Consider the following 115,343-nt stretch of genomic DNA (forward strand, 5'->3'; position numbering starts at 1 on the left):
ATTTCTACAATAATTTTGTAGAACTTCTTCATCTTTTAATAATTCACCTTTATTTGCTACAGTAGAGATATCGTTATTCTTATCAAGTTTTATCTTGCGATTAGTTACATATTCTTCTATATCACCTGAATATTTTATATTGGATATGTTATAAATCAAATTAGAATCCTTTGCATTCTGTTTGCGTAATAGCTCTTCAATGTATAAATCTTGCTCAGACAGAATCTCTAATAGAATACTTGCTCCATTTATTTCTTTTCTTCCCAGACGATGAGCTCGTATCATGGCTTTATGTATTATGCGTTGAAATAGCACATCAGGCTCAACTTTATTGACAGTTAATTCGGAGTTGTCTTGTAAAAAACCTTTTGTATTATTACCACGATCATTCCTTAATATAATATTATCTATATTTATGATTTCACCAGCTCTGATGTTACATCTTGATAAAACATAATTTACATCCACATCTTTGGTTAATGCTAGCAACAAATGTTCCACTTTTGCATATTTAAGCTTACAATTAGAAGCAATCTGTAACGCTCTATTTAAACTTGCCTCTAAATTTTTAGAAATCATCTATTCTCTTTAAAAGTGTAAATTTATATATAATTAGTAGCACACAATTATTAAAAAAACTGAAATCTAGCAGCTCGTTGTAGCCAAATTGAATTAAGCTACAGATTATAGTCCACACAGCCTAACATTATACCGTTGTGATAATCTCAAAACGTTATAAGCAGCAGAATTAAGATTATCAAATTGTAGGTAAATCTAATTTGGGCTAGCTATATATTCTTTCTACCATCCTCCAATCACTTCACTTTGCAGCAAGTTTACTGGAGCTTTTAAAGAATAGAAGAATAGTTAAGTACATTAATACGCTTTTTCTAGTACTCTGCTTTTCTTCTTAAATACATTGATCTTTTTTCTACCGTATTTAGCCTTTAACGTACTTGGCCTTTTAAAGATCTTTTTGCTGTTACGTTTTTGAGATTGCATACTACAATCAAAATTTGGCTCTCCTTCTTTATCTGCTAGTGCAGGCAGTCTTCTCTTATCTTGAGGTGTAACAAAAGATAATGCAAATCCTTCAGCTCCCGCACGTGCAGTTCTACCTATACGATGAACATAATCAGCTTGCGATTGTGGTACATCATAATTGATAACATGTTGAATGTGCGGAATATCAAGGCCGCGAGAAGCAACATCTGTTGCAACCATGATTTGATTGCGGCCACGACGAAAAGAATCAATGACTCTTTCACGCTTGTGCTGCCTTAAATCACCATGAATTGCCAAAGCGCTATAGTCATCTTTGTGCAATTTGTCAGCTAGCTGATCCGCTCCTCGCTTTGTTTTGACAAAAATAATGATCGATCCTTTGCGCTGACATAATTGTGTAACAAGCTTGCCATATTTTTCTGATTCTGATGCATAAACAACTTCTTGTTTAATTTTTACAGAAGTTGTAGCCTGGCAATCAACAGAAACACGCTCTGGTTGATTAAGATATTTTTCAGTAAGTTTTACTATTTCTCCAGGAAGAGTTGCAGAAAACATAAGATTTTGCCTTATTTTAGGCAAATGCTTCATAATTTCTTCAATCTGAATTCCAAAGCCCATATCAAACATACGATCCGTCTCATCAAGCACAAGAATACCAACATTCCGAGTAACTAAAGTTTTACGCTCAATATGGTCTATAATACGACCAGGAGTACCTATTATAATTTGTGGTTTTTTCTGAAGCTGATTTAGCTGCCTAAAAATAGGCTCGCCTCCGATCAACAAAGCAACTCTTAGTAAAGAACTTTGAGATAAGAGTTTTCTTATCTCACTTGTTACCTGATGAGCAAGCTCTCTGGTTGGCACGATGACTAAAGCTGAACCAATGCTTGGCTCATTCATCAATTTAGCAACCAGTGGAATAGCAAACGCTAAGGTTTTTCCAGTTCCCGTTTGAGCAGACCCAAGAATATCTTTGCCCTGAAGAGCTAGAGGAATCGCTTGCACCTGAATCGGGGTTGGAACACAAAGATTATTTTTACTTAGAGCTTGCCTAAGCAAAGTTGGAAGCCCCATTTCATGAAAATTACTCACAATACATTACCCTATTAAAAAGCTTCACGATAGACTAATCTTCCAATCTTAAATTTATTGCAGACTTTTTATCTTCTCCATTCCTACCACGCTCTTCTTTAAGCTCATAACTTACTCTTTCCCCTTTCATTCTTCTCTTTTTATCCTCTCCTCGAAGTGCATCAGGTCTTATTCCTGAACGTTCTAATGTACTAACATGTAAAAAAACGTCCTCACCTTGACCTTCTGGCTTGATGAAACCATAGCCTTTTTCAACATTAAACCATTTTATATTACCAAATTCCATATGGATAACTCCTAAACTACTAACTAATATTATTAATGTGATGAAAAACTTTGAAATTACGATTTAGAATGCTTTAAGCTTAGTTACTGCAACTAAACTTCTATACTCCATAGTCTATTCTTAACATTACATAGTAATAGTACACAATTATTGTACTTAATGCAACTAAAATTTTTAATCACTAAGTGAACCTGCTACTGTCATTTCGCTAACTTTAATCGTTGGTGAATTAAACTGCCCACAGAAAGTTAGGTCATTTGCAACAACTAAATTGCTAAACATATTTTTCAAATTGTCGGCAACAGTAATCTCGTGTATTGGATACGTTATTTTACCATTTTCTATAAAAAATCCGCATGCACCTTGACTATAATCGCCATTGATTAAATTAACACCAAAACCAAATAAATCAGTTACATATATTCCTTCTTTTACTTCGTCAATTAATTCCTTAAACGATCTATTACCATTTTTGAAATAGAAATTACTAGCTGAAGGAATAATTGCAGCATTACTTGCACGAGTTGCATTTGCGGTCGTTTCCAAGTTTAATTTCCTAGCCGAATATAGATCTAAAATCCAGTTTTGCAGTACTCCATTTTTTACAAATTCATTTCTTCTGCTCATTATTCCTTCCCCGTCAAACGGTCTTGATGTTATACCCCTTGGTAACAATGGGTCATCAATAATGCTAATCTCAGTATTAAAAATTTGATTATTTAAACTATTTCTCAAAAAAGAGCTATTATTTACAATATTGCTACCATTTATGGCAGAAGCAAAGCTCTTTAATAGCTCTTTTGCTGCTCTTTTTTCAAAAACAACCGGAAATTTGCCTGTCCTGATTGTACATGAACCCAATTGATCTATTGCTCTTTTTGCTGCTTCTTTCCCTATTGACTCCGGTGTTTTTAAATCACTGAAGTTGCATGCTACATCGTAATCGTAGCCTATTTTCATTTCACTCTTTTCTCCAGCAACAACAGAAACCTGATTAACAAAAGTTGACTTACTAAATGAACCAACAAAACCAGAAACGGTTGATAATACTGTATTTACTGAAGTATGTGAAGATGAAGCTCCTTCGGAATTAATAATATTTTTATGTGCAAGAGCTGAATTTTCTGTAGCTTCAGTAATTTCTTTTAATTTATCAATTGTTACAACATTATTATCTGAGATATTTAAATCTGCAGAAGAGATATAATTACTGCCATCTACAGCAAAACTAATATAAGGATCTTCCTGGGCATTCTTTGCCATTTCCACCACTTGGCTCACTGCACTACTAAGATTATTCAAATCGTTTGTGGAAATATACGCAGCTTTGTTCTTACCTGCTATAGCTCTAATTCCGACAGTACAGTTTCTAGATTGTGATATTTGTTCAATTTTTGATAGACGCTGAGAAACCGAGGTCTTATTAGTTTCATATATTGTAACTTCTGCGTCCTGATTCTGCTTTTTTATTAGTTTAGTGATATCTGCTGCAATATTTAATATATTCATTTTTCATTCCTTGAGTTTCTATAAAGATTCTGCACCACCTATAACTTCAATCAAATCAGTTGTAATTGCTGCTTGACGAGAACGATTATAAAGTAATGCTAGTTTATTTAGCATTTCTTTTGTATTTCTGTTTGCTGATTCCATAGCAACCATCCTAGCACTATTTTCACTTGCTGCACTTTCAAGTAAAGCAGAATAAAGAGCAGCTGTAACATAATCTTGAGTCAAAGATTTTAAAATAAACTCAATATTTTGTGGTTCATACTCATAGCTGTAATCTGTTAGAGGACTAACTACAGAATTATCAATTAATAATGAGTCTTTACTCCATGGTTTTATTGTTTCTAATATTGGCTTTTGCATGAAGGTATTATAGAATTTACTGTAAAAAACCTTAACTTTATTGTATTTACTTAGATCTATATCACTAACCAAGGCTTCCACACGCTTTAGTGTGATTCCCTTACTATTTTCAACCTTCAAGATATTTTTAGAATTAAATCTATTTTTGCCTGTCTCAAAAGCTTTCTTACCAAAAAAAACAATGTCTACTTTCTTATCATTTGCAATTAATTTGTTTATATGCTCCTGACTGAATTTAACAACAGAGGAGTTAAAGCTGCCACATAAACCACGATCAGATGCAATAATAAATACTAGGAAAGAATCTTCATTATTGATATTTAGAATTCTTGCTAGTAACTCTTGATCCGCTGATAGCGCTAGTGAAGAAATAATGCTATGCAGCTTAGATATATGCAATTTTGAATTTGATAATTTCTTTTGGCTTTGTAATAATTTTGCTGCAGAAACCATTTGCATTATTTTCGTGGTTTTCTGCACAGACTTAATATTTTTAATTCTTAAGGATAATTCCTTTAAGCTCTTCATTTTGTATATAATTCTAATTTATTAAAATATATAACTGGTAATGTCTAAAAACAAGTTTTTTTGACATTGGAGTCAAACCTAACTAAGAAACTCACAGATTTACTGTTTTGAGATAAAGATTATATTAAAGCAATCTCGATGTAAAAGTATCACACCTTATGGAGTCTTATAATATAAGGTAAATACAATTAAGACTATTGCAACTTGAGCACTTATAATCCCATTGCTTTAGCTCTTTATTACAATCAGCACATTTCCAACCTGGATCAGGCACAGCTTCTGAGTCCATCCTGTTTAACCAATAAATTGCTTGATCATACTCTTGCAACATAATCTTGAGCTGTACCATAACAAGGTAGATTGATATGTAATTAGCTTTTTTCATAGCAATATCTAAATGCTGACTTGCAAGATCATATTTCCCTAAGCTAATTGAAGACAAAGCAAGCAAGCAATAACTAAAATAATAATCAGGGCGTAAGTTATATAGTCTTTCAGCGCCTTTATTATTTAACTTGATATACATTCTAGCTGATTGAGGAGTAGGATTTACTCTATACTCTTCCTCTAATACTGTGGAAGCTTTTCTGATTTTTTCAAGCTTGATATATAATTCTGCCTTTAAATAATTGATGGGCTGAAAAGTTGCATAATGACTTTGTGCTTTAGCTAAATAATCTATAGCTTTGTAAAAACTTCCTTTACTTTCGTATTGCTTTGCTAAAGCGCAATAAAAAACCGCTAACATCTTTTTAGGATCAAAGGGAAGAAAAATATTGAATTTGATAGCTTCCTTTAACTTTGAAATTGCATTTATCCAATCTTCTTGCAATATACAATGCTCTATTTGAAAGGGAATAGACAAAATTTTATCATTAATTGAACTAGAGCAATATTCTATAAATTTTTGAAAGACTAACCTTTCTTGCTTTAGGTGAATAATCAGTTTATTGATCAGAAGTAGAGCTAAGTTGCGATTTTTACTTGCAATACTCGTTAAATTATGGCTGAAAAAGCTGTAATTTCCCGTTTTACCTGAATTAAAGAGCTTTACTAAAGATAATTTATCACTTTCTTCATTTAGATTTTTAATTAGCTTATTGGTGTTCTCTATATTACCTAAGTCTAAGCTAAAGAAAGCTTCAAAAAGAAGCAATTCTTCCCTACTTCTTCTTCTATTTTTTATGTTAGCAAATGTTGATGAAATAGAAGAACAAAAACGTGCAACTGCAATCAATAAAAATAATAAGACTACGCAAGCAAGAATAACGAAATATAGATCAATACTTATAGTGTAATTGCCTAATTCCAATTTTATTACTTCACCACTTACCTTGATCCATATGCCAAATAAAAACGAAAAAGCAAAAATTATAAAATAAATCATGAGATGTATTGTAATAAGTGACGATATATTATTGAAGTATTCTTGAAAGCTACAATAAAATCATTCAATTTATTAAGCCATGGTTTGAATTCTGGGTATGTTAAGTCACTTATTGCGGTGGCTATGCTCTGCCAATCATTATCGCTTATTAATTCTTCAATTTCCGCAAGCTTTAACCTGAGTGGATCACTACGATCATCTATCTTTATCCAATTTGAAATGATTTTTTTAAACAAGTTACTTTTATTGTAGTTAATAACAGTCATGTTCTTCTCAAAAGACAATTTCAACCCGCGTAAAGTATCTACCTCTTTCAAATTTTCCAATTCATTTACTGCATTTTCTATCTCTGGATCGTCAAGCTCTGATATCAAAGGCTTTATTGAATTTATATGATTATCAAACTTGGCTTCTCGCAATAACGAATTCTTCATCTTAATCACAAGTAGCAGCAACTTTGCGAGGTTCTTATTCCTTAAACTACCATCACCTTGCTCACATTGAGTGTGCAGATTTCTCTTTAAGTCAAATATCCTTTTCTCTACCCTAGATTGATTCACTTCAAGCAATACTCTAAGTTCATCCATCCTTTCCGTTAAACCATTTATACTATTTTCACTTTCTTGCTGATTTATTTTGAAAAATATTATGTTATTTATTGCAATATGGCTAACAAATAACAATATAATTAAGAACCAACCTATGCATTTTTTTCGAGTATCATTCATAACGTAATATCTCCGCTGGGTCTTGTGCAGCTGCCTGCAATGCAGGAGGAATTGTTGCTAAAAATGACAAGAACAATGCAAGTGCAGAAATGTTCACTACATCTTGAGAAACTAATATCACTGGCAAACTTGAAAAAAAGTATATCATAGGATCAAATAGCTTGATGTTGGTAATGTTTTCTAAAAACACTCTAATATTTTCAATGTTGAGAGAAAAAATAACTCCTATAACAGAGCCAAGACAAGTTCCTGTAAAACCAATTAACAGCCCACAAGCACAAAATATGCGCATAATGCTTCCACTTGTTGCACCAAACGTACGCATAATTGCAATTGCGGATTTCTTTTCTTGCACTATCATCATCAAACTTGAAACAATATTGAATGCTGCCACAACTATAATCAAAGTAAGAATTAAAAACATCACATTTCTTTCAGTTTTTAAAGCATTAACATAATGGCTTTGCTGAGATTGCCAACTTTCAGCTTTCATTCCTGTTTCTTCTACTATAGCATTTGCTAGCTTATTAGCCGCAGCAATATCGTCTATGAACACTTCTATATTTCTCACACTATCTTTATAATTAAAAAAAGCCTGAGCTGATTTCATGGGCATATACATCAAGGTATTGTCGTACTCAAACATACCCATATCAAATATTGCTACAACTTTATATTCTTTCATTTTTGGTATTTCACCAGACAGTGCGTCAAATCCTTCAGTTGATATAAGCATAATGTTATCACCATAATCAATATTCAAAGCTTCTGCTAATCTTGCCCCTATTATGATACCTTCATCGAATTTTTCCACGTTACCCATAATTACATTATTCTTAACGGTAGTGTTATTAAATAAGTCTTTAGCTGATACACCACGAACTACGCTACCCACAATTCCACCATTTGATGCAACGATCACTTGATCATTGGTCATAGAAGTAGCTTTTAATACACCTGGGATTTTCTCAATAGATTTTAACACTGCGTGGTAATCTGAATTTATGCTTCTATCAAAGTAAACATTAATATGGCCATTAATGCCAAGTACAGAGTCGAGCAGCTTTGCTCTGAACCCATTCATTACAGACATTACTACTATTAGCGTTGCAACTCCAAGAGCAATACCAATAATAGAAAACAAGGCCATTATAGAGCAAAATCTAGAATTCTTTGCTCGCAAATAGCGAATAGCCATAGTAAATTCAAAGGCAATAGACATTATACTAAGATTTAAATATCATACTTTTTATGCTTCATATAACTGTAATTTTTCCTTTACCTCAAATTAGGTTGTCTAAATTTAGCAAGCTTATAGAATATATTCAATATTCTATATTAAGACCTTCCATATATATCGTCCGATCTTACTATATCATTATCAGATAAAAACTTTCCTACCTGAAACTCAACTATCTCAAGAGGAAATCTTGTACTTTTATTCTCAATTTTATGAAACACCTTCCTTGGAATCTCTACTACATGATTTTTTGTTATAGCATATGTTTTGTCATCTAAACTCACGCATCCAACCCCTGATAGTATTATATGGTACTCATCTCTATAGTGGTGAAATTGCTTAGAAGTGCAGCTCAGTGGATTTATAAAAAGGTATTTTATAAGAAAATCCTTACCCATTAAAATCACACTATAAAATCCCCATGGCTTAATCTCTTTCCTTGTTGGCTTTGCTTCTTTAACTTTATTAATGAACAACATTAGGCTCTTATTTTGCCGTTTATAAACTCTACCTAATAAAATCTTTTCATCATTTTCTGTCATCAAAACTGGCTCTCTTCCTTTTGTTACATGCTGAAATGAAACTAAATTCTCACTAAATCTCTTACTCAGTTCTAAAACTGAACTCCAAGTACCAATATCCATCCAATCAAAATTAGCTTCTACCATTGCAATATTTTCTGCTTTTTCTATCACTAGGTGATCAATAGATGTATCACCCATTCCTGCACAATTTTGCTGTTCTAAATACAGAAATCTCTCTCGTGGTACAAAATGCTTCATACTTTCACAACATAAATTATAGAGAGTCGGAGCAATTTTTTTTATCTCATCTATATAGCGTTTTGCTCTAAACACAAATATTCCAGAGTTCCAATAATGATTATTGTCCAGCTCATATTCAGGCTTTTCTATAAAGCTCTTTACTATGTGATATTTCCCTTTCTGACCATATACTGCATTTATATAGCCGTATTCCGAATTGAATTCATGAGGCTTTATCCCAAAAGTGACTATAGAGTCAGTTTCAGAGGCTAGCTTAGACGCTTTCTCAATAGAAACATAAAAACTATTCAAATCACCTATAAAATGGTCTGAAGGCAGAACTAAGATTGTCTCGTTCCTATCGCAGAGAAGCACAGCAATTAGTATTGCTGCCGCTGTCCCAATTTTAACTGGTTCAAAAACTACTTTACATTCCTGTAATGCATGTAATTCCTGCATCAATAATGACTCATATTACCTCAGTTGCGGATTAGCCAACGAAGTAAAGCTTAGAAATGCAGGGCTTTTTCGGCTGCATGGAATATGAAACAAGCGTAGAAAAAATGTGTACCAAAAAATTTATCGGTGATCTATGTCTTGTATGCTCAATCTCAAAGTTGTTTTTCAGAGAGCCAAAAACTGTCTCAATAATCGATCTTTTTCTTAACAAAATCTTCTCATTTAGCGCCATTAATGAGTTTTTCATACCCTTTTTTATACTGGTTACAAGCTTTAACCCTCTATCGAATAATTCGTGAAAAAGATCTTTTTTGATATATCCTTTATCTCCAAACAATAATCCAGTCAATTTCTGAGTTAAATTTGGCACAGGTTTTCTATCATCAATGTTGCCTTTTGTCACCGTAACCCCTTGAATTTCGCCAGCTTCGTTGATTACTAGATGTAGTTTAAAACCGAAAAACCACCCATAGGTAGTCTTTCCAATCTTTGCCAACCCTTTGAAAACTTTATTTCTCGAGGTCCTTTTTGGATGGCAAACAGCGATAGATGTTGCATCTATGTACGAAATCCCTGTCACTTTTGACTGTTCGCAAAACCATTGCATTAAGAGCACTAAATACCATAAAACCCTAGATTTTAGCCTAATAAACCTACTATAGGATGGCAATTTTGGAAACGCTGATTCGTATAATAATTTCAAATAATGCACATAGAAAATTTTAAAATTGTCGCACTTGGATTGGTGATATAGCAATATTATGGTAAGAATCTCTGAATGCGTAATCTCTGGCGTCCTGGTTGGTTTTTTGCTACTTGGTAGAAGTTTTTCTGCAAAATTCTTGTCAACTGAATTGCAAAAATCGTCGATCAGGCAAAATAATTCTGTTATATTTTCATTCATTGGTAACCTCTCTATTTTGTAAATAATTTTCCGAGGTTACCCTATTTTCCTGGCTTTTTCACTGATTTCTAATCCGCAACTGGGGTATATTGTATATTTGTGGTAATGATGGGTGGCATATAATCGCCTTTTAGCCTCAACAAAGTGTTGTGAAACATAGTATTTTGACTAAATATTTTCTGAAATTGCTTTGGCTTAGATAGAGGCCAAAGTCTGCTGCCACTACCACCACACAGTATTACAGGGCGCATTTAATTAAGATATTAATTATTTGATTAATATCTTATACTAACGGCAAAATGCATGCAAGTTTTTATTGTGAGATGATTAAAGTAAAAAGTAATTTAAAGTAATGGTTGACTACGAGCGTGATGGAGTCCCTACATTTCGTGATGAGTCTTGTCTTCTTTCTATCTCTCTATCAATATGAGGAGTGTTGCTTTTTTGATTAACGGCTGCAGCTACTTTTTCATCAGTTTTGTTTTGCAACTTTTCCTTTAAGCTTTCTCCAACACCTAGTTCTCTAGATTTATCTATACTTTCACTATTTTTGCTCAACCCCTTCTCTAAGTTTTTTTCAATATCTGATTTTCTAGCGTTAAGCTCTTTCCATGTACCCGCTATGCTAAGTGGCTTATGATCCTTCTGCTTCGGCTTTGGCCTTTCCCCATTTGTAACAACATTAAAGTCGCTTTTTACTTCTTTCCAACATTCTTTCAATTGGTGTTTCCACATAGTAAGATAAGCATCACCATACTTTTTCTCATTTGCTACAAACAATAAAATTGGAGCCTTAAGTATGGTAGCTCCCATATTCACTAAATTTTTTACTGCCATTGCAGGGGTGAACAAAAGATAGCCAAAAGACTTTGCAATTGGGTTTTGTTCGCTTATTAAATACTCCCCTAACTTTATAGGAAGAGAGGTCAACAATTTAGTACAAACTTTAGCCAAGCTTGTAGCAAAAACGATAGAAACAGATATAAGACTTTTATCTAGCTCTAGATTACCATCCTGATCTCTAATTTCTGAAAAATGGGTGCTTAGCTTCTTGTAATCACTAGCGTATAGTAATTTTCCATTTCTTCCTTTTTCATCTCTATCTTTCTCATCAACTTCTCCCGTGTCATCATTGATGAAGCAACCTTTTTTAGCAAGAAAAGAAGAATTAGTTAATCTAAGTAACTTAGTATCAACCTCAAAGACCGGCAAGTGTTTTTCAAGATCTATTTTTGAAAACTTAAATGGCTTATAAAATTTACTATAATCATTAACCTCACGCCTACCTTTACTAACTAAAAAGTCAATAGTAAAGTAAGATTTTTTATCAATTTCCTTAACCAAGGCTAGATCAAATTTGTATTCATTATATATAAGCTGGTACTCTGGATTTCCGTCTTTATCTTTTACAAGCTTGTCATTTTTTTTTACAACTCTCCCAGAATCTACAATCTGATCATAATTTTTTGGATATTGACACTTTCGTCCATCCTCATATATCATTACCTTTCTAAGGTCTTTGACATAAACTTGAGACTCAGATGAACTAAATAGATCCTTCACCTTTAGCGTAAGGTCTATTCCCCACTTTTTCAATGTCTCTAACATATTGCTAAACCAAAATCGCTATAGTTCAATAATAAAACTAGTACACTAATAATATATTAACATAGAACTGGCAACTTTACAAGAAAATATGCCTATAAAAGAAAAAAGTCGTAAAAGCAAGGACTATATAAGTAATGCTTGATAAGTATTTCATGCATGTAATTGTAAAAATCCTTAGAGGTACTCTGTCTATATAATCTTCACACACTACCTGCATTCCAAGAACTGCATGCCAAAAAATGCAAAACACCAGTATAACAAAAAACAAAAGCTCTAGTGGATGATTAATAGCCTGAAATAATTTTTCATTAAAAGATAAAGGGCTATCAACATAAAATGTGCAAGAAAATGAGTAAATAAACCAAGGAAATAAAAATAACAAAATCACCGCAGAAACACGCTGGATCCACCAATGATGTACTGAATTTACAGATTGACTCATATAAATATAAATAAAAAAGCCATAGTAGAAAGAAATAGCATTATTGTTAGTAATATAGCACTTTTTAAAACACTAGCAATTTCTAAATTAAGCCCAGCATCCCACAATAAATGACGAATACCATTAAGAAAATGATATATAAAGCTTACAAAGCATAAGATATAAGCTAATTTAGCAACAGGAGTGAACAATAATGCATTTAAGCACCTTACTATAATTAACTTAGGGGAGTAAACATATAATATAAAATACCAAGAAAGTATGATTAATAAAAGAAATAGCAAGATACCAGTCAATCTATGCATAATAGAAAAAAAACTAGTAACTTGTACTTTATATATTTGTAAATGTGGGGAAAGAGGCCTGTTACTCATAAAATTTCGTTATCGAGAAATTAAAAAATAAAGTAGAAGTAAAGACAGCAGTATAGTACATAATGACACTATTATTTGAAATGGTGAATTACGTACAAAGCCTAAGGAGGTAATCCAGCTGCAGATTCCCCTACTGCTACCTTGTTACGACTTCACCCCAGTCACTGATCCCACTTTAAATAACTCCTTCCTTGCGGTTAGGCCATTAGCTTCGAGTGAAACCAATTCCCATGGCGTGACGGGCAGTGTGTACAAGACCCGAGAACGTATTCACCGTGGCATGCTGATCCACGATTACTAGCGATTCCAACTTCATGTACTCGAGTTGCAGAGTACAATCCGAACTGAGATGTCTTTTAGGGATTAGCTTAGGCTTGCGCACCTTGCAGCCCATTGTAGACACCATTGTAGCACGTGTGTAGCCCACTTCATAAAGGCCATGATGACTTGACATCATCCCCACCTTCCTCCAGCTTATCACTGGCAGTTTCCTTAAAGTACTCAGCATTACCTGATAGCAACTAAGGATGAGGGTTGCGCTCGTTGCGGGACTTAACCCAACATCTCACGACACGAGCTGACGACAGCCATGCAACACTTGTGTAAAATCCGGCCGAACCGACCCTATCCCTTCGAATAGGTATGATTTCCATGTCAAGAAGTGGTAAGGTTTTTCGCGTTGCATCGAATTAAACCACATGCTCCACCGCTTGTGCGGGTCCCCGTCAATTCCTTTGAGTTTTAATCTTGCGACCGTAGTCCCCAGGCGGAATGTTTAACGCGTTAGCTGTAATACAGAAAGTAAACTTCCCATATTTAACATTCATCGTTTACAGCGTGGACTACCAGGGTATCTAATCCTGTTTGCTCCCCACGCCTTCGCGCTTCAGCGTCAGATTTGAACCAGATAGACGCCTTCGCCACTGGTGTTCCTCCTAATATTTACGAATTTTACCTCTACATCAGGAATTCCTCTATCCTCTTTCAATCTCTAGATTAATAGTTTTAAAAGCAATTCCAAGGTTAAGCCTCGGGATTTCACTTTTAACTTATTAACCAGCCTACGCGCCCTTTACGCCCAATAATTCCGAATAACGCTAGCCCTCTCCGTATTACCGCGGCTGCTGGCACGGAGTTAGCCAGGACTTCTTCTGTGAGTACCGTCATTATCTTCCTCACTAAAAGAGCTTTACAACCCAAAGGCCTTCTTCACTCATGCGGCATGGCTGGATCAGGCTTTCGCCCATTGTCCAATATTCCCCACTGCTGCCTCCCGTAGGAGTCTGGACCGTATCTCAGTTCCAGTGTGGCTGATCATCCTCTCAGATCAGCTATAGATCATTGCCTTGGTAGGCTATTACTCCACCAACTAGCTAATCTAATATAGGCTCATCTAATAGCAATAAATTTTTCCCCCGTAGGGCGTATACGGTATTAGTTGCCGTTTCCAACAATTATTCCGTACTACTAGGTAGATTCCTATACATTACTCACCCGTCTGCCACTAAGTTATACCATAGCAAGCTACAATATAACTCCGTTCGACTTGCATGTGTTAGGCCTGCCGCCAGCGTTCATTCTGAGCCAGGATCAAACTCTCAAATTTAGACTTCAACCTATAAAAGGTTGAGGGTACATCGGATAAATCCGACAAAAAATAATTTAGCTTAATACTGCTGTCTTTATTTCTACTTTAGAAATATTTTAATCTCCAACTATTCAAACAACTCTAAGAATATTATTATGTGATATAATCACTATGTCAATATGTTTTTGCAAATCAAAAGCATTAATGTATAAATATATAACTATTTGGAATATTACCATGAAAAAATACATCTTTCTGCTTGCACTCGCGCCAATGTTAGTTGGCATCACATTATACTTATTGCGCAACATTGATAACACAAAACAATCTATAACTGCAGGTGACAAGTTTTACGAAGTATTATTCTTAAAAAAAGATAATAAGTCACTGCTAGAAGAAATAGATTCAAATTGGGAGTATTTAGCAAATTTTGAACGCGCATTCAATCATATCTCAGATTCAATGCCAACAGACACAGCATCTATTATTTATAATGATTTGGCAGACGATAAAGATGCTCCTGATGTTTTGCGTGAGTTAGCACAATACTTAGAAGTAATAAGCTTACTTCACTCCAGCGGTGAAAAAACAAATAGAGATAAAATTAGTAATTTAGAATCAAATGCAGTGTACCCTTATTCAAGCCAAGAAGCTATCGCTATAGTAAAGATACACAGTAACGACATTAAAGGTGCAATTGAAATATTGCATTCATTATTAAATGATAGAGAATGTCCGACTCTAATCAAGGCCAATGCACAAGAATTACTTCGGATATACGAAAACTAAAAAACTTGCTTGCATAACAATTTGGCAGCGCATCTGATGAAATAAAGAACTTTACTTGACAAACCTCCCTATTTTATTATGGCACTAAAAGTATTTATGACTCAAAATTTGTTTTTGACTGTAGGATCAATCACAAAATCCAGTAAAAACTTAGGTGTTTATTGGTAGATTACGTAAAATTATAGCGGTTTTTTAAATTTTTTCTATACTCAGCCAAGTCGCGCTTGTTAGAACATTATTACAGCACCACTTACAGTAATATAGAGTCAAAATTTCACTACTCAGAGGTTCCTTTTACCTTTTTATTTAGTAAGACTTCTCTATATTTATAGTTAATATATCAAAGAATAAACTTCACTCGCAGAATGTCATTCTAGCACTAAAATGACAAAAAGAGGATAAAATCGCAATAGCTATGTATCAAGCACCGTTGTATTTTCTCTATATTTTAGATTACTTTGTTTACCCCCCTCCCTTTACCATTCAGCTACGCAGATAGTTACTACAAACCGTAAAGATGTTTAAAACCCCAGTTGCGGATTAGAAATCAGTGAAAAAGCCAGGAAAATAGGGTAACCTCGGAAAATTATTTACAAAATAGAGAGGTTACCAATGAATGAAAATATAACAGAATTATTTTGCCTGATCGACGATTTTTGCAATTCAGTTGACAAGAATTTTGCAGAAAAACTTCTACCAAGTAGCAAAAAACCAACCAGGACGCCAGAGATTACGCATTCAGAGATTCTTACCATAATATTGCTATATCACCAATCCAAGTGCGACAATTTTAAAATTTTCTATGTGCATTATTTGAAATTATTATACGAATCAGCGTTTCCAAAATTGCCATCCTATAGTAGGTTTATTAGGCTAAAATCTAGGGTTTTATGGTATTTAGTGCTCTTAATGCAATGGTTTTGCGAACAGTCAAAAGTGACAGGGATTTCGTACATAGATGCAACATCTATCGCTGTTTGCCATCCAAAAAGGACCTCGAGAAATAAAGTTTTCAAAGGGTTGGCAAAGATTGGAAAGACTACCTATGGGTGGTTTTTCGGTTTTAAACTACATCTAGTAATCAACGAAGCTGGCGAAATTCAAGGGGTTACGGTGACAAAAGGCAACATTGATGATAGAAAACCTGTGCCAAATTTAACTCAGAAATTGACTGGATTATTGTTTGGAGATAAAGGATATATCAAAAAAGATCTTTTTCACGAATTATTCGATAGAGGGTTAAAGCTTGTAACCAGTATAAAAAAGGGTATGAAAAACTCATTAATGGCGCTAAATGAGAAGATTTTGTTAAGAAAAAGATCGATTATTGAGACAGTTTTTGGCTCTCTGAAAAACAACTTTGAGATTGAGCATACAAGACATAGATCACCGATAAATTTTTTGGTACACATTTTTTCTACGCTTGTTTCATATTCCATGCAGCCGAAAAAGCCCTGCATTTCTAAGCTTTACTTCGTTGGCTAATCCGCAACTGAGGTTTAAAAGAAATCTAATTTTTTATCAACTCATACATTTCATTACCAACTTCACAATAAGGTTCTGCAGTTGGATAAAAATAATCAAAAAAGAAATAATCCTTTAGTATTTCTGTGCTGCATCCAGAATTATAGTAAGTATCAAGCCTTCCTTTAAATATCAACAAGAGTATCTTTATACTTTTTCCAAATCACCCTCCCCCAAACTGGTCTACGATGTTTGATAGGTATGCATCTCGATCATTTAACCCTTTGCTCTTATATTTACCAAGCATACTTTTCATTTTAGAATTAAGATCGAATGCTTTTATTTCAAGATCTGCACCTTTCTTCATATAATCTAAATCATTAGCTAATTTTGTATTGAAACTCTGTGTAAGCTTTGCAGCCAGCTCTCTTGCTTTTCGTCTTTATTAAAGCTAGTATCAAACCAACCTCAGTCACATTTGCAACAATCACATGCTTTACACCATATTCATTTAGAACCAAATGCATTACATATTTCACTAACCGCTTTATTTCAATACTTTTTCTGCTTTAACATTGTTATAAGCAGTGGCACCCATAATATTATTTCCTCGATTATAATGAAAAATAAAATTTCCTTTACCTACGTCTGGATGATGTTTAATTACTGCGTTTAGCTGATTAACTAAACGAAATTTATTGAGGAAATAAGAAAAAATAGGGTTAAGAATTTCAGATGCTGTTGCATATAAAATCGCATAGTTATGACCTTACTGTTCATAGTATCGATCAAAAAATGAGCATCTCCATGATGACTTAAATTCTTCTAAACCTAAATACCTTGCTACATATTCAACAACAGTAAGGCCATTGCTAAAAATCCTCCTTAATAAAAAGGGGCATTAAGTTTCACGTTTCTTACAAAGGATAAGTTATTAAAATTTCAATAATTACACCATTATCAGATAAACTATCACCCAGAACACAAAAATTTTTACACTTTGAATTAGAGTTATTCTTTTCATTTGCCATAACATTCAATATCTAATCATACTGCTCTATGAAGCCTATAAAAAAAGAAAAATAGGGTAAAATTATAGAACTTTGGCTGAATTTTACCTATTTTTTGAGCAGCCCTTCTGCCTTAAAAGAAACCTCTAAGTTTTTTAGCACGGCTTGGATGTTTCAACTTACGTAGTGCTTTTGCCTCTATTTGCCTAATTCTTTCACGTGTAACATTAAAAATTTTTCCTACTTCTTCTAAGGTATGCTCCTTTCCATCTTTACCAAGGCCAAAGCGCATCCTTAGAATTCTTTCTTCTTTTGGTGTTAAAGTTGCAAGAACATTGGTCGTAATACCGCGCAAGTCGGCAAGTATTGCAGCATCCTCTGGTTTAGAAACTCGCTTATCTTCTATACAATCACCGAAGGTACTACTATCATCCTTTCCTGTTGGAGCTTCAAGACTTACTGGATCTCTTGCTATTTTCATAACTTTACGTATTCTTTCTATCGGCATTGCCAATTCTATACTTAATTCCTCTAATGTTGGCTCTCTACCCATTCCATGAGTCATCTTTCTTAATGCTTTATTGATTTTACTGATAATTTCCACCATATGAACTGGTATTCTAACTACTTTAGACTGTTCAGGTATTGCCCTAGTTATTGATTGTTTTACCCACCAAGTACCATAAGTCGAAAATTTATATCCACGTTTGTAATCAAACTTATCTACAGCCTTCATAAGACCAATATTGCCTTCTTGTATCAAGTCAAGTAGATCAAGTCCTCTTTTTGAATACTTTTTAGCAATTGAAACCACTAGCCTTAAATTAGCCTTTATCATCTCTTGCTTTGCTTCAGAGACTTCTCGTTCGTGTTTTTGTATTCTCTTGATTAGCTCCTTAAACTCTTGTACTTTATCTCCTTGTAGATAACTCTTAATATTTCTTAAGGCACTAGCTATATATTCATAGTTATCGTTTATAAACCTTAAGAATTTATTTTTTAATTCACCTGTAAAAAGGGACTGATTTTCATTCTTCTTTAAAAGACTGATTTCGCTCAATTCGTGCTCTAAAAGCACAGCACAATAAATATTATAGAAACTTTCTCTATCAATATCGTACTTTCTAGCCTCAGTAATAAGATTAGCTTCTTCAAACGTGATTAGTCTATTTATTTCGTAAAGTTTTTGTGTAATTCTGGCAATAGCAGCATCACTAAACTGAATTTGTAATGCTACAGACCATATTTGATTATATAAATTTTCTAGCTCATTAGAGAAATCTTTAGAATTTTTTTTCAATACCAATGCTTCATTTGTTAAAGTAATGATCTCATCCAATGCTGTGATAACCTTTGGCAATAAATCACTTTCCATTTCAAGAACAGAAATGTTTAAATTCGCTGAACTTATATCTTCACTCTCATTTCCCTTTTCATCGTTGCCTTTTTCCTCATCATCAACATAATCTTTAACATCTTCAGCTTCACTTTCTTCTTTGGCTACCATATTGAAATCAGAGTTATAAATTGCATCTAGATTTATCATTTCTCTCAGCAAAAAAGTTCCCCCACTTAAATCATCACGCCATGTTTTGATCATGTTGAATGCCACTGATGTTTCAATTATTGCACGTAACATGTTATACTTTTCAGATTCAATTTTTTTTGCTATCTTAATTTCATCTGCTCGTGACAAAAGCTTTACAGAGCTCATATCTTGTAAATAAATCCTTACTGGATCATCATTTTGCACTAAAGTTGTAGTAGTATTCAACGATGTCTCATCATCATCAAGCTTATTACCATCATCATTAGAAGGAGCTTCTTCCTCATCTTCACTACTTTCGAGTATGTTAATTCCAGAGTCTTGCAATAAAGCTATAGTATCATCTATAAAATCAGGTGGAAAACTTTCATCTGACAACTTATCATTTATATCATCAAAAGTGATAAAACCGCCCTTTCTTATACTTTTGGTTACAAGATCTTTGATGATCTTTTTCCTATCTTCCGTACCATTAATAGTTGACATCATTACCTTTACAGTTTATAATTTTATTTCTTATTTATCAAATAAACTTACAATTAGCAAGCTTATAGTTTTATTCTTAATTTATAGTTACTTGCTACTTCATATAGTTTAAGATACTGTCAATTTATTCACACTCTTCTTAATCAACTAATCTCTCCATTCTTACTACTATGGACAATCCAACTGAAAATGTTGCAATTCCAACCACTATAGCAGTAAGCATTAAGACGTGAGGTATAGGATTGGTATATAAGTGAAAATTTGAAGTCAATATAGGAGGTAAAGAACTTTTTACATACCCTAAAGATATGTAAAACAACAAAACAGATGCTTGTAAGACACTTAATCCCATCATTTTTTTGATTAAGTTTTTATCATTTACAATGATATAGAAACCTAGCACCATTAATATAGTAATGCCTACATAATTATATAGAGTCATTGTTTTTTCTTGCGAGCAAAATTTATATATATGATTAACATGGAAGAAGAGACGGTAAGCAATACACCCAGCTCCACTAAGAAAATACCCAATTTTTGACCTGTTCTACTATCAGCTGACAATATACTATAGGATAAAAAATTTTGGCCAAACAAAACTGTTATAATACCAGCTCCTCCATAGGTTAAAATACCTAGTACGTTAGTAAATTTGATAATAGAGTAAGGTATTGCTTTTAAAGTTGTAGGTATATCAAATAACATAGAATATAATATTATCCCAGAAGCAATAATTATTCCCGCCTGAAAACCTCCACCTGGAGTATAGTCACCATGAAACTGTATGTATAAACCAAACAAAATGATAAAAGGTATCATCAAAAATGTTACTGCACTTAATACCGGATCTTTAATCACTTTCTTTCTCTTCTAATATTAACATTATACAAAGTGCAGCAGTAAAAACTACTATAGTTTCTCCAAATGTGTCATAGCCACGAAAGCTTGCTAAAACAGCTGTCACTATATTAGGAATACCAATAGCTTTTTCAGTATTTTCTACATAATAAGGAGCAACGTGCAAGTGAACTGGAGCATTATGACTGCCAAAATCTGGTAATTGAATCATAAAGTATGATAAACATGCAGTCAAAAATAACATAAAAAAAAGTGTTGTGGGGCTATGAGATAAATTTGCTTTGTAATTCTTTACCAAAGAGAGTGCTGCAAACGTAAAGACTGTGCTCAATCCTGCACCAACAGAAGCTTCAGTAATTGCAACATCTGGCGCATTCATAATCAAGTACATAAGTGCAATAAGTGAACTAAATACACACATTAGAACAGCACTTACAACCAAATGTTTCGAAAGAACTATAAAAACTGTAACCGTGAGTAACAGCAAAAGTAATATTAGATTCAGTATTTCTAGCATCTTAACCTTCTTTAATAGTCTTTACTTTTATAATAAGTACGCGCTAAAATATAACTGTTAGTTGAATTGGCTATCCATATTATAAAAATCAATAATATAACTTTAATAGTATTGATTGAAAATTCATTTTGCCAAGCAAAACCAATCAACAACAACATTGCGCCACTAGAATCTGCAATACCTGCAGCATGTAGTCTAGTATAGAAATCAGGAAATACTACTACTCCTACGCTTGAAATGACTATTAAACAAACACCTAAAAATATGAGAATGGATGCTACCATAAATTATCAAAACAACATTAATCTCATTAGCGCTATAGTTGATATAAAGCTGATGCTAGCATATAGTAATGCTATATCAATTAAAAAAAAATCATTCAGAGTAATCGATATTGCTGTTATGAGTAAAACTACTTGTGTTGATAAACTATTGAATGCTAAAATCTTATTGTACACATCACTTGACCTAAATACTATACAACATAACATTACACTCATACAGAACAAAAGCGCATAGATAGCAATACTAATCATTTATAAGCTATTATAACCTCTGCAGATTTCTAAATCGGTACTTCTTCACCACTATCTTGATCATCTATTTCATCATCGTGGCTTTCTTGACTTATATCCAGACTTGTGTTAAGTTGATGATCAGAAAAATTTAACAAATTTGCTAGCTTACTTGGACTATTAATATAAGTATTATCTGTGTTTCCTTTCATGTGCTCCTTGCACCTTTTCACCAAAAGGTTAAACAACTCATGAGTATTCACCTTCTTTTCTGCTATTTCATATAAAGAAACTATCGTATCCTTATGATCTTTAAACTTAACCATTTCAACGGGATCGCTTGCCCCTGTACTCAAATCATGCGTTCTTTGACTTGCTAGCAGAACCAATTTAAAACGGTTGTGTACCTGTTCTACACACTTTTCTACAATAGACTCAATCATAAAATACTACCTTGATAAACTTTATACTATATCACAAAAAATAAGATGTCAACTTCGGATCTATTGAGATCCAATTCTACATTCTACTTTTTCTTCTTTAGCTTTTACTGATTGATTTTCTGTTATTGTAATTGTTATTTCATGATCAAGCTTTTTCAAAAAACCTAACAGTCTCTCTAAAGAAAAACCACTTGTCTTACCACTTTTAATTTGTGACACCTTTGGTTGATCAATACCAAGTTTCTCAGCCGCACAAGCTTGAGTCCAAGTATTTTTTCCTATAATTTTACTTATTATGCTCAGCAATTTTTTTTTTATTGCTTCACTATCCAGATTGTTTAATGATATTGTTTCCATAATTTTTACTCTCACATACCAACTAGCTTTATTAAATATTATATCATAATATTTAATATACCAATATATTAATATTATATAATTTGTCAATAACTATAATGATATACTGATACTCAAAATTTTAAATTGACTATAATTTTTACAAAATACTAGTAATTTCAAACTATTATTTTGTAAAAAACTTACTATTAAAGAGAATAAGTTGAAATTGCAAAGTTTAAAATACAGAAATAATCATTTTACAAACTCGTTTTAGAGACTGTACATGATCTCAAGAAAGGAATAAAGCAGGAGATAGAGTATGTAAATTATGAAAACAGAGCAAGATGAGTAGGAGAAAAACTGAGTAGAGTTCTGTAGAAAGAAACAAAATCAAGAAGATTTAGGATATATTTTACATAGTGTTACAGGTCCTAAAAAGTGGCTTCAGTGAATCAACAATGTTTTCAAAATGGCAAGATTATTTTAATAAATGAAGTAAAAAACATAGCGGAAGTAAAGAAAGTGTTTTGAAATATATATAAAAAAGTAATTGCAAAGAAACAAATAAAAGGATGTAACTGTAGAAATCTTTGCCGTATTGTCAAAAGGTAAGTCTCTAATACTCTTATAGAAAAGTGTAGACAATTGTGATAAGCAAAATTCAATACTAGCTTACAAATCGTCTTCTTGCTTCCACCGCTTTGCTTCTAAAAAGATTATGAATAGACCCTTATATCCGAAATTTATACCTCTATATTTTAATATAGGGATTCATTTCAATTTTTAAAGTTTCTATTTAATAAGAATGCTATATCATATTCGTAATTTAATTTAAATATCTGTTGCTTCTGAAATACTATTTGGTTAGTAAATAAAATCATGTCTAATACAGAAAAAATGAAAAAGGATGTTGCTGTAATTATGGGAAGCGAGTCGGATTATGGCACTATGGTGCATGCTATTAACCTATTAAAAGAATTGGGAATTTCACATGATGTATTTATAATATCCGCACACAGAACACCAGAGAGACTCTTTAATTTTACTAAGTCTGCTCAAGAAAAAGGCTTTAAGGTTATTATAGCTGGTGCAGGAGGAGCGGCTCATTTACCTGGTATGACTGCATCGCTTACTTATTTACCTGTTATCGGTATTCCTGTGCATAGCAAGCAATTAAACGGGCTAGATAGTCTATTATCTATAGTGCAAATGCCAAAAGGTGTTCCAGTTGCAACAATGTCTATAGGAGAGAGTGGAGCATGCAATGCCGCTATTACTGCTGCATCTATATTGTCGATTTCTAATAGTGAAATTGCAGATAGATTAAAAAAATGGAGAGAGGGGCAAACTAAAGCAGTAAAAGAAAAACCAACATTATAATGGCAATAGTTCTTTTAGATACAAAAACCATAAATCGTATAGCAGCAGGAGAGGTAATAGAAAGGCCTGCAAGTGTGGTAAAGGAATTAGTGGAAAATGCAATAGATGCCAGAAGCTCAGAGATAGAAATTAAGATAGAAAGTGGTGGGCGTAACCTCATTACTGTAATCGATGATGGTAGCGGAGTAAAAAAGGATGATTTAGAACTTGCGTTTATGCGCCATGCTACTTCAAAATTGAGTGACAGTGAATTGATAGAGATCAAGCATCTTGGCTTTAGAGGAGAAGCTTTGCCTTCAATTGCAGCAGTAAGCAGAATAAAATTATCATCTAAGGCAAGCAAAGCAGATCAAGCATGGTCTATAAGGTATGAGGCTCACTTTTACCCACAAGTATAAAAAGCAAGTAAGATAGAGAAAAATATACTGAGTAAGATGAGGTAAAAATGTGTGAAGTAAATAGAAATGTACAATGTGCTGATGGCTTAGGAGATAAATGGCTAGAAAAAGAGTTGAGACATGTTAATCTGGGAGATGTAAGGCTTAATAAAAGACTTATTAAAACAAGCTATTTAATAGAGAATAAGGCGTCTGGGTCAATTAATCAAAGCTGTGTAGGATGGAAAGAAGCTAAAGGTGCATACAGATTATTTAGCAATGAAAAGCTTGAAGCTAAGGAAATTTATTCTTCCCATTATAAAGAAACTATAGAAAGGATAAAAGGAGATGAGATTGTATTTTCAGTTCAAGATACAAGTTATTTGGATTTTGACTCTCATATAAAGACTAAGGGTCTAGGTAGTATTTCTAAAGCCTATACAAAACATAAAAAGGGTTTGTTATTGCACAGTGCCTTAATAGTTAACAAAGACGGATTACCTTTAGGGCTATCTTCTCAACAGTGTTGGGCACGTTCTATCAGGGAAGAAACAGCGCAAGAAAAAGCAAACAGGAAATACCGTACTGCTATAAAGGAGAAAGAAAGCTATAAATGGATAGCGGCACTAAAAGAAACCCTAAATAACCTCGCAGAAGGTGCACAGCTTGTTACTATTGGTGATAGGGAAGCAGATATTTTTAAGTTTTTATGGACTATTGAATCATTGGATAGTTTTTATGTAATCCGCAACCGAACTAATAGGAAATTCATCTGTATTGAAGGGGGAAAAACGGATTTGCAAACACGTATAACTCAACTGCCTGTAAAAAGGGAAATTGTTTTGAATGTTGCTGAAAATAAATACCAAATCTCAAGAAAAGCTAACATTGAAGTCAGGTATATGAAAGGCTATATACCTATCAGATCTTCTTACATTTATGGATCGAAAGATACAGAGCATAAAATAAGTGATAAAATCGCTATATATGTAGTAAGTGCCAAAGAAACAAATCCTCCTGAAAGAGTAGAAGCTATTGATTGGACTTTGCTGACTAATGTACCAGTTAATAGCACTTTAGATGCTATAGAAAGGATCAATTGGTATAAGCTAAGATGGAAAATCGAGGAGTATTTTAGGATTTTAAAATCAGGATGTAAGGTAGAAAGCTCTCGTTTAGCTACAAAAGAAAGATTAGAGAAATTAATCGCTATAAAGAGCATTATTGCATTTAAAATTTTATATTTAACAAAAGTCGCTTTATCGAATCCCATGGAGGTTTGTACCAAGGTTTTAAGTAATGAAGAGTGGAAAACCCTTTACATACGTGAGCATAAAGTAGCCAAATTGCCAGAAGAACCTCCAAACATAAAACAAGCTATTATTTGGTTAGGAAAATTAGGTGGATTTATGAATAGAAAAAGTGATAATTTACCAGGAACTATGACTCTATGGCGTGGTTATGAAAACCTCAGGGAAAGCATGGTTATGCTTCGCATAATGACCTCTCAAAGTTGTGGGTAAAAGTGAGGGTATTAGGGGGGAGAAAAAATAGGAGAGCTTGTTCCTTATCCTTTATCGATAGGAACATATATTGAAGTACGAGATTTATTTTTTGCCACACCAAATAGACTAAAATTTCTCAAAACCGAAAGGGCAGAAACACAAAGCATTGTTGATATTGTAAACAACTTAGCAATGATCAATTATGGAATTGAGTTTACTCTTATCTCCGATAATAAGAAGCTTCTTAAACCTCAGTTGCGGATTAGCCAACGAAGTAAAGCTTAGAAATGCAGGGCTTTTTCGGCTGCATGGAATATGAAACAAGCGTAGAAAAAATGTGTACCAAAAAATTTATCGGTGATCTATGTCTTGTATGCTCAATCTCAAAGTTGTTTTTCAGAGAGCCAAAAACTGTCTCAATAATCGATCTTTTTCTTAACAAAATCTTCTCATTTAGCGCCATTAATGAGTTTTTCATACCCTTTTTTATACTGGTTACAAGCTTTAACCCTCTATCGAATAATTCGTGAAAAAGATCTTTTTTGATATATCCTTTATCTCCAAACAATAATCCAGTCAATTTCTGAGTTAAATTTGGCACAGGTTTTCTATCATCAATGTTGCCTTTTGTCACCGTAACCCCTTGAATTTCGCCAGCTTCGTTGATTACTAGATGTAGTTTAAAACCGAAAAACCACCCATAGGTAGTCTTTCCAATCTTTGCCAACCCTTTGAAAACTTTATTTCTCGAGGTCCTTTTTGGATGGCAAACAGCGATAGATGTTGCATCTATGTACGAAATCCCTGTCACTTTTGACTGTTCGCAAAACCATTGCATTAAGAGCACTAAATACCATAAAACCCTAGATTTTAGCCTAATAAACCTACTATAGGATGGCAATTTTGGAAACGCTGATTCGTATAATAATTTCAAATAATGCACATAGAAAATTTTAAAATTGTCGCACTTGGATTGGTGATATAGCAATATTATGGTAAGAATCTCTGAATGCGTAATCTCTGGCGTCCTGGTTGGTTTTTTGCTACTTGGTAGAAGTTTTTCTGCAAAATTCTTGTCAACTGAATTGCAAAAATCGTCGATCAGGCAAAATAATTCTGTTATATTTTCATTCATTGGTAACCTCTCTATTTTGTAAATAATTTTCCGAGGTTACCCTATTTTCCTGGCTTTTTCACTGATTTCTAATCCGCAACTGGGGTAATTAGAGCAGGTAGAAAGATGAAATTAGAGGAGATGAATGAGTTGTTGAGGCAAATAGAAAAAACACCATATTCTGGACAATGCAATCACGGAAGACCAACCTATATAGAAATGAAATTAAGCGATATTGAAAAGTTATTTGAGCGAAGGTAAGAAATTGTCACAAATGTGTATAGATTATACAACCCTAGTTTCGTCATCTCAAAACTCAGATACACAATTGTTCGAACATTGCAATTTGCAGGTAATTTGTATAGTAGATAATGTCATTCTATTACTTGACGATGATTTATTATGCAGCTACTTGATTAAAATTAAGTTTCCTAAATCCCAGGCATTGTCTTTTATGTTAATAATTAATATACAACTAAAGATACTTATCAAAAACGACAATAAAGAATTCAAAAAAAGCCAGAAATTCTGTAGAATTGACCATATCATATAGAGAAAAAGGAAGTGTATGATCACATCCTTCACTCCGATCATTAATCTGCAAACAAAATAGTTTTGCATTTTTTGATAAGATTAAGTAATATCAGCGTATTAGTTATACAATTAATAATTTTTATGGATGAGCGTAATCCTTGGAATCTTGGAAAGAAACCGTCAGGTTCAAGTAATGAAGATATTTTAAGTAAAGCTGTGTCTGATATAAGATGCTTTTTTAATGGCTTAACCAGAAATAGAGGGAAAAAACCTTATTTCATCATTTTTATTGTTTTGTTGTTTTATCTTTGTACTGGTTTCTATATTGTCCATCCGAGTGAGGAAGGTATAGAACTTACTTTTGGCAAATATTCCAATACAGAAACATCTGGTTTGCGTTATCACTTTCCCTACCCTATTGGTAAGGTTTTTAAAGTAAATGTTAAAGAAGTAAATCGTGAAGAAATTGGGATAAGCAGCTCTTATGGGCGAGATACAGATCGTGGTGAAGGAGTGATGCTTACCGGAGATGAGAACATAGTCAACGTTAACTTTGAGGTCCAATGGAGAGTCAGGGATGCTAAAGATTATTTATTCAAAGTGCGGGATTATAAACCTGGTTTTAGCGTTAAAAATGCTGCTGAAAGTGCTATGAGAGAAATAATAGGTAAGAATACGATCTCTTTTGCACTCGAAGGTCAAGGCAGGGCTGAAATTTCCAGAGATACTATAATTTTATTGCAACAGATTCTTGATGGATATCAAATGGGTATAGAGATTTTATCCGTTCAAATGAAAAAAATTGATCCACCAGAAAAGGTGATTAGCTCATTTAGGGATGTACAAAGTGCTCGCGCAGATAAGGAGCGTACCATAAACGAAGCATACGCTTACAGTAATGATATTATACCTCGTGCAAAAGGTGAAGCAATAAAGATAAAATTAGATGCAGAAGCATACGAGAATGAAATAATAAATGAAGCAAAAGGTAATGCAAATCGCTTTTTATCTCTTTACGAAGAATATAGACAAAATCCTTCTCTTGTTAAGAATCGTATTTATCTTGAAACTATGGAAAATATTTTCAGCAAGGTAGATAAGTTTGTTATAACAGACGATCTGAAAGGTATGTTCTCTTATTTACCTCTTACAAATTTAGGAAAATAGCCATGAGTAGTAATATAAAAATTGTTTTTGCTTTTATATTTGTTGTATTATTGATTGCCTTATCTAATTCAATCTTCGTTGTTCAAGAAACAAAACAAGCAATAGTTATACAACTCGGTAAAGTCGTAAAAGATGTTAGGGACAGTGGTTTATATTTTAAATTGCCATTTATAAATAACGTAGAATTTCTTGATAAGAGAATTTTAGATTTAAGTCCTGATAAAACTCCAAGGGAAGTGATAACTGCAGATCAAAAGCGTATTATAGTAGATGCTTATGCAAAATATAAAATAACAGATCCTATCACTTTTTATCAAACTGTGAAAAATGAATCAGGGCTAGTTAGAAGATTATATCCTGTCATAGAAGCTCACATAAGGGAGAATATAGGAAGATTTTCATTAATTAGTTTGTTGAATGAAAAGAGATCAGAAGTTATGCAATTAATTCAACGTGGAGTTTATTCTGAAGCTGGAAAATTTGGCATAGAAATAATAGATGTAAGAATTAAGAGAGCAGATCTACCAGAAGAAAATAGTTCTGCAATATTCCGCCGCATGCAAACTGAAAGAGAAAAGGAAGCAAAAGAAATTAGAGCAGAAGGAGAACAAGCTGGACAAGAAATTAGATCAAAAGCTGATAAATTAAAAAGGGGAATTGTCTCTAGTGCAGTAAAAGAATCACATGAAATAAGAGGCCGTGGTTATGCTGAAGCAACTAGAATCTATAATGAGGCATTCAAGGTTGATGAAGAGTTTTTTAACTTTTATCGCTCTATGAAAGCTTATAGTAAATCATTTGCTAAGGATAATACTAAATTTGTGCTTTCACCAAATAATAATTTCTTAGATATTTTGAACAAGGGATGGAAATAGTTTATGAAAAGTAAAGCATTTATTTTATCTATATTTGCATATTTTTTAATTTCATTTTCTTCATATGCTAATCTGTTTGCAAAAACAGTTGCAGATCCTGTATGTAGTTGTAATAAAGGGCTTGCTGATATAGTGGAAGAACTTATTCCCGCAGTTGTAAATATTTCAAGTGAGCAAATAGTTAAGCAAGAAAATAACAGTAGAACTAAAATTCCCTTTACGCCAAGAAATAATTTCTTTGATGACTTTAGAGAATTTTTCGAGCATTTTGATCAATTTTTCGATAGAGCTCCTAGCATTAATAGAGAAGTGACGTTACTTGGGTCTGGATTTATTATAGATAAAAGTGGAACCATAGTAACCAACTATCACGTTATTAAAAATGCCCAAGATATTACAGTTACTATGAACGATAATACTTATTTCAAAGCAGAAGTTTTAGGCTATGATGCAAAAACTGATCTTGCTGTGCTTAAGATTAATTCTGATAAAGATCTTCCTTTTGTTGAATTTGGTAATTCTGATAAAGCAAGAGTTGGTGATACAGTTATTGCAATAGGCAACCCTTTTGGTTTGGGTGGCTCTGTAAGTACAGGAATTGTGTCTGCAAGATCTAGAGACATTAGTATTGGTACTATGAATGAATTTATTCAAACTGATGCTGCAATTAATAGAGGTAACTCAGGGGGACCACTATTTCATCTAAATGGAAAAGTTATAGGTATTAATACTGCTATTTATTCCCCATCTGAGTCTGGCGGTAACGTGGGTATAGGCTTTGCTATACCATCTAATCTAGCTATTTCAATTATTGACACATTAAAAAGTGGTAAAAAAATAAAACATGGTTGGCTTGGCGTGCAAGTTCAGCCTATAACAAAAGAATTTGCTGAATCCTTGAGTTTAAAAGATACCAAAGGTGCATTAGTTGCAAGCGTAGTAAAGGGCAGTCCTGCAGAGAAAGGAGGAATCAAAGTAGGTGATATACTATTAGAGTTTGACGGCAAAAAAATTGATAGAATGACGCAATTACCTCATATGGTTTCACGAACTGAGCCCGGAAAGAAAGTACAGGTTAAGTTACTTAGAAAAGGTAAAGAAGTCAATATCAAGGTTGCAATCGAGGAATCTACAAATGATGATTCAGGTAATAATCAAGAAGAAAATAAATCAACATCTAGTTATATAAGTGGTTTAACCGTTTCAAATTTGCCAAAAGAACTAAAAAAAAATGCACCCACAAAGGGTGTAGTAGTTACTAGTGTAGATAGTAGTAGTAATTCTACACTACGTGTTATTAAGAAAGGTGATATAATTATCCAACTAGATGGAATCGATATTGAAAATACTAATGATTTTCAAAAACAAATTGATTCAGCAGTAAAAAAAGACGGCAAAGATTCAGTAATGTTGCTTATTTACCGCAATGGAAAACAGTTTTTTACTTCAATCAAATTGAAGAAGTAGCTATTTATCTAGCTGGTCATGAAAAAATTGCTTGACAAATTTAACTAGCTTCTTTACCCTAAGGGTGAGGGCTTTTCTGTAGATTAATAAAATTTATCCCTATACTGAAAACGTTTCCAACGAGATTATGGAAGAACTAGATTTCAGTATCAAGCACTGGAACATCATCATCTATAAGATGAAAGAGCTGGAGTGGTAAGAAATTCGATAATATAAAGCATTTTTATGCTCAGTTGTAAAAAAATAACTTTCTTTCACAAGTTAATTTATAACTAAATTAGTGTAAAATATAATTATATTTACTGATCATCATTATTAATCAATAATTAATACCCATAAATTAATTATATCTAATCGCAAAGGGAGTTGGAGATGCGTTTTAAACTAGAAAAGGAAGGTATCCTACAAAAAGATTGTAATAATAGAACTGGTCGTAGGATACCTGCACAAATAAGATTAAATAACAAAACAACATTTAGCCTGCCTAGTGTATCTTACATTATTCAGGATGACGCTACTGGTCAGCGTTTTGAAATTTGGGATTTCAAGCATGACGTGGCAAGTATACTAAACGACTTATCTCAAGAGCTACAACTAAAGCTAGAAAGCGTAAGAAATGATTACAAATTCGCTTTAGTTACTACCTCTGATCAACCTTATTATTATTACTATGATGGCAACGATACTATGATAGATACTATTGATCGTATACCTCATGGTTACACAAATGGTTTCTATGTTAACGCATATAATCGTGAAAACTGTAGTATTTATTATGAACTGCTAGAAAACAGGAAGGTTTTAATAGATCCAAAAGACATAATTAGTAGCGAAAATGTCAGTCTTATTTTGGAAGATCTTAAAAGTTCACCTGATAAAAGACTCAAAATAAAAATAGGAGACTATTTGTTTAAAGAATCAAGAAATATGTACAAAGGATATAGGAGCGCTCAGGTATATAATTTAACTGGTGGAAAAGTTGGCATATTGAATAATATCCTTTCAGTATTTACTCGTATAAGCAATACATTCCAGTTATTCCCTTTTCATGAAATGGAGAGCTTGAAAGCACAAGATACCTATTTCGCAGTAAAAAAGTTAGGCAATAGTTATGTTGGTTGCATATCGTATGAAAATAGCACATGCAAAAATTTTTATAATTTTAACCCTAATTCTTTTGGGTATGAGCACGACAATAGACCAGGTCCATATCCTTATTATTATAACTTAGAAAATTTTGATAACTTTTTGGAGGTTGATGTGAATATTCAAGAACATATAAATTTAGAAACAGAAATTGAACTTTTAAAACGCAGAATAGACAGATTAGAACGTACTGGTGTACAAGGTCCTAAAGGTGAGCCAGGTGAAAGGGGACAAAAAGGTGATAGAGGCTTCGATGGAGAGCCTGCTCCTCAAGGTATACAAGGTCCTCCAGGACAAAAGGGCGAACTAGGTTATACCGGTGCACCCGGTGAACCGGGGTTCCACGGTAAACAAGGTTCCAGAGGTGATAAGGGTGACCGAGGTTTTCCTGGTCCAGAAGGTTCTGTAGGTAGCACTGGAGCACGTGGTCCTAAAGGTGAACCAGGCCATTTGGGTCCAAAAGGCAACAAGGGAGAATCTGGTTCTCAGGGTAAGCCAGGTATAGATGGAACAAAAGGTATAAAGGGTGATAGAGGTGTGCGAGGTGAAAGTGGAACGAGTGGGCCAAGGGGTTGGAAAGGTGAGCCTGGTTCTCAAGGTCTAAAAGGTGAGAGAGGAGATACTGGTTCTAAAGGTGATAAAGGAGATACCGGAACAGATGGATTGCCAGGTGCACAAGGTCCTAAGGGAGAGCCAGGCATAAAAGGTGAGCCAGGTATAAATGGAACAAAGGGAGATATTGGTCCTAAAGGATTAGACGGAGCCATGGGAATAAAAGGTGATATGGGTGAGAAAGGAAAGATAGGTTCTAAAGGTGACAAAGGAGATACTGGGTCTAAAGGTGATAAAGGTAGAGATGCAAGTCCTGAAGAAGTTGCACAAAAATTAATTAATAATGGCACTATTGCTAATCAGGTGCTTGAATATCGTGACCAAGGCGGAGATTTAGTATTAGAGAAGCAAGTTGCAGGAAGAATTATTAGTAATCAAGATATTCAAACAGGAATAGCCATTGCATTAGCTGATAACAGAATGGAAGAGCTAGCAGATGTGTTACTAAGTGATGCTAATCATACATTAGTAGAAAACCTTGCAAATAATACCGAGCTAACACAAAGCATTGCAGAAGAACTAAGGAAAAATCCAGGAGAAGTCCAAGGTCCAAAGGGAGAAAAAGGAGATATTGGTCCTAAAGGATTAGATGGAGCCATGGGAATAAAAGGTGATATGGGTGAGAAAGGAAAGATAGGTTCTAAAGGTGACAAAGGAGAACCAGGTGCAAATGGATTGCAAGGTCCAGAAGGTCCTAAGGGAGAGCCAGGTCTGAGGGGCTTCAATGGTACACAAGGTCTTACAGGCAACAAGGGTGAGCCCGGTATAGACGGATAAAAGGAGATATTGGTCCTCAAGGCATAAAAGGTGAGCCAGGTATAGATGGAACAAAGGGAGATATTGGTCCTAAAGGATTAGATGGAGCCATGGGAATAAAAGGTGATATGGGTGAGAAAGGAGAGATCGGAGCTCCAGGTGCAAATGGGTTGCAAGGTCCAGAAGGTCCTAAAGGATCAGATGGATTGCCAGGTGCACAAGGTCCTAAGGGAGAGCCAGGCATAAAAGGAGAGCCCGGTATAGACGGATTAAAAGGAGATATTGGTCCTCAAGGCATAAAAGGTGAGCCAGGTATAGATGGAATAGGTGCTACATTAGCTGATCAGTTTTTACGTGAGATAAGAAAAGCAAAAAATGAAACTCTGGATGCTAAAAAAGCAGCAGAGGCAGCTAAAAATGCTTCAGAAGGTTTTGCAAACAAAGTCGAAGAACTGCACAATAAAACAGCTATTTTTACAAAAAATGCTAAAAGTTTTAACACTCAAGCTTTGCGATCGCAAAGAGACACAGAGGCGCTCTATAGTAAAACAAAAGATATATTTTGTAGAACAAGTCCAGCAGATCAAATTTGTGGTGCACGTAGAAGAAGGAGGGAAATTAAAAAATCATCAGTGACAAGCGGAGCAAGCAGACCAACTTCATTTATATCTCAAGTAATAAATTTCTTTTACCCTGCGGTAGGACAGGATGAATATAAAGTAAAAAATGAAATACAGGAAGTAGCAAAAATAATAAATGCAGCAGATATTGTAATACAATTTGAAGAAGTATTAGGAGCAACAGCTGTGAAATGTGGCATTTCAAAGAGAAGTCTAAATTTTGATCCAATGGAACTGCAGTCAACCATTATCAATAAGTCATTACTTAATGATGAAAATCATAACGAGTTGTTGAAGTTCTTGTGTGTAACTGCGAAAAAATCATTCCCTAATTACAAACAAACCGGTAAATGTTTGGCTATTTTTAAAGATCATATGGAAAAAAGATTAAATGAGCAGCAAAGAGCTTTCGTTAATACTGAAAAAATAGTGGCAGATAATGAGCAGCCAAGGAGTTTTATGAGTTATGTTACTCCTCCTAGTAGCCTCAGTGCCATTAATCAGCAAGTTGTTGGTTATTTAAGGTAATATCATGGAAAAACATATATTTAAAATAGACGATAAAAATCCGCTTTATAAAAAATTGATTAAACTTCCCACTTCATATTACATAGTAAAGGAAAATGGTAATGTTAATACTGTTTCTTCACATATTGGTACAGTTGAAGTAGGGAATATTAATGATTTAAAGTTAAAGGAGCAGGGTGATGAGATAGTTTTATTTACAAACAACTCACCTCTGAAATTAAATGGCACGGACTTTATTATAGAACAAAAAGCTATCATAGGCGAGAATCAAGAGAATATTATAAAACAGCTTAAATTAGGAGAAGAAGCGTTAATTTCACGTAAGTACATAAAAGACAGTAATAATTTTGTTATTGAACTCATAATGAGTGATGATGATGGAAATAATTTTATTGGAATGCTCAATTTTATCAATTTTAACGATGAAAATGACCCAGTACTACAAAAAATTCAAGAAGAAAAAGGTGGACTTTATTTTACAATAAAAGGTGATTATATCTATATATCAGATGAAGAAGGAAAATGTCTTCCAGTATGTAAAGATGGTAGTTGCTACGAATATCAATACACAAAAAATGAACATGATATATTAGAAATCAGTGAGATATCAAAAGTAATAGAAAGCTTAACTAAGTCTGAGAAGTGCAGTGTATTAGAAGCAACAGAAAGCTCAATTAAGGCAGGGCAGAATTCTATTTTGCAGCAAGAAAAAAAATTGTCGGATGATATCAATGAAGAAGAAAATGGTAAGTGTGTAGCTACTTTACGGGAATGTTCAAAAAAGTGTGTCAAAGCGAATTTTTAGTTCAACTCAATTTTTAACCTATCAGGAAAAAAGATATCAAGTTGAGATATAGTTAGAGCCCAATTAGGCAAAGCCATAGCCCATTTTTGCTCTATCTTTTTTATAGCACAATATACCAATTTGTACAAGGCATTTGTACTGGTAAATGAACCTTTGGTTTTAGTAAATTTTCTGATTTGTCTGTGCAACCCCTCAATTGGATTGGTGGTATAAATTAGCCTTCTAACAGGGCCAGAATACTTAAAATAACTAGACAAATTTTCCCAATTGTTTTGCCACGATTTTATGACTAAAGGATATTTTTCACCCCATTTTTCCTCCAGTTCAAGTAAATAATTTTCGGCGATTTCTCTACTTGTAGCACGGTATATTTTTTTCAAATCATTCATAAAAACTTTTATATCTTTGCTGGATACGTATTTTAGTGAATTTCTTATTTGGTGCACAATGCATAACTGTACCTCAGCATTGGGAAATACGCTATTTATAGCTGTAGGGAAGCTTTTCAGACCGTCAACACAAGCTATCAAAATGTCTTCTACTCCTCTCTCTTTTAAGTCATTTAATACGCCTAGCCAGAAGTTAGCTCCCTCACTTTCTGCTAAGTAAAAACCCAGTACTTCTTTTCTGCCATTTTGGTCTATTCCTAATATATTGTACATGCATTTACTTATGCAATGTCCATTCTCTTTGACCTTAAAAAACATCCCATCCATAAATACTATCGGGTATACTGATTGTAGGGGACGACTCCTCCATTCATTGATTATAGGCAGTAATTTATCTGTAATTCCAGATATCTCTGCTGCAGATATTTTATGGTCATAGATTTCTTCCACATAGGATGCTATATCCCTGTATCCCACACCGCTTGCAAACATGTTCAAGACCTTTGTTTCAAGTTCTGGATGTAAGCTTGTTTGCCTTTTTTTCACTATCTGTGGTTCGAAACTTCCCTCTCTATCTCTTGGTGTCAATAGTTCAAATACTCGTCTTCAAAGTTTTGCCATTCTTTCCGTTTCTTCGATTCTTTTCTTCTCTTTCATTGGATAAATGATGCTCTATTTCACCTTCTAGACTTGCTTCCAGCAGCCTTTTTACAAATGGTGTTAATGCTCCATCTCTCCCCATCAATGGTTTACCTTCCCTTATTGATGACAGTATATTTGCTTCCAGCTCTTTGTAATCTACCAGGCCAGTCGTTCCATTTTCTATTTTGTAACTCATATATCAAACCTCTATTTTTTGTTTCTATTTTATTTTTATTTCTCGGTTTGACACACTTTTTTGAACATTCCCTACTTTACCGAAAATTGGCTATCATATGCTAAATGGTGAGCTTGTCATATATAACCATACTACAAAAGAAGAAGAGATGAAAATTCCTAGAGATTTTCATTACCTCAAAGTTGTTCAGTCCAGTAATAATGATGATTATCAATTAACGTTTTGTAACTTCTTAGGTAATGAGTTTTTTGAACATAAAAAATATGATCCACAATACTCAAAGATCCCAGATGAATATCAGTATATAAGTTTAAACTGTATGAAAAAGGAATATAAGCCAAACTTTTGCAAGTTACTTAACGATAAACCATCATTTTTTATCACAGAAGGAACCACTAATCCAAACTCTCCAAGTTACTGCCCAGCTAATATATTTGAATTAACAAACAGTGGAAAAGGTAGAAAAATGACTACATTAACTGAGCAATTTTCCTCTGTAACGGACATAAATGATGAGTCTTACTCAACTGATGACTCAATTCTTTAATCATTCCAGAGCTATCTTAACCACGCACAAAGTATATTATAATTGTTTCAATAATTGTTTTTAAAATTGAATCGAGTAGACTTTCAAGCAGTGTAAAAATGTATTCTTTTTAGTTTAGATTCGCTACCATTTTGCCGCTCGTTAGTACCGCAGTGGTTTTGTAATAGAACACAAGCTGCAAAAACTTAAGGAAAAAATGGTCAGTGCTTGACACTGGCATCTAGTTCTTTCTATCAAAAATGCTGTAAAGTGTTCACCAATTTAGTTGGATCCCAGTACTGGGATGATATTATGAAGACCTAGCAGTTTATGACGGTGTCATTCCAGCGCGTGGCGCTGGAATCTAGTTCTTATTACCTGAGTCTTCTGGGTCCCAGTACTCGTATGACAAAAAAAGGGAGTATTGGTTTCAGCATTAGCCATGCATCTGGATCCCAGTATCAAGTACTGGGATGACAAGAGAAAGAGGACACTGGGATGAAATTATGAAGGCCGGGATAAACACTATGAGGACTGGAATGACATTATGAAGACCTCTAGCAGTTTATGACGGTGTCATTCCAGTGTGGAATACAGCTTTTTTGTAACTTCATTGAAAATATCGTATAGCTATTTGTTCACAATTAATTCTTCTGGATCCCAGTACTCGGATGATAAGAAAAGAAACACTGGTTTCAATATTTGCATGCATCTGAACAGATACAGATGGCTAAAATATTGAAGAAAGCATACGCGTCAAGTTAAGAGCAACTAGCCTTCTTTGACTTGTTAAGAAAGGTCTTTTTTTCCCCAGATTCTATTATCACATGCTGAAATGACATCGAAGGACGCTCTTGCTTCTTCATGTAATTATGCAAAAAGTCCTTTGAATTTTTGCAGCTTGAAAAATCTTTATAAAATTTACTTTCTTTAAATGCTTTAATCTTCTCTTCATTATTTAATGAGCCATATTTAGAAAAATATTCATCTGTAATATAAATATATAAACTAATCAACTCAGGAAAAGTGTAATCAGTTTTGTTGGAAGACTTTAAACACGTAATTGGCAATTTATGTATATCTTTATCAGCTTTTTTCGAATCAATACACTCATCATTTTTTCTTAATATTATATGCTGCTTGAAAAATTCTTCATATTCCTCAAATCCTTCAAATACTTCTTTTTTTTGGTAATCTTTTCTTCTACCGCTTTGATCTATTTTTTCTATTTCTGTTGCAAGTTGCGCTGGCTGTTTTATCGTTTTATCTCCCTCTCGATTAAAGTACATTGTATAAGGAGTAATTGAATTTACGATTTTATATGTCTTCCAGTGGCAGCCAAAAATCTTTAGTACCAATTTGATTATCGGAGCAAGAAAAATTTTTAATTTTGCCATAAAACCAAAGTAATAAAGAGACGCTTGTTTAAGTGAACTAGCGGCATTGCTAACGATACATCTTAAATGTATATCCTTACCCTTAAAATTTTTATGAACCTCCGCAGCTACATGTCCACCAAGGCAGTCTCCAAACAATATGATATCATCTGGCTTTATACCTTTTTCCAATAAGTTAGTTACAACTGCTACACCAGATTTAACTCTATTGCTACGTATCAATGAGTTATTTTTACTTAAACCAAGTCCAGGATAATTAAAAAGATGTACAGTTATCCCTTGCTCTGTGGCCCAATTCCAATTTTGGGAATAATCTTTACCCGGGCTTAACGCTCTATTTCCACCAATAAAGTATATCAGATGTTTTTCACCTTGATTATTGTTTTGATTTTTACCAAGAAGCGTAATTGTCTCTATTTTCATCCCGTTTTGAGTTTTTATAAATTCTCTCTCAGTTTGCTCTCTTGTTTCTTTCATATTTTAACTCTCACTATGCTGGTTTAATTACACAACAAAATCTTAAAAAAATCAACAAACCTTAATTTATGAACAATATAAACCTTCTCAAATTCATTGAATTATGCTTTCAAACGGTAGTGCCGGGGTGTGAGTATAATGATTATCAATATATAAAAGTCATAGCAGACAGGCTTGAAGCAGCAAGCGCTGGTGAAGCAAGAAGAATAATATTCAATATGCCGCCACGTTCAATGAAGTCCATTTGTGTAAGTGTTGCATGGCCCGCATGGATACTTGGAAATCAGCCAACTGCAAGAATAATAGTTGCAAGTTATTCTCGTTTGCTTAGCGAAAAGCACTCACTCGATACCAGGTGCATAATGCAATCTGATTGGTATAGAGAGCTATTTCCGAAAGTAGAATTATGCAAAGATCAAAACACTAAATATAAATTTCAAACAGTGCAAAGAGGATGTCGAATTGCAACATCAGTTGGGGGAACATTAACCGGTGAAGGTGGAGATTTCATTATCGTGGATGATCCACTAAGTCCCTCACAAGCTTTGAGCGAAACATTTAGAAAGCGTGCTGCAAACTGGTTTGATCAGGCTTTAGTAACCAGGCTCAACGACAGAAAAAAAGGAGTTATCGTTCTTGTGATGCACAGACTCCATTTAGAAGATTTAACTGGTCACCTCCTCTGTAAACCAAGAAACATATGGCATCATGTCTGTTTACCAATAATAGCTGAAGATAAGGAGATTATTTATTCAGTTAATAATCATATTCCAGAGCATGAACAGGAAATATACTCAAGAAAAGAAGGTCAATTGTTGTATTCCCTAACTGAAGGAAAAGAAGAAATTGAGATGATAAAAGCTGAACTTGGGAGTTATGGTTTTGCTGCTCAATACCAATAAAACCCTCTACCACTTTCAAGTGCTATAATTAAACGAGAGTGGTTGAAGCGCTATAAAAATTTTCCTGATAGCCTCTTGCATGTAACACAAAGTTGGGATACTGCAATTTCAACAAACAATACAAGTGACTTTAGTGTCTGCACTACCTGGACAAAAGTAGATAATACATTCTATTTACTCGATGTATATCGCGCAAAACTTGAATATCCAAAACTTAAAGAGAAAGTTCTATCGCTGGCTGCAAGGTGGAAGCCACACGCAATTTTAATCGAAGCAAAAGCAAGCGGTCAGCAATTGGTTCAGGAGCTCAGGAAAAACAGTGATTTACCTATTATTCAAATAGTACCACATGATGACAAATTAACTCGATTTCACCGAATTGTCCCAATTATAGAATCTGAGCGGGTTTTTCTCCCTAACCAAGCAGTATGGCTTAGCGACTTTGAGTATGAGATTTTAATGTTTCCAGAAATCCGTCACGACGATCAAGTAGACAGTACCGTGCAATATCTTCAGTGGGTGAGAAATAATATTGCTAGAGTGGTAGCGATACGTTCATTGTAGCTTGAAAAGGTTCCTCGGAATTGTGTATAATTTTTTTAACTGAGCTTATTTAACTTATCCATTTTCTGAATGATATTTTAGGGTTTATTGAAATAAATACTACGCAAAAATTCTATCTCTGGGTGCTTAGATGAATATCTTTATATTAGACGAAAATCCTGTAACTGCAGCACAAATGTTATGCGATAAGCACATAGTAAAAATGCCGCTAGAAACTGCTCAATTGCTTAGCAGTGTTTTTTCAATAGCATTGAAAGAGCCAAATCCTTTAGTCAGCATTACAAACCAGAATATAGAAGTTCCATATAAACTTACTCACAAAAACCATCCTTGTTCTTTATGGGCTAGACAATCAAAAGGAAACTTTGATTGGTTAATAAAACATGGAAAAGAATTGTGTATAGAATATAGCTTGCGATACAAAAGAACGCATAAATCCGAAGAAGTTATAGATTGGTGCGATAATAACAAGGATTTGCTAATATTTCGATCAGCTGATATACAAGCTTTTACACAAGCGTTACCTGATCGATATAAATGTAGTAACCCAATAGAAGCATATAGAGAATATTACCTAAAAGAAAAGATGAGATTTGCTAAGTGGGAAAAAGGTAGAGAAGCACCAGATTGGTTGCTAGACAAAATGCTATAGGTTATAAAATTATCCAAACCGATCATAAAAAAGGTAGAATTGAAGTTGCAAAAGCAATGCTGGCTGATAATGTTGATGTTTATCAAGTTTATTGATCTTTCTATTTGTGAGATTAAAGAATTCAGTAAACTGTTATTCCCAGTATATGGTAGGCTACTTGCACTATAGAGTGTCATGTACACATCTGTACTAAAAAGCAGAGGTAAATCTAAGTCAGTTTAGATATAACATTTACTTTAAAAAACTTTATTTTACGCTGATATTCTAGCGCTTTTCTGTGGTATTTTGTTGGGGTATAATTTGCAAAACTATCTTCCTTATAGGTTAAAAAATTACACTGCTTTATATGTAACTCTATCCACTCTGCATAATCCTGATGATCAGTTGCAATAAATATTTCACCTGTGACAAGTATTTTTTTTGCTAATAAATTTAAAAATTCCGTATTAATTAACCGTCTTTTGTTGTGACTTCTTTTTGGCCATGGATCTGGAAAGAGAATAAAGAATTTTTCAACACTGTGGTCAGGAAAATTGACAATTAATTCTCTTGCATCTTCTGTCCATATTAAAATATTTTTTATGCTGTGTGCTTCTATGCTTTTTAGCAAGGAAGAGACCCCCTTTAAATAAGGCTCACATCCTATAAATAATAGATCAGATTCATTGAATGCCTGATGGAGCATATTTTCACCATTACCGAAACCTATTTCTACTCGTATTCTTTTTTGTAAGTCTACGATCTTTTTTATAGATTCCTTGCTGTTTTTAATAGAATACTTCTTCAAAACATTCAACTTCAACCTAGATCTTCTGGAAAATGACCTAATCCAATTATTATTCCTAGATAACATATCTTACATAACTTAATCTTTTATAGCTTAAACAATTCTCGAAATGAATTAATGAGAATTTACTTGTCACTAATTATTAATATTATATAATATATGAGTTCTAATGAAGTTAAAATTAAAAGGTATGGAAAGTACAGTTGCTATCAAGAGGCTATCATCAAATAGGTTCATAGAAGAGATATTTCAAGATCAATTTGATAATCAAGACAATGACTTTTGTGAAGATTCTTTTGCTAACAAAATCAAAGAAGGAGATGTGGTAGAAGGTATAATCACAAGAAGAAATTCTAATGATATTGTGGTTGATGTTGGTTTAAAGTCAGACGGAAGAATTCTGATTAAGGAGCTCAGTTGTAATGATGATATCACTGTTGGCTCGAAAATTAGAGTTTATGTTGAGAGAATTGAAGATTACCATGGTAATGTTGTTCTTAGTCGTGAGAAAGCAATCAGAGACGAAAAATGGAATAAATTGGAAGAAAGCGCAGTTACAAAAGATGAAGTAACAGGAATCATTAAACGCTCAATTAAATGCGGTTTTATTGTTGATCTTGGTGATGGAATAAGTGCGTTTTTACCGCTGAGTCATGTGGATTTGAAGCAAATAAAAGATGCTAATCACCTTATTGAAACTGAACAAAAATTCATCGTGCTTAAAATGGATAAGAAGCAGGGGAATATTGTAGTATCAAGAAAGCTTGTATTAGAGAAATTGCATGCTGGTGAAAAAATTAAGTTTTTAGAATCTTTAAATGAAGGTGATGTAGTAGAAGGCAAAATAAAAAGCATCACTCACTACGGTGCATTTGTTGGCATTCATGAATCAGATACAGTGGGAGTTATAGATGGGCTGCTACATATTACAGATATCTCTTGGAGTAATGTAAGTCATCCATCTGCAATTTTTTCTTATGGTCAGCATATAAAAACTAAAATTATAAAAATAGATAGAGAAAATGGAAAAATCTCCCTGGGTGTAAAACAATTAGGAGACAATCCTTGGCAAGATCTAGAGTCAAAATGTCCAATTAACAGCGTACACAAAGGATGTGTAACGGGTATAAAAGATTGTGGATTCATTGTTGAGATTAAACCTGGGATTGCGGGTTTGGTACACTCATCAGAAATAACTTGGAGCAAGAGTAATTTACCAATCAGTAGTTTTGTAACAATAGGACAAGAAGTGGATGTAAAAATTCTCGGTATTGACATTATTAAAAATAAGATGAGTTTAAGCACAAAAAGGTGCGTAGAGAATCCTTGGCAAGTATTTATTGATAAATATCCTCTTGGTTCTATTGTTTCTGGTAAAGTTAAAAGCAACAATGGTTCACAAATATCTGTGACTTTTGATAATTCTGAGATATCTGAGGACGTAGAAGGAACAATTTATATGCAAAATCTAAGTTGGTCGAAAAACAATTCAGATGAGATAAAAAAGTATAATGTAGGTGATGAAATAGAAGCAAAAGTGATAAGGGCTAACATAGATCGGACAAGAATTTATCTTGGAGTAAAGCAAATAGAGTATGATCCTCTTGAAGAACTGATAGAGAAAGTTAAAGTAGGGGATAAAATTCAGGTTACTGTAAGTAAGAGAGAGGAAAATGGTCTAATCGTTGAGGTTGAGAACAATGTAACCCTTTTAGTAGATCAAGAGCATTTACCAGAAAATAAAAAGTTTTCTATATCAGAAAAAATACAAGTTGAAGTAGTAGGTGTTGAAAAATATAATATAATATTATCTGCCAAATAACTTCTTGTGCTTCATATAAATGGCAACGAAATCTGATATAATAGCAAAAGTGGCAAAAAAACACCTTTTGTTAGATAAGGTCATTATAGCAGACATAGTTGATAGTTTCTTTCGAGTGTTTTCAAACACGTTGAAATATCATAATAGAGTTGAAATCAGGGGGTTTGGTTCTTTTTCAATTAGAAGCTATAACTTGAAAGAAGCAAGTAATTTGACGTCACAGAAGGTTGCAAAACATCAATACTTTAAAACTTATTTTCGTAGCAGTAAAAAGTTATCCCTCTTGATAAATGAATAAAAATCTATATTGTAATTTTGAAAGTTGTACAATATAGCATCATATGCAAGTAGTAGAAATAGTTATACATAATAACACATATAAAATATCTTGCGAAAGTAAAAAGAAGGACCATTTATTACAACTTGCTAATAGCTTCAACAAGCTAGTTAGCTCCATATCTCAAAGAACTGGAGGTAAGGGCTCAGATGCATTAAATTTCTTACTTGCAGCATTGACTCTCGAAGACAAAATTTTAGAATTAACAAAGCGATTAGACGAAATAAATCAAGAATGCAAAAAGTATAGGGAGGAAAAAAGAGTAGAATATGCTGAAGTATTAGATAGGGTAAACAAGATTATTGGGTGCATAAGTGATTAAAGCAAGCAATCAAATCGACTACCTCACTACTCAAATCAGGGGGGAGAAGTTTCTTACGAGTGATGTAACAATATAATTCGCAATCATCAAGATCAACTATTTTTTCGTATTCAATTAGTTCACTTAAGGAAAATTTATCAAGATATTTCAATGCAAAATGCCCTAAAAGTATATCAGTTTCTTTACAACCCCTATGCCAACTCCTATACATCAGTTTTCTTCTTAATAAGGAGATATCTATCATTGTCATTAAACTTTTTTTTAATTTAAAGACTAAACTAAATACTTGTCAAGCAAGGCGCATTTTAATATACTCAACGTTTGATTAAGATTTAAAACATAGGTGGAATTAATTTCTCATCAACTTAGCGCTGGAATATATTATTTTTTATCGTTTTCTTTAATAATTTCTATCATAGTATTCGTGCATGAATGTGGGCATTATATTGTCGCTAAAGCATGCAAGGTTAAAGTTGAATCTTTTTCTATAGGCTTTGGTCCTGAAATTTTTGGTTTTAACGACAAGTCTGGAACTAGATGGAAATTAAGTGCCTTTCCATTGGGTGGCTACGTTAAAATGTTAGGGGATACTAATGCAGCAAGCGTTCCTGTTGATCAACAAAAATTAACTGAAGAAGAAAAATTATACTCATTCCATACAAAACCTCGATATCAAAAAGCAGCAATAGTTTTTGCAGGGCCTTTTGCAAACATGATATTTACCGTTATAGCTTTCACAATATTTTTCAGCGTGGCAGGTTATTATCGTACTCCACCAGTAATTGGTAATGTAATTGAAGAAAGTGCAGCAAAGCAAGCTGGCCTATTACCAGGTGACACTATTACACAGATCAATGAGTACAAAATAAAATACTTTGAAGATATTTCACGCGTGATAATGTCCAATCCTGAAACAAGAATAGAAATTAAGTATAGCAGAAATAACGAAGAGTACAGAACTATTCTAACTCCGTTTACAGTTGAGGATAGAGATGTCTTTGGTAACATAATAGAAAGAAAAACTATAGGAATTACCTCAATTAATATGATAGGGTTAAAACAGTCATCTTTTCTTGGAGCTGCTAGCCTATCAGTGAATGAAACCTACCACACTATGTGTTTAACAATCAAAGCACTCTTTCAAATTGTTGTTGGTAAAAGGAGTATAAATGAAATAGGTGGGCCAATAAAAATTGCAAAATATTCAGGGCAATCAGCTAAAAAGGGACTTATGATGGTTCTATATTTTATGGCAATTATTTCAGCTAATTTAGCTGCAATTAACTTGCTGCCAATACCACTACTAGATGGTGGGCATTTATTTCATTATATTATAGAAGCAGTTATACGTAGAGATTTGAGTTTGAAATATCAAAAATATGCAGTCACTTTTGGTGCTACCATACTGTTTTTGTTGATGGCAGTTGCAATCACAAATGATATTAGGCATCTTTTTTAAGATACATATGAAAAAGTTATTTCACATACTAATAATAATACTTATTTCTTTTCCCACTCTACTTGTTGCTCTAGAAAATAAAGAAAAAGTACAGATAAAAAATATTAAGTATATTGGCAATGAGCGAGTAAGTGATCAAACAATAAGGTTTTATACAAAATTAGAACCAGGTAGTCATATAAATGATGATGATGTAGATTCAGTTATAAAAGATTTATACAAAACAAAGTTATTTGCTAGTATTAACGCCTATATCGATGATGAAAAAAACTTAGTAGTAAAAATTCATGAGAATCCATTGATTAACAAAGTAATATTGAAAGGCAATAAGTTATTTAACAGTAAAGAGTTGCTAAATAACGTTATCCAGTCAAAATCACTAACTATTTTCACTGAAACAAAATTACAAAACGATTTAATAAATCTAGCTACTCTTTATAGGAACAGTGGTAAAATTGGTGTTAAAATTGCATATGAGCTAGATAAGCTTGGTAGCAATAGGATAAACCTAATTTTTAAGATAAAAGAAGGAAGAACGTCTAAAATTAAGGGTTTACGATTCATAGGTAATAAAAACTTTTCAGCAAATGAGCTAGAGCAAGTTATCAAAAGGCATAGCAATGATATATTTAGTAAGTTATTTAGAGCCATTTTTAAAAGCGGAACTCATTATTCACCTCAATATCTACTGATTAACACAGAACTGCTTGATCGCTTCTATTCATCTAAGGGATATATTCAAAATAATATCCAACCAATTGTTGAGGTTGATAATAACAACCAAATAGAGTTAACTTTTTTGATTGATGAAAAGCAGCAATACTTATTTGGAAATAATGAAGTTGATATTGAAACTGAGATTAAGGATTTAAGTTTAAGGGAAGAAATATTAGAATTTATCAAAGAGGAAAATAATCAAATATTTAATAGAGTTAAAATTAACAATACAGCAGAAAAAATAAGTAAACATTTAAACGAAAAAGGATATATATTTGCAAAAGTTAATCCAGAATATACACAACATAACAATATTGTGGATGTAACTTACAAAGTGCTACCAGGTAAAAAGATTTATATAAACCAAATTACTATTGATGGCAATGACCGCACTTTAGATAAAGTAATTAGAAGAAAACTTAGCATGGCAGAAGGCGACGCATATAACACATCTGAGATTCAAAAATCACGTAGAAAACTTATATATAGCGATTTTTTTGAAACAGTAAAAATAAATAGTTATATAGTGGATGAAAATGCAGTAAATCTTGATTTAAATGTCAAAGAAAAAAGAACTGCCTCGTTATCTTTAACAGGTGGCATGTCTCTTCCTGGTGGAGTATTTGTTAAAACCGATTTCACAGATCGTAATTTATTTGGTAGTGGTAAAGAGGTATCTTTTGCTCTTGAAAAAAGTCAATATGTTCTTTCTACTAGTATAGACACTGTTGAAAATAATTTTAACGATTCTGATACTTCACTAGGCATGAGTATTTTTTATGAAAAACAAGACAAACCAAACACTACTTTCGATACCTGCAACTGGGGAGGAATAGCAAAAGTATCATATAAAATCTCAGAAAATCTAACCAATTCCTTTCAATATTCTTATAAGTATAATCACATACACATGGACAATAAGGGTGGAAAAGATGAGGATATCTCTGAGATAATAAGAGATCAAGAAGGTGAGTATCAGGTTTCATCAGTGGGATACACGTTAGCGTACAATAAACTGGATAACCTCTATACTCCTAAAGAGGGATATTTATTGCGTTTAAGTCAGGATATTTCAGGATTATGGGGAAATGTAAATTTCCTAAAATCTGAATTCTTATCTTTTTATACACACCCTATATTAAGCAAAATTGATGATGATATAACATTGCGCTTTAAAGTAGCAGCAGGTCATATTTTTTCCTATACTAATAAAGAGCTCAACATTGGCCAGCACTTCTTTAAAGGTGGCAATGAGATTAGAGGATTTGACCTTTCCGGCATTGGACCAAGAGCAGAAGACAAAAATCAAAGCTCATTGGGAGGCAAAACTTATTTTAATTTAACACAGCAAGTAGATTTTCCACTATCTAAATTATACGACTATGCTGGTATCAAAGGCTCACTATTTGTTGACTATGCAACACTTTTTGGTTTAGATGAAAAGAAGGGATATAGTGGGAAATATTACGATAGTAAGCTTATAAGAGTATCACCAGGTTTTGGCTTTTCAATGCCTTCTCCTTTTGGTAGAATTAGATTAGATTTTGGGTTTCCTTTAGTAAAGGAAGCTTATGACATAATACCATCGACAAACGTTAAAATTTCTATTGAAGCGGGGATTTAAATGAAATATATACAGTTATTTACATCAGTTATTGCCTTAATTATTTCCTTATTTGTGGGGTATAAGTTTGTAGGGTATCAACCTCAGAGCACGCTTAATACAAAGGCTGCCATTATTGATAGTGATAAGGTTATCAATGAATCTCTGGCTCTGCAAAATATACAACAACAAATAAAGGAGCAGAATTCTAGATTACAGAAGGAATTTGAAAATGAGTTAGAAAAATTTAAGCCATCGAAAGAAGAATTTGACCTTTTGTCAGAAGAAGCAAAAAAAGAAAAGACAGAACAATTTAGTAAGCATACTGTAAGTGTTAGGGATAATTACGCTAAGAAAATGTCACATTTAGAAGAAAATTATAGAGAAGCAGTAGAAAGTGTCTTTAACAAGATAAAAGAAGTTGCTAAAAAAACAGCAGAAAAAAACAACATAGATTTGGTACTATTTATTTCAAAAAAGAATCAAGTTTTATACTCTATGGATGAAGTAGATTTATCGGATGTAGTATTAAAAAATGTAAACAAGGAAATACCCGAATTTGCTTTGCAAAACATTGAATAGACTTATGCAATGTAATATCAATGATATTATAAAAATACTACCACATTCTTATCCTTTTCTCTTAGTAGATAGGGTTATAGAATGCGATCCTGGTATGAGTATAAAAGCAATTAAAAACGTGACTTTCAACGAGCAATTTTTTATTGGTCATTTTCCTGACCATCCGATAATGCCAGGAGTTTTGATAATTGAGTCTTTAGCTCAGGCATCTGCTATATGTGTTCTCGGTAAAAAAACAGTAGAAAATAAAGTTGTATACTTTATGTCCATTGAAAACGCAAAATTCAGAAAGCCAGTCACTCCAGGAGATACCTTAATTCTTCAATCTAACTTTGAAGGTTTGCGTTTAGGTGTATACAAATTTAAGTGTGTTGCATCTGTTGGAAAAGAAGAGGTTGCAGGAGCAACAATCTTAGCAAAACTGCAAGATAAATAAAATCTTCATCTATAAGAAACAGTATGTACACTGTATAGTATAAAGATGCAACTGAATTTCAAAATCTCATTTTCAAACTTATACACTCGTAGTGAATTAATAAAGTTAGATAAGGCGTTTTTGGATTACATAAAATCGTGCGATGAAAGCTTGTTTTATTCATTAGTTGAAGCAAGAGAAAAAGCAGCTTCTTCTTCGATGTCATCCCAGTGTTCATCCCAGTGCTTGACACTGGGATCCAGAAAACAAGAAGGATGGATTCCAGCTTGGATGAAAGATGGTTGTAATAGCCAGTTAATAATGGATCTCTCACATTTACTTGATGAATTTATTGCAAAATTTTTCAATATTGAAAAAGAAGTAGAAGAGTTAAAGGAAAAACACAATGACTTTGCTGTAATATACAGATGCAAAAGATTATTTGTTCAGCGTTATGCATTGAAGAAATACACTGATGTAGCAAATATTGATTATGTCACTAACAAATTAAATAGTTTCATTACTTTACCGACAACAGAAAAAAACTTTTCTGAGCAGGTAATGAGTTGGCTTGAAAATAAAGAGGATCACAAAGAAGAAATAGAACTTGCGGCTCAATATGCAGTTTGGAGAGTGAAAAATAAACAGAGTATACTATTTAGCATACATAAGAAAATTGATTACGAAAATCTCGTATCATTCTTGAAAAAAGAAGTAGACGAGGTTGAGGTTCTGTATTCAAATGAGGTGAAAAGAAGATATGGTTTTGATCTAACAAGCAAAAAGGTGAGTTTGAATAAAGCACTAGATAATGCTCACTACTGCATATTTTGTCATAAGCAAAGTAAGGACAACTGCTCAAAGGGGCTAATCAATGATGACAACACTTTCAAAAAGTCTCCACTTAGAGTTGAGCTGCACGGCTGCCCACTAGAGCAGAAAATATCAGAAATGAATCTGGTAAAAAGCGAAGGATACAGCATAGCAAGTCTTGCAATTGTGATGATAGATAACCCATTATGTGCGGCTACTGGACACAGAATATGCAATGACTGCATGAATTCGTGCATATATCAAAAACAAGAACCCGTAAATGTGCCAGCAATTGAAACAAGGATTCTAGATGATGTGCTTAGTTTACCGTATGGATTTGAAATATATTCTCTGCTTAGCCGCTGGAATCCTTTAAATTTTCAGCGTCCATTGCCAAAAGGAAACACTGGAAAAAACGTCCTAGTTGTAGGCCTTGGTCCTGCGGGTTTTAATTTAGCTCATCATTTATTAAACGATGGGCATAACGTTATCGCCATTGATGGACTAAAGATTGAACCTTTGATCGATAATTTACAGCTAATTAAAGATTTTGAACACGAAAAATTGAGTGAACGCACGGCAGATGGGTTTGGTGGAGTGTCAGAATACGGCATTACTTCTAGGTGGGATAAAAATTACTTAAAGATTATTAGATTACTGCTGGAAAGACGTGAGAATTTTGCACTTTATGGAGGCATTCGTTTTGGCAGTACGATAACTGTTGATGACGCATTTAACTTGGGTTTTGATCACATTGCCTTGGCACTTGGCTCTGGTAAGCCACGAATGATCAAAATAAAAAACATACTAGCCCGTGGAGTGCGCATGGCATCTGACTTTCTTATGTCGTTACAACTGACTGGCGCTCTTAAATTTGATTCTATAGCAAATCTGCAAGTTCGTATGCCGATAGTTGTCATAGGTGCAGGACTCACTGCAATTGATACTGCTACTGAAGTTTTAGCTTACTATCCGATTCAAGTAGAAAAATTTCTTCTTCGTTATGAAATATTGGTTGATAAGTATGGAAAGAAATATGTCGAAAAAGATTGGAAAGAAGAGGAATATGAACTTGCAAATGAGCTGATATCGCATGCACAATTGATCCGAAAAGAGCAAGAATCAGCAAAAAAAGAGAATAGAGAAGCAAAAATATTGGAACTAATGCAAAGTCTAGGGGGAGTGAAAATTGTATATAGAAAAGAGCTAAAAGATTCACCAAGTTATCGATTAAATAGCGAAGAGGTGCAAAATGCACTATCAGAAGGGATTTACTTTATTGAAAACTTAGAGCCGATTGAAGTTGTAACAGATAAATATAACCACGCTGAATCAATAAAACTAATAGACACAAAATCTGATGAAATCAAGCATATAAAAGCACGTTCTATTTTTATAGCAGCAGGTACTAAGCCAAATACAGTTATTGCAACAGAAGATAAAAAGCATTTTAAATTAAGTAACGGATATTTTACTCATTTGAATTCATCGGGAAAAGAAATAGATCCTATCTTTTCTCCTAAGATGCGAGATAAAGATAGAATATTAGTATATAAGGAAGGCAATAAAACAATTAGCTTTTTTGGTGATCTTCATCCCTCGTATAGCGGCAGTGTAGTCAAAGCTATGGCAAGCGCTAAGAATGGTTACCCTATCATTTCTCAGCTTTTGAATAGAGTTAATAGCTTCATTTATATCATTCCGGCTAGAATCTCGGAGTCATATGCACAATTGTATGAATGTTGTAATATAAGAGTAACTTTCACCAAAAAAGATGTCATTCCAGTGCCCAAACACTGGAATCCAGAAAACTTAATTTTGAATGAGTACACCAGATGGTTATATAGTCAGAACTGGATTCCAGTGTCAGCTATTTGCACGACACCACCTGCTATGCGAATTACCTACAAATTGCAGCATTTGCACGCTAAAGCGTCACGCGCTGGAATAATATCAGAACACCTAACTAACAAAGAATTTTTCAAAAAAATCAAAGAGCAATTCACTGCAAAGGTTATAAAAGTTCAATATTTAACAGACAAAGTTGTGGAAATAGTGATCAAAGCACCACTTGCGGCAAAGAATTTTAAACCTGGACAATTCTTTAGGTTGCAAAATTTTGAAACCAATAGCAGAAAAACTCACCTCACTATGGAAGGTATAGCAGTAACCGGCACTGAAGTAGACAAAAAAAAAGGATTTATTTCTACTATTGTGCTTGAAACTGGCGGTTCCACTAATTTATGTAAATGTTTTAAAAAAGGTGAACAAATAATTCTTATGGGTCCAACTGGCAGTCCTACTGAGATTGGTTAAACCTATTTTGTACTAATTATACCATAATGTATATTATTTATTAATAAATCTATACTATAATAATGATTTTTATTAAGGTAGTATTATGACACATAAGTTAAGATTCACACTTCCAAAAGAAAGCTACTCTATAGATATAGGACCATGTTCTGCAAAAAGTAGAAAGTGTAAGGAGTTTATAGCAAAAAACGAAGACGTAGGTATGAAATTTCTTATTTCTACTAAAGATGATACTGGCAAAACAGGAAAAATGTCCCTTTGTAAAGATAATAACGGTCAAGATGAGTGTACAAAATCCTACACAGTTCAATCTCCAGTAATTTATAATGATCTTTTTAATGATAGCTTTAAATACGTAAGTGTTCTTTTGGATCATGATAAAGGACATTTCACTAGGATGCGCAATGAATTCGATAAATATGATATTGATTACACAGTTATGGATGACGGTAAAACACAGAATATGCTGTCAGAGGATTTTATGATCTAATTTTCATTATACAGCTACTAAAGAGCTTTCTTGATTCCAGTGTCCGCTACTCGAATGCCGTCATTACAGTACTTGATACAGGGATCTATAGCTAAAACAATTTAAGATTCCGCTACGTGTTAGTGGAATCTATGCTGAGACACCGCGGCGGTATCTAAAAAAAGCGTTAAAGACTAGATTAGCAAAGAATTCTTTAATAGAATCAAATATTGCGAAGAGCATAAAAGTCGAATGAGTGCATTGAAAACTGGCAGCTCCATTAGATTTATGCAGATACTTAAAACAAAGAAAGTAAATCACTCTCAACTATCAGACTTACTGAAGTTCTGGATATTGAATTGATGCCAAATTTTATTTCAAAAAGTAAATAATTTACTAACGCTCGTGCACAAATTAAAAATAAATTATGCACGAGTGTAGCACTGTGAATTAGGAGTGCTATATTAAAGCTTACCTCACTATTAAAGCTATCGGTCAGATTAGATTAAAAACCTAATCTGACCGGTTTCTCTATAACCTTCTAAACCCTGATATAATTATATGGTAATTAGCTTAACTAGTGGTTAATATGCAAATTGATTTTATTTGTATGTTGAGGTAGCATAAACCATACTGTTTTACATCATTGTGCAACTTTATAAATTTTTATTGCTATTTCTGTTGACTACATTAATAGTGATAGTCCTAATATTACCTGAAAATTTAGGTACTACACTGAATTGCTCTCATCCAGTTCTAAATTTTGATTTATCTTTTCGTATCGTACTAATATCTTTTTTATCAGTTGCATTTTTAGCTGTTCTACCAACACAAAATTTGACTTTTTCAGAGATGCTATCTTTTTTTGCTTATACTACCTGCTCACTCTGTGCAATTTTATCCAAGCAGATAATGTTGGTTATAATATTCTTTGAATTAATGACCATCAGTGCATTTTTTATTATCGCAGCTAGCTGTAGAGATAGTGGATCTGCAATAAGGTACGCTTGTGTACACTTTTTGGTTGGAGTTATATTGACAGCAGGATTGGCACTTCAAAGCACTAACCTGATAATTTTGGGTTTATTGATAAACTGCGCTTGTTTTCCTTTTTCGTTTTGGGTTGTTGATGCATATCCTGCTGCATCACTACATGGCACTACATATCTCTCTTTATTTACCACTAAAGTCTCTTTTTTAGTGATGCTTTTACACACTTACACCCTATGGCAAGATTGTACTGAAATATTAGCACTTGTAGGCGCCATCACTGTAATTTACAGCATTATATTTGCTTCTCTTGAGCAAAATATTCGTAGATTTCTATGCTATAATGTTGTAGGACAAATGGGCTTGCTGATTATTGCAGGAGGTTTACTCAGCCCTTCGGAAAAGGCAATACCAATTTTGATGCTACACATAATTTTCTCTCTTGTTTATCAATCATTATTGTTTGTGGTTAGCAATGCGATTATTTCGCGGACAAAAACAATTAGTTTTAATGGAGTGGGTAAATTGATGTCAGTCGAAGGCATGTGTGCTATAATTGCGATATTCACAGTGGCTGCATTTCCTGGAACCGTTGGATTTATTAGCAAATCATACATTACAGCCGAGATTGAAGCAAGTGGTGCTAATTTAGAAGTGTATAAAAATTTATACAAGATTCTAAATTTACTGCTTTATTTAAGCGTGGGGCTCAAGTTTTTCTATTACATATTTATCGCTAAAAGCAAGTCCAAACCTTCAGAAGGGAAAGAAGGTAGAATAACAATGATTATTTTAGCATTCATATGTATAATTGCTGGCAACCCTTACTTGCCTATTTACAATAACCCTTCGATTTTCGATTTTGTGTACAACACAAAAAATATTTTGTCGCAATTTAATTTGTTATTATGTACCACTTTATTGTTTATTCCTTTACGCAAGTTATTTTACCCAAGAATAAATTTTAAAATGGATATTGATTGGATTTTTAGAGCTTTCGTACCCTATATTGTCTTGCTGTTCAATCAATTGGTCTTTAAAGTGAGAGAAATGTCTGCCAACGTACTGCAAAACTTGACTAATTCACTTACTAATTTATACTTTAATAATATTACTAAACTTAAAGAAGTGCTAAGTTATAACTCAGTAAGTTTTGTTTCAGCTTCTTCTCTCTTTTTAATGAGTATTCTACTAATGCTATTATGTTTAAATCGTTAACTGAAAGTTTAAATTCTGTATTTAGTAAACTGAGAGGAAAGTCGATCATTTCTGAAGATGATTTTAATCTTGCCATGCGTGAAATACGTATAGCTTTAATTGAAGCTGACGTTTCACTTGAAGTTGCAAAAAAATTCATCAACGACATTAAAGATAAAGTGATTGGGGAAAAAGTCATAAAAAGTGTTTCTCCAGCACAAATGATAATTAAAATTGTGCAGGATAATTTAGTTGCAGTTCTCGGATCAGAGAAAAGTGACTTAAATCTAGCAGTTAAACCCCCTGCTGTGATTATGATGGTGGGCTTACAAGGTGCAGGTAAAACAACTACCTCAGGAAAGCTTGCTTTAAAGCTAAAAAAGCAAAAGAAAAAAGTGATGCTTGCCTCTTTAGACATTTATAGGCCGGCTGCCCAGAAACAACTTGAGGTGCTGGGTAAACAGATAGACGTACAAACTTTATCTATAGTAATAAATGAGGAGCCTATTGCAATTACAAAAAGGGCACTGGCAGCAGCAAAGAACGATAATTATGATGTATTAATACTAGACACCGCAGGCAGGCTTCATATTGACAATAATATGATGAATGAGTTGAAAGCCGTAAAGGAAATAGCTTCACCTGCAGAAGTTATTTTAGTAGCCGACGCAATGATAGGCCAGGATGCGGTCAACATTGCCAAATCATTCAATGAGGTAATAGGTGTAACCGGCATTATTCTCACCCGTGTTGATGGTGATGCACGTGGTGGTGCTGCTCTTTCTATGAAAATGATCACCGATTGTCCAATTAAATTTATTGCTTGTGGTGAAAAATTAAGTGACCTCGATGATTTTTATCCCGATAGAATTGCAAAAAGGATACTTAGCATGGGTGATGTTGTATCATTGGTTGAAAAAGCTGCTGAGATTGTTGGTCAGGAAGAAATTGATAAGTTACAAAAGAAAGTAAAAAAGGGTAAATTCGACCTAAACGACCTAGTGGGAATGTTAAAAACTCTGAGTAAAATGGATGGCATTAGCAACATAATGAAATTCATCCCTAGTTCATTCATAAAAAAGCTAAGTAGCAGTGTGCCAGACGACAATAAAGTGAAAAAATATATAGCCATCATAAACTCAATGACCGAAAAAGAAAGGCAAAATCCAGATATTTTAAATGGCAAAAGAAGACTTAGAATTTCTAAGGGGTCCGGAACAAGTGTAACTGACGTTAATCTTCTAATTAAGCAGTATAATCAAATGAGCTCTATGGTGAATAAATTCAGTAAAGTTGATCATAATAAACTCAAAGAATCTGATTTAATGGATATGCTGAGCAGAAAATAAATCAGCAGGTAGTAGAATGAAATAAAATCATCAGTTGTAACTGCTGTTGAGTAGTGAAGTAACAAATTCAATAAATTTCCGCAGTTGGAATTGGCATAATAATAAAAATTGATATAAGTTACTTTAGCTATATTTAATGCGTTGTTTTATAGCTAACACACCATACCACCGTGGCACTACACTAGTAACAGAACGACAATTGTCAGTAGCTCAAGTTAGGCTAGATATGGCATTCACAATATCGTTTGTAAACCTATAGCTATATATAATGAATGAATTTTTTTATATATTCGTTATTAGTATTTTGTATTTCTTGGACAGTTCCGTGGTAGATAATATTCCCTTCGTATAATACTGCTATTTTATCAGCTATTTTAAATGCACTATGAATATCATGTGTAATCGTGATAATTGTAGGGTTAAAGTCTTTAGATAATTTTATTATTATCTCGTTTACCATATCTGACATAATTGGGTCCAATCCTGAAGTTGGCTCATCCAATACAATAATTTCTGGATTGTGCGCAATCGCCCTTGCAAGTGCTACTCTTTTTTTCATTCCGCCTGATAGCTCGATTGGAAACATATCTGCTATGCTTTCCTCCAGTCCAACATCATTTAACTTCTCGATTGCTAGCTGTTTTGCCTCCTTTTCGCTGATATTAAAGCGCTTTTTATAATTAAAAGATATATTTTCCCACACTGTAACGTAGTCAAATAAAGCAGAATTTTGAAATAAGACTCCAAATTTATTTTTGCTTTCACTATTTATTTTAATAGACCCTGAGTCTGGTTTTAGCAATCCAATGATTATTTTTGTTAATACAGATTTACCACTTCCTGAGCCGCCAAGTATGACTAATGATTCCCCCTTCGATATATTAAAACTTATGTTGTTTAATATCGTTCTATCATCAAAAGACAAGCTTAGGTTCAATATTGATATTATGGGGCTATACATGTATCAAAGTAATCAAGTAGTTTGCTAAAATGATCAATATGGACGAAAAAACAACAGTTGATGTTGTAGCAACACCTACTCCTCGTGCACCTTCTCTACAATGGTAACCGTAATAACAACTTGAAACAGAAATTATAGCCCCAAAAGCAGTCGCTTTCATTAGCCCAACAACAAAATCGCTTATATTAAAGAATTGAGCTGTATATTTTATGTATATATTTAAATTGTGGTTAAATTCAAAGACTGCGGTGACATACCCTCCAAATATTCCTATTAGATCTGCACATACTGTAAGTATTGGAAATACTATAACTGACGCTAGAATTCTTGGTGCAATTAAATATTTGAAAGGATTGATGTCCAAAGTTGTAAGTGCATCTATTTGTTCAGTGATGCGCATCGTGCCAATTTCTGCTGCAATTGAGGACCCAACCTTTCCTACCATTATTAAGCTAATCAAAACTGGCCCTAACTCTTTAATGATAGTGATCGTAACAAGCTTAGGTACTACTTGTTCTTGATTAATCAATAGACCACTTAAGCTACTTTGTAAAACTATCACCGCTCCTATAAAAACTCCAGTGAGCCCAACAATTGGTAAAGAGAAAAAGCCTATCTCTATAATTTGTTTTGCTACATTGCTAAAATAATACGGTGGCACAAAGCAGTGGTATAGAGATTGAATAAAAAACACAAATGCGTTACCAAGCCTCAACAGAAAGTTGATAAAGCACCTACCGATTATTCTAACACTGTTTACATCAAAGGAACTCACTTTGCATTTATCTTAGCTAAAAATTAGTTTTACTGATTTTATTAAAATTTTTATTAACTCTATCGCAGAGTATAGTCAAGATATATCTTAAGTTCAATATACTTTGATCAAAATGCTTGAGTTTAAGTTTATAAGACTGAATTGTATAAGAAAACCTTACTTATTTCGCTATTTACTTCTTGTAAAAAACATGCTACTAATAAATTGTGTTATATAATTGAATTGGAGTAAGTTTTGGCAGTTCCGAAGAGAAAAAAGTCAAAGTCAAGGCGTAATATGCATCGTTCTCATCATACTATTAAGCCTAAGAATATTGTGGTATGTGCAACAACTGGAGAATTCATGTTGCCTCACAACATAGCAGTTGACAATAGTTACAAAGGAAAACGTGTTTTCATTAAACAAAAGGCGGAGTAACTCATGATATGTTACCCACGGTCAACAACAACATAGTTATCGCACTTGATGCTATGGGAGGGGATTTTGCACCTCTTTCCGTAATTCAGGGTGCTAGTTTTTTCTTGGATAATCTTGTTGATCCAGGTGTTGAAGTTTTTTTTCATATTTATGGAGATCAGAAAGAAATATCTCCTTTGCTTTCAAAATACAAAAAAGTAATCGATAACTCCGAATTTACCCATTGCTCTGATAATGTTCTTCCAAATGATAAACCCTCTTTTGCACTGAAACATCGCAAAGATTCAAGTATGAAGGCAGCTGTTGAAGCAGTGAAAAAAGGTAAAGCTTTTGGAATGGTGTCTTCAGGCAACACTGGAGCATTGATGGCTATCTCCAGATTTATTTTAGGAACATTACCCAATATCTATCGTCCTGCTATTGCATCTGTCTGTCCAACTAAGACAAAAAGCTTTGCATTGCTTGATCTTGGTGCAAATGTTGACTGTAATACTGACTCATTATTTCAATTTGCATTAATGGGGAGTATATTTGCAAAAATAGCATTAAAAGTTGAAAATCCTGAAGTCGCTTTGCTAAACATTGGTACAGAAGAAGTGAAAGGTACTGACTCAGTAAGAGGAGCTTTTGAGTTACTCAAAAATGCTCCAAGTATTAACTTCAAAGGATATATAGAGGCAAGTGAATTTTTAGATGGTAATATAGACGTAATTGTTGCTGATGGTTTTGTTGGTAATGTAATGCTCAAGACAGCTGAGGCAACTGCTGGTACTTTTATCAGTCTAATAAAACAGGAAGTATTTAATTCATGGATGACAAAAATGCTTGTCGGCATATTGTTGAAACCCAAGCTAAATAAAGCATTAGAGCGTTTTAATCCTAAAATTAGAAGTGGAGCTATGTTTTTAGGGCTAAATGGTATCATTATAAAGAGCCACGGAAATTCTGATGCTATTTCTTTTGCTCACGCTATAAAATTTGCAGTAAATGCAATCAGTGAAAATTTAAACCAGAAGATAATTAACGGGGTAAGTCATATTGAATAAAAGTTTCATATTGAGCACTGGTTCTTACCTACCAAAAAAAATTTTGAGTAATAACGAAATTGCATCGATAGTTGAAACAAACGATGAATGGATAAGGCAAAGAACAGGAATAGTTCAAAGACATATAGCAGATGAAGGAGAACTAACGTCAGATTTAGCTGTTAATGCAGCGAAAAATGCTATAGAAAAAGCGAAAATTTCAATAGATGAAATTGGTTTGATCATAGTTGCAACAACAACACCTGACAAAACTTTTCCTAGCTGTGCAACGATTATACAAAGTAAATTAAAGTGTAAAAACGCATTTGCTTTTGATGTACAGGCAGCATGCTCTGGTTTTATATATGCAGTTACAGTTGCTGATTCACTTATAAAGTCTAACGATAGAATTAAATACGCGCTTGTTATTGGTGCTGAAATAATGTCTAGGATTGTTGATTGGGAAGATAGGTCAACTTGTGTACTCTTTGGTGATGGTGCTGGTGCAGTGATAATGAAATCAGAAATGAGTAGCAGTAGCATTATATCAACAAACTTACACTCTGATGGCAATGTGGACTTATTATGTACAAACGGAGGAATATCCTCTACTCGTGATTCTGGAAAGATACTTATGAATGGAAGAGAAGTGTTTAAACATGCAGTAGAGAAATTAACAGCCTCAGTAGAGGAAACTCTAAAATGCAATAGTTTGAAGATTACTGATATTGACTGGTTAATTCCCCATCAAGCAAACATTCGCATTATTGAAGCAGTAGTAAAGAAATTAGATTTTCCTATAGAAAAAGTAATTAATACAGTTGATAAGCATGCAAACACCTCAGCAGCGTCAATTCCACTAGCCTTAGACTATGCAGTACAAGAATCAAAAATAAAGTCAGGAAATCTGATATTGCTGATTTCAATAGGTGCAGGTTTAGCCTGGGGTTCTGTGTTACTGCGCTATTAGACTTCCTATTACCCACGCTTCTTTTTTCTCAATTTTATCGTTACATGCTGTACTGACAAAGTTTTGAGATATTATCACAAACATTATATTCACAAGAAATACTTGACTTCACGTGTACTAAGAAGCATTTTATATATGATGTGTGCCCGTAGCTCAGTTGGATAGAGCAACAGCCTTCTAAGCTGTGGGTCGTAGGTTCGAATCCTACCGGGCACATTCTTCTATCAATGCTTTCTATAAATTTTCAAGTATTCTGGTACCACATTTTCAATTGCTAGTGGTCTAATTTTCATTGTTTCGAGATCATCTGACTTTTCGATTGAACTACTCATCATAACTTTCACCTGATCTCGAGTAAGTATAGGGCTTGCATCTCCAGTTATAGGTTTTAACAGCACAGAAATAACTTTACTTTCTAAGAAAAAGGCTATCAATCTTGCCATTGGAAAAGGTACATTGATCAGTAGACACTTTCTGTTAGTCACATTCAGAATAAACTTTAATAAGCTTTTAAAAGAGTAAACTTTTGATCCACCTATATTATAAATTTTTTTATCTTGCTTATTAAAGCTGATAATACGGTATACCACTTCAGCTAAGTTTGTTACACATATCGGCTGAAACTTCGTTATTCCACTACCGATCAACGGCAAAAAAGGAAGAATTGTTGCTAATCTTGCAAATTTATTAAAGAAATTATCTTCTTTACCAAATACAAGACTGGGCTTAATTATCATTGCTCCTTGAAACGCCGAAGCTACAGCTTTCTCACCTTTCAATTTACTTTGGGCATATTTTGATAACTTATCATTTTCTATTCCCATGGCAGAAAAATGTATCATCATGGATACATTTTTTATTTGCGCAGCTTTTGCTATTCTTTCAGCTATTCCAACATGAACTGTATAGAAATCGTATTTTCTTTTTTCATATAATATTCCTACTAAGTTTATAACAACATCACACCCCTCCATACTTTCTAAAATTGATTTTTCATTAAAAAAATCTCCTTCAAGTATTGATATTTGCCCTAAGTTGCCACATAACTTTAGACAAGCAGCTTTTTCCTGATCACGAGTAAATATTCTTATTAAATACCCCGCCGCTGCCAAGCGTCTTACGATGTGTTTTCCTATAAATCCCGTTCCACCAAAAATAACTATACGTTTTATCACAGTTAAAACTTCCAATAACTTAACTTAACTTTAAATTAATACAATAGTTTTATTTAATATTCTATTGTGAATTCCTGCACTATAAGGTCCATTCTCATTCCATGAGAACCTTTAACTAAAATTACATCATTACCTTGAACAATATTAGCTAAATTACTTTTCAATTGGTTAGAATCATCGAAATGCATGCCTTTTATATTCTCCGGTAAAAGTTTATTCAATTCTAACATAAATTTACCAACTGTATGAACTTTATTCACATTTTGTTCTACTATAGAGTCAAGCAATTCTGTATGAAATACTATGCTTTCATTACCAAGTTCTAACATATCGCCGAGTAGTGCCACTTTTCTTAAATTAGAATATGTACCTAAAGTTCTTATTGCAGCCTTCATTGAAGTAGGGTTAGCATTATAGGAGTCGTTAATCAAATGTACTAATTTTCCATTGTATTTAGCTTGATGAACATTACCTCTACCTTCTGTTACAGTAAAATTCTCAAGTGCTAGTGGTAATTTCGATAAATCAAGTCCTAGACTTTGCACAACTGCTGTCACAACTAATGCAGAGTATGTAAAATGCTCACCCCGCAAACGTAAATTACAGTTTATAATTTGACCGTTGTGCGGTTTAATTTTTAAATTTATACCGCTATCGTTTCTTATTAGGTCTAACAAACGAACAGTAGCACTTTCATTCTTACCAAAGCTCACTACATTTCTGTCAGCATTTGATAAAAGATAATCATAATGTTTATTATCCTTGTTCAAAACCAAAGTACCATTATTTTTCATACCACATAGGACTTCTAACTTCGCTTGCGCAATATCAAGTAGAGATGAAAAATTTTCAACATGCGCAGGTTCGATGTTGGTAATAACTGCAATATCCGGATTGCTAATCTTCGATAGCTCTTTTATCTCACCAGCTCTATTCATTCCCATTTCAAGGATTAAGTACTGGCAGTTTTTTGGGACTTTTAGAATAGTAAAAGGTAATCCTATATTATTATTCAAGTTATCTTTGTTTGCATAAGACCCTCCATATTGCGATAGAACAGTGTGCAGCATGTCCTTTGTAGTCGTTTTCCCGACACTACCTGTAATTGTAATAACTTTAGCATTAACAAGAACATTTCTAATGTAATATGATGCCATATTATGCAAAGCTTTTAGAGTATCTTGCACAATAATTAGAGGAAAATTTCTATATTTATCTTCGCTTACTACCGCAGCAACAGCTCCTTTTAAAAATGCTTCATGTAGAAAATCATGCCCATCAAATTTCTTTCCCTTGAGAGCAATAAATAAATCACCTTTTTTTATGCTTCTTGTATCCGTTGAAATATTTGAGCTATATACCGAATTACAAACACCCTCCCCTCTTCCGCCAGTAGCATCGATAATATTATTTGCGTTCCATTTTAACATAATTTATCTTTAAAGGTAATTTGAACAAGAAAAGCAGCAAAAATACTACATACTTTGGTAATGTACAAATAATGATTGCTATCTCTATAATTTCATCTTATAATAGATATACAAGCTTAAATATTTTCGTCTATAATTGGGTGTATTTTACTATCTGATTGTAGAAAGTGACTTGGAGGTATGTATGGCAGAAGATGAGTCAAATAAAAAGTCTATTTTGGCTAAGATAAAAGGCGTGTTTTTTCTTGTGCCTAAAGCACTTATTTATCCTATAAAGAAACCGTTTGCTTCAATTGATGAAATGAAGCATGATGCTAAAGTTTCATTAAAAAAGGCTGTGAGTGATGTACCTAAAGAAGAAGAGAAATATGACCCACCTATAAAAACCACAGAAGCTAGTAAGTACCTTGGCATACAAATAACAAAACAAGGAAAAGGAAAGGTAAGTTTTTTAGCGTCAAGAACTTTAACGGGGGATATACCTTACTTGAGTCCAGAGAAATTAGATAAAATAAGGAAAGATCTGCCAAATATAACTATTTCTAGAGAAGAAAACAAAATTGTAATTGAAGTTGATGTTGAGAAGATTATCCAAGAAATAAAAGATAAAAATCCAGGTATAGATGCAAAAGTAATGAAAAAGTACGCTCTTGAAGGAATTTATAATAAAATTGATTATGATCTCAAAAATTTGGCAAAAATTACTGGTGGAGAGTTTAAAGTTCACACAGACCGAAAGTTGCTGTATGATATTGCAGAAAAGTTGTATAGTGGATACGATAGTAAAAAGCAGCAGTCAAAGGAAGTTGTAAGGCCCATGGATAAAGAAAAGTCATCAGAGAAAATTCTAAATAATTGGCAAAAAGCTATTAAACAAGATTTTGAAAGTTGCGAAAGCATAAGAGGTAGGGGGAAATAAATTATGGAGAGTGTTATGAAAGAAGTTAAAATAGAGGAAAGGTATCATAGCCTAACTGTTCCTGGAGATATGTATCATTTACAACCAGAAGTTATTGCTGCAAGAAGGGCAAAAAGAATAGAAACGTTTTCAAAAAGACACCAAATGGACTATGGGTCAGTTTTGCGTGGACAAGATATACAGCTAAAAGACGTTTCAAGTCTTGAAGATGCTTCTAGCGAAGCAGCAATAAGCCCACCTTCTACACCAAATCATAAGCAAAATAGAAGAGGACCAGGAATTTAATAAAGTATGGGTAGTACAGCTTATGATGACACTAATATTTTTGCTAAGATATTAAGAGGTGAGTTGTCTTATGAGGAAATACATAAAAATGAAAATGTGCTAGCTTTTCGTGATAAGTATCCTGATGCACCAGTTCATATTCTAGTTATACCAAAAGCTCAATACGTTTCATACGATGATTTTGTTCTGAAAGCTTCCGAAGAGGAAATAGTAAGTTTTTTTAAAACTGTTAGAGAAATAGCACATAAATATAACTTAGAAAAAACAGGATATAGATTAGTTACTAATCACGGTAAAGATGGAGAGCAAGTTATACCGCACTTTCACATACATATTTTAGGTGGTAAAAGATTAGGAAAGCATGTAAATTCATAGTGTTATATGTTTTTTAAATGAGTGAATATTTAACCATATTAATTTTTATCTGTGTATCAATTGTAGTATCCTTTACTTTAGGTGTATTACCTATGTTTCTTGCAGTCAGTAACCCAGATGGTGAAAAGCTTTCTACATATGAGTGTGGCTTTAATCCTTTATCAAGAGCCAGAAAAAGTTTCGACATAAAATTTTACTTAGTTGCAATATTGTTCATAATATTCGATTTAGAAATTGCTTTTCTTTTCCCTTGGGCCGTTTCTTTATCTAAAATAAGCTATTGCGGATTTTGGTCTATGATGATATTCCTTGCAATACTTACTATAGGCTTTATTTATGAGTGGTGTAAAGGTGCGTTGGAATGGGAATAAATTTATCTAATGGCGACTGTAATCGTTACAAAAAAGAAGGTTTTCTTATCACTAAATTTGGCGATTTAATAGATTATATAATGAACTGGGCAAGGTCTGGTTCATTGTGGCCAATGACATTTGGTCTTGCATGTTGCGCAGTAGAGATGATGCACACTGCATCCAGTCGTTATGATCTTGATAGATATGGCATAATCTTTCGTGCAAGCCCAAGGCAAGCAGATGTTATGATTGTTGCTGGCACGTTAACTAATAAAATGGCAGCAGCATTGCGTAAAGTTTATGATCAAATGGCAGATCCCAAATACGTCGTCTCTATGGGAAGTTGTGCAAATGGCGGTGGCTATTATCATTATTCTTACTCAGTAGTCCGTGGTTGCGATAGAATTGTGCCAGTTGATGTGTATGTTCCTGGATGCCCTCCAACTGCTGAGGCGTTGCTATATGGAATGCTATGTCTACAAAATAAAATAAAACGAACTAAAAATATATAGCATGGATAAAACTGCAAAATACATACAAAAAAAGACTAAATGTGAATGTATTCAGAAAAATGATGGCACTATTGTAATATATTCAGCTTTGAATGACATTGAAAATCACTTACTCTTTCTACGTGATGATGAAAAGTGTAGGCTTGAATTATTAGTTGACGTTTTTGGAGTTGATTACCCAAATAGAGAAAAACGTTTCGAGCTAATATACAATTTGCTCAGCGTTGTACACAATATCAGAGTGCACATAAAGCTTCAGTTATGTGAAGGTGATATACCTCTAAGTGTAGCAAAGATATTTAACGCAGCTTCGTGGTTTGAGCGTGAAGTATTTGATATGTATGGAATAGAGTTTTCTGATCACCCAGATTTACGTAGGATTTTAACGGATTATGGATTCAAAGGTCATCCAATGTTAAAAGATTTTCCTCTCACTGGCTACGAGGAAGTAAGATACGATATAGAGGCAAAAAAGGTTGTATATAATCCTATAGACTTACCACAAGATTTTCGTATGTTTGACAGCTTATCCCCTTGGGAAGGTAGTAAAGCCACAAAAGTAAATATAAAGGAGTAGAAAATGACAGCACAAAGAAAAAAAATATCTTTGATTGGTGCAGGAAATATCGGTGGGACTCTTGCCCATATGATTGCACTAAGAGAGCTAGGAGATGTTATTTTGCTTGATGTAAGCGATGGAATACCACAAGGTAAAGCGCTTGACATTACAGAATCATCTCCTATTGATCGATCTAATGTCAATATTACTGGTACAAATAGGTATGAAGATATAAAAAACTCTGACGCAATTATAATAACTGCTGGCATTGCCAGAAAACCTGGAATGAGCAGAGATGACCTTCTGCAAACTAATGCTGCAGTAATGAAAGAGGTTGGGGAAAATATTAAAAAACATTCTCCAAACGCATTTGTAATAGTGGTTACCAATCCTTTAGATGCTATGGTTTCAGTAGTATACAAATCTTCAAGTCTGCCAACTAATATGATTGTTGGTATGGCAGGAGTGCTTGACTCTGCTCGTTTTCGTTATTTTCTTGCAAGTGAGTTAAATATTTCTGTCGAAGATGTATCTGCTTTTGTGCTTGGAGGACATGGTGACACTATGGTACCACTAATCAATTATGCTTCAATTGCTGGCATTCCACTTACCCAAATCATTGAGATGGGCTTGATTACGCGAGGAAAAGTTGATGAAATAGTTGAGCGCACTCGTAATGGTGGAAAAGAAATAGTTGATCTACTTAAATCTGGATCTGCATACTATGCTCCTGCATCTTCAGCCATAAGCATGCTAGAATCATACTTAAAAGATAAAAGGCGTATATTACCATGCGCTGCTTATCTTAATGGTGAATATGGTGTGAAAGACTTATTCATTGGTGTTCCTACTATTATTGGCAAAAATGGAGTTGAGAAAGTTCTAGAAGTTAAAATGAACGATAGTGAACAAGAGATGTTTTATAAATCTGTAAGTGCAGTAAAAGAGCTCTGTCAGCTAAATTAATTGCCCTATAGAATTTCTTTGAGCTCAAGCTTCGAAAACAGCCTAAAAAAATTATTTGTAGTTATTTTTGCTACTTGTTCCGGCGATTCATTCCATAATTCTGCTAAACAATTCACAACATATTTTACCATTGCCGGTTCATTTTTTTTTCCTCTGTAAGGTTCAGGTGATAGATAAGGTGCATCAGTTTCAACTAAAACACGCTCACGTGGCACATTTTGTGCAATTTCTCTTAGTAAGTTCGCATTTTTAAAAGTAATAATTCCAGAAAATGAAATGTATAATCCCAAGTCCATAGCCTTATAAGCAAGCTCTTTAGAAGAAGCAAAACAATGCATTACTCCACTAAAAGCGTCCTTCTTCATTTCTGAATTTAACATATCAATCATCTCACTATCAGCATTTCTAGTGTGAATAACTAAAGGTAATCCTGTTACTTTTGCCGCTTCTATATGTGATGCAAAACTTTTTTTTTGATTGCTTTTGTTATCAGATTTATAAAAATCTAATCCGGTTTCACCGATACTAATTACCTTTTTGCCCTTAGTAAATTCAATCAATTCATCAGCATTTATACACTCACCTTTTTCCACAGTAGTATCAAGCGGATGTATACCAACGGAGCAGTAGACTTGATCATAGGATGAAGAGATTTTTAATAATTTAGGGATATCATTAATGCTTATACATATGTTATGCAAAATTCTCACACCATTTTGCTCTGCTCTTGAAATTACCTTTGGTATTTCATCATCAGAAAAATAAATTAGATGACAATGAGAATCAACTATCATAAATAGATCCTTTTATGATAGAAGAAAACTCTTCTATCACTTTTTTATAAACTTCTTTTTTGAACGGTATGACACTGGCTACCAAATCATCCACATTTTGCCAACGCCACTCTTTGAACTCTGGATGATCAGTATAGTTAATATTAATATCCTTATCCTTCCCACAAAATTTCATTAAGAACCACCTTTGCTTTTGGCCAGAATATCTCCCATTCCAGCATATCGGTATAACTTCCTCGGGTAAGTTGTAATATATCCACTCTTTATTTTGAGCCACAACTTCTGCTTCATCAGTACCAACTTCCTCCAATAGCTCACGTAGCGCTGCCTGCTCTAGCTCTTCACCTTCATCAACTCCTCCTTGTGGCATCTGCCAATAAGAGTCACTATCAAAACGTTTTCCAATAAAAATATTTCCCTGTTTGTTAAATAACATTATGCCAACACAAGGGCGATACTCTTTCTCCTCACTAATCACAAATACTCTCTGTTGCTAAATTATCTATCATAGAAGTTCCAACTACTTTTTTACTATTCATTTTTTCAACAATTTTTTTTGCAACTTCTTTTGCGCTTAAGTTTGAGTTATCAATTTCAAGTGAACCTTGAGGCACAAATAGTTTCTTTCCTTTAATTCTTCTCATAGCAAAATCTGAATCAGTAATTTTTCTCTCCTGCTCTCTTTCCTTTAATTGAACGCGCTTTACTAGTTCTCCACTATTACAATATAACACCACAGGGAGAATCTCCACGTTCATTTTTTTACTTAAATTCACCACTGAGTTATATACTTTTTGATCATAGGAATCACCTTTTATCAATTCGTTTGTAAATATATAATGCTTTGATTCTATATGGTATTTTTCCAATATTGCTAACATATTCTCTCTAATCACAAAAATTTCTTCCCATATTTCACTTGTAACCTCAGCGTTTCTGAAATCAATCATATCAAATATAATATTATTAAACAGGTTATTGTCTACTATCACCCCATCAATAATATTACACAGCTCTTTTGCAATCGTAAGTTTGCCACTACCCGGAAATCCGATTAAGTAAATGATCATACCATCAGAAAACTATCATATATTACAAATATATGTATTATAAACGTTACACTAGAAACATATCAAAAACAGTTCATATTCAGAAATTTTGAGTGTATCATTACAGATAAATTATATAATTTAGAATAATGAATGGTGATACAGAATCAATAAAAAATACAATTGTAGATGTAATAGATCAAAACAAAGGTCAAGATATAGTTACTTTTGATGTACAGAATAAAACTGTCATTGCAAAATATATGATCATTGCATCCGGTGATTCGAGCCGCCATGTAAAAGCATTAGCTGAGCAAGTGATGAAAAATCTCAAGCAATATGATAAAATAGATGTAGAAGGTATGGATGAAGGTAACTGGGTGATTGTGAATTTTCAAGGTATAATGGTTCACCTATTCAGGCCAGAAGTAAGAGAATATTATAAGATAGAAGAGTTATGGAATTGATTATCCAGGTAGCTGGTATACACTTGCTCAAATGTTGTAATTTTGAAGGCAACCCTTATGAAGTTGGTGGTGTCATTCCAGTGCTTGACACTGGAATCTAGAAAACTTAATCATAAACGAGCACACTATACAACATTTTTGATGAAATTTCATAATAAACTGGATTCCAGCGTCAAGCACTGGAATGACGCCATCGTTAACAACACCGTTTACACACAAAATAACATATTATGAAACATAAATCCGAGTTTTTAAACTTCATTCAAGAAAGAGGATACCTATATCAATGTACAAACATTGATAGGTTAGACCAGCTATTATCACAAGATAATTATATAATTGCATACATTGGGTTTGATTGTACGGCACCAAGTTTGCATATTGGCAGTCTCATTCAAATCATGATGCTCCGTCACCTACAAAAATTCGGTTATAAGCCAATAATTCTACTTGGAGGTGGCACAACAAAAATTGGTGACCCATCTGGTAAAGACAAAGCAAGAAGCGTCTTGCCGATAGAAGATATCAATCAAAATATACTTGGTATAAAGAAAACCCTCGAGAAGATGATATCTTTCGATTATGGAAAAACTGGTGCAATCATAGTAAACAACGCAGATTGGTTAGATAACATAAAATATATAGACTTTTTGCGTGATATAGGGACACATTTTTCTGTAAATCGCATGTTAGGCTTTGATAGTGTGAAAATTAGGCTAGATAGGGAGCAAAATCTAAGCTTTCTCGAGTTTAATTACATGTTGTTACAAGCCTATGATTTTGTCGAGTTGAATAAAAAGTATGGCTGTCGTCTCCAGATTGGAGGGTCAGACCAATGGGGAAATATAGTAAACGGAATTGAACTTGGCAAAAAGTTAAATTTACCTGAGCTGTTTGGTCTTACCACACCTCTTTTATTAAACGCACAAGGAAAAAAGATGGGCAAAACTGAAAGTGGAGCAGTATGGCTTGATGGTAGCATGCTAAAGCCCTATGACTACTGGCAATATTTTCGCAATGTTGATGATCAAGATGTTGGTCGTTTTTTGAGACTTTTCACTGATTTATCAATTGATGAAATTAAAAAACTAGAGTCCTTGAAGGATCAAGAAACAAACGAAGCAAAAAAGGTCTTGGCAACAGAAGTGACAAAAATATGTCACGGTTGTAAAGAAGCGAAACTTGCACGATCTGCTGCAATCTCTGCTTTTGAAAATGAAGACAGTTCATTGCTTTCTGGTTACACTATCACAAGAGAACAAGTTGCAAATGGCATACTCCTGATAGACTTGCTTCATGACACCGGTTTTGAACCTTCAAAAGGTGCGGCAAAGCGTTTAATACAGGGCAATGGATGCAAAGTTAATGATAATACTATAAATGATGTTAACTATATAATAAATTCTGAGAGCTTCAAAGATCAGTCATTCATAAAATTGTCTGCAGGAAAGAAACGCCATATTAAAATTTTAGTGAGTGAAGTAAGAAAGTGAATTTGTATCTGTTCAGCAGAGTGGTAAAATAAGGTAGGCGGGAAAAGACAACTACAAGAATAAATGGGTATTATACGAGTAGCTGGCACTTTCTTTCGCACAAAAATATTGTAAAGCGCTTTCGTATTTACCAACTTAGTATCTGATCTGGAATCTCAGCACTAGGAAACCTTATTATAAAGTAATGCTAGCACTTTCTTCACGCACATTTGTTAAGACTGCTACTCCATCAACTTTAGTATTAGGCTTTAACAGTTTATATGTTACATTGCCAACCGTTAGTGCTGCTGCTGTAATTGCAGCCACTGCTATAACTATAGGTATTAACTCAGCTGTCACTGTTCGAGTTGCAAAAAGTGCCACTGCTATAGCAGTACCTAATAATGTAGCTGCCCCACCAGCAATCTGCCCTTTCTTAATTGCTGAACGATTAAGATAGTGTAAAGGAGTATTTCCCAACATATCTACTGAATTAACATCGGCACCTTTTTTTATTAGAACATTTGCTATGTTTATACTTTTAAGATGAGTAGTCTCATGTAAAGGAGTCTCTCCTCCTGCACCTTTTTCTATGAGAGAGTTCACTATATTTTCTAGGTTACAGGAAGCAGCTAAATGCAAAAGAGTCACTTTTTCACCATCTTTAAACACATAATTTATATCAAAGCCAGACTTTTCTCACTCTTCATATTCCTTTGAATATCTTTTCAGCTCATTTTGTATTTTTTCAATTACGTTATCTTTGCTTAAATCTTTGTCAACATTAACTAAACTCAATAATTCGTGCCAATTTGAAATTTCCATTGCCATAACCTTACCTTTAATTTTCAATAATGTATTTAATTATATGATAAGAAGTCAATTTAAATAAATTACACATACATGGAACTTATCAGATAAATATATAATATGAACTAGATTCCAGCGGGCTTTGTTGCATCACTATCTATGAAAGGTTAACTATACAAGCAGCTTATTGAAAATCTTATTTTTTGCAATCAATCTGATCAAATTTAAGAATAGTAATTTATTGTTTGTACTAGTAAATTTAATTCTACTTAAAATAGCTAAAGCATTGAAATTCTTGAATTCTAGCTAGATTAGTGAATGATAGTAAAACTTCTTTTACTTAAATTTAGATATTTACTGACTGTCCTTACTATAAATGCTAGAATAATAAGCTATTGATATTCTACATTTTTATCTTTTATCCATCGTAGATAGCGATTCAACAAAGCCCAATGGCGTCAACTTAAGGAAAGATGTTAAGGAGTAAAATACTGTGAAAAATAGGACCTTTGGTTTCTATTTTATTTCAATAAAGAAGATATCAGTAAAGCTGATCTATTAAGGTGTCACATAGAGGAGTGCTATAAACGACTCAAAGTAGAAGGAGAATTAGAGAATTTTTCTGGGATAAATTTAGAAACAAGAATTTTGTGCAAACTTGGTCATGTGCAATACTTCATATGTGTGATGCACAAGAGCCTTGGAACCCAGATCAAATTGCTGAGTATCGTTTAAATTTTTCAGTTTTATTTGGTGTAATGAGACAGAAACTTTATCAGGTGCTTATTAGCACCAAAAAACTTTCAAGCCCTTTTTAAAATACGCACTAAAGTTAACGTGAAGATTGTATAGCCGCAATAAAGTAGATAAGCCTAAACGCCATAATGTCTTTAGGAGAGCTTGCTAATTTATTCTCTTAAGTTAACGCCATTGCCTGAACAGATACATAAAAAAGTAGTACTTGCAAGAAAGAGTTACTTAAGAAATTAATTAACTTTGCTATTTTCTCTAACATACCTAGAAGAAATAGATACATTATCTAATGCAGTCCTAATACTAGCATTGTTCTCATTAACAACTACAGCTAGCTCACAAGCATTCAAAGTATATCTACCATATGGAAACAGTACAGTACTTACTTCAGTAAATGCATCTTGTAGCATGCTACTATTTTTAGCTCGTATTAAAATAGAATTGATACATTCATTATTACCTTTATATATAGCAAAGGCAAATGGTTTAATGACATACGTCACGCCTGGAAGCTGCACAATATCTTTAGAAGTAAGGATATTTCGTAGTGTATCACTATTTTGAACTCGTATTAAAATAGTGATACATTCGTTATTGCCTTTATATATAGCAAAGTTAAGTGGCGTTAAAGTATACGCTATAATATTTAAATACTGTACAATATTTCTAGAAGCAAGAATATCTTGTAATATACCATTTTCTTGGGCTTTTGTTAAAATAACATTAATATACCTTCCCTTATTATGATGTATGGCAAAGCCAAGCGATGTTAAGGTGTACATCAAACCATTTTGATAGTTTATAATATTTGCAGTAGTAAGAATATCTTGTAGTATACCATTGTTTTGAGCTTGTTCTAAATAGAATTAACACATTCATTATTGTCTCTATGTATAGCTAGGCTAAGCAGTGTTAAAGTGCGTCCTCCACCTGTTGGAAATCGTGTAGTATATCAAGTGATAAGAACTTTAGTAAATCATTTCCTGAAACTGCTTCCAAGATATCGCTGATGCTCCTTCCATTCCATATAGATCTTTTTAGCTAAAAATACAAATCTTTTTGTTTTCGTGTTAAATTTTGATGATTTAGCATATTCTTGTAACCTCGTTTTAAAGTCAGTGCAGTTTAATTATTCTATGTTAGTATACACCAATAGAAAAAATTTCATCATATGTTCTGGAAAAAATTTACACAGGTTAATGAGGAAACCGTAAGAGAGAGCCTAAAAAAGGTTATAGAGAAGAAAAGTGGTAAGAATGTTGGTGTAGTATCCTCAATTGTTATTAAAGGTAAAGATGTTGCTTTTGCTCTTGAAGTTACTGAGCCAAATGAAGAATTAAGAAAAAATTGTGAGCAAGCTGTTAAGGCGATACCGGGAGTAGGAAAGGTTACTGTAGTTGCTACTGGTCAAAAACAAGCTAGGCAACAAAAAGCTAAACTTCATATCGAAGGAGTGAAAAATATAATTGTCGTTGCTTCTGGTAAAGGAGGTGTGGGTAAGTCGACAGTTGCACTAAATCTAGCTCTTTCGTTAGCAGAATTAAAACATAAAGTTGCGCTAGTTGATGCAGATATATATGGTCCTTCGATTCCTAAAATGTTGGGCACTGAGAAATTAAAACCAGAAATACAGAGTGGTAAAGCAATGCCTATAGAGAAACATGGTCTCTATACTATTTCAATTGGCTATTTTATTGATAAGGACCGCGCAGTAATATGGCGTGGACCTATGATCACAAAAGCACTTTACAATTTGCTAATGGGAACAAGGTGGTCTGATATAGAATATTTAATCATTGATACACCGCCTGGCACTGGCGATGTACATTTAAGTCTGATGGAGAATTTTAGTTTAACTGGAGCAATAATAGTTTCAACTCCACAGGAGCTTGCTTTAATCGATGCACAAAAAATTTATGATATGTTCACAAAGCTCAGCGTGCCAATTATCGGCATTGTGGAAAATATGAGCTATTTTGTTCAAGATAATTCAAAAATACACATATTTGGAAAAGGTGGTGCAAAAAAAATGTCTGAAGAGCTGGGAGTCAAACTCTTGAGCAGAGTTCCTCTAGATCCGCAAATATGTAGTGCTTCTGATTGTGGAAATCCTTCAATACTAAGTGAGGATTTAGTAAGGATTTATGAAGGCATTGCTAAAGATGTTAGGTCTTTTGTATGCAGTCTATAAAGTTTTTTTAAACTACTTTTAAAATAGGTAGAATGTAATTTTAGGTGAATAAAATATTTCAAATGGCAGCAGCTACCTCGTATCTGAACAGACAATAGACTTCTTGGATAACTTAAGAAACAAGTAGTAGAAGCAATATTAGGGAAGGTATAAATTTTGAGCAGGTAAGTAAACTTGATGAAGAGAAGCTTCGAAGACTAAGAGGAGTAAAAAGAAAAACATTGGAAAAATAATAGAAATTTTAATAGAGGAAGAGGCCAAGAAAAAGGCAAGAGGAGGAAAACCAAATATATTTATTAATAGCACTCGAATATTTGTGTAAATACCGTACATATTTCCATATAGTGCAAAGCTATGGAATAAGTGAAAGTTCTTGCTAACGGCTGAATAGAAGATGCATTGATAAAACATCCAGATTTCAGAAAGATAAAGAGCTATGAAAGTTAAATAGGAGTATGCAAAAGTTTTATAAAAAGGGAATGTTCAACTCCCCCATAGAAGATCAAAAAATATCCTTAGGTTATCCAAGAAGTCTATTGTTGGTAAACATAAAAGGCTATTTGCCTTTTTATCTAGTTTATGCAGGAGGTCTATATTTATTGTTGAGTGTGATTTTAGGCATTTCTGCTAAAACGCAACTTTTAAATCGCCAAAATTTCTCCTTGCCTTTACTAATTCCGATTCTTGGAGTGCACACATAATCTGGTTTGAGGTGATATTCATAGAGACAAAATTCATGACTTATAGTAAGGTCTTGTTTATTATGTTCTTTTGTAATGTTTAATTTTTTGCACAGTATGCCTGGCCCGCCTAAATTTGCTTCAAGCGGTTCAGTGAGCTTTAATCCTCGTATTAACACTGCTGCTGGGAATCCTTCTGCTTCTGTTACAATATTTAGACAATAGTACATTCCATATATAAAATATACGTACGAAAACCCTGGCGTACCAAACATTACTGAGGTTCGATTAGTATAGCCTCTTGCTGCATGACAAGCTGGGTCATCCATTCCTATATACGCTTCAACTTCAGTTATTATTCCACTAAAATTAGAAAATTTCAGAATCTTCCCTAGCAGCTCCCCAGCTACGGTTAAAGTTGGCCGTTCATAGAAATTTCTTGGTAATATTGTGTTATTCATCATAGAAGTACAAGTTACTTACATTTGTAAGCAAGTTATACTATTTTTGCTTTTTCTTATTTATTTAGTCAAGAGCATCTCTGAGAAGTAGAAGTTGGTGTTGTTGTCACATTTGTTACATCTGTTGAAGGCTGCTGTAAAACCTTGACTGATTCAGAGCTCTTTTGTTGCAATTGCGGTACTAACGCTTCATATAAAGATTTTGGTTCACGTCTCTTACCTATTTTGACTTCTTTATTTGCACGCAACTGCTCTGCAGTAACACCGTTGCCTTCAAGGAGAGTTACACCATTATTACCATCAATGTTAACTTTAATTTTGCATTCTCTTCCATCAACATACCACTTTAAAGTCATTTCATATAACCCACTAATTATTTCATAAACTCTTTCCTCATTATCACTATCATTATTAATATAGCAACATGCCCCCCTCTTTTTTTCTTGATTAGGATGACAAAATGTAATTGTTCTTACACCATACTCTTTACATATACTACCGCCTAGAAGTTTAGCTATATCTACTCCTTCTTTATTGGCATGTAGCACAACTCTCACGGTGGGGTAAACAATATTACCTTCCCTTTTGCCTTCTTTTATCATTATGGACTCTATGGTATATACCTTCGATATCTCTGCCTTAATTTGGTCAGCAATCTTGCCTACAATCTCTTTACCATGATAGTGAGATTCTCCTTTCTTCGGAGAAAAAGGTTCTTTGTTTGTAGTATTAGTGTCTGGATCATTCTGTAACTTAAAGAATTTATCCCATTCTTCATCACTGTCTAATTTAATATATTCACGCTTGTTCTTGCCTGATACTGCATTCTGAATACTAGACGATCCTTCTGTTACAGTTTTACCAGAGCTATTGCCTTTACCTTTTAGAAGAACAAGATGCTCTTCTGACCTTTCTTCCTTACTCAACTTTGAAGCTGCATCACCAAAAGAAGGTTTCTCTACTATATGCGTGTAAGAACTTTTAACTCTACTCTCATTATCAGGTACTGTAGTAGCCCAAAAAAGCTTTTTAATATAATCTAACATATGCTACCTCTTACCATTAACTAAATATCAGTATGCAAACTTTGCTATAGCTAATCAATAACTAAATTTACTCCAAATAAAATGAGCTGATAAAAAGGTATAAATTGAGATTAGGTAAAGCTTTTGGTATAATATCTAGTTAATTTTGAATAGGCAGGTGATCTCAGCTACAAAGACGTTTTTTATCTCATTTATTTTTGGGTTTATTCTCTTTCCCTATTTTATAAAACTTCTAAAAAAGATAAGTAAAGATGGACAACCAATCAGATCATATGGACCAGAAAGTCATTTAATAACAAAAAAGAATATACCACCTATGGGTGGAATAATAATACTAACTTCTGCTTTATTACCAATCCTGCTTTGGACTCAATTAACACCAGAAATTTCATTGCTGGTATTTATAACTCTATTTTTTGCTCTACTTGGATTTATTGATGACTATTTAAAATTGAAGACAAATCACCACCGAGGTTTAAGTGCAAAAACCAAAATACTTATTCAGTTTGTCGTTACTCTGGTCTGTATGTTTATACTTAAGCTACAATCTGCTGAAGGTTTTACAAAAATTTCTCTATTTAGAGAAGTAGCAATCGACCTTGGCTATCTATATATTCCGTTTGCTGCATTTGTAATTGTCGGCTCTTCTAATGCTGTGAATCTTACAGATGGCCTAGATGGCCTTGCTGCAACTCAAGCCATTACTTCCTTTGCTTTTTTGGGGCTAATTGCATACATAACTCAGGCAGATGTAAACATTACTTTATTCTGCATTGCATTTATAGGAGCTATTTTAAGTTTCTTGTGGTTTAACACACATCCAGCAAAAATATTTATGGGTGATGTTGGAAGCCTATCAATCGGTGCAGCTTTAGGACTCACTAGTGTTCTAATTAAAAAAGAAATGCTTTTTGCCGTTATTGGAATAATCTTTGTAATAGAGACTTTATCTGTGATTATTCAGGTATCATATTTTAAATATACAAAATTTAGATATGGAGCAGGAAGAAGAATTTTCCTTATGACACCAATACATCATCACTTTGAAAAGAAAGGGTGGTCAGAAAATACAATAGTTATAAAATTTTGGATAATTTCTATCGTTTGTTCGATTTTTGCTTTAACTTTCTTATTATAGGAACTATGAAATATCCAGATTTCACATTAGAAAATACATTATCAGGAATTATAGCAGGAGTAGATGAAGTTGGAAGAGGTCCGCTTGCCGGTCCAGTGATATCTGCAGCTGTAATATTTACTGATAGAGATACGGTTATTGATGGAATAAACGACTCAAAAAAGCTAACCCCTAAGTGTAGGCAAGTTCTATACGAAAAAATAACGTCTGTTGCAAAATTTGGTATAGGAATGGCAAGCGTAGAAGAAATAAACTCATACAATATTTTGCAAGCAACAAAGCTTTCAATGAAACGTGCGTTGGCAAACTTGAATCTAGAACTAGATTATGTGCTAGTTGATGGTAACCAACCACTTGAAGTGAAATGGCAAACAAAGTCTGTAGTGAATGGTGATAGTTTAAGTATATCAATTGCAGCCGCTTCAATCGTTGCAAAAGTTACAAGAGATCGACTTATGGAAGAATTGCACAATAAACATCCTCAATATAATTGGTATAAAAATAAAGGATATGGAACAAAAGAACACCTCAGCGCTATTGGCCTTCATGGAATTACGAAGCACCATAGAAAGAATTTTGCACCTATAAGAATACTATAGCCTTTAATCACTTACCTTTTTTGAAAGGTATGTTTTCATTAAACAGGCAGACTGTACTTGATCCGTTTCTTAAGGTAAATACCGAGCTTACTCTTTCAATTATCAGGTAGTCATCAACTGTACGAAAATTTATCAAGGATTCATATCCTGCAGAATCAACCATAAAAACTGCCGGGAAATCAGAGTTTATTTTATTAAATTGTAGATATGTAAATTTTCCGTCATCAAAAACCTTAATTGGTATTATTGATTGACTGCCTTTAATGTGCGAGATGGAATAGTTAAAATTCAAGCCTTTCTTTATAACCTCAATATCACTTATATCAGGGATAGTGGTATGACTAGCTTGCTCTAGAATATCACCGTTACTCGTTGAATAAATTTCATCACTGTTGAACAGTGGATAAAGAAACCTTACTTCATATGCTAACCTTGGATCATCTAGCCCGTTTGCTTCTTCAGCATGAAATTCGAAATAATAAACTCTTTTATTGGTAATTATAGTTGCATTAGTATCGGCAATATCATCTATAGGCTTAATAAATAATCTATTACCTTGAGGAAGGAGTTGCCAACCGGTTGCATCACCCATTGAAAGACTCTCTATTACCTCCCCTGGCTCAAACAATATGCTGGATTGATAACCATAAAAGCCCGTGTACTTATGTATAGCCTGTGGATTATAATTCATTACCTTTATGTGGTTATCACCAGCTATTGGTCTTGGTTCCTGTTTTGCAAGTGCATAACCACCACAAAAAAATAATAGTGCAACAAAGAGTACCCTAATCATAGTATCAAAATAAACTGATCTTTATTTTATCATTGATAGACATGTACCGCAACTATCAAACTATCCCAGTAGTAAGCGACAGAAAATGCAAGCTTCATAATAATTCATTACTGCAGGAAAAAGGGAAGTGTTAAATAAACTGTGTCAAACCTCCATTTTTTGTTTCTATTTTATTTTTACTTCTCGGTTTGACACAGTTTATTTAACACTCCCTGCAAAGAAATTAACTACAGATTTTATGTCTAAGTTACTCCACAAAATTTTTCCTTTCCTTATCCAAGATTCAAATTTATAGTATCGATTCCCTTTTATGAAATATGAAGCCATCTCAAGTTATAGTTAAGCCTATATTCAGTGAATTACTTTCACAAGTGCAATTGATTTTAGTGTTATACTGTTCTAACAGTAAAGAAGTCATATAGATAATAATGTCTTTTGTATCCAAACGAATATCATTTTTTTTTGTTAATTTGCTCACTAATAATGTACTTATTGATTTATGTTCATTTACTACTTTTATAGTGAGTAGTGTTTTATCTTCTGTTTTAGTCAGTAAAATAGACACTAATTCAATTTGTGCCACTGCACTGATTATAGTTATCACCATATTGGAAATTATCTTATTTATTTTTTCAATTAAGTTTTCTGTAGGACATTCACTTACTCTCCACTGAAGCTTTACTTTTTTTTTAATAAATAATTTTCTATATTGGATTTAGTCTTAACAAAGCTGCAATTATCTGATGAATGAGAATACGCTTGCTTCATAACTTTATATTTATATATTAAATCATCGGAGCTTTCTTTAAGCAATGACAATGCTTCGTTTTGCATATTAGGGTTGTTTTCTTCAAGCTCTTCCAATCCACCCACTATTCCTTGCATAGAACTAGCAAAATCATGAAGAATTCGTCCTGATAGGCACTCTGTTATTAACATTATGTTTTTATTCATTGGATAAAAGTATAAATGATTTAAGTTAACCCTATATTGGTAGGCATGTAGTAGTCAATTTAAGAGAAAGTTTCGTTGCGCTTTTTGTGTCAAAGCATTAATGTAGTATTAATAATTATAAGATTTGTGAAGGCGTTATGAATACTTATGCTAAATCTGGAATAGACCTTAAACTATATAATGAACTAATAAAAAAAGTTAAACCTATTATTGAAAAGACTAAAGGAGAAGAAGTAATTAGTGAAGTAGGATCATTTTCCGCATTGTTTGACTTTTCTTCGCTGAGTAAGAAATACGACCATCCAGTACTTGTTTCCTCAACTGATGGAGTGGGCACAAAACTATTAATAGCTCAAGAGGTGAATAAGCATGATACTATAGGTATAGACTTAGTTGCAATGTGTGTAAATGATTTACTTGCACAAGGAGCAACACCTTTATTTTTCCTTGATTACTTTGCAACAGGCGTTTTAAACAAAAACGTTTTATTGTCTGTAATCCAGGGCATTGCAGAAGGGTGCAAGGAATCTAAAATAGCATTAGTTGGTGGAGAAACTGCAGAAATGCCTGGAATGTATGGTAACAATCACTATGACCTTGCAGGGTTTGTGGTTGGTGTTGTTGATCGAAAGCAAATTCTTCCAAATTGTAGTATAATGAAAGCAGGTGACTGTGTAGTTGGTTTAGAATCAAATGGAATTCACTCAAATGGATTTTCTTTGGTGCGCCATATTTTTAAAAGCTTAGGTATAAATTATAATGATATATCTCCATGGAATAATAAATCTTGGGGTGAAATATTACTTAAGCCAACAAAGATATATGTTGATTCTTTGTTGCCTATTATGCCAAAGGTAAAAGGCATTGCGCATATAACAGGTGGCGGGTTAATAGACAATATTCCAAGAATTCTCTCAGAAAATTTATTTGTAGACATAAATATTAATTCTTGGAAATGGCCAGATATATTTTTATGGCTGAAAGAAGAAGGCAAAATAGAAAAGAGAGAAATGTTAAAAACATTTAATTGCGGCATAGGTATAGTACTGATTGTAGATCCCGATAATATGAAGGATGTGGAAAGCCATTTCCAAAAGCGTGGAGAAAAAATTGAGATTATTGGAAAACTTGATGAGGCATGTAACCCTCCACTTGATAGAGTAGTATTTAGTTAGTCTAACTTTACTGACAGTCTTTTTGCAACTTCTGAGTATGCTTCCTTTAAGTTTCCTAGATTTAAACGGAAAACATCTTTGTCTAGCTTTTTATGCGTATTTTTATCCCATAGCCTACAATTATCAGGGCTGATTTCATCGGCTAAAATGATTTTAGTGCTGTTGTTTATCAATTTGCCAAATTCTAACTTGAGATCAACTAAATATATATTTGCATTTGAAAATAGGTCGACTAAGATTTTGTTGATCTTTAAAGTTGTAGTTTTAACTTCTTCCATTTCTTTATGGGATAACCAACCAAAATATAATATGTGATTTTCATTCACCATTGGGTCGGCTAGGTCATCATTTTTGTAAAAAAACTCGATTATAGGAGATGTAAGTGTCTCACCTTCTTTGATATTAAAACGTTTGCAAAAGCTGCCAGCTGCAATGTTTCTAACCACTATCTCAAGAGGTATTATCTTGAGTTTTTTGACTAGCTGTTCTCTTTCGTTTAGAGTGTTTATAAAGTGCGTGCTAATTCCTGCTTCTTCAAGCTTTTCCATGATAAAAGCACTAACATGATTATTAATTATTCCTTTGCCCTCAATAATTTCATATTTTTCCTTGTTGAACGCTGTAACATCATCTTTAAAGTACTGTATAACAGTTGATGAGTCTTCAGTTTCAATAATGACTTTGGCTTTACCTTCGTATATCGTTTTATTCAGTGACATATTTAATTTAACTATGTATCATATCAATTTACTGTTCTTAGAGTATAGCCCCAAATAACTTAAAATAAACCTTAATGGCGTTCAATGTTACAATATTAACCATATTTCCAGAAATGTTCCCCGGATTTTTGAACTATTCTCTTACTGGAAGAGCGTTGGAAAAAAAAATATGGAATCTTGAAATAGTAAATATTCGTTCTTTTGCTAAAGATAAACATTCAACTATAGATGATGTTCCATATGGAGGTGGAGCAGGGATGGTTATGCGCCCAGATGTGATTGGTAATGCAGTTGATAATGTGCTTTCTGCTCATAAAAATACTAGATTTATTTATATGACTCCATCTGGTACAAAATTTAATCAGAGCATTGCAAAGGAGCTAACAGAAATTCCTCATGTAACAATATTGTGTGGTCGATTTGAAGGTGTTGACCAAAGAGTAATTGATGTGTATACTCCTTATGAGTTAAGTATTGGAGATTATATACTTTCGGGAGGTGAGCCAGCTGCAATGGTGGTTCTTGATGCATGTATTAGGCTTCTTCCAGGTGTAGTAAATAATTTCGATAGCGTTGCTGAAGAAAGTTTTAGTTATAGTGGTGGTATGCTTGAATATCCTCAATATACTAGGCCTGAGCAGTGGAGTAGGTACAAAGTTCCTAAGGTTCTGTTGTCTGGCAATCACAGAAAAATAAGTGATTGGAGAAGGGAACAGTCATATGTTAGAACAAAGGAACGTCGACCTGAATTGTTGAATGGAGATGATAAATGACAAACTTACTTGAAAAATTTAACGAACAACAAATACAAAGGTTAGCCAAAGAGATGCCAGCTTTTTGTCCTGGCGATGATTTGAAGGTCACTTTTAAGGTAGTTGATAGTACGGGTGAGCGTATACAGATATTTGAGGGCGTATGTATATCAAAAAGAAATCGTGGATTACACTCTTCTTTTTCAGTTAGAAAGGTAAGTCATGGAGAAAGTATAGTATCACAATTTTTTGTTTACTCTCCTGCATTAATTTCAGTACAAGTGATGAGAAAGGGAAAGGTCCGTAGAGCAAAATTATATTATCTGTGCAAGCTATTTGGGAAAGCTGCAAGGATCAAAGAACGTACTACTTATGTTAAAAAAAAATCTAAGTAGATACAATAGGGAGTGATGTCAATTGTATCATCTCAAAACTCTCTCTTATTATCCCAGTGTGTGGCGCACAACTGTACTTTGCCTCCTGCTGTGGTGTCATCCCAATGTTTGACACTGGGATCCAGATTCTCCTTTTGGTTTGTGCTTTCATGGAAAATATAAAAATTATTTGCAGGCAAAGCCTGTTAGATCTCAGTGTCAAGCACTGGAAAAAGGGGAAAGTCTTTTCAAATCCTCATGTAAAGAAAAGTAAATGGGTATAATAAAGAAAAACTTCCTTAAGTTACTTCAATCTAAGCGCGTACATGCTCGTGTAAAAAGAAAAAATAAAAAGAACAGCATTTTATGCTTTTGCTCTTTTACAGCACTGATTGTCTCAATTGGGTGTCCTATATGTATATTACTAAGTATATTAGTTAACTCTTACAGTGCTTTAACAGTAACGAAAATTTTATTGCCAGTTGAAATAAATGCTGATCTTATTTTAACTAATAATCCTGGTGATTTACGATATAAGTCCATTAGACTACTCAATAACTCTTTACATAAAGTGTTTGAAGGAATTGACTTTAAAGACAGTGACGAAATTTTAAGTCGTAACTCTTACAAGGAGCTAGAGAGGTTTTTTCTTAAGAGAGTAAAAAATAGTGGTGAATATGAGATTTGGTTTACCGCATCGAGTGTGATCAATTCACTATATAAAAATAAATGTTTGAATGATCATTATGCTAAATTACTTGATTGGTTAAAAGAGAAGGGAAGAGTAAGAAAATTTTTTAATAAGTCTCTGTTTCTTAAGTCTGATTCTTGTGAGCCTGAGAATGCAGGGATTTTAGGGGCATTTATCGGTTCATTAATGACAATTATAGTATGCTTAGCGTTGGCATTGCCAATAGGAATTATGTCAGGTATCTGTCTTTATGAATTTATGCCTAGAAATAGGCTAATAACAAGTATTGTAGAAATTAGCATGAATAACCTTGCTGCAGTGCCTTCGATAATATTTGGTGTGGTAGGACTGACTCTCTACTTGGGCATATTTGGTTTACCCCGTTCTTCACCGCTTGTTGGCGGGATGACTCTTTCATTTATGATGCTGCCTAATATTATTATTGCAACAAAAAATGCCTTTACAAACGTTCCTATTGCAATAAAAGATGCAGCGTTTGCGCTAGGTGCACCTCACATCAAGGTGATATTGGATCACTCTTTACCGATTGCGTTGCCACGGATAATACATGGTGCAGTGCTTGCAATTGCAAGGATTTTAGGCGAATCTTCCCCTTTACTTATGATAGGCATGGTAGCATTTATTGCTGATACACCTACATCCTTCTTCGATCCGGCAACTGTTTTACCTGTACAAATATACATATGGTCAAGTAGTCCTGAAATTGCATTTATTGAGCTTGCTGCCATTGCAATTATAGCTTTATTGTTAATGCTATTTGCTTTGAATTTAATAGCAAATTTTGTAAAAAGAAAGTTCGAGTTTTTTGATTCATGAAAATTACAATCCTATCTGGTTATGGCTTAAATTGCGAAAAAGAAACTGCATTTGCATTTATGGAATGCAGCAGAAAGCTTGGTATTAATAATATTGAAGTAAAAATCGTTCACATTAATGATATTATAGATAATCCAAGTGAACTGAAATTAAGCAATATACTTGCAATTCCAGGAGGTTTTTCCTATGGTGATGATACTGGTGCTGGTAATGCATTTGCTTTGCGTATAAAAAACAACTTGTTAGACGAATTTCAAAATTTCTTATCTCAGGATAAGCTTATTATAGGGATATGTAATGGTTGCCAGATATTAGTAAAATTAGTTCCAGAATTCTCTAATCTAGCTTTAACCTCTAATGATATAGGTAATTACCAATGTCGTTGGATTAGAGTGAGAGTTAATCCGCAGAGTAGTTCTGTTTGGCTACGGGGCCTGAGTGAGCTATATCTTCCTGTTGCTCATGGAGAAGGCAGGTTTTTTATGGATCAAGATATTTTAAATCAATTGATTGAAAATAATTCCGTTGCACTGCGTTACGTTGATGAAAATGGTGACTATGCAAATTTACAATTTCCTTACAATCCAAACGGATCTATATACGACCTGGCAGCTTTGTCAGACAAAAGTGGTAGAGTTTTAGCTTTAATGCCTCACCCAGAGAGAGGAATATTTTTTACTCAGCAGGACAACTGGCCTCTTGAAAAAGAAAAATGTAAACGTTCAGGAGTGGCTATGCCAAAATATGGTGATGGAATGCTCATATTTGAGAATGCACTAAAATATTTTGCGTAAGTATTACAATACGTTACATACAACAAGTTTTTAAGCCATACAAAGTTACTTTCCTTTGTTATGACAATAAATCCTTATCTTTGATCTGCAGAGTAGCTTTCTCTAACGTTAGGGATATAATTGTTCCACTTTCCAATTGCTTTTCTCAACAAGAGTATATCTAAATCTAGTGTGTCTCCTATATTCACCTTCTTGCCAAAATTCAATTACCTTTGGGATTACGCAAAATCCCACCCAAAAGTCAGGACGAGAAACTTGTGTATTGTGAAATTCTTTCTCTTTCAATTCTATAGCCTGCTCAAAATCTTGCCAATTTTTCAGAACTCTTGATTGTTTTGAGCACCACGCGCTAATTTGACTATCACGTGCTCGAGAAGAGAAATATTCGTCAGCCTTTTTGCCGCTTAGAAGCCTAACTTCTCCTTCAATTCGTACTTGTCTAGAAAATTCTGTCCAATGAAATACGAGTGCAGCTTTGGGGTTCTCAGTCAATTCTTTTCCTTTTCTACTGTTTGCGTTAGTGAAGAACACAAAACCTTCTTTACTATACTCCTTTAGTAATACCACTCTTGCAGATGGAATGCAGTCTTTGCTACACGTTGCTAGCGTCATTGCAGTTGACTCTTTACACGGAAAATTAAGTACTTCTTGATACCACTTTGAAAACAAATCAAAAGGATCTTTTTCAGGTAAGAGTGTCATATGCAAAAATAAAATTTAATTCTGACATGCATTGCAAAAATAAGTGCTACGACCATTTTGTCGTATAAGTGTTATGATATTGTTGCAGATTCTGCAAGGTTTTTGCACTTTACCATATACGTAAAAGTTATTTTGAAAGTATCCAGCAGATCCAGATGGTTGTGCATAATCTTTCAGTGTTGAACCACCAGCAGCAATTGCATCACTCAGAGTATTTTTTATTTCGATAGCAAGTTTTTCGCACTCTATATATGTTAAATCTTGTGCTAGCCTAAGTGGTGATATGCGAGCTCTAAATAAGCTCTCAGAAGCATATATGTTACCTACGCCAACTATTAGCTTATTATTCATTAATACTGATTTGATATTTGCTTTTCTGTTCTTTAGCAACTTCTGTAAATAATGTCCGTCAAATTCATCTGTGAGGGGTTCTATTCCTAGGTTATTAAAAAAATTTAGTTCTTGCTCTCTGTTTAAAACAATCACTAATCCAAACCTTCTTGGGTCATTAAAGATTAGTGAAGTGTTGTCAGAAAATAAGAATATCACATGATCATGTTTGTTCTGTGCTTGATTGTCTTCAGCATATATAAGCTTTCCGCTCATGCCAAGGTGTATGATTACAGCCATACTACCATCTATATTCGAGATTATATATTTACCTCTACGCTTGATATCATTTATAACTTTGCCCTTTAGCAAATCATCAATATTCTTCGTTATTGGTACACGCAAATTCCAATTATTGACTGTAACATTACTTATTTTCTTATTTTTGATTTTATCAAATAAGAAGTTAGAGATTACTTCCACTTCTGGGAGTTCTGGCATCTTGTCTACTCTGTTGCTGTTTTTTTCTTTTTAGAATATTTTGCTTTAAAGCTTTTGCCAATCTTTTTCTCTCTTCTTCTTTTTCCTTATTTTTTTTCATGTTATTCATTATCATAATACGTGAACTTGCCGTTGTAGCTCAGGTGGTAGAGTACGTCATTGGTAATGACGAGGTCCCAAGTTCGAATCTTGGTAACGGCAGTTTAGAGGACGATATTCATAAAGTCAATCCTCTAGATGCTAATTAGATTATAGAAAAACGTCTAGTAAATACCTTTTATACACTACCATTAAGCTGCTTTTTCAGTATCACTATTCAATAATACCTGCCGTAATTTTTCTTTAGAAAATCCATGCATTAAAAGGAATTGTATAATCCTTTGCCAAAAATCCCTCACAATATACTGAAGGATTATTAAAACTTACGTTGGCAACCTCAGTTGCGGATTAGCCAACGAAGTAAAGCTTAGAAATGCAGGGCTTTTTCGGCTGCATGGAATATGAAACAAGCGTAGAAAAAATGTGTACCAAAAAATTTATCGGTGATCTATGTCTTGTATGCTCAATCTCAAAGTTGTTTTTCAGAGAGCCAAAAACTGTCTCAATAATCGATCTTTTTCTTAACAAAATCTTCTCATTTAGCGCCATTAATGAGTTTTTCATACCCTTTTTTATACTGGTTACAAGCTTTAACCCTCTATCGAATAATTCGTGAAAAAGATCTTTTTTGATATATCCTTTATCTCCAAACAATAATCCAGTCAATTTCTGAGTTAAATTTGGCACAGGTTTTCTATCATCAATGTTGCCTTTTGTCACCGTAACCCCTTGAATTTCGCCAGCTTCGTTGATTACTAGATGTAGTTTAAAACCGAAAAACCACCCATAGGTAGTCTTTCCAATCTTTGCCAACCCTTTGAAAACTTTATTTCTCGAGGTCCTTTTTGGATGGCAAACAGCGATAGATGTTGCATCTATGTACGAAATCCCTGTCACTTTTGACTGTTCGCAAAACCATTGCATTAAGAGCACTAAATACCATAAAACCCTAGATTTTAGCCTAATAAACCTACTATAGGATGGCAATTTTGGAAACGCTGATTCGTATAATAATTTCAAATAATGCACATAGAAAATTTTAAAATTGTCGCACTTGGATTGGTGATATAGCAATATTATGGTAAGAATCTCTGAATGCGTAATCTCTGGCGTCCTGGTTGGTTTTTTGCTACTTGGTAGAAGTTTTTCTGCAAAATTCTTGTCAACTGAATTGCAAAAATCGTCGATCAGGCAAAATAATTCTGTTATATTTTCATTCATTGGTAACCTCTCTATTTTGTAAATAATTTTCCGAGGTTACCCTATTTTCCTGGCTTTTTCACTGATTTCTAATCCGCAACTGGGGTTGGCAGGGTTAAACCTGTTACCATAACTTCCCCCACCACAAATATTTTCATAACAACACTGCTTACAATCATCAGGCCTATTTTCCATATCACTCAAAAAGTTGTTAAAAAATTTATCTGATAAGAACTTAGCCCAACTAGTATTGCTGATGTTATATTCGACAAATTTATGAGGGACACATGTTCTCAAATCATCTAGTGGGCCGAGATTACCATTATTGGAAACACATATTAACGGTAATACAAAAGGACTTCTTTTGCCAAATCCTTCAACTCTTGAATAATTACCGTAAAATAGCTCTAATGAAAAGTTATATAGAAATTTCTCTATCCTTTTTATGATAGTTCTCAGTCAGGTCTTCTTTTATCTTATCTGCCCAGCATATATTACCATGCCCTCCACCATCTCTATCAAACTGACAATGGCTATTGTGATTATTTCTACCATGAAAATTATCTGAAAGCTTTTCTATTCTTTTAAGTATGACACTACTACTAACTTGACTGATATTAGCGCTAAGAAGCTCTAATAATAAATCCACTTGTTTTTCTTTATTGTTTACCATAATTATTTTGCCTTAAAATAGCAAAGTCTAGGTTTACTATAGCTTTTGTCAAGCATTTATCTGAGCTATTTATATATTGGAATGCTACTCGTCATTTTATTTGCTTTCAAATGTATAACTTTCGGTATCTTGTTTTCAAGGACTTTTAACTTAATATTACCACTATTAAGATCAATACTATAGCATTTTAGTTCTTGACCATCCTTGAGTCCCATATTATGGCAATCACTACCTAATTTAACCCCACGTATCTTTTGTAGCTCTAGACTTCTGGTTAAGTTAAAGCATATATCACTATACTTATCAGTATCTTGGAAAGTTAAATTTTTATTGAGTAATCTACTAGGTAACAAACTGAGAAGTATGCTAGAATCTCTTATAGAGGCTATGATATCTTTTATAAAGGACTCTGATAAGTCATGTTTTAAATGACTTGCAAATAAGTCAACATTAAAATTAACTTGCTTTGAAGTCGCTTCATTTATTATTCTATTTATAACATTTAATAAGTTATATTCTCCATTACTAATCTCATTTAATTTCTCATCAATTATCATTGCAAGAATAAAACCTTTGTTATAGCTCAACATGCTTATGTTTTGATCAAGTAAATGTTTTTTGCCTACCTTTTCAAAATTAATATCAAGTACCAAGTAGTTAAAATATTCTTTTAAAATAGTATTAATTATTTCTAAATATTCATCTTTATTAATAAGTTTCGTGTCAAGTAAGGTTTTCACTCCATAAAATTCCGTAAATCCTTCAAAAAACCACTTATATTTTATTTCATTTTTCTTATCGTTGTCTTGCTCTATTATATGTCCTATATATCTGTGAATTAATTCATGTGATATCACTCTAGTATAATCTTTGATATTTTTTTTTAAGCTTCCCTCAATAATTACATAGTCCTTTCCTGCGGTACCTGTAGTTCTACTAAGATTGGGATTATCAACAAGTACTATATTATACGGCTTACTTTCTAGTATGAATAAGTTATCTTGAGCTAAGATAATTTTATTAATAATATTTACAAGACTGATACTATTATGAGCATTGGTATAAAGCTTATTTCTTTTATCAAGATCAAAACTTCTAAAATCGTCAGTTCTAATAATTTTTTCTATATTATCAAAAGGTTTTCTAAAAGGTAAAAAATCAGGTAAGTTTTTTAAATGTGATGAAGAGTTATCTAAAGCAATAGCAGAATGCATATACTGAATGTATATAAGGAAAAAACAAATAATATAATTTAATAGACTGTGTACATTTTTAAGCTTAATGTTTGCCATAAATAAAACAGGACATTGAAGAAGTGTAAGTAATTACGATTAAGCAAATATAATTTATTGCTAAGTAGGTGATAAGGATAATTTTAATTATCTCTTTAAAACTTTACTCTTCCCATATTATTGAACACCTTATAATAAAGACTGAGAAGAAAGTTACAAAGGATTGTATATTCTTATCATCATAGCGCTGTTACTACAGTAATAACACTAAGAATAACTATAAGTTTCTTTGAATGATAGTTGAATTTTGATTGAAATTTTGAGGCTATAAAAACCGCAGGTACCAGTTGGTTTTTATTAGCTAAAGTAAACGTCAAATATCTGGAATTCTGGACATAAAATCCTCCTTTGAAAAAAAAGATTAGAAAAAAATGCAATGCACATACGACAGAAATTAAGTATGTGTGTATGCACCCACATACGCTGAAGAGGATACGCTACATTTTTTTATGAGTTTGATTGTTTAATAAAAAAAAGTCTGCAGACAAAGATAAATTTTTGAGCTCTAAAAGTATCTCTAATTGTCATTATAATCAGATTTAGAATATGCGGAAGTAATTTTTTAGCTATAAGAATATATTATAGAAAAAAGGAACCCAAAAGTTAGCGTTATTGGTAATCCAAGCGCTATTCTTGGTGTAACGGCACTGTAGACCTTACAATAAAGACTGAGAGGAAAGTTACAAAGGAAGATTATCATGCTTCTTCCATATTCTTTCTACTTTCTTGTTTTTAAGTAGCTCTAATGCTTTGTGAAAGTGATGCCTTGTTTTACTTGGCACTATAATGTCATCAATGTATCCATGTGATGCAGCAAAAAATGGATTAGCAAATTTCTCTTTATATTCTTTGATTAACGTTTGCTGTTCTTTTTCATGCCTAAATATAATTTCAACTGCACTTTCAGGGCCCATTACAGCTATCTCAGCGGTTGGCCAAGCATAATTTATATCACCTTTTAAATGCTTTGAGTTCATAACAATATATGCACCACCATACGCTTTTCTAGTGATAAGGCTAATTTTCGGCACGGTCGCTTCAGCGTAAGCGTAAAGCAGTTTCGCTCCGTGTTGTATTATATTATTGTATTCTTGATTCGTGCCAGGTAAAAACCCTGGAACATCAATAAGTGTGATGATGGGAATGTTAAATGCGTCACAAAATCTTACAAACCTTGCAGCTTTTCTTGAAGAGTCAATATCCAAGCATCCTGCAAGGTGCATAGGTTGATTTGCAACAACACCAATAGTATTTCCTCCAATTCTGCCAAAGCCAATTATGATGTTACGAGCAAAATCGGGTTTTAGTTCAAAAAATTTCCTTTCATCACACACCTTTTCAATGAGTTCATACATATCATAAGGAGTATTAGGATTACTAGGAACTAGAGTGTTCAAAGATTCATCAACATCATCAATTAAGTCGCAGATTGGTACAGTTTTTGGCAACTCCTGATTATTTGCTGGCAAAAAGGTGAAGAATTTTCGCATTTCTAGTAGCATTTCAACTTCATTATTGAATGCAAAATCTGCTACTCCTGTTTTGCTCGTATGAATTTTTGCTCCACCGAGATCTTCGTGGCTTACGTTCTCGTATGTAACTTTTTTCACTACATCTGGTCCGGTTATAAACATGTATGAGCTATTTTTTACCATGAAAATAAAATCGGTTAGCGCTGGAGAGTAAACTGCACCGCCAGCACATGGGCCCATGATTAGAGAGATTTGTGGTATAACGCCTGATGCATTTACATTCCTTTGAAAAATTTCTCCGTAACCAGCAAGGGAATTTACTCCTTCTTGGATTCTGGCTCCACCAGAATCGTTTAGTCCGATAATTGGAATTCTGGCATTAATTGCCATATCCATAATTTTGCATATTTTTTTTGCATGTGATGCACCAAGTGATCCACCAAAGACAGTGAAATCCTGAGAATAAACAAAAACTTTTCTGCCATAAATAGTACCATGGCCAATTACAACTCCATCACCTAAAAAATCAGCATTTTGCATGCCAAAATCAGTTGCGTGATGCTTCACAAACTTATCATACTCTTGAAATGAATTTTCATCGAGCAATATACTCAGCCTTTCTCTAGCGGTTAGCTTTCCTTTTTCATGTTGCTTGTTAACTCTATCAGGACCCCCTCCTTTTTCGGCTTCTAATGTTTTGATCTTTAGAGTTTCTAGTATTTCAGAGTCTTGCATGTAGTAAAATAACTTTCAAATTGGTTGTAAACTTTATTGAGCTTACAAATCCTATTGATTATACACATACACCGTTGCTGCATGCAACGGTGTATGTGTACGATAATTAATGCGCTAGCAATTTCTATTTAATATTTTGAGAATGCTGAGACTCACTAACATTCTGTGCACTTGCACTTGTTACACCTGTTGATGGATTAATTGTTATAACTTCTCTTTCAATTCCTTGTAAGTTTGAAGCCAATGAGACCAATTTTGCTAGAGTCATGTCATTATATTTATCCATCTTCTTATTCTCATAATAGCCAATTTTTATTTTTACAGCTTTGTTTTCCTCGAAGTCCTCAGGACTTATATTATCACTTAAATCAGTACAAAATACGTTACCATTTTCACTAATATTTAAAGCAATACTGCAATCTCTATCACCCACTTTCCAGTTAAATTTAATTATACAAGACTCATTTAGTATTTGATAAAGCCTTACACCATCATCACTTTGTGAAACACGCACCAACCTTTTATCTTCTGGAGATACCAATGTAAAAGCTCCAATTTTTGGATTACTATCCTTTAAGACTTTACCAGGAAATGAGTTATCAAATTTTAACTCACCTCTGCCTTCTTTTAAACCTCAGTTGCGGATTAGCCAACGAAGTAAAGCTTAGAAATGCAGGGCTTTTTCGGCTGCATGGAATATGAAACAAGCGTAGAAAAAATGTGTACCAAAAAATTTATCGGTGATCTATGTCTTGTATGCTCAATCTCAAAGTTGTTTTTCAGAGAGCCAAAAACTGTCTCAATAATCGATCTTTTTCTTAACAAAATCTTCTCATTTAGCGCCATTAATGAGTTTTTCATACCCTTTTTTATACTGGTTACAAGCTTTAACCCTCTATCGAATAATTCGTGAAAAAGATCTTTTTTGATATATCCTTTATCTCCAAACAATAATCCAGTCAATTTCTGAGTTAAATTTGGCACAGGTTTTCTATCATCAATGTTGCCTTTTGTCACCGTAACCCCTTGAATTTCGCCAGCTTCGTTGATTACTAGATGTAGTTTAAAACCGAAAAACCACCCATAGGTAGTCTTTCCAATCTTTGCCAACCCTTTGAAAACTTTATTTCTCGAGGTCCTTTTTGGATGGCAAACAGCGATAGATGTTGCATCTATGTACGAAATCCCTGTCACTTTTGACTGTTCGCAAAACCATTGCATTAAGAGCACTAAATACCATAAAACCCTAGATTTTAGCCTAATAAACCTACTATAGGATGGCAATTTTGGAAACGCTGATTCGTATAATAATTTCAAATAATGCACATAGAAAATTTTAAAATTGTCGCACTTGGATTGGTGATATAGCAATATTATGGTAAGAATCTCTGAATGCGTAATCTCTGGCGTCCTGGTTGGTTTTTTGCTACTTGGTAGAAGTTTTTCTGCAAAATTCTTGTCAACTGAATTGCAAAAATCGTCGATCAGGCAAAATAATTCTGTTATATTTTCATTCATTGGTAACCTCTCTATTTTGTAAATAATTTTCCGAGGTTACCCTATTTTCCTGGCTTTTTCACTGATTTCTAATCCGCAACTGGGGTTTTAACGATACCCATGCAGTAAATGATTTATCTTCTTTTCCTCTCAACCTCACATCTACAGAATCATTACCTGTATATTCAGCAATTCCTTTTCGAATTACACTCAGAAATTTCTTAGTTTCTTCATCATTGTCACTCAAAAAAAGCTCCTTATTTTCATGTGACCGGGATGGATCATTGAGATTCTCCTATGCTTTAGCTAAAGTTATATAGTTATATATACGTGTCCTGTTGTTATAAGGTGTCCCTAATTTATAAATTTGAGGAGTTAATTGAGCAACTTGATCGAAATTCATTATTAAAGTTTCATTTGCATTATGCATAGCGCCTCCAATTTTACATAATAAACTTAAGATAAAATATCCTAATTTTAGGATAGGTATATAATCTATCAAGTCAATAGTTAAACTAAAAAATTTTGATTATAATTTACTATGTATAAAATACGCTCTTAAACTATGCTAAAAATAGTCATAATAGGCCTTCCAAATGCAGGCAAGTCAACTCTATTTAATAGGCTAGTAAGAAGAAAAGCAGCGGTAGTTAGTGACATTCCAGGAGTAACGAGAGATAGGCGTGAAGGAATTGGAAGAATTAGTGATTTAGAGTTTAAAGTTATAGATACAGGAGGATGGAATGACCAAACCAGTTTTTCACTACAAGTTATTGAACAAATAGAGTTTTCTTTATTAAGCGCAGATGTAATTTTTTTTCTTGTTGATGCAAAAGTGCAAAACGAGCAGAACAAAGAGTTTGCAAAGTGGCTGAAGAGAAAAACGAACAAACCTGTAATACTAATAGCAAACAAATGCGAAAGTCATAAATCGGAAAATGTTGATTATTTGCAGTTCTTCAACTTCATAGGTCCGGTGTATATCTCAGCCGAACATAATCTTGGTATGATTGATCTTTATGATGTATTAGCTGGTGTTATTGAAGATTTTAACAAAAAAACTGAGCTGCCTGAAAGTGAGTCCATTAGACTGAGGATTGCAATCATCGGTCGCCCAAACGTTGGAAAATCAACTTTTTTAAACAGTTTACTTGCAGAAAATAGACTAATAGTAAGCTCAAAACCTGGTACCACGCGTGACTCTGTGGATATTTCATACGACCATAATGGGAAATTAATCACTCTCATCGATACTGCGGGAATCCGCAGAAAGGCAAATGTTGTTGATAACTTAGAATCAAGATTTGTTGAAAAAAGTATAGAGTCAATAAAGCGCTCTCATGTAGTGATTTTAATGCTAGATTCCTTGCTTGGCGTTGAGCAGCAGGATTTATCAATTGCTGAAGCTGCAATTAAAGGGGGGAAGGGAATTATCATTGTTTTAAATAAGTGGGATTTAATAGGTAAGGATGACAGAAGTAAGTTAATAAAATTTGTCAAACAACAGGAAGTGACTCGGTTATTTTTGGAAGTGCCAACTGTAACAATTTCTGCATTGAAAGGTATGCGCTGTGGTGATGTGATAGATAAGTGTCTTGAAGTGAGTGAATCCTTAAACAAGAAGATCAGCACTGCAAAACTGAATAATTGGCTAATAGATGCTGTGGAAAAACATTCTCACCCACTTATAAAAGGTAGAGCAATTAAAATGAAGTATATTGCTCAAATTGGCACCAAACCTCCAGCTTTTTCTTTGGTATGCAACGTCCCGGAAAGTGTTGATGAGAGTTATAAACGTTATTTGACTAATGGTCTTAGAAAAAACTTCTTTGTTGAAGGCGTACCAGTCAGATTGCTTTTGAAAAAGAATAAGAATCCCTATGTAAAGTAGGTAATCTTGTTTTATTAATAATATAGTTTTTTATCTTATTAATATTTTTAATAAATAAACAATATTACTTAAATAAGTAGTTGATAAGTTAATATTATATAGTAAAATATTAACTTATTTAGTGCTTTTGCTATGAATTATAAAGGACAAGATTTAAGGCCTGGATCTCCACATACTTTCACGGTTGATACACCTTTAGTATTTCAGTGGCTTCCAAGGCGATATGGATATCCGATCCCAGAAAAATATTTGGAGAGATTGAGCGAATGGGCAAAAAGAGAAGATACGCGTGTAGTGAAGTTAGTAATAAATGGATCTGGTTTTACTCCTACGCAACGTAAAGAGTTGGAGAATAAAATATCAAACAGAGAGTTTAACCCAAACAAAAACATAGAGCTTATAGACTTTAATGAGCTGGATTTAGGAGAGTATGAATTTAGCTTTCACTTACAAACAGATAAGAAAACAGAACTATCTAAATGTCCTTTATACACTGTATCTCAATATTTCAAAGATCTATACTCTATTCCAGAAAGTAAAAGATTATCTTTTGGTGTTGAGATAGACAGTATGCGTATATTTATGTTGTTGGTATTGAAATCTCCTATGATCTATTTTGATTTTGATATTTTACCTAAGGAAGACAAAAAACTTGGTGAGATTCAGGCTAGCCAGGGCTTTTTGGTTGCTGAAAATGACAAGACAGGTCACGACTATGACGGTATAACAAATATTGAGAATGCTATAGTTGCTGTAAGTGATGCTGGTAAAGTAAAGGTTACGGAATTTTATAATGAGATAAAGCATAGATTTCAAAAGTATTATCCTACTCTCCGATCATCACCGCATCACATTTATACACTAATGGAAAATATTGTATATAACAGTCCTATTAATGAGGTTCTTCCTACTTCTGATTATACAAGTCTTAGCGAACATCTTAATAGATTACAAGAAGAGAAAAGATTGCTTATAAAAGAAACATTTGGGTTTAAAACCAATGGAGGAGAAGTTGATATTCAATATGACAATAGCTGGACGAAAAACAAGGATGAATTGTATACTAAAGAAGAGATTGCAAGAATAGATAGTGATACTAGGGTTGTAACTAGTATGCAAACTAAATCAGTATCTAGCTGTGAATACATGCATAGAGGCTAGATAAAAAAGTTATAGAGTGATATGTGTCGCTTTATAATTATATAGAACATTATTAAACAAAAGTTGACTTTTTCGGTTGTTGTGGTAATTCGTTAATTATGTCAGATATAAATAACAGTTCTACAATCTTTTTGCTGTCAAGTGCCGCTGCTCTGATTTTTGCATATGTGCTAGAGTATTTCTTCAATATGCTACCATGCAAGTTATGCATATACGAGCGAGTAGTTTACTATGTTACAGGGCTACTTGCAGTTGCGTACATGTTCAAAGACAACAAAATCCTAATCTATGCGATGTTTTGCAGCTATCTCATTGGTGCAATAATATCTTTTTATCATGTAGGTCTTGAACTCCACTTATTTCATGATGTTTTAGGCTGTACAGAGCAAGCAAGTGGTAACGTTAGCATAGAAGAGCTAAGAAATAATCTATTAAACCCTAACTACTCTCCGTCTTGTGACAGACCTCATTATATTTTTGGTGTTTCGTTAGCAACATGGAATCTTATTTATCTTATAGTAGCTCTATTCTTATCAGGTAAAATGTATTGTGGAGAAAGAAATAAGGTACAACAGTAACTGGTATAGACGCTGTACTTGTGCGTTACTTGGTGCTGTACGTAATTTAAAAATTTGGCAAGTCACACCCACTGATTCTTGCACAGCTGTACGAACATTATGGTTCAGCATGCCAGTGCCCTCTTTCTTGTCATCCGAGTAGCTGAAACTGGAAGTGCAGCTATCATCCAAATAACCTTTCATTGTTATGAAAGCAGCCTATTTCTTGTCATCCCAGTGCCCAGATACTGGGATTCAGTTTGTCCATAGTCTCACCAAAAACGTTGTATTTTAGCATAATTTTGTGCTCAATATGCTTATTTGTAGTAAAGATTTCAGCATCAAGTGCTGGCCTGAAGCTTTAGCTATAAATATTAATAAATTTACTAAGTAAAAAAAGGCAAAAGAATCCCTATATAGCGAGTTTTAATAATGTAAATTGATAATGTGCTAACAAGCGTGTTTTGGCTGAAGTAGAAAAAATTTAAAAAACATGTAGCCGCTATAATTTTTATGTAATCTGCCAATAAATATCTGAGTTTTGTTGTTAAACCCGCGGAGATTAAAAATAAGGATAAATACTCTTATTGATATAAGAAGAAAAGTGGGAAGGTTTGTCAAGCCGCTTCTATGCACCTGAGCATTGATCATACGGGTTCCATCTGTTATATATAGTCTTTTGCATACGAAGAAAACTGATGAATGAGTATGATATTACAGTTATAGGCAGCGGTCCTGGTGGTTATATAGCAGCAATTAGAGCGGCGCAGCTTGGACTTAAAACTGCAATTGTTGAAAAGGAGGAAAATTTGGGTGGTATATGCTTAAATTGGGGATGTATACCAACAAAATCGCTACTTAGAGCGTCTGAAGTTTATAGATTAATAAGAAGATCAGAAGAATTTGGCATAAAAGTAAAGGATACAAGTTTTGATATACAATCAATAGTGAAATATTCAAGGAACGTTGTTGATAAGCTATCAAGTGGTGTTGAGTATTTGATGAAAAAAAATAACATCAAAGTTCATCAAGGCTTTGGTAAACTTGCAGGTAACTATGTTGTAAAAATTCTTAATGATAAGAAGGAGGAGGAAATTTCTTCTAAGCATATCATTTTAGCAACAGGTGTAAGGGCAAGAAATCTTCCTGGAATCGAAGTAGATGGAGATTTAATATGGAATGCGCAGCACGCTATGACTCCAAAGAAGTTACCAAAATCTCTACTAATCATAGGTTCTGGTGCGATAGGAATAGAGTTTGCAAGTTTTTATAGTACTTTGGGAGTTGATGTAACAATTATAGAAGTAAAAGACACTATTTTGCCGCTGGAAGATAAAGATATTTCAAATTTAGCACAAGAAATATTCACAAAACAAAGGATAAAAATATATACAAACAGTAGCGTAAAAGCTTTGACTAAAAATAAAGACTTTGCTCAAGTGTTACTAAGTAGTGGTGAGAGCAAAGAATTTGATAGGGTGATTGTTGCAGTTGGCGTGCAAGCAAACACTGAAAATATAGGTTTAGAAAATACAAAAATTAAGTTGAGTCCTTCTGGTTTCATTGAAACGAATGAGTGGTATGAAACAAGTGAATCAAGTGTGTATGCAATAGGTGATGTAGCTGGTCCCCCATGTTTAGCGCATAAAGCAAGTCATGAAGCTGTAATCTGTGTTGAGAAAATTGCCGGTAAAAATGCTCATAAGTTAAAAAAAGAGTGCATACCAAATTGCACTTACTCTCATCCGCAAGTAGCAAGCGTTGGCCTTACTGAGGAACAGGCAATAAAAAGTGGATACGATATAAAAGTAGGAAAATTTCACTCCAACTTTAATGGTAAATCTATTGCACTAAGTGAAACTGAAGGTTTAGTGAAAACAATTATAGACAAAAAAACAGGCGAACTTCTTGGAGCTCACATGATAGGAGCGGAAGTAACAGAGTTAATTAGCAATTTCGCTCTTGCAAAGCAACTAGAGGGAACAGACTGCGACATAAAATCTACGATTTTTCCTCATCCAACTATTTCGGAAATTATACACGAATCAGTACTTGCCGCAGATGATGAATCGTTAAATAGTTAAGCTAACGATCCATTGTTTTAGAGCTACAATTATCCTGATTAGGCGATTCAATTCTAATAGATTGATTACCAATATCAGATTTTTCTAACTTTTCTTTTAACCCTTCAGCTGCTTCTTTCACTTCAAGCTTTTTTTCCTGATTAAGATCCTCTGGGCTTTTTCTTTTACTGTCTAAACCTTGTTGTCTATCAATATTTTTATTGAGTTGTTCTTGCTGAGGTAGATCAACAACTGAGTTAAAAAGAGCTTTTATTATGTTTTTTAATAAACCTCCGCTTCTGCTTTGCTCTTGAGGCTTATTTTTTACGTTAGATTCTTTTTTACTGTCACTACTTTTAGGCATTTTTAACTCAACTATCATAAAGCTTGATAAAATTTTACATGCAAAGTATTAAAAAATAATTAACAATCTATTATCAAATTACTACTTACAGATGACTATTATTCTAGCAACAGGCGGTACAGGTGGGCATGTTTTTCCAGCTATAACCTTAGCAAAAGCACTAAAGGTACAAGGGCACAATTGTATATTATTCAATGATCAAAAAACCATCAATATAGAAAGTTATATTTTACCATTGTGCAAGCCAAGTGGCAACAAATTGAAGTTTCTCTTTTTGTTAATGTATAGTTGTGTATTAGCACTGTATCAAACGAGAAAATTAAAACCAAAGCTAATCATTGGTTTTGGTAGCTACGCTTCTTTTCCAACTCTTCTTGCAGCAAAGATTCTTTCTATACCTATAGTTTTACATGAACAAAACACAGTTTTAGGGAGAGTAAATAGATTCTTTTTCAAGAGTGCAAAATTAATTGCAACTAGCTTTCCAGAGACTAAGTATGCAGAAGGTAGTAAATGCGTTTTTACAGGAAATTTTGTCGATATAGAAGCACAAGGCTATTCTAGAGCTGAAACAGTTTTAAACGTGTTAATAATAGCAGGCAGTCAGGGTGCAAATTTTTTTGATGATGTAGTGAGCAGTGTAATTTGTGATCTACCTGTTGAAGTAAAAGAGAGGATTAGAGTAACGCAGCAATGTACAAAGAAAAATATAAACAAGGTCAAGAGTCTATACAAAAGTGAAGGAATTGATTGTGAGTTAAGTGAGTTTTTCGATGATATGGAAAATAAACTGGCCAATGCTCATTTGGTAATTAGCAGAGCGGGGGCAACTTCAATAGCAGAGATTACTCTTGCTGAGCGTCCTGCTGTATATATTCCTTATCCTCACTCAAAAGATAACCATCAATTTTATAATGCAAAACATATTGAAGATTCGGGAGCAGCTGTAATGGTTGAGCAAAATAGTAACGCGAAAAAGAATCTAGGAGAGTTGCTAGTTGATTTATTGCAAAATTGTCAAAAATTGCGTGATATGGCTAATAATACTAAGAAAACAAGAATAAGGAATGGAGTTACTGAATTTATTAAGGCAATAGCTCAAGAACTTAGTTGACGAATTGCTTTTTCTTCAAATGCATTCCATAGTTCTTTTTCTAGTGATTTACTATACAACTTATTGATATAAACTACTCCCGTAGGCGAAGTTGTGTTAATTTCAAGAAGGAAGTCATCTATAATATCAATGCCAACGAATATTAGCCCTCTTTTCTTTAGCTCAGGACCAATTTTATTACATATTTCGTTGTCTCTATCATTCATTTGGGCAGGCTCAAAACTTGCTCCGAGTCTCAAATTTGTTCTGATTTCTCCGCTAGACTTTGGAACTCGCTTCATTACTCCTATTGGCTTTCCATCCAGTAGCAGTATTCTTTTATCTGTATTTATCTTTTTACAAAATGCTTGTGCAATTACAGGACATTCATATTTTGCAATCATGAGATCGACTACCACTTGAATGCTATTTTGGTCTTGTATTCTTATTACGTCATTTCCTCCATAGCTATATAGTGGTTTCAAGATGATATCTTGATAGTCGTGACAAAAATTTCTAATCATCGATATATTTTCAGTGATCAAAGTTGGAGGAATTAGCTCTGGAAATAGTGAAGTAATTAATTTTTCAGGACAGTTTCTTATTTCTGTTGGATTATTTATTACTAACGCAGTAGTCTTTTCTAAGATATAGGTTGTTGTAATGTACCGCATATCAAAAGGTGGGTCCTGCCTGATAAGTATGATATCCATTTCATTCAAATCTATAGTTACATCTTCTTTAGAAGTAAAACCAAAATCATCAACGCTGACTTTCTGAGCAAGAGCAATTGACTGATTTAACTTGAGTGCTAGATTATTAGGAACATAGACAAAAATTTCGTGCTTTCTCCTCTGCGCTTCTTTTATTAATGCAAATGTAGTATCAGTTTCAAAATTTATATTTTCATCCATTTGAAAAGCTACTTTCATTTATCCTCCCTTCCTATTACAATATACTATAGTACCATAAAAGTGTTAATAATGGAGCAAAGTATGGAATTAACAGTAGGAAATAATGCACCTGATTTTAGTTTGCCAACAGATTCTGGCGAAATTTTATCGCTGAGTGAATTTTTTGATAAAAAAAATGTAGTTCTTTATTTTTATCCTAAAGACGATACTCCGGGCTGTACAATGGAGGCAAAAGGCTTTAGAGACAAAATAGAAAATTTCTCTTCTCTTGACACAGTGATAATTGGTGTATCAAAAGATAGCGTTAAGTGCCACGCTAACTTCAAAGCAAAATATTCTTTGCCATTTTCTTTAGTTTCTGATGAAAATGCTGAAATGTTGGAAAAATATGGTGTTTGGCTAGAAAAAAGCATGTTTGGCAAAAAGTATATGGGAATAGAGCGCACTACTTTTTTAATAGATAAAAAAGGTAAAGTAGTGAAGATCTGGAAAAACGTAAAAGTTAGTGGACATGTTGATGAGGTTCTAGAAGAAGTAAGGAGAATATAAATTAAAGAATGACTACCCATTGCTATATAAAAAAACTGAAATTATATAACTTTCGTAGTCATTCAAACTTTGAACTGGATTTAGATGATAGACCAGTTGTAGTAACTGGCAAAAATGGTATTGGAAAAACTAATATACTTGAAGCAATCTCATTGCTTGCTAAAAGCAACGGAATGAAAAAAGCAAAAATCAATGAGATGCAAAATAGGCGCAGTAATGAAAGTTGGGTAGTGTATTATGATTTTTTCAATGGAGCAGAGCTTAACTCAATTGGTATAGGAAAGAATCTTAATAAGAAATTAATACAAATTGATGGGAAAACGCAGTCAAGCTACTCATCTTTGTATAGAATATCTAATGTAATATGGCTAATTCCACAAATGGACTATATTCTTCTTAATTCTCCAAGCGACAGGTTAAAATTTTTAGACCGTATAGTTTCACTATTTGAAGAAAATTACACCTATTGCTACATGAAATATAGAAAAGCTAAGCATGAGCGAAGTAAATTGCTTAGAGAGAATATTTTGGACGAAAGTTGGCTCTCTAGTCTTGAAAACGTCATGGCTACCAATGCAATTGATATTTTACGTATGCGATCATCTGTTTTAAAGATATTACAAGACACAATTGATAACCATTCTTGTGAGTTTTTTCCAAAGGCAAGTTTGAAATTTAGCAGCCAGCTAACTTTGGACGATACTGCAGAATATTTTCAGAATCGTCTAAAGGAAAACAGAGAAAAAGACTCATTAACTGGTAGAGTAACCTTTTCTGTACATAATGATAATTTTTGGGTTTTTTGCCAAAAAGGGGACATGCCAATAAATCTTTGTTCTACTGGAGAGCAAAAGCTATTACTGCTTTCTATCATCTTATCTAGTGTAAAAGCAAGGTGTATTCATTACAATAAAGCACCTCTTCTTCTGCTTGACGATATAATGTCGCATCTGGATAAAGATTACAGAAAGGTGTTAATGGAGGAGGTGTTAAGCATTCAATGTCAAACTTGGATAACCGATGTAAATCAAGATAATTTCAATAACTATCTTTGCTCTTTCAAGTTTTTTGAATTATCAAGTAAATAAATTTCAAGCGTGCTGTCATACATCAAGCTCATATTCGGTATGTAAATCTCTAATTAAAGCCTCAGCGTGTTTTTTTTGAACAACTATACTGATCTTGATTTCGGACATTGTGACAGCAAGTATTTCTATCTTTTTTTCGCTTAAAACCTTGAGTGTGCGGTACATCACTTCAGTGTTAGACATAACACCAATACCAATTATTGAAATTTTAGCTATATTATTGTTTACGACATAATTTTCATTTTTGTTCAATAACTTTTTCATTAAATCAACATCAAATTTAGAAATCAAAAAGCTTGACCCATGTATCATGTCAACTTTAACGTTTGCTCCTGCTATATCTCTTAAAGTATCCAGAGTATTTGCAAAGTTAGTAAAAGTTACAAGAGCTTCGTGAGTGCTATAAGTTATTCCAGTAATTAAGTATCTTTCCAGTACATCTTTTTCGTGTAGTACTGTAGTGCCTTCTACTTCCTCAAAAGTGGATAACACTTGCACCTTAATATTATGCTTCATTGCAAGTTGTACTGAACGATTATGCAATATTTTAGCACCAGATGACGACATCTCCAATATTTCATTGTAAGAGATAGATTTAAGCTTGCGTGCCCTTGGAACAATTTTTGGGTCTGCTGTATATATTCCGTCAATATCAGTAAAAATTTCACAAGTCCTAATACCAAAGACTACAGCAAAGGCAATTGCTGAGATGTCAGATCCTCCTCTACCAAAAGTAGTGATTCTATCATCGTATATACCCTGAAAACCAGCAATGATTGCAGCAGTATAACCCTCAGCAAAAGATCTTTTTACATGGTCAATTTTTATCTTTTTTATTTTAGACTCAGAATAAAAATTATCCGTTAGAATTGGTAACTGCCAGGCGAGCCATGATTTAGCATTAACTCCGATAGATTGAAGAGTGATAGCTAATAATGCGCAAGAGATCTGTTCTCCTGCTGAAAGGAGAACATCATACTCTGATAACTCTTGTCTACAATTTAAATTTGAAATTTGCCTAGCTTGAAAAGCCATTTGGTCAGTGAATCCTGCAGCAGCAGATACAACAGCGATTACATTACAACCTTTCTCAATATCATTTTTTATCAGGTTTGCAACTCGATTTAAGTCAGTTAGTGAAGTCCCACCAAATTTTTTTATGATTATTTTGTTCATAGTTACAATAAGGTCAATTTTTCACCTTTCTAGAGAGTACAGTTGTTTAATTAAATGTGTTTTTTCTGGTCACTAATTAAAGTGATATAGGGCTATTCATCTTTATCATTACCAAGTTCTTTTAACATACTGTAGTTGCCTTTTCTAAATTTACCTTTTAAAGATGTAACTCCACTTTCGCTAATTCCACTTAAACTTAATGCTGCTCCACCTAGCTGCAATCCAATTTCAGATGTTTCGGGAATAATTTTACTAGCCCCTAGATCTTTATAAACCTCCACATTATTCAAATCTGGCAAACGTATTATAATATTTACATGCGGAAAATTTGCTGCAACTAGAGAAACTATTTTCTTTATAGTAACTTCGTTCTTTATCGAAACCACAAGAGCTTGAGCTCTTTCTATTCCTACTGATTTTAAAATTTCATATCTTGTAGCATCTCCAAGATATATAGGAAAACTGTCATCTTTTCCTTCTTTTACTATTTTTGATTGAATATCTACAACAACATAACTTAAATGCTCTGCAGTAAGCATTTTTGTTACCATATATCCCACTCTACCAAACCCAGCAACTATTACGTGATTATAAAGGTCTTGTGTGTCTGTTTCGATTGCTTCATCGTCTAGTATTATTTTTTCAGTGCTAAATGAATTTGCTATCCAGTCTCCAATTCCCGATAAAAGAGGAGTAAAAGCCATAGTTACTGTAGTTACCATCATAAGCACTTGAGCGATTTCACTTGATAGTACATCTAATTCATCTGCTAAACGGAATAAAATAAATGCAAATTCACCTCCTTGTGCAAGCAGTAATCCAGCTTGTATTGCAGGTGCACTTCTAAATCCAAAAAATCTACACAATGTATATATAATGGACGTCTTTAAAACGATAAGGATAATTGATAATAAAGTAACGAGTGGTAACTTATTGAGTAAAAGGTCAATATCAATAGACATGCCAACAGTCATAAAGAATAAACCAAGAAATAAGTCTTTAAATGGCAATACTGCATGTTCTACCGAATTCCTGTGTTCTGTTTCTGCAACTAGTAACCCAGCAACAAATGCGCCTAATGCCATTGATAAATGAAATTGTTCAGTAATAAATGCTGATCCTAATATTATCAGAAGTGTTGTTGATATAAAGATTTCATTACTCTCCATTTTGGCAATAACCGAAAACAATGGCCTCAGTAATAACCTACCAGTTACAAATATCAACACCAATGCAATAGCTGCTTGCACTAATGAGCCTGCCAACGAGCTTATTAAGCTGTGTTCAGAATTGCCAGTAAGCAGGGGCACTAGTACTATTAGAGGTACCACTGCAAAGTCCTGCATTAGTAGCACTGCTATTGACAATCTACCAACTTGGCTTGCTTGAGAACCCTTTTCTTGCAGAACCTGCAACACTATTGCTGTTGAGGATAGTGCAAGTCCACCACCAATAACTGCTGCCATGTTTGTATTTACTCCAAAGGCAAGAGCAATGCACCATATTGCTATCATGGTAACTATAACTTGAAGGGAACCAAACCCAAACACATGCCTACGCATAGCGATAAGGCGTTCAAATGTCAATTCAAGACCTATAATGAACAATAGGAAAACTACGCCAAACTCTGCAAAGTTATCCATTACTTCAACTGAATGTATCAGATTAAATCCATGAGAACCAATCAATGCACCTGCAACAAAGTAACCAAGTACTGGGCTAATATTCATTTTCCAAAACGCTATGACTATAAACACAGCAGCAGAGAGTAAAATTATAATATCAAACAAATGCTGAGAGCCGCTGTGCATAATATTTAACCTGTAGAATTAGACCATTTTATTGAACAACCAATGCTTGATTTTTGGTCAACTGGAGGATTGCTAGTTTCTGCAATAAATTTCATGGCTTGAAATAAATCACTACTTCCTACTTCGTAATTTTGAACTTCCTCTTTTTTTGTGTTGTTAAAACGCCCGCGATAGCAGAGGGCTAGTTTGGAATTAAAGCCAAAAAAATCAGGGGTACAAACAGCACCATACTCTTTAGCTACTTCTTGGTTATTGTCAATCAAATATGGAAATGTAAACTGATTTTCCTTGGCAAAATTAATCATGTTTTCAAAGGAGTCTTCTGGGTACTCATTTACATCATTTGGCATGATTGCAACGGTGTTTACCTGATAATCTTTTTTCAACAAATTAACATCGCTTACTAGATTGCTAATAATTGATTGAACGTAAGGACAGTGATTGCATATAAACATTACAATGAGACCATTTTCCCCATAGCACTCACTTAATGTATAATATTTGTTATCCACTCCCAGGAGATTGAAATTCTTTGCAGTAAAGTCTAAATCTATCTTAGGAGTGTCTAGCGTAACCATAGCTCATAGAGAATTGTATACCATAATTTATGATCTTATTGCTTAAATGTCAAATGGTTTCTATGTACACTGCTTGCATTTAGCATTGTAATTATAAAATTTATGTTCATAACCTTCGAAGGAATAGATGGTTCTGGTAAAACAACACAGTCTGAGTTACTTGCAAATTATTTCAAGCAAATTCACGGTGAAAATAATGTCGTATTGACTAGAGAACCAGGTGGTACTGATTTTGCAGAAAAAATAAGAGGATTACTACTTAAGGATAATATTGATCCTATTTCTGAACTCTTGCTGCTTATCTCGATGAGGCACGAACATATGAAAAAATTAATATTGCCAGCTCTTAAAGAGGGAAAGACAGTTATTTGTGATCGATTTATCGATTCAACTATTGCGTATCAAGGGTATGGACTAGGTGTTGACTTGAGTCTAATAAGAGACTTACACAAATTAGTGGAAATTAAATATCCAGATATCACATTTATTTTAGATATTGATGTTCAAGTTGGACTCAGCAGAGCAAAGGATAAAAATAAGTATGAAGAAATGAGCATTGATTTCTATCATAAAATTCGAAAAGGATTTCAAGAAATAGCTATAAAAGAATCTAATAGATGTAATGTTATTACTGGAATTGAAAAAAAAAGTGATAATCATGTACACAATGAAATTATTGATATTGCAAAGACTTAGCTATACGTATTGAACTTTTGCTAACCTAAACAGTTACTGCATTAACCTGTGGTAAAAAATTATCAATTTTAGGTGACGTTATTTCATACGAAAGACTCTCTTTTTGATTAGCTAAAAAACTTTGTATTTCATTTTTAGGTTTTTCACTTATTGTTCTATATATTCTTGCGCGATTAATTAGCTCATTTCTACTATTCTTATTGCTTACTTCAGTTATGGTAAAAAATTGATCAAAGTGATTTAACAGATCCTCGTCTTTTATCGAGGATGCAACGCTATCAATTTCTCTTACATATAAAGCAAGTTTGTGCGCTTTGATACGATCCTCAAAACAAAGATTAATCAGTATGTTACAAAACTTATTTTTTGTGATATCTCTTGTTTTTGCTAGCAAAGATTCGATCTCGTCTTGGCAACGCACTCTCTTAACTGACTCAGCAGGTTCAACCATACCTAGAACATTTTCTACTACAGATTTTTTCTCACAACCAAAAAGAAACGTATAATATCCCATAGACAGAGTCAAGAGAAGGAATATAGCTGGAAGCAAGAATGGAGCAAGTACATTTTGCGATCCAGGAAAGATAAACCAGATAGCAGTTGCTGCTGATACAGCTAAAAATAACCCTGACATAACGAGTTTTATTTTTCTTCTGTATCCGTTATCAATAACCGTATTTACGCCAATAAAAGCCACATCAACCATTGCTCATACCTCACTAAAAGTAATATTAGCTTAATAATAGCATTGTTGTGATAAGAAATCAATATTATGAATATTTTAATTAATTTATAAAATCATCCAACCAAATAGAAAAAAGGCAAAAGAAGTCCCGAATAGCGAGTTTTAATAATTTAAATTGATAATGTACTAACAAGCGTGATTTGGCTAAATGTAGAAAAAATAAAAAAGACATGCAGCCACTATAATTTAATGTAATTCACCAATAAATACCTTAAGTTTTTTACTGAATGTTGCGATTGAGCCTACAGGTCAAAAACAAGCTTTGAGTCAGAAATACCATTGCTATTATAATAAGAGAAATCGCGATGTTTGTACAATTGAAAGATGGTTGCGGGAGTAGGATTTGAACCTACGACCTTCAGGTTATGAGCCTGACGAGCTACCGAGCTGCTCCATCCCGCGTCGTTGCTTATTTATTATTATATGCGTAATAATAATAAATAAAAGAATAAAATCACACTATTACATATATTTATATATCTATTAACCTTTCTTAACATGATAGTAAATTATATACATAACAATCTGTGCAATGAAAAATATAACTTGATATTGTGGTTCCCTGTTTTTCAGTGTGCAGGAATTTTAACCTATTTCTCATTAAATTTTGAACCAAGCTGTGCTTTCACTATATCTATTTTTCTCTTGCTTTCACCTATACTAATTCTGATTGCAATATTATACAGGAAATACGCAATATTATGCATTTCTTTAATTGCAGTGCTCATAGGATTTACAGCCAGCAAATTCAGAACAGATTCAGTTAATACTCACATTCTTGATAAGGAAAGGTATGTGAAAGATATTGTTGCTACAGTGAAGGATATTAACGATAGGGGCTCATATAAACAATTTTTGCTTTATGAAATAAAAAACACGAAGTTCAAGCTGGATAACATCAGAATATCAGTTAAAACCAAAGCGGAAGAAGGCATTAAAATAGGGGATCAAGTAAAATTATCAGCAAAACTCTTTCCTCCAAAAATTGCGCCTTCGGAATATGCATATGATTTTGCAAGAATAGCATATTATCAGAAAATAAGTGCAACAGGCTTTGCAACAAGCAAAATAGTCCTGTACAAAAAGGCTGAAGCAAGAAAATTTCAAGAGTATATAGAATCTTTCCGTCAATATATCTATGAAAACCTACAGCAAAATACCAAAAAGCCACACGCGGACATAATCTCTGCATTATTAATTGGCAAAAAAGACGGGATAGATCAAAAAACTATGAATGCGATACGAGATTCAGGTATAGCACATTTATTCGCTATATCTGGTTTACATTTATCGTTTGTTGCTGGTCTATTTTTTATAGTATTCCGTAATTTATTTGCAATATCTGAAACTTTGACTCTTAAATATAACACTAAAAAAATATCTGCATTCTTTACTATCTTGCCAACTACCTTTTATTTGTTGATTACCGGTATGCAAATTTCTGACCTTACCCAGAAAAAGTAGACAGAAAGTTAAGACGTTTTTGCTATGAGAATGATGAATCAAAAAGCTCAGGAATGCAATAGTTAATAGTAGAATGTCTACGCTGTTTATTATAAAAAATTTCTATATATTCAAATATTGCGGTTTTAGCTTGTTGTGCAGAGTGTTGTGAAGTATCAATGAGTAACTCTCTCTTAAGTGAACTAAAAAAGCTCTCTGAAACAGCATTATCATAACAACAACCTTTGTGACTCATACTAGAAGTAATATTTTTTGTACTTAGTAAAAATTGATAATTTTTAGAGGTGTATTGCGATCCTTGATCGCTATGAAATAGTAGATTTTTAGCAGATTTGCGCCTACCAATAGCCATGAATAACGCATCTATAACTAATTGCCTATTTACTGCATTACTCATTGACCAGCCAATCACCATGCGTGAATATAAATCTATTATTGCTGCCAAATATAACCATCCTTCATTAGTTTTTATGTACGTAATATCAGTTACCCATATCTTGTTAGGTTGATCAGCGATGAAATTCTGATTTAATATGTTAGGAGTTATAACTCTATTGTCTATTTGTGGTTTTTTACTTTTAAACTTTCGTCTAAGCTTAGCTTGAATGCCATTTTTCTGCATAACATTTTGCACTGTTTTGATGTTATAATTTTTACCTAAAGCCTTTAATTCAGCGTGAATTTTAGGAGCTCCGTATCTGCATTGTGATGCTCGATATACCTTCTGAATATCTTGTATGAGCTCTTCTCTTATTGATTTTTTGTTGTTTTTTTCCTTAGTAATCCATTTATAATAACCACAAGCAGATACGTTCAAAAATCTGCATAATTCCCGTATTTTATAGCAGTTTTCATGTTCTTTTATAAAAGAATATTTTACTCTTTTTGGTTTGCAAAATATCCCAGGGCTTTTTTTAAAATGTCTCTTTCCCTCGTTACTCTTGCCAGCTCTTTCTTTAAATCAAACTTTTCTTTGTCACAATGAGCTACTTTCCCTTTTCCTGGAAACGCATCTACTCCAGACATTCTATCATTGTATGTTTTTACCCATCTGCTTAATGAATCACCGCTAATACCCAAATCTCTTGCTATTTTTGCTGATGATTGACCTGTTTCTTTTACTAGTCTTATAGCTTCAATTTTGAATTCTGCTGTATATTCTTTTCTTTTTGTCATACCACACCTCTTTGAAAAAACGTTTTATTTTACTTCAAAAACGTCTTAACTTTCTGTCTACTTTTTCTGGGTAAGGTCACTTTGTAAATTGACCTTGTTAGCAAAGAAAGCTAATATCTATAAATAGATCACCATCTGAATATGGAAACCGATATCGTAATAATAGGTGCAGGGCCTGTTGGAATATTCACTGCTTTTCAAGCGGGAATGCTTGATATGAGATGTCATGTAATAGATGTTTTGGATCAAGCAGGAGGACAATGCACAGCTCTTTACTCAGAAAAGCCAATATATGATATACCTGGTTATCCTGTAATTACTGCCCAAAAATTAATTGAGCGACTAATGGAGCAAGCTTCACCGTTTGAGCCTGTTTACCATTTAAGTCAAAAAGTGGAAAAGATTTCAAATAACGAAGGTGAAAACTTTACTATCATAACGAACATAGGTACAGAGGTAAAATGCAAAGCCGTTATCATTGCTGCAGGTAACGGAATGTTTGAACCTAACCGTCCACCCTTAAGTGGTATATTAGAATATGAAAATAAATCTGTATTTTATAATGTAAATAAAATTTCTGATTTTCAGGACAAAACTATAGTCATTGCAGGGGGGGGGGATTCTGCGGCTGATTGGACTGTAGAACTTTCTAAAGTTGCAAAGAAAATTTATGTGATACATAGGAGAAAGGAATTTCGCTGCACTCCTGAAACTAGAAATAAATTAGAATCACTTGAAAATAATGGAAAGATAGAACTGGTAGTGCCATATCAATTACACGAACTAGCAGGAGGTAATGGGCAGTTGAGCGCAGTGATAGTAAAAAACATTGCCTCTAAGGAAGAAAAAGAAATATCCACTGATTTTCTGCTGCCATTTTTTGGATTGTCAATGAATCTTTGGCCAATAAACAGTTGGGGTATAGAGTTAGAACATGGCCGCATAACTGTCGACCCAGCTACACTTAGAACCAGTAGAGATAGAATATATGCAATCGGAGATATAGCTACTTATCCAGGCAAACTAAAATTGATACTAAATGGCTTTGCTGAGAGCGCCATGGCTTGTTATCACATATACAAAGTAATTCACAATTCTCCAGTTAATTTTCAATATTCAACTTCAAAGGGAATTCATCGAAATTAAAGAGTAAAGAGATCCATGAACCTGCATGCAGTTATCTCAAGCATAAGGGAATACAAACGAAAAAGATTACTTTACAAATTCCCCCAACTCCCTTGCCATGACGTATATAACAATGTTGCAAAAAATAATATCATAGAGTTCAAGAAGACGATTCCTAGAGGATTACTCATCTATAAAAGACAGAATCTTATTAGCTATTTAGATGTAAAAGGTAAGCTAAATTTTTACAAGGAAAAAACAGCAATTGACTAAAAGAGAGCGCTGGACGAGGCAACTTAATTGGTTTGCTATTTCAACCACCATAACTAATACCAATAATCGTTATTGGCAAGACAAATGAGGTAGGTTATAAATTTGCTTAACTCCCTAATTATAGGCAAAAAGAGCTCCTTTTCATGTGTTTTATTACTAATGGGAATTGGTATAAATCAACAAATTTTGGAAAAAAAACACCGTGTTTTAAGAACCTTATTTATCGACATATAAAATTTTTTCTTGCCTCTTTTCAAAGAATAAAACATCTTAAATTAAGAATATTGATAATTCTTTATAGGGGGTTATTATGCACGTAGGAAATTCTAATAGTCAGCAGGTAAGTCAGAATTTGCTACCTTCTTCAACTCATTCCTCTGATGAGGAGTACTGTGATGCTAGTGATAAGGTTGAGAGATCTTCTATATCTTGTGAAAGTGATTCTGACCTGGAGTCTATTCCTACTGTATCACATTTTAAGCAGCGTACTTGGAAAGACGGCAAATCTGGAAAAGCTGATCAAAGTAGCTTTAATAAAAATAAGGGAACAAGGAAGTCATTTGGTGAAAATGGATATACAGAGGGACAATGGGAGAATAATCATTTAATAAAACTAGATTCGTGTCAATTTACTCATCCATATAATAATAAAACAGTTTATATCAGGAAGCAAAGTCCAAGTTATTTATTTACTTTTGATCAGGAAAACTTTATTGCAAGAGTAAGCTTCAACAAGATTAAAGAGTTAGATTTTGCTGGGCATCCTATAGATATAAAACGAAATTTTCTTAAAAAGCTTAAAATTACTAAAATTATAGAAGATGAATTATTAAATGACAGGGATAAAGCTTATGAACAGTTTAAACAACTTTTGCAGGATAGAAGTGGTAAAACTGCAGATAATCTTGAGTATGCAGAGGATCTTTTTCAGTTTTCTAAAAGATTAGAAGATTGGAGAAAGTTCTCTAGTAATATATTGATATTAGATGATATAGTTAAGAATAAGAACATTTCGTGCGAGACGAATAGTAGTAATCAACAATTGCTTGATAAAGAAAGAGCTCTGGATGTAAGAAAGAAAGAGTTTTCTCAGGTTGATCAATTTTATACAATGGATTTACTAACAGGATTACAGCAGATCTGTAAAGGTGGAATAAATAATCATAGAAACACCTTACATGATAAATATTTCGGGTCTATTTTTGTGATGGCTCCATCTATCATGGCAGATCATTTATCTCGCTTGAATGATAAGTCAATATTTTATATCAGCAATAAAGATATAGAATTGTTTGCAGACCTTATTGACATGATGAATAAGCAACCTTTTCTAGATTTTATAGGCAATTCGTGGGACATTTTGTTTAAAAATGTAGAGGAAATAAGGCAGCATGAGTCAGTAAGAAATTTTGCGCCTTTAACCAATCCTATTTATTTTTATCTTTGTAAGAGCTTTAAGGAGTTAATTTTAGAGATTAGTAGTAAAACAGACATTCCTGTTAATGATTTGCTTAAAAAAAATGAACAAGGAAAATGGGGCTTGATAAAAACTATAAATTGGCCATCAACTTCCTCTTTAAACCACTCTCTTGAGCAGCAATATCGCTTTATCTTTACACTAATGGAACATTTTAAACCAGGTTATTATTCTAACAAAAGGAATTTTGAGTATGAATTCAAGTTATTACAAAATTCTGGTGATAAAACACCATGGCAATTTATCAAGAGCTTGTTTGTTAGCAGTGACAAGTTGTCAGCTATACCTGAGGAGCGCTTAGTATGGATTTATATTCTTGACAATGCTATTGCCAACCTACTTTCCAAAGAAGAATTAAAGTTATTTGAACCTCTTCTAACAGGATACACAAATTTCATAAGTGAAACAAAAGATGATCATTATGAGTTGTTCAGAATAGTAACGCACAATACTGCAAGGTTTATCACACAGACAAGACCTTATCTCTCAAAAGAAGTTAAGAAAATTGATCAAGACATTTTAACAAAACAAATAGAATCTATCAAGAAGGCATTTTTAGATAGACAATCTGATGATTTTAGAGATTTGGTAGATGTATATAATGAGTATTGGAAGAATAGGGAATCTATTTTAGAAAAAATTCCTGATAAATTTCCTTATGGGAAGTTCAAGCAAGACATGGAAGAAATACGTCAAACATTACTTAATATTGCAAGTACTGTACTTGATCAAAAAGCAAAATCACAAGAGTTAATTAAGTACTTTAGATCATTTAATGAGTTTTTAGAGGATTTAAATAGTATAGAATTCAGTTGGTTTATTAAAGGAACTAATAATGACTTAACTGAAGTAGAAGTAGCCAATAAAGATAAAAATTCATATAAGGTTTTAGATCCTGAAAATTTCATCAAAAAATATAAGGATAATATCCCTAATCACTACTTAATTGAAATCACTCAAGATCTATTAAATAGTGTAAGTAATTTACTTGAGCAAAAAAAATGGTCTGATGACGATAATTTGAGTGCAGCAAGTGAGTTACTGTCAGCAATTAAGAAATCTTTTCTTTATCTAAAGGAGCAACCTAACTACGTGTCTTTCGATATATTCAAAGAAGAAAGTACAAAGCCGTTTATTTCTGTAGTAGGGAATAGCATATCTTATGAGGATTTTAAAAAACGAATTGGTATCATAGGGGAATCTTTTTGGTATTTAAGAAAACAAGATGAGATTGATATAGACAAAGCTTTAGAGCTATATAGAAAAGAAAACAATAATAGCACAGTAGAAACACTAAGAGATTGCTATAAC

The 115,343-nt window shown here is 33.5% G+C and carries 112 protein-coding genes, 3 tRNA genes, 1 rRNA gene and 11 pseudogenes (2 of these 127 cut by a window edge); 62 read left to right on the forward strand and 65 right to left on the reverse strand.

Annotated features, from left to right (window positions below; genetic code table 11):
• From ACQH21_RS07510 to ACQH21_RS07580, 15 genes and pseudogenes are all read right to left on the reverse strand, one after another.
• On the reverse strand, positions 1-579 hold the 5' end (the start) of the coding sequence (locus ACQH21_RS07510) for an AAA family ATPase (RefSeq protein ID WP_425384175.1). 1,701 nt of this gene lie to the left of the window's left edge; 579 of the gene's 2,280 nt are visible here — the first part of the coding sequence; its start codon is at positions 577-579; its stop codon lies off the left edge, out of view.
• A gap of 297 nt (positions 580-876) precedes the next feature.
• Entirely contained in the window at positions 877-2,103 is a 1,227-nt protein-coding gene (locus ACQH21_RS07515; RefSeq protein ID WP_010404320.1) for a DEAD/DEAH box helicase, read from the reverse strand.
• A gap of 34 nt (positions 2,104-2,137) precedes the next feature.
• Entirely contained in the window at positions 2,138-2,389 is a 252-nt protein-coding gene (locus ACQH21_RS07520; RefSeq protein ID WP_425384176.1) for a cold-shock protein, read from the reverse strand.
• A gap of 174 nt (positions 2,390-2,563) precedes the next feature.
• On the reverse strand, positions 2,564-3,898 hold the full coding sequence (locus ACQH21_RS07525) for a TldD/PmbA family protein (RefSeq protein ID WP_425384177.1): 1,335 nt from the start codon (positions 3,896-3,898) through the stop codon (positions 2,564-2,566).
• An 18-nt stretch (positions 3,899-3,916) separates the two neighbouring features.
• Positions 3,917-4,789, reverse strand: a complete 873-nt coding sequence (gene atpG, locus ACQH21_RS07530) for an ATP synthase F1 subunit gamma (protein ID WP_063630933.1) — start codon at positions 4,787-4,789, stop codon at positions 3,917-3,919.
• A 166-nt stretch (positions 4,790-4,955) separates the two neighbouring features.
• Positions 4,956-6,176 carry a tetratricopeptide repeat protein gene (locus tag ACQH21_RS07535; RefSeq protein ID WP_425384178.1) on the reverse strand — a complete coding sequence of 407 codons (1,221 nt, stop codon included), beginning with the start codon at positions 6,174-6,176 and terminating at the stop codon, positions 4,956-4,958.
• A complete protein-coding gene (locus tag ACQH21_RS07540) occupies positions 6,173-6,904 on the reverse strand; it encodes a hypothetical protein (protein ID WP_425384179.1) in 732 nt (243 codons plus the stop codon). Before ACQH21_RS07540 ends, ACQH21_RS07535 begins: the two co-directional genes overlap by 4 nt.
• The gene (locus ACQH21_RS07545; RefSeq protein WP_264375965.1) at positions 6,897-8,126 is read right to left on the reverse strand and encodes a lipoprotein-releasing ABC transporter permease subunit; all 1,230 of its coding nucleotides are present in this window, start codon (positions 8,124-8,126) and stop codon (positions 6,897-6,899) included. The genes ACQH21_RS07540 and ACQH21_RS07545 overlap by 8 nt, the downstream gene beginning before the upstream one ends.
• Positions 8,127-8,242: 116 nt before the next feature.
• Positions 8,243-9,382, reverse strand: a pseudogene (locus ACQH21_RS07550) (sugar phosphate nucleotidyltransferase); the annotation flags it as partial.
• Between the two features lie 16 nt (positions 9,383-9,398).
• A complete protein-coding gene (locus ACQH21_RS07555) occupies positions 9,399-10,271 on the reverse strand; it encodes an IS982 family transposase (RefSeq protein WP_425383942.1) in 873 nt (290 codons plus the stop codon).
• A gap of 86 nt (positions 10,272-10,357) precedes the next feature.
• Positions 10,358-10,522, reverse strand: a pseudogene (locus ACQH21_RS07560) (sugar phosphate nucleotidyltransferase); the annotation flags it as partial.
• A 109-nt stretch (positions 10,523-10,631) separates the two neighbouring features.
• Complete coding sequence (locus ACQH21_RS07565) at positions 10,632-11,879, reverse strand: hypothetical protein (RefSeq protein ID WP_139686622.1); 1,248 nt, start codon at positions 11,877-11,879, stop codon at positions 10,632-10,634.
• Between the two features lie 76 nt (positions 11,880-11,955).
• Positions 11,956-12,321 (reverse strand): succinate dehydrogenase, hydrophobic membrane anchor protein, encoded by a 366-nt coding sequence (gene sdhD, locus ACQH21_RS07570; RefSeq protein ID WP_064085698.1) that lies wholly within the window; start codon positions 12,319-12,321, stop codon positions 11,956-11,958.
• Complete coding sequence (gene sdhC / locus ACQH21_RS07575; protein WP_425384180.1) at positions 12,318-12,695, reverse strand: succinate dehydrogenase, cytochrome b556 subunit; 378 nt, start codon at positions 12,693-12,695, stop codon at positions 12,318-12,320. Before sdhC ends, sdhD begins: the two co-directional genes overlap by 4 nt.
• Positions 12,696-12,797: 102 nt before the next feature.
• Positions 12,798-14,301 (reverse strand): 16S ribosomal RNA (locus ACQH21_RS07580).
• A 153-nt stretch (positions 14,302-14,454) separates the two neighbouring features.
• Here ACQH21_RS07580 and ACQH21_RS07585 point away from each other — a divergent pair.
• Both ACQH21_RS07585 and ACQH21_RS07590 read left to right on the forward strand, forming a co-directional pair.
• Positions 14,455-15,072, forward strand: a complete 618-nt coding sequence (locus ACQH21_RS07585; protein ID WP_353281627.1) for a hypothetical protein — start codon at positions 14,455-14,457, stop codon at positions 15,070-15,072.
• Positions 15,073-15,684: 612 nt separating this feature from the next.
• Complete coding sequence (locus ACQH21_RS07590; RefSeq protein ID WP_425383942.1) at positions 15,685-16,557, forward strand: IS982 family transposase; 873 nt, start codon at positions 15,685-15,687, stop codon at positions 16,555-16,557.
• 202 nt (positions 16,558-16,759) lie between these two features.
• Here ACQH21_RS07590 and ACQH21_RS07595 read toward each other — a convergent pair whose 3' ends face one another.
• The 9 genes from ACQH21_RS07595 to ACQH21_RS07635 all read right to left on the reverse strand — a co-directional run bounded on the left by ACQH21_RS07595 (position 16,760) and on the right by ACQH21_RS07635 (position 22,268).
• Complete coding sequence (locus tag ACQH21_RS07595) at positions 16,760-16,903, reverse strand: hypothetical protein (protein WP_029237693.1); 144 nt, start codon at positions 16,901-16,903, stop codon at positions 16,760-16,762.
• Between the two features lie 776 nt (positions 16,904-17,679).
• Entirely contained in the window at positions 17,680-19,578 is a 1,899-nt protein-coding gene (gene rpoD, locus ACQH21_RS07600) for an RNA polymerase sigma factor RpoD (protein WP_425384181.1), read from the reverse strand.
• Positions 19,579-19,717: 139 nt separating this feature from the next.
• Positions 19,718-20,020, reverse strand: coding sequence for a cation:proton antiporter subunit C (locus ACQH21_RS07605; protein WP_010404276.1), 303 nt, complete (start codon positions 20,018-20,020; stop codon positions 19,718-19,720).
• Positions 20,017-20,436, reverse strand: a complete 420-nt coding sequence (locus tag ACQH21_RS07610; protein WP_010404274.1) for a Na(+)/H(+) antiporter subunit B — start codon at positions 20,434-20,436, stop codon at positions 20,017-20,019. The genes ACQH21_RS07605 and ACQH21_RS07610 overlap by 4 nt, the downstream gene beginning before the upstream one ends.
• Positions 20,429-20,953: a DUF4040 domain-containing protein gene (locus ACQH21_RS07615; protein WP_010404272.1), complete on the reverse strand. Its 525-nt coding sequence runs from the start codon at positions 20,951-20,953 to the stop codon at positions 20,429-20,431. Before ACQH21_RS07615 ends, ACQH21_RS07610 begins: the two co-directional genes overlap by 8 nt.
• Positions 20,954-20,964: 11 nt before the next feature.
• Complete coding sequence (gene mnhG / locus ACQH21_RS07620; RefSeq protein ID WP_012481981.1) at positions 20,965-21,237, reverse strand: monovalent cation/H(+) antiporter subunit G; 273 nt, start codon at positions 21,235-21,237, stop codon at positions 20,965-20,967.
• Positions 21,238-21,243: 6 nt separating this feature from the next.
• Positions 21,244-21,489, reverse strand: coding sequence for a monovalent cation/H+ antiporter complex subunit F (locus ACQH21_RS07625; RefSeq protein ID WP_010404268.1), 246 nt, complete (start codon positions 21,487-21,489; stop codon positions 21,244-21,246).
• A gap of 29 nt (positions 21,490-21,518) precedes the next feature.
• A complete protein-coding gene (rpoZ, locus tag ACQH21_RS07630; RefSeq protein ID WP_425384182.1) occupies positions 21,519-21,911 on the reverse strand; it encodes a DNA-directed RNA polymerase subunit omega in 393 nt (130 codons plus the stop codon).
• A 60-nt stretch (positions 21,912-21,971) separates the two neighbouring features.
• Positions 21,972-22,268: a helix-turn-helix domain-containing protein gene (locus ACQH21_RS07635; protein WP_064085421.1), complete on the reverse strand. Its 297-nt coding sequence runs from the start codon at positions 22,266-22,268 to the stop codon at positions 21,972-21,974.
• A gap of 861 nt (positions 22,269-23,129) precedes the next feature.
• Here ACQH21_RS07635 and purE point away from each other — a divergent pair.
• From purE to ACQH21_RS07655, 4 genes and pseudogenes are all read left to right on the forward strand, one after another.
• A complete protein-coding gene (gene purE / locus ACQH21_RS07640; protein WP_213863892.1) occupies positions 23,130-23,630 on the forward strand; it encodes a 5-(carboxyamino)imidazole ribonucleotide mutase in 501 nt (166 codons plus the stop codon).
• Positions 23,630-24,004: pseudogene (mutL, locus tag ACQH21_RS07645) on the forward strand (DNA mismatch repair endonuclease MutL); the annotation flags it as partial. The gene purE and the pseudogene mutL, both read left to right, overlap by 1 nt.
• A gap of 71 nt (positions 24,005-24,075) precedes the next feature.
• Positions 24,076-25,530 (forward strand): IS4 family transposase, encoded by a 1,455-nt coding sequence (locus tag ACQH21_RS07650; RefSeq protein ID WP_425384012.1) that lies wholly within the window; start codon positions 24,076-24,078, stop codon positions 25,528-25,530.
• Positions 25,531-25,545: 15 nt separating this feature from the next.
• Positions 25,546-25,761 (forward strand): annotated as a pseudogene (locus ACQH21_RS07655) (DNA mismatch repair endonuclease MutL); the annotation flags it as partial.
• Between the two features lie 13 nt (positions 25,762-25,774).
• Here the strand turns inward: ACQH21_RS07655 and ACQH21_RS07660 are convergent.
• Positions 25,775-26,647, reverse strand: coding sequence for an IS982 family transposase (locus ACQH21_RS07660; protein WP_425383942.1), 873 nt, complete (start codon positions 26,645-26,647; stop codon positions 25,775-25,777).
• A gap of 81 nt (positions 26,648-26,728) precedes the next feature.
• Here ACQH21_RS07660 and ACQH21_RS07665 point away from each other — a divergent pair.
• The 7 genes and pseudogenes from ACQH21_RS07665 to ACQH21_RS07695 all read left to right on the forward strand — a co-directional run.
• Positions 26,729-26,887, forward strand: a pseudogene (locus ACQH21_RS07665) (DNA mismatch repair endonuclease MutL); the annotation flags it as partial.
• A gap of 414 nt (positions 26,888-27,301) precedes the next feature.
• Positions 27,302-28,327: an FtsH protease activity modulator HflK gene (gene hflK / locus ACQH21_RS07670; RefSeq protein WP_264375971.1), complete on the forward strand. Its 1,026-nt coding sequence runs from the start codon at positions 27,302-27,304 to the stop codon at positions 28,325-28,327.
• A gap of 2 nt (positions 28,328-28,329) precedes the next feature.
• Positions 28,330-29,202: a protease modulator HflC gene (hflC, locus tag ACQH21_RS07675; protein ID WP_425384183.1), complete on the forward strand. Its 873-nt coding sequence runs from the start codon at positions 28,330-28,332 to the stop codon at positions 29,200-29,202.
• A 3-nt stretch (positions 29,203-29,205) separates the two neighbouring features.
• Positions 29,206-30,669 carry a DegQ family serine endoprotease gene (locus ACQH21_RS07680; protein WP_425384184.1) on the forward strand — a complete coding sequence of 488 codons (1,464 nt, stop codon included), beginning with the start codon at positions 29,206-29,208 and terminating at the stop codon, positions 30,667-30,669.
• A 372-nt stretch (positions 30,670-31,041) separates the two neighbouring features.
• Positions 31,042-33,204, forward strand: coding sequence for a hypothetical protein (locus tag ACQH21_RS07685; protein WP_425384185.1), 2,163 nt, complete (start codon positions 31,042-31,044; stop codon positions 33,202-33,204).
• A gap of 107 nt (positions 33,205-33,311) precedes the next feature.
• The gene (locus ACQH21_RS07690) at positions 33,312-34,331 is read left to right on the forward strand and encodes a collagen-like triple helix repeat-containing protein (protein ID WP_425384186.1); all 1,020 of its coding nucleotides are present in this window, start codon (positions 33,312-33,314) and stop codon (positions 34,329-34,331) included.
• Between the two features lie 4 nt (positions 34,332-34,335).
• A complete protein-coding gene (locus ACQH21_RS07695; RefSeq protein ID WP_425384187.1) occupies positions 34,336-35,136 on the forward strand; it encodes a hypothetical protein in 801 nt (266 codons plus the stop codon).
• On the opposite strand, the pseudogene ACQH21_RS07700 reads toward ACQH21_RS07695, so the two are convergent.
• A pseudogene (locus ACQH21_RS07700) lies at positions 35,133-36,363 on the reverse strand (IS256 family transposase). The gene ACQH21_RS07695 and the pseudogene ACQH21_RS07700 overlap by 4 nt on opposite strands.
• Before the next feature lie 97 nt (positions 36,364-36,460).
• On the opposite strand from ACQH21_RS07700, the gene ACQH21_RS07705 reads away from it, so the two are divergent.
• On the forward strand, positions 36,461-36,910 hold the full coding sequence (locus ACQH21_RS07705) for a hypothetical protein (protein ID WP_425384188.1): 450 nt from the start codon (positions 36,461-36,463) through the stop codon (positions 36,908-36,910).
• 740 nt (positions 36,911-37,650) lie between these two features.
• On the opposite strand, the gene ACQH21_RS07710 is transcribed toward ACQH21_RS07705, so the two are convergent.
• Positions 37,651-38,763 (reverse strand): alpha/beta hydrolase family protein, encoded by a 1,113-nt coding sequence (locus ACQH21_RS07710; protein ID WP_425384189.1) that lies wholly within the window; start codon positions 38,761-38,763, stop codon positions 37,651-37,653.
• A gap of 68 nt (positions 38,764-38,831) precedes the next feature.
• On the opposite strand from ACQH21_RS07710, the pseudogene terL reads away from it, so the two are divergent.
• Both terL and ACQH21_RS07720 read left to right on the forward strand, forming a co-directional pair.
• Positions 38,832-40,229: pseudogene (gene terL, locus ACQH21_RS07715) on the forward strand (phage terminase large subunit).
• A gap of 130 nt (positions 40,230-40,359) precedes the next feature.
• A complete protein-coding gene (locus tag ACQH21_RS07720; RefSeq protein ID WP_006013204.1) occupies positions 40,360-40,881 on the forward strand; it encodes a pyrimidine dimer DNA glycosylase/endonuclease V in 522 nt (173 codons plus the stop codon).
• A gap of 208 nt (positions 40,882-41,089) precedes the next feature.
• Here the strand turns inward: ACQH21_RS07720 and trmB are convergent, their stop codons facing one another.
• Positions 41,090-41,734 (reverse strand): tRNA (guanosine(46)-N7)-methyltransferase TrmB, encoded by a 645-nt coding sequence (gene trmB / locus ACQH21_RS07725; protein ID WP_265041917.1) that lies wholly within the window; start codon positions 41,732-41,734, stop codon positions 41,090-41,092.
• Between the two features lie 103 nt (positions 41,735-41,837).
• Between trmB and ACQH21_RS07730 the strand changes: the two genes are divergently transcribed.
• The 3 genes from ACQH21_RS07730 to ACQH21_RS07740 are packed head-to-tail and all read left to right on the forward strand — an operon-like array spanning position 41,838 to position 44,149.
• The gene (locus tag ACQH21_RS07730) at positions 41,838-43,490 is read left to right on the forward strand and encodes a 30S ribosomal protein S1 (RefSeq protein ID WP_425384190.1); all 1,653 of its coding nucleotides are present in this window, start codon (positions 41,838-41,840) and stop codon (positions 43,488-43,490) included.
• Between the two features lie 19 nt (positions 43,491-43,509).
• Complete coding sequence (locus ACQH21_RS07735; RefSeq protein WP_010404234.1) at positions 43,510-43,788, forward strand: HU family DNA-binding protein; 279 nt, start codon at positions 43,510-43,512, stop codon at positions 43,786-43,788.
• Between the two features lie 43 nt (positions 43,789-43,831).
• A complete protein-coding gene (locus ACQH21_RS07740; protein ID WP_010404232.1) occupies positions 43,832-44,149 on the forward strand; it encodes a cell division protein ZapA in 318 nt (105 codons plus the stop codon).
• Here ACQH21_RS07740 and ACQH21_RS07745 read toward each other — a convergent pair.
• Positions 44,127-44,393 carry a succinate dehydrogenase assembly factor 2 gene (locus ACQH21_RS07745; protein WP_010404229.1) on the reverse strand — a complete coding sequence of 89 codons (267 nt, stop codon included), beginning with the start codon at positions 44,391-44,393 and terminating at the stop codon, positions 44,127-44,129. The two genes, ACQH21_RS07740 and ACQH21_RS07745, sit on opposite strands and share 23 nt — an antisense overlap.
• Positions 44,394-44,492: 99 nt before the next feature.
• Between ACQH21_RS07745 and rseP the strand changes: the two genes are divergently transcribed.
• The 8 genes from rseP (at position 44,493) to ffh (ending at position 56,059) form a co-directional block, all read left to right on the forward strand.
• On the forward strand, positions 44,493-45,608 hold the full coding sequence (gene rseP, locus ACQH21_RS07750; protein ID WP_064085479.1) for an RIP metalloprotease RseP: 1,116 nt from the start codon (positions 44,493-44,495) through the stop codon (positions 45,606-45,608).
• Positions 45,609-45,615: 7 nt separating this feature from the next.
• Complete coding sequence (gene bamA / locus ACQH21_RS07755) at positions 45,616-47,949, forward strand: outer membrane protein assembly factor BamA (RefSeq protein WP_425384191.1); 2,334 nt, start codon at positions 45,616-45,618, stop codon at positions 47,947-47,949.
• Entirely contained in the window at positions 47,950-48,510 is a 561-nt protein-coding gene (locus ACQH21_RS07760; RefSeq protein ID WP_052264996.1) for an OmpH family outer membrane protein, read from the forward strand.
• Positions 48,511-48,514: 4 nt separating this feature from the next.
• Positions 48,515-48,946 carry a 3-hydroxyacyl-ACP dehydratase FabZ gene (gene fabZ / locus ACQH21_RS07765; RefSeq protein ID WP_425384192.1) on the forward strand — a complete coding sequence of 144 codons (432 nt, stop codon included), beginning with the start codon at positions 48,515-48,517 and terminating at the stop codon, positions 48,944-48,946.
• Between the two features lie 45 nt (positions 48,947-48,991).
• On the forward strand, positions 48,992-52,054 hold the full coding sequence (locus ACQH21_RS07770; RefSeq protein ID WP_425384193.1) for a WPE palindromic element domain-containing protein: 3,063 nt from the start codon (positions 48,992-48,994) through the stop codon (positions 52,052-52,054).
• Positions 52,055-52,139: 85 nt separating this feature from the next.
• Positions 52,140-52,544, forward strand: a complete 405-nt coding sequence (locus ACQH21_RS07775; protein WP_264377622.1) for a hypothetical protein — start codon at positions 52,140-52,142, stop codon at positions 52,542-52,544.
• Positions 52,545-53,171: 627 nt separating this feature from the next.
• Positions 53,172-54,731 (forward strand): proton-conducting transporter membrane subunit, encoded by a 1,560-nt coding sequence (locus tag ACQH21_RS07780; protein WP_052264998.1) that lies wholly within the window; start codon positions 53,172-53,174, stop codon positions 54,729-54,731.
• A complete protein-coding gene (gene ffh, locus ACQH21_RS07785) occupies positions 54,716-56,059 on the forward strand; it encodes a signal recognition particle protein (protein ID WP_425384194.1) in 1,344 nt (447 codons plus the stop codon). Before ACQH21_RS07780 ends, ffh begins: the two co-directional genes overlap by 16 nt.
• A gap of 259 nt (positions 56,060-56,318) precedes the next feature.
• On the opposite strand, the gene ACQH21_RS07790 is transcribed toward ffh, so the two are convergent.
• Positions 56,319-57,020: an ABC transporter ATP-binding protein gene (locus ACQH21_RS07790; protein WP_010405332.1), complete on the reverse strand. Its 702-nt coding sequence runs from the start codon at positions 57,018-57,020 to the stop codon at positions 56,319-56,321.
• Positions 57,013-57,795, reverse strand: a complete 783-nt coding sequence (locus ACQH21_RS07795) for an MlaE family ABC transporter permease (RefSeq protein WP_425384195.1) — start codon at positions 57,793-57,795, stop codon at positions 57,013-57,015. The genes ACQH21_RS07790 and ACQH21_RS07795 overlap by 8 nt, the downstream gene beginning before the upstream one ends.
• Before the next feature lie 234 nt (positions 57,796-58,029).
• Here ACQH21_RS07795 and rpmF point away from each other — a divergent pair, with 234 nt between their 5' ends.
• The 4 genes from rpmF (at position 58,030) to ACQH21_RS07815 (ending at position 60,423) form a co-directional block, all read left to right on the forward strand.
• Positions 58,030-58,212 (forward strand): 50S ribosomal protein L32, encoded by a 183-nt coding sequence (gene rpmF, locus ACQH21_RS07800; protein ID WP_029237672.1) that lies wholly within the window; start codon positions 58,030-58,032, stop codon positions 58,210-58,212.
• Positions 58,213-58,220: 8 nt separating this feature from the next.
• The gene (gene plsX / locus ACQH21_RS07805) at positions 58,221-59,258 is read left to right on the forward strand and encodes a phosphate acyltransferase PlsX (RefSeq protein WP_010405337.1); all 1,038 of its coding nucleotides are present in this window, start codon (positions 58,221-58,223) and stop codon (positions 59,256-59,258) included.
• The gene (locus ACQH21_RS07810; protein WP_264377619.1) at positions 59,251-60,207 is read left to right on the forward strand and encodes a beta-ketoacyl-ACP synthase III; all 957 of its coding nucleotides are present in this window, start codon (positions 59,251-59,253) and stop codon (positions 60,205-60,207) included. The genes plsX and ACQH21_RS07810 overlap by 8 nt, the downstream gene beginning before the upstream one ends.
• 142 nt (positions 60,208-60,349) lie before the next feature.
• Positions 60,350-60,423 (forward strand) — tRNA-Arg (locus ACQH21_RS07815).
• A gap of 8 nt (positions 60,424-60,431) precedes the next feature.
• On the opposite strand, the gene ACQH21_RS07820 is transcribed toward ACQH21_RS07815, so the two are convergent.
• Positions 60,432-61,382, reverse strand: a complete 951-nt coding sequence (locus tag ACQH21_RS07820) for a complex I NDUFA9 subunit family protein (RefSeq protein WP_425384196.1) — start codon at positions 61,380-61,382, stop codon at positions 60,432-60,434.
• Between the two features lie 53 nt (positions 61,383-61,435).
• The gene (locus ACQH21_RS07825; protein WP_425384197.1) at positions 61,436-62,812 is read right to left on the reverse strand and encodes a UDP-N-acetylmuramoyl-tripeptide--D-alanyl-D-alanine ligase; all 1,377 of its coding nucleotides are present in this window, start codon (positions 62,810-62,812) and stop codon (positions 61,436-61,438) included.
• 184 nt (positions 62,813-62,996) lie between these two features.
• Here ACQH21_RS07825 and ACQH21_RS07830 point away from each other — a divergent pair, with 184 nt between their 5' ends.
• From ACQH21_RS07830 to mdh, 7 genes are read left to right on the forward strand one after another with little or no spacing between them, the layout of a single operon-like run.
• Positions 62,997-63,731 carry a hypothetical protein gene (locus tag ACQH21_RS07830; protein WP_395460882.1) on the forward strand — a complete coding sequence of 245 codons (735 nt, stop codon included), beginning with the start codon at positions 62,997-62,999 and terminating at the stop codon, positions 63,729-63,731.
• A gap of 3 nt (positions 63,732-63,734) precedes the next feature.
• Complete coding sequence (locus ACQH21_RS07835; protein ID WP_010403548.1) at positions 63,735-64,016, forward strand: hypothetical protein; 282 nt, start codon at positions 63,735-63,737, stop codon at positions 64,014-64,016.
• A 6-nt stretch (positions 64,017-64,022) separates the two neighbouring features.
• Positions 64,023-64,391, forward strand: a complete 369-nt coding sequence (locus ACQH21_RS07840) for an HIT domain-containing protein (RefSeq protein ID WP_006014413.1) — start codon at positions 64,023-64,025, stop codon at positions 64,389-64,391.
• 17 nt (positions 64,392-64,408) lie between these two features.
• Positions 64,409-64,762, forward strand: coding sequence for an NADH-quinone oxidoreductase subunit A (locus ACQH21_RS07845; RefSeq protein ID WP_064085468.1), 354 nt, complete (start codon positions 64,409-64,411; stop codon positions 64,760-64,762).
• On the forward strand, positions 64,753-65,256 hold the full coding sequence (locus ACQH21_RS07850) for a NuoB/complex I 20 kDa subunit family protein (protein WP_425384198.1): 504 nt from the start codon (positions 64,753-64,755) through the stop codon (positions 65,254-65,256). The genes ACQH21_RS07845 and ACQH21_RS07850 overlap by 10 nt, the downstream gene beginning before the upstream one ends.
• 1 nt (position 65,257) lies before the next feature.
• Positions 65,258-65,833 (forward strand): NADH-quinone oxidoreductase subunit C, encoded by a 576-nt coding sequence (locus tag ACQH21_RS07855; RefSeq protein WP_425384199.1) that lies wholly within the window; start codon positions 65,258-65,260, stop codon positions 65,831-65,833.
• A 3-nt stretch (positions 65,834-65,836) separates the two neighbouring features.
• A complete protein-coding gene (mdh, locus tag ACQH21_RS07860; RefSeq protein ID WP_211907691.1) occupies positions 65,837-66,781 on the forward strand; it encodes a malate dehydrogenase in 945 nt (314 codons plus the stop codon).
• A gap of 5 nt (positions 66,782-66,786) precedes the next feature.
• Here the strand turns inward: mdh and ACQH21_RS07865 are convergent, their stop codons facing one another.
• From ACQH21_RS07865 to ACQH21_RS07875, 3 genes are read right to left on the reverse strand one after another with little or no spacing between them, the layout of a single operon-like run.
• Positions 66,787-67,575, reverse strand: coding sequence for a TatD family hydrolase (locus ACQH21_RS07865; RefSeq protein ID WP_425384200.1), 789 nt, complete (start codon positions 67,573-67,575; stop codon positions 66,787-66,789).
• Entirely contained in the window at positions 67,565-68,053 is a 489-nt protein-coding gene (locus ACQH21_RS07870; RefSeq protein WP_425384201.1) for an RNA pyrophosphohydrolase, read from the reverse strand. The genes ACQH21_RS07865 and ACQH21_RS07870 overlap by 11 nt, the downstream gene beginning before the upstream one ends.
• A complete protein-coding gene (locus ACQH21_RS07875; RefSeq protein ID WP_064085464.1) occupies positions 68,046-68,645 on the reverse strand; it encodes an AAA family ATPase in 600 nt (199 codons plus the stop codon). Before ACQH21_RS07875 ends, ACQH21_RS07870 begins: the two co-directional genes overlap by 8 nt.
• Before the next feature lie 128 nt (positions 68,646-68,773).
• On the opposite strand from ACQH21_RS07875, the gene rsfS reads away from it, so the two are divergent.
• Positions 68,774-69,091, forward strand: a complete 318-nt coding sequence (gene rsfS, locus ACQH21_RS07880) for a ribosome silencing factor (protein WP_064085463.1) — start codon at positions 68,774-68,776, stop codon at positions 69,089-69,091.
• A 230-nt stretch (positions 69,092-69,321) separates the two neighbouring features.
• The gene (gene tyrS / locus ACQH21_RS07885) at positions 69,322-70,584 is read left to right on the forward strand and encodes a tyrosine--tRNA ligase (protein ID WP_264336526.1); all 1,263 of its coding nucleotides are present in this window, start codon (positions 69,322-69,324) and stop codon (positions 70,582-70,584) included.
• Positions 70,585-70,758: 174 nt separating this feature from the next.
• On the opposite strand, the gene ACQH21_RS07890 is transcribed toward tyrS, so the two are convergent.
• Both ACQH21_RS07890 and ACQH21_RS07895 read right to left on the reverse strand, forming a co-directional pair.
• Positions 70,759-71,235: an ankyrin repeat domain-containing protein gene (locus tag ACQH21_RS07890; protein ID WP_425384202.1), complete on the reverse strand. Its 477-nt coding sequence runs from the start codon at positions 71,233-71,235 to the stop codon at positions 70,759-70,761.
• A gap of 27 nt (positions 71,236-71,262) precedes the next feature.
• Positions 71,263-71,394, reverse strand: coding sequence for a hypothetical protein (locus tag ACQH21_RS07895; RefSeq protein ID WP_281277883.1), 132 nt, complete (start codon positions 71,392-71,394; stop codon positions 71,263-71,265).
• A 504-nt stretch (positions 71,395-71,898) separates the two neighbouring features.
• Here ACQH21_RS07895 and ACQH21_RS07900 point away from each other — a divergent pair.
• Positions 71,899-72,280: pseudogene (locus ACQH21_RS07900) on the forward strand (IS4-like element ISWosp8 family transposase); the annotation flags it as partial.
• A 79-nt stretch (positions 72,281-72,359) separates the two neighbouring features.
• Here ACQH21_RS07900 and ACQH21_RS07905 read toward each other — a convergent pair.
• Complete coding sequence (locus ACQH21_RS07905) at positions 72,360-72,908, reverse strand: WD_0033/WD_0034 family tandem repeat-containing protein (RefSeq protein ID WP_425384553.1); 549 nt, start codon at positions 72,906-72,908, stop codon at positions 72,360-72,362.
• Positions 72,909-73,297: 389 nt separating this feature from the next.
• On the opposite strand from ACQH21_RS07905, the gene ACQH21_RS07910 reads away from it, so the two are divergent.
• Both ACQH21_RS07910 and ACQH21_RS07915 read left to right on the forward strand, forming a co-directional pair.
• Complete coding sequence (locus ACQH21_RS07910; RefSeq protein ID WP_353278828.1) at positions 73,298-74,317, forward strand: P-loop NTPase; 1,020 nt, start codon at positions 73,298-73,300, stop codon at positions 74,315-74,317.
• A gap of 149 nt (positions 74,318-74,466) precedes the next feature.
• A pseudogene (locus tag ACQH21_RS07915) lies at positions 74,467-74,694 on the forward strand (IS5/IS1182 family transposase); the annotation flags it as partial.
• Positions 74,695-74,894: 200 nt separating this feature from the next.
• Here the strand turns inward: ACQH21_RS07915 and ACQH21_RS07920 are convergent.
• Positions 74,895-75,458 carry a DNA-3-methyladenine glycosylase gene (locus ACQH21_RS07920; protein WP_010403621.1) on the reverse strand — a complete coding sequence of 188 codons (564 nt, stop codon included), beginning with the start codon at positions 75,456-75,458 and terminating at the stop codon, positions 74,895-74,897.
• Between the two features lie 68 nt (positions 75,459-75,526).
• Entirely contained in the window at positions 75,527-76,504 is a 978-nt protein-coding gene (locus ACQH21_RS07925) for a hypothetical protein (protein ID WP_425384203.1), read from the reverse strand.
• Positions 76,505-76,661: 157 nt separating this feature from the next.
• Between ACQH21_RS07925 and mraY the strand changes: the two genes are divergently transcribed.
• Positions 76,662-77,642 carry a phospho-N-acetylmuramoyl-pentapeptide-transferase gene (mraY, locus tag ACQH21_RS07930; RefSeq protein ID WP_425384204.1) on the forward strand — a complete coding sequence of 327 codons (981 nt, stop codon included), beginning with the start codon at positions 76,662-76,664 and terminating at the stop codon, positions 77,640-77,642.
• Between the two features lie 5 nt (positions 77,643-77,647).
• Positions 77,648-78,241 carry a ribonuclease HII gene (locus tag ACQH21_RS07935; protein WP_425384205.1) on the forward strand — a complete coding sequence of 198 codons (594 nt, stop codon included), beginning with the start codon at positions 77,648-77,650 and terminating at the stop codon, positions 78,239-78,241.
• A gap of 7 nt (positions 78,242-78,248) precedes the next feature.
• Here ACQH21_RS07935 and virB9 read toward each other — a convergent pair whose 3' ends face one another.
• From virB9 to ACQH21_RS07950, 3 genes are all read right to left on the reverse strand, one after another.
• Entirely contained in the window at positions 78,249-79,034 is a 786-nt protein-coding gene (virB9, locus tag ACQH21_RS07940) for a P-type conjugative transfer protein VirB9 (protein WP_425384206.1), read from the reverse strand.
• A 328-nt stretch (positions 79,035-79,362) separates the two neighbouring features.
• Positions 79,363-79,728: a histidine phosphotransferase family protein gene (locus ACQH21_RS07945; protein WP_125855783.1), complete on the reverse strand. Its 366-nt coding sequence runs from the start codon at positions 79,726-79,728 to the stop codon at positions 79,363-79,365.
• Positions 79,713-79,988 (reverse strand): hypothetical protein, encoded by a 276-nt coding sequence (locus ACQH21_RS07950; RefSeq protein ID WP_012481935.1) that lies wholly within the window; start codon positions 79,986-79,988, stop codon positions 79,713-79,715. The genes ACQH21_RS07945 and ACQH21_RS07950 overlap by 16 nt, the downstream gene beginning before the upstream one ends.
• Before the next feature lie 137 nt (positions 79,989-80,125).
• Here ACQH21_RS07950 and purM point away from each other — a divergent pair, with 137 nt between their 5' ends.
• Positions 80,126-81,163 (forward strand): phosphoribosylformylglycinamidine cyclo-ligase, encoded by a 1,038-nt coding sequence (gene purM, locus ACQH21_RS07955; RefSeq protein ID WP_006014063.1) that lies wholly within the window; start codon positions 80,126-80,128, stop codon positions 81,161-81,163.
• Here purM and purC read toward each other — a convergent pair.
• Positions 81,160-81,882, reverse strand: coding sequence for a phosphoribosylaminoimidazolesuccinocarboxamide synthase (purC, locus tag ACQH21_RS07960; protein ID WP_264377528.1), 723 nt, complete (start codon positions 81,880-81,882; stop codon positions 81,160-81,162). The genes purM and purC overlap by 4 nt on opposite strands.
• 74 nt (positions 81,883-81,956) lie before the next feature.
• Here purC and trmD point away from each other — a divergent pair, with 74 nt between their 5' ends.
• From trmD to ACQH21_RS07980, 4 genes are all read left to right on the forward strand, one after another.
• Complete coding sequence (gene trmD / locus ACQH21_RS07965) at positions 81,957-82,655, forward strand: tRNA (guanosine(37)-N1)-methyltransferase TrmD (protein WP_425384207.1); 699 nt, start codon at positions 81,957-81,959, stop codon at positions 82,653-82,655.
• Positions 82,652-83,029, forward strand: a complete 378-nt coding sequence (rplS, locus tag ACQH21_RS07970; protein ID WP_007302278.1) for a 50S ribosomal protein L19 — start codon at positions 82,652-82,654, stop codon at positions 83,027-83,029. The genes trmD and rplS overlap by 4 nt, the downstream gene beginning before the upstream one ends.
• A 253-nt stretch (positions 83,030-83,282) precedes the next feature.
• Positions 83,283-84,536: a PstA family ABC transporter permease gene (locus ACQH21_RS07975; RefSeq protein WP_064085769.1), complete on the forward strand. Its 1,254-nt coding sequence runs from the start codon at positions 83,283-83,285 to the stop codon at positions 84,534-84,536.
• Entirely contained in the window at positions 84,533-85,330 is a 798-nt protein-coding gene (locus ACQH21_RS07980) for a phosphoribosylformylglycinamidine synthase subunit PurQ (RefSeq protein ID WP_064085770.1), read from the forward strand. Before ACQH21_RS07975 ends, ACQH21_RS07980 begins: the two co-directional genes overlap by 4 nt.
• A 108-nt stretch (positions 85,331-85,438) precedes the next feature.
• Here the strand turns inward: ACQH21_RS07980 and pdxH are convergent, their stop codons facing one another.
• Genes pdxH through ACQH21_RS07995 form a run of 3 tightly spaced genes read right to left on the reverse strand, consistent with a single transcriptional unit; the run spans position 85,439 to position 86,963 of the window.
• Positions 85,439-86,032, reverse strand: a complete 594-nt coding sequence (pdxH, locus tag ACQH21_RS07985) for a pyridoxamine 5'-phosphate oxidase (RefSeq protein WP_265025174.1) — start codon at positions 86,030-86,032, stop codon at positions 85,439-85,441.
• 15 nt (positions 86,033-86,047) lie between these two features.
• Positions 86,048-86,863, reverse strand: coding sequence for a bifunctional DNA-formamidopyrimidine glycosylase/DNA-(apurinic or apyrimidinic site) lyase (gene mutM, locus ACQH21_RS07990; RefSeq protein ID WP_264377530.1), 816 nt, complete (start codon positions 86,861-86,863; stop codon positions 86,048-86,050).
• Positions 86,829-86,963 carry a hypothetical protein gene (locus tag ACQH21_RS07995; RefSeq protein ID WP_255324779.1) on the reverse strand — a complete coding sequence of 45 codons (135 nt, stop codon included), beginning with the start codon at positions 86,961-86,963 and terminating at the stop codon, positions 86,829-86,831. The genes mutM and ACQH21_RS07995 overlap by 35 nt, the downstream gene beginning before the upstream one ends.
• Positions 86,964-86,991: 28 nt before the next feature.
• Between ACQH21_RS07995 and ACQH21_RS08000 the strand changes: the two genes are divergently transcribed.
• Positions 86,992-87,064, forward strand: a tRNA-Thr gene (locus tag ACQH21_RS08000).
• A 246-nt stretch (positions 87,065-87,310) separates the two neighbouring features.
• Here ACQH21_RS08000 and ACQH21_RS08005 read toward each other — a convergent pair.
• The 9 genes from ACQH21_RS08005 to ACQH21_RS08045 all read right to left on the reverse strand — a co-directional run bounded on the left by ACQH21_RS08005 (position 87,311) and on the right by ACQH21_RS08045 (position 94,261).
• Positions 87,311-88,183, reverse strand: a complete 873-nt coding sequence (locus ACQH21_RS08005; protein ID WP_425383942.1) for an IS982 family transposase — start codon at positions 88,181-88,183, stop codon at positions 87,311-87,313.
• A gap of 36 nt (positions 88,184-88,219) precedes the next feature.
• Positions 88,220-88,459, reverse strand: a complete 240-nt coding sequence (locus ACQH21_RS08010; protein ID WP_425384208.1) for a hypothetical protein — start codon at positions 88,457-88,459, stop codon at positions 88,220-88,222.
• Between the two features lie 121 nt (positions 88,460-88,580).
• Positions 88,581-88,835, reverse strand: coding sequence for a hypothetical protein (locus tag ACQH21_RS08015; RefSeq protein ID WP_425384209.1), 255 nt, complete (start codon positions 88,833-88,835; stop codon positions 88,581-88,583).
• A gap of 65 nt (positions 88,836-88,900) precedes the next feature.
• Positions 88,901-90,049 (reverse strand): peptidase M61, encoded by a 1,149-nt coding sequence (locus tag ACQH21_RS08020; protein WP_425384210.1) that lies wholly within the window; start codon positions 90,047-90,049, stop codon positions 88,901-88,903.
• 758 nt (positions 90,050-90,807) lie between these two features.
• Complete coding sequence (locus ACQH21_RS08025) at positions 90,808-92,334, reverse strand: acyl-CoA carboxylase subunit beta (protein WP_010403701.1); 1,527 nt, start codon at positions 92,332-92,334, stop codon at positions 90,808-90,810.
• A 124-nt stretch (positions 92,335-92,458) separates the two neighbouring features.
• Positions 92,459-92,875: a hypothetical protein gene (locus tag ACQH21_RS08030; RefSeq protein ID WP_425384211.1), complete on the reverse strand. Its 417-nt coding sequence runs from the start codon at positions 92,873-92,875 to the stop codon at positions 92,459-92,461.
• Positions 92,876-92,979: 104 nt separating this feature from the next.
• Positions 92,980-93,852 carry an IS982 family transposase gene (locus ACQH21_RS08035; protein ID WP_425383942.1) on the reverse strand — a complete coding sequence of 291 codons (873 nt, stop codon included), beginning with the start codon at positions 93,850-93,852 and terminating at the stop codon, positions 92,980-92,982.
• A 58-nt stretch (positions 93,853-93,910) separates the two neighbouring features.
• Entirely contained in the window at positions 93,911-94,078 is a 168-nt protein-coding gene (locus ACQH21_RS08040; RefSeq protein WP_425384212.1) for a hypothetical protein, read from the reverse strand.
• A 48-nt stretch (positions 94,079-94,126) separates the two neighbouring features.
• Positions 94,127-94,261 (reverse strand): hypothetical protein, encoded by a 135-nt coding sequence (locus ACQH21_RS08045; protein ID WP_425384213.1) that lies wholly within the window; start codon positions 94,259-94,261, stop codon positions 94,127-94,129.
• Positions 94,262-94,396: 135 nt separating this feature from the next.
• On the opposite strand from ACQH21_RS08045, the gene der reads away from it, so the two are divergent.
• The 4 genes from der (at position 94,397) to lpdA (ending at position 99,524) form a co-directional block, all read left to right on the forward strand.
• Positions 94,397-95,722, forward strand: coding sequence for a ribosome biogenesis GTPase Der (gene der, locus ACQH21_RS08050; protein ID WP_064085773.1), 1,326 nt, complete (start codon positions 94,397-94,399; stop codon positions 95,720-95,722).
• A gap of 249 nt (positions 95,723-95,971) precedes the next feature.
• Positions 95,972-96,883, forward strand: a complete 912-nt coding sequence (locus ACQH21_RS08055) for a hypothetical protein (protein ID WP_425384214.1) — start codon at positions 95,972-95,974, stop codon at positions 96,881-96,883.
• A gap of 98 nt (positions 96,884-96,981) precedes the next feature.
• A complete protein-coding gene (locus ACQH21_RS08060) occupies positions 96,982-97,461 on the forward strand; it encodes a disulfide bond formation protein B (protein ID WP_010403761.1) in 480 nt (159 codons plus the stop codon).
• A gap of 677 nt (positions 97,462-98,138) precedes the next feature.
• Positions 98,139-99,524, forward strand: coding sequence for a dihydrolipoyl dehydrogenase (gene lpdA / locus ACQH21_RS08065; protein ID WP_139686719.1), 1,386 nt, complete (start codon positions 98,139-98,141; stop codon positions 99,522-99,524).
• Position 99,525: 1 nt separating this feature from the next.
• Here lpdA and ACQH21_RS08070 read toward each other — a convergent pair whose 3' ends face one another.
• Positions 99,526-99,885: a hypothetical protein gene (locus tag ACQH21_RS08070; protein ID WP_214303140.1), complete on the reverse strand. Its 360-nt coding sequence runs from the start codon at positions 99,883-99,885 to the stop codon at positions 99,526-99,528.
• A 73-nt stretch (positions 99,886-99,958) separates the two neighbouring features.
• On the opposite strand from ACQH21_RS08070, the gene ACQH21_RS08075 reads away from it, so the two are divergent.
• Positions 99,959-100,981: a UDP-N-acetylglucosamine--N-acetylmuramyl-(pentapeptide) pyrophosphoryl-undecaprenol N-acetylglucosamine transferase gene (locus ACQH21_RS08075; protein WP_010403780.1), complete on the forward strand. Its 1,023-nt coding sequence runs from the start codon at positions 99,959-99,961 to the stop codon at positions 100,979-100,981.
• On the opposite strand, the gene gshB is transcribed toward ACQH21_RS08075, so the two are convergent.
• Positions 100,966-101,892 (reverse strand): glutathione synthase, encoded by a 927-nt coding sequence (gene gshB, locus ACQH21_RS08080; RefSeq protein ID WP_425384215.1) that lies wholly within the window; start codon positions 101,890-101,892, stop codon positions 100,966-100,968. The two genes, ACQH21_RS08075 and gshB, sit on opposite strands and share 16 nt — an antisense overlap.
• Before the next feature lie 63 nt (positions 101,893-101,955).
• On the opposite strand from gshB, the gene bcp reads away from it, so the two are divergent.
• Positions 101,956-102,423, forward strand: coding sequence for a thioredoxin-dependent thiol peroxidase (bcp, locus tag ACQH21_RS08085; protein ID WP_425384216.1), 468 nt, complete (start codon positions 101,956-101,958; stop codon positions 102,421-102,423).
• Positions 102,424-102,431: 8 nt separating this feature from the next.
• Positions 102,432-103,511: a DNA replication/repair protein RecF gene (gene recF, locus ACQH21_RS08090; RefSeq protein ID WP_425384217.1), complete on the forward strand. Its 1,080-nt coding sequence runs from the start codon at positions 102,432-102,434 to the stop codon at positions 103,509-103,511.
• A 15-nt stretch (positions 103,512-103,526) separates the two neighbouring features.
• On the opposite strand, the gene ACQH21_RS08095 is transcribed toward recF, so the two are convergent.
• The 3 genes from ACQH21_RS08095 to ACQH21_RS08105 form a co-directional block, all read right to left on the reverse strand.
• Positions 103,527-104,687 carry an aspartate kinase gene (locus ACQH21_RS08095; RefSeq protein WP_029237635.1) on the reverse strand — a complete coding sequence of 387 codons (1,161 nt, stop codon included), beginning with the start codon at positions 104,685-104,687 and terminating at the stop codon, positions 103,527-103,529.
• Between the two features lie 92 nt (positions 104,688-104,779).
• Positions 104,780-106,498, reverse strand: coding sequence for a monovalent cation:proton antiporter-2 (CPA2) family protein (locus ACQH21_RS08100; RefSeq protein ID WP_425384218.1), 1,719 nt, complete (start codon positions 106,496-106,498; stop codon positions 104,780-104,782).
• A 5-nt stretch (positions 106,499-106,503) separates the two neighbouring features.
• Positions 106,504-107,076 (reverse strand): thioredoxin family protein, encoded by a 573-nt coding sequence (locus tag ACQH21_RS08105; protein WP_425384219.1) that lies wholly within the window; start codon positions 107,074-107,076, stop codon positions 106,504-106,506.
• A gap of 102 nt (positions 107,077-107,178) precedes the next feature.
• On the opposite strand from ACQH21_RS08105, the gene tmk reads away from it, so the two are divergent.
• Positions 107,179-107,772, forward strand: a complete 594-nt coding sequence (gene tmk, locus ACQH21_RS08110) for a dTMP kinase (protein ID WP_010403811.1) — start codon at positions 107,179-107,181, stop codon at positions 107,770-107,772.
• A gap of 25 nt (positions 107,773-107,797) precedes the next feature.
• Here tmk and ACQH21_RS08115 read toward each other — a convergent pair whose 3' ends face one another.
• The gene (locus ACQH21_RS08115; protein WP_265041969.1) at positions 107,798-108,478 is read right to left on the reverse strand and encodes a hypothetical protein; all 681 of its coding nucleotides are present in this window, start codon (positions 108,476-108,478) and stop codon (positions 107,798-107,800) included.
• Positions 108,479-108,842: 364 nt separating this feature from the next.
• Positions 108,843-108,919, reverse strand: a tRNA-Met gene (locus ACQH21_RS08120).
• 96 nt (positions 108,920-109,015) lie between these two features.
• Here ACQH21_RS08120 and ACQH21_RS08125 point away from each other — a divergent pair.
• Positions 109,016-109,960: pseudogene (locus ACQH21_RS08125) on the forward strand (ComEC/Rec2 family competence protein); the annotation flags it as partial.
• A gap of 43 nt (positions 109,961-110,003) precedes the next feature.
• Here the strand turns inward: ACQH21_RS08125 and ACQH21_RS08130 are convergent.
• Positions 110,004-111,157 (reverse strand): annotated as a pseudogene (locus ACQH21_RS08130) (IS3 family transposase).
• A gap of 141 nt (positions 111,158-111,298) precedes the next feature.
• On the opposite strand from ACQH21_RS08130, the gene ACQH21_RS08135 reads away from it, so the two are divergent.
• Positions 111,299-112,303, forward strand: a complete 1,005-nt coding sequence (locus ACQH21_RS08135) for an NAD(P)/FAD-dependent oxidoreductase (protein WP_265041907.1) — start codon at positions 111,299-111,301, stop codon at positions 112,301-112,303.
• A gap of 562 nt (positions 112,304-112,865) precedes the next feature.
• Positions 112,866-115,343 carry the 5' portion of a hypothetical protein gene (locus ACQH21_RS08140; protein ID WP_425384220.1) on the forward strand. 2,022 nt of this gene lie beyond the right edge of the window, so only the first 2,478 of its 4,500 coding nucleotides appear in the window; its start codon is at positions 112,866-112,868; the stop codon falls past the right edge of the window.

The sequence above is a fragment of the Wolbachia endosymbiont (group B) of Eupithecia inturbata genome (genome assembly GCF_964030915.1).
Lineage (GTDB): Bacteria > Pseudomonadota > Alphaproteobacteria > Rickettsiales > Anaplasmataceae > Wolbachia.

Excerpts from the sequence above, each read along its gene's own strand:
- ACQH21_RS07595 (WP_029237693.1), bottom strand. The coding sequence starts at position 16,903 with ATGAAGAAAGGTGCAGATCTTGAAATAAAAGCATTCGATCTTAATTCT.
- ACQH21_RS07790 (WP_010405332.1), bottom strand. The coding sequence starts at position 57,020 with ATGTATAGCCCCATAATATCAATATTGAACCTAAGCTTGTCTTTTGAT.
- ACQH21_RS07895 (WP_281277883.1), bottom strand. The coding sequence starts at position 71,394 with ATGGCAATGGAAATTTCAAATTGGCACGAATTATTGAGTTTAGTTAAT.
- ACQH21_RS07650 (WP_425384012.1), top strand. The coding sequence starts at position 24,076 with ATGTGTGAAGTAAATAGAAATGTACAATGTGCTGATGGCTTAGGAGAT.
- ACQH21_RS07840 (WP_006014413.1), top strand. The coding sequence starts at position 64,023 with ATGGGTAGTACAGCTTATGATGACACTAATATTTTTGCTAAGATATTA.
- ACQH21_RS07825 (WP_425384197.1), bottom strand. The coding sequence starts at position 62,812 with ATGTTAAAATGGAACGCAAATAATATTATCGATGCTACTGGCGGAAGA.
- ACQH21_RS08115 (WP_265041969.1), bottom strand. The coding sequence starts at position 108,478 with ATGGTTGATGTGGCTTTTATTGGCGTAAATACGGTTATTGATAACGGA.
- ACQH21_RS08005 (WP_425383942.1), bottom strand. The coding sequence starts at position 88,183 with ATGAATGAAAATATAACAGAATTATTTTGCCTGATCGACGATTTTTGC.
- ACQH21_RS07660 (WP_425383942.1), bottom strand. The coding sequence starts at position 26,647 with ATGAATGAAAATATAACAGAATTATTTTGCCTGATCGACGATTTTTGC.
- trmB (WP_265041917.1), bottom strand. The coding sequence starts at position 41,734 with ATGTTATCTAGGAATAATAATTGGATTAGGTCATTTTCCAGAAGATCT.
- purE (WP_213863892.1), top strand. The coding sequence starts at position 23,130 with ATGTCTAATACAGAAAAAATGAAAAAGGATGTTGCTGTAATTATGGGA.
- ACQH21_RS07975 (WP_064085769.1), top strand. The coding sequence starts at position 83,283 with ATGGGTATAATAAAGAAAAACTTCCTTAAGTTACTTCAATCTAAGCGC.
- ACQH21_RS07760 (WP_052264996.1), top strand. The coding sequence starts at position 47,950 with ATGAAATATATACAGTTATTTACATCAGTTATTGCCTTAATTATTTCC.
- lpdA (WP_139686719.1), top strand. The coding sequence starts at position 98,139 with ATGAATGAGTATGATATTACAGTTATAGGCAGCGGTCCTGGTGGTTAT.
- purM (WP_006014063.1), top strand. The coding sequence starts at position 80,126 with ATGAATACTTATGCTAAATCTGGAATAGACCTTAAACTATATAATGAA.
- sdhC (WP_425384180.1), bottom strand. The coding sequence starts at position 12,695 with ATGAGTAACAGGCCTCTTTCCCCACATTTACAAATATATAAAGTACAA.
- ACQH21_RS07980 (WP_064085770.1), top strand. The coding sequence starts at position 84,533 with ATGAAAATTACAATCCTATCTGGTTATGGCTTAAATTGCGAAAAAGAA.
- ACQH21_RS07845 (WP_064085468.1), top strand. The coding sequence starts at position 64,409 with ATGAGTGAATATTTAACCATATTAATTTTTATCTGTGTATCAATTGTA.
- ACQH21_RS07905 (WP_425384553.1), bottom strand. The coding sequence starts at position 72,908 with ATGTACACCTTAACATCGCTTGGCTTTGCCATACATCATAATAAGGGA.
- ACQH21_RS08135 (WP_265041907.1), top strand. The coding sequence starts at position 111,299 with ATGGAAACCGATATCGTAATAATAGGTGCAGGGCCTGTTGGAATATTC.
- ACQH21_RS08060 (WP_010403761.1), top strand. The coding sequence starts at position 96,982 with ATGTCAGATATAAATAACAGTTCTACAATCTTTTTGCTGTCAAGTGCC.
- mutM (WP_264377530.1), bottom strand. The coding sequence starts at position 86,863 with ATGCCAGAACTCCCAGAAGTGGAAGTAATCTCTAACTTCTTATTTGAT.
- ACQH21_RS07995 (WP_255324779.1), bottom strand. The coding sequence starts at position 86,963 with ATGAAAAAAAATAAGGAAAAAGAAGAAGAGAGAAAAAGATTGGCAAAA.
- ACQH21_RS07625 (WP_010404268.1), bottom strand. The coding sequence starts at position 21,489 with ATGATTAGTATTGCTATCTATGCGCTTTTGTTCTGTATGAGTGTAATG.
- ACQH21_RS07585 (WP_353281627.1), top strand. The coding sequence starts at position 14,455 with ATGTCAATATGTTTTTGCAAATCAAAAGCATTAATGTATAAATATATA.
- ACQH21_RS08025 (WP_010403701.1), bottom strand. The coding sequence starts at position 92,334 with ATGCAAGACTCTGAAATACTAGAAACTCTAAAGATCAAAACATTAGAA.
- tyrS (WP_264336526.1), top strand. The coding sequence starts at position 69,322 with ATGAAACATAAATCCGAGTTTTTAAACTTCATTCAAGAAAGAGGATAC.
- ACQH21_RS08100 (WP_425384218.1), bottom strand. The coding sequence starts at position 106,498 with ATGCACAGCGGCTCTCAGCATTTGTTTGATATTATAATTTTACTCTCT.
- ACQH21_RS07690 (WP_425384186.1), top strand. The coding sequence starts at position 33,312 with ATGGGTGAGAAAGGAGAGATCGGAGCTCCAGGTGCAAATGGGTTGCAA.
- ACQH21_RS08070 (WP_214303140.1), bottom strand. The coding sequence starts at position 99,885 with ATGATAGTTGAGTTAAAAATGCCTAAAAGTAGTGACAGTAAAAAAGAA.
- virB9 (WP_425384206.1), bottom strand. The coding sequence starts at position 79,034 with ATGATTAGGGTACTCTTTGTTGCACTATTATTTTTTTGTGGTGGTTAT.
- ACQH21_RS07525 (WP_425384177.1), bottom strand. The coding sequence starts at position 3,898 with ATGAATATATTAAATATTGCAGCAGATATCACTAAACTAATAAAAAAG.
- ACQH21_RS07920 (WP_010403621.1), bottom strand. The coding sequence starts at position 75,458 with ATGAATAACACAATATTACCAAGAAATTTCTATGAACGGCCAACTTTA.
- ACQH21_RS07730 (WP_425384190.1), top strand. The coding sequence starts at position 41,838 with ATGAAGTTAAAATTAAAAGGTATGGAAAGTACAGTTGCTATCAAGAGG.
- ACQH21_RS07950 (WP_012481935.1), bottom strand. The coding sequence starts at position 79,988 with ATGAATAAAAACATAATGTTAATAACAGAGTGCCTATCAGGACGAATT.
- gshB (WP_425384215.1), bottom strand. The coding sequence starts at position 101,892 with ATGAAAGTAGCTTTTCAAATGGATGAAAATATAAATTTTGAAACTGAT.
- ACQH21_RS07565 (WP_139686622.1), bottom strand. The coding sequence starts at position 11,879 with ATGTTAGAGACATTGAAAAAGTGGGGAATAGACCTTACGCTAAAGGTG.
- ACQH21_RS07520 (WP_425384176.1), bottom strand. The coding sequence starts at position 2,389 with ATGGAATTTGGTAATATAAAATGGTTTAATGTTGAAAAAGGCTATGGT.
- ACQH21_RS07605 (WP_010404276.1), bottom strand. The coding sequence starts at position 20,020 with ATGACTCTATATAATTATGTAGGCATTACTATATTAATGGTGCTAGGT.
- ACQH21_RS08095 (WP_029237635.1), bottom strand. The coding sequence starts at position 104,687 with ATGAACAAAATAATCATAAAAAAATTTGGTGGGACTTCACTAACTGAC.
- recF (WP_425384217.1), top strand. The coding sequence starts at position 102,432 with ATGACTACCCATTGCTATATAAAAAAACTGAAATTATATAACTTTCGT.
- mdh (WP_211907691.1), top strand. The coding sequence starts at position 65,837 with ATGACAGCACAAAGAAAAAAAATATCTTTGATTGGTGCAGGAAATATC.
- sdhD (WP_064085698.1), bottom strand. The coding sequence starts at position 12,321 with ATGAGTCAATCTGTAAATTCAGTACATCATTGGTGGATCCAGCGTGTT.
- ACQH21_RS07775 (WP_264377622.1), top strand. The coding sequence starts at position 52,140 with ATGACACATAAGTTAAGATTCACACTTCCAAAAGAAAGCTACTCTATA.
- ACQH21_RS07850 (WP_425384198.1), top strand. The coding sequence starts at position 64,753 with ATGGGAATAAATTTATCTAATGGCGACTGTAATCGTTACAAAAAAGAA.
- ACQH21_RS07745 (WP_010404229.1), bottom strand. The coding sequence starts at position 44,393 with ATGATAGATATCTCCTTATTAAGAAGAAAACTGATGTATAGGAGTTGG.
- ACQH21_RS07865 (WP_425384200.1), bottom strand. The coding sequence starts at position 67,575 with ATGATAGTTGATTCTCATTGTCATCTAATTTATTTTTCTGATGATGAA.
- fabZ (WP_425384192.1), top strand. The coding sequence starts at position 48,515 with ATGCAATGTAATATCAATGATATTATAAAAATACTACCACATTCTTAT.
- trmD (WP_425384207.1), top strand. The coding sequence starts at position 81,957 with ATGGCGTTCAATGTTACAATATTAACCATATTTCCAGAAATGTTCCCC.
- ACQH21_RS07835 (WP_010403548.1), top strand. The coding sequence starts at position 63,735 with ATGGAGAGTGTTATGAAAGAAGTTAAAATAGAGGAAAGGTATCATAGC.
- ACQH21_RS08075 (WP_010403780.1), top strand. The coding sequence starts at position 99,959 with ATGACTATTATTCTAGCAACAGGCGGTACAGGTGGGCATGTTTTTCCA.
- ACQH21_RS08045 (WP_425384213.1), bottom strand. The coding sequence starts at position 94,261 with ATGCATAATGCAAATGAAACTTTAATAATGAATTTCGATCAAGTTGCT.
- bamA (WP_425384191.1), top strand. The coding sequence starts at position 45,616 with ATGAAAAAGTTATTTCACATACTAATAATAATACTTATTTCTTTTCCC.
- hflC (WP_425384183.1), top strand. The coding sequence starts at position 28,330 with ATGAGTAGTAATATAAAAATTGTTTTTGCTTTTATATTTGTTGTATTA.
- ACQH21_RS07935 (WP_425384205.1), top strand. The coding sequence starts at position 77,648 with ATGAAATATCCAGATTTCACATTAGAAAATACATTATCAGGAATTATA.
- ACQH21_RS07735 (WP_010404234.1), top strand. The coding sequence starts at position 43,510 with ATGGCAACGAAATCTGATATAATAGCAAAAGTGGCAAAAAAACACCTT.
- ACQH21_RS07695 (WP_425384187.1), top strand. The coding sequence starts at position 34,336 with ATGGAAAAACATATATTTAAAATAGACGATAAAAATCCGCTTTATAAA.
- ACQH21_RS07770 (WP_425384193.1), top strand. The coding sequence starts at position 48,992 with ATGCAACTGAATTTCAAAATCTCATTTTCAAACTTATACACTCGTAGT.
- ACQH21_RS08015 (WP_425384209.1), bottom strand. The coding sequence starts at position 88,835 with ATGGTAAACAATAAAGAAAAACAAGTGGATTTATTATTAGAGCTTCTT.
- rsfS (WP_064085463.1), top strand. The coding sequence starts at position 68,774 with ATGAATGGTGATACAGAATCAATAAAAAATACAATTGTAGATGTAATA.
- ACQH21_RS07545 (WP_264375965.1), bottom strand. The coding sequence starts at position 8,126 with ATGTCTATTGCCTTTGAATTTACTATGGCTATTCGCTATTTGCGAGCA.
- ACQH21_RS07555 (WP_425383942.1), bottom strand. The coding sequence starts at position 10,271 with ATGAATGAAAATATAACAGAATTATTTTGCCTGATCGACGATTTTTGC.
- ACQH21_RS07535 (WP_425384178.1), bottom strand. The coding sequence starts at position 6,176 with ATGATTTATTTTATAATTTTTGCTTTTTCGTTTTTATTTGGCATATGG.
- ACQH21_RS07685 (WP_425384185.1), top strand. The coding sequence starts at position 31,042 with ATGCGTTTTAAACTAGAAAAGGAAGGTATCCTACAAAAAGATTGTAAT.
- atpG (WP_063630933.1), bottom strand. The coding sequence starts at position 4,789 with ATGAAGAGCTTAAAGGAATTATCCTTAAGAATTAAAAATATTAAGTCT.
- der (WP_064085773.1), top strand. The coding sequence starts at position 94,397 with ATGCTAAAAATAGTCATAATAGGCCTTCCAAATGCAGGCAAGTCAACT.
- ACQH21_RS07830 (WP_395460882.1), top strand. The coding sequence starts at position 62,997 with ATGGCAGAAGATGAGTCAAATAAAAAGTCTATTTTGGCTAAGATAAAA.
- ACQH21_RS08035 (WP_425383942.1), bottom strand. The coding sequence starts at position 93,852 with ATGAATGAAAATATAACAGAATTATTTTGCCTGATCGACGATTTTTGC.
- ACQH21_RS07855 (WP_425384199.1), top strand. The coding sequence starts at position 65,258 with ATGGATAAAACTGCAAAATACATACAAAAAAAGACTAAATGTGAATGT.
- mnhG (WP_012481981.1), bottom strand. The coding sequence starts at position 21,237 with ATGGTAGCATCCATTCTCATATTTTTAGGTGTTTGTTTAATAGTCATT.
- ACQH21_RS08105 (WP_425384219.1), bottom strand. The coding sequence starts at position 107,076 with ATGGTTACGCTAGACACTCCTAAGATAGATTTAGACTTTACTGCAAAG.
- ACQH21_RS07705 (WP_425384188.1), top strand. The coding sequence starts at position 36,461 with ATGCTAAATGGTGAGCTTGTCATATATAACCATACTACAAAAGAAGAA.
- rpoD (WP_425384181.1), bottom strand. The coding sequence starts at position 19,578 with ATGTCAACTATTAATGGTACGGAAGATAGGAAAAAGATCATCAAAGAT.
- ACQH21_RS07680 (WP_425384184.1), top strand. The coding sequence starts at position 29,206 with ATGAAAAGTAAAGCATTTATTTTATCTATATTTGCATATTTTTTAATT.
- ACQH21_RS07635 (WP_064085421.1), bottom strand. The coding sequence starts at position 22,268 with ATGGAAACAATATCATTAAACAATCTGGATAGTGAAGCAATAAAAAAA.
- rpoZ (WP_425384182.1), bottom strand. The coding sequence starts at position 21,911 with ATGATTGAGTCTATTGTAGAAAAGTGTGTAGAACAGGTACACAACCGT.
- pdxH (WP_265025174.1), bottom strand. The coding sequence starts at position 86,032 with ATGACACTCTTACCTGAAAAAGATCCTTTTGATTTGTTTTCAAAGTGG.
- hflK (WP_264375971.1), top strand. The coding sequence starts at position 27,302 with ATGGATGAGCGTAATCCTTGGAATCTTGGAAAGAAACCGTCAGGTTCA.
- ACQH21_RS08020 (WP_425384210.1), bottom strand. The coding sequence starts at position 90,049 with ATGCATTCTGCTATTGCTTTAGATAACTCTTCATCACATTTAAAAAAC.
- rplS (WP_007302278.1), top strand. The coding sequence starts at position 82,652 with ATGACAAACTTACTTGAAAAATTTAACGAACAACAAATACAAAGGTTA.
- ACQH21_RS07875 (WP_064085464.1), bottom strand. The coding sequence starts at position 68,645 with ATGATCATTTACTTAATCGGATTTCCGGGTAGTGGCAAACTTACGATT.
- tmk (WP_010403811.1), top strand. The coding sequence starts at position 107,179 with ATGTTCATAACCTTCGAAGGAATAGATGGTTCTGGTAAAACAACACAG.
- ACQH21_RS07540 (WP_425384179.1), bottom strand. The coding sequence starts at position 6,904 with ATGAATGATACTCGAAAAAAATGCATAGGTTGGTTCTTAATTATATTG.
- ACQH21_RS07925 (WP_425384203.1), bottom strand. The coding sequence starts at position 76,504 with ATGTTAGATTATATTAAAAAGCTTTTTTGGGCTACTACAGTACCTGAT.
- ACQH21_RS07740 (WP_010404232.1), top strand. The coding sequence starts at position 43,832 with ATGCAAGTAGTAGAAATAGTTATACATAATAACACATATAAAATATCT.
- ACQH21_RS07590 (WP_425383942.1), top strand. The coding sequence starts at position 15,685 with ATGAATGAAAATATAACAGAATTATTTTGCCTGATCGACGATTTTTGC.
- purC (WP_264377528.1), bottom strand. The coding sequence starts at position 81,882 with ATGTCACTGAATAAAACGATATACGAAGGTAAAGCCAAAGTCATTATT.
- plsX (WP_010405337.1), top strand. The coding sequence starts at position 58,221 with ATGTTACCCACGGTCAACAACAACATAGTTATCGCACTTGATGCTATG.
- ffh (WP_425384194.1), top strand. The coding sequence starts at position 54,716 with ATGTTTAAATCGTTAACTGAAAGTTTAAATTCTGTATTTAGTAAACTG.
- ACQH21_RS07710 (WP_425384189.1), bottom strand. The coding sequence starts at position 38,763 with ATGAAAGAAACAAGAGAGCAAACTGAGAGAGAATTTATAAAAACTCAA.
- bcp (WP_425384216.1), top strand. The coding sequence starts at position 101,956 with ATGGAATTAACAGTAGGAAATAATGCACCTGATTTTAGTTTGCCAACA.
- ACQH21_RS07720 (WP_006013204.1), top strand. The coding sequence starts at position 40,360 with ATGAATATCTTTATATTAGACGAAAATCCTGTAACTGCAGCACAAATG.
- ACQH21_RS07910 (WP_353278828.1), top strand. The coding sequence starts at position 73,298 with ATGTTCTGGAAAAAATTTACACAGGTTAATGAGGAAACCGTAAGAGAG.
- ACQH21_RS07615 (WP_010404272.1), bottom strand. The coding sequence starts at position 20,953 with ATGCTAGAAATACTGAATCTAATATTACTTTTGCTGTTACTCACGGTT.